The organism is Allobosea sp. GW821-FHT03A12, assembly GCF_058986765.1.
On record NZ_JBYSVZ010000006.1, the window covers coordinates 482,873 to 581,769 of the forward strand.

Sequence of the window (98,897 nt, forward strand, 5' to 3'; positions counted from 1 at the left end):
CTTGAGGCCGGCGAGAACCAGGTCGAACTTGGCCTTCAGCGCCGGGCCGATCGCGGTCCAGGTGCCGATGCAGACCACGGCGATCAGGGCGGCGATCAGGCCGTATTCAATAGCGGTGGCGCCTGACTCATCCTTGGCGAAGCGCGCGAACAGGTTCTTCATGGGGTAGCTCCTTTGCACCACGTTTGACTGCTGCCTTCGCTCTAGGTGGCTTCGGTCAGCGACAGGAGTGACACTACGGCGCCCGTCTTGCCGATCAGTTAAAGAGACCCAATAATTCGCCGAATTTTATAGGTCTTCGCTCGATGGTTAATGCGCTTTTAGCGCGTAACTGCAGTTAACGAGAGGTATAAACTATTCGATACTTAAAATAAAACTCCCCCTGCAAACCAGCAAAACGCCGCATGACGCTCCGTTAGTGCGCACACCCGGGCACCAACGCGCGTTTTTCATTGCCGCCGATCAGGCTTCCAGGGCCGGATCGGAAGCCGGATTGGCTCGGGAAATCGGCATCTTAGCAATCCATTCATCATTTTCGGCTTACCTCGTCCCGTTCGAAACCTTGAGGCGCGCGCGAGGTCCATTGCGATGCCGGGATCGCGGCTCTCCAAACCCTTCCTGAGGCTGGTCCTTGCCGGGCTCGCTGCGGCTGCCGGCTCAGGCCTCTCGGCCGATATCGTCCGCGCGCAAGCCCGGCTCATTCCCGCGCCGGCCCCGGAATCTCGGGGCGAAACCGGTGATTCGAGAGCCGAAGCGGTCCAGGTGACAGTCGACCACGCCAAGGTGCTGCGACTGCCCGAGAAGGCGCAGACCGTGATCGTCGGCAATCCGGCGATCGCGGACGTGACGGTTCAGCGCAACGGCGTGATGATCGTCACCGGCAAGAGCTACGGCGTCACCAACCTGATCGCGCTCGATGCGACCGGCGCCCTGCTGGCGGAATCCTCGGTCCGCGTCGGCGCCGCCACCGATTCGATCCTGACCGTGCAACGCGGCCTCGAGCGCGAGAGCTATTCCTGCACGCCCAACTGCCAGCCGAGCGCCCAGCTCGGCGACTCCAAGGCGTTCTTCGACGGCACCAGCGGCCAGAGCGGCGCCCGCAATGCCGCCGCGACCGGGGCGGAGAAGAAATAGCTCTTCACCTTCGTCACCGGAGCGCAGCTGCGACGTCCGAGCGCACCATATCCCCTCTGCCCTTGCGGGAGAGGGCTAAGGTGAGGGGTCTCGCGACGCTGGTCGTCAGCTCAGTGACGCGATTCACCGAAACTTTCCAACCCTGTACGACCCCTCATCCGGCCCTTCGGGCCACCTTCTCCCGCATCAAAGTCGGCTGTTGCCGACTTTGGCACTTTAAAGCTGCCCATCTCGGGGAGGCCCGAGATGGGTGGGAGAAGGGAAGCTCGCGGCCGGCCCCGTTCGCGGGCTGACGGTCAGATCGTCTGGTTGTAGGCGCCGACTTCCGGATTCTCGCGCAGAACGCCGTCGATCGCCTTGAACATCTCGCGCATGCGCGCTTCCGAGACCGGGCTCTCGCAGACCACGACCAGCTCGGGCTTGTTGGACGAGGCGCGGATCAGGCCCCAGGTGCCGTCCTCGTTGACGACGCGCACGCCGTTGACGGTGATGACGTCGACGATCTTCTGCCCGGCGATGGCGTCGCCCGCGGCCTGCATCGCCTGGATCCGCTTGGTGATCTTGTCGCTGACGCCGTATTTGACCTCGTCGGCGCATTTGGCCGCCATGGTCGGCGTGCCCCAGGTCTTCGGCACGGCGGCATAGAGCTCGGCCATAGACTTGCCGGGGTTGCGATCGAGCATGTCGATCACGGCGATGGCGGTGACGACGCCGTCGTCATAGCCGCGGCCGACCGGCGCATTGAAGAAGAAGTGGCCGGACTTCTCGAAGCCGGCGAGGGCATTGAGGTCGCGGACGCGGCGCTTGATGTAGGAGTGACCGGTCTTCCAGTAGTCGGTCTTGACGCCGAGCCTCTGCAATTCTGGATCGGTCGAGAACAGGCCGGTCGACTTGACGTCGACGACGAACTGCGCGCCCGGATTGAGCTTGCCGAGGTCGCGGGCCAGCATCACGCCGATCTTGTCGGCGAAGATTTCCTCGCCATGATTGTCGACGACGCCACAACGATCGCCGTCGCCGTCGAAGCCGAGCGCGACATCGGCGCCGTGCTGCTTCACGGCATCGGCCATGGCGTGCAGCATCTTCATGTCTTCGGGGTTGGGATTGTAGCGCGGGAAGGTATGGTCGAGCTCGGCATCCATCGGGATGACCTCGCAGCCGAGCGCCTCCAGGATCTTCGGCGCGAAGGCGCCGGCCGTGCCGTTGCCACAGGCCGCGATGACCTTGAGCTTGCGCGTGATCTTCGGGCGGTTGGTCAGGTCGGCGATGTAGCGCGCCGGGAAATCGGGCACGAACTGATAGGAGCCGCCGCCCGGCAGGTCGAAATCACCGGCGAGGACGATGTCGCGCAACTGCCCCATCTCGTCGGGGCCGAAGGTGACCGGGCGCTGGGCGCCCATCTTGATGCCGGTCCAGCCATTGTCGTTATGCGAGGCGGTGACCATGGCGACGCAGGGCACGTCGAGCTCGAACTGGGCGAAATAGGCCATGGGCGACATGGCGAGGCCGATATCGTGGACCTTGCAGCCAGCGGCCATCAGGCCGGTGACCAGCGCCATCTTGATCGAGGAGGAATAGCTGCGGAAGTCATGGGCGGTGACGATCTCGGGCTTGACGCCCATGCGCCTGATCAGCGTGCCGAGGCCCATGCCGACGGCCTGCACGCCCATCAGGTTGAGCTCTTTCCCGAAGAACCAGCGCGCATCGTATTCGCGGAAGCCGGTCGGCTTCACCATTGGCAGCGATTCATACTCGAACGTGTTGGGGAAGAGCTCGGGCAGGGGCTTCGGAAACATCGGGCCATCCATCTTCGAGGAGCGCCTGCGATAAGGCCGGCGCGGAAACCATGCAGCTGACGCGTGCGGTACGGACAGGCCACAGGCTACATGAATGCAGCCTGAGCATGACAGGGCAAGGACGCAAGGCGGGCATAGCTCATCGGTATGAGGTTTGGGAACCGACGCAGGTCCGTCAGCCGCGCAGGACCATGCGGCCGCCCTGGACCTCGTAGCCGCGCAGGCGGCGCAGGAAGGAGGTGCCGAGCAGGCTGATCGAGAGGGCGCCGGCAGGCAGCACCACGGCCTCGACATCGCGCACCGAGATGTCGCCGAGTCGCACCTCGCGCAGCATCGTCTTCGCACCCTTCACCACGCCGTTGGCGGTGCCGAGGCCGACCGAATAGGCCGAGCGGTCCGGCCTGATCCCGAGCGCGCGGGCATCGGCATCGGTCAGCACGATCAAGCTTGCGCCGGTGTCGACCATCATCTTCACCCGGTAATTGTCGATCGACGGGTGCACGAGATAATGGCCGCGATAGTCGGCATTCACCGTCAGCACGCGCTCGGCCTTGGCAGGAGCAGGCTCGCGCGAAGCGACGGCCGCGGGAGCCGGCGCCCGGCTCGTCATCTGATCGAGGCTGCCTGCCGCATGGAAGGCGGCAAAGCCCGCGATCCCGGCAATGCCCAAAGACCAGACGATCGGCCGCTGGGCCATGACCCGTTCCCTTCCCCGCTTCGTGCCGGCAACGCTGCGGGAGAAGGTGCTGACCAACGGTAAATCGGCGCGCCGAAACCACCGGCTTGCGCGAGATCCCGGCTTGCGGAGCGCGACCAGGCTTAACCGCCGGTCAATGAGACCACCGGTGTTCTACGGAAAACCCGCCTTGCAGGAGGCCGATCCTACAGGAAGCTCCTGCCGACCAGCGCCTCGATCGCCTCCCGCCGCGGCACGCTCGGCTGGGCGCCGGCAATGGTGCAGGCGAGCGAGCCGGCGGCGAGCCCGCGCTGGAGCGCGCCGGAAAAGCCGAAACCGGCCTGCAGCGCTGCCGCGAAGGCGCCGACGAAGCTGTCGCCGGCCGCGACCGTATCGACGGCCTCCACGACCGGCGCCTCGAGCCGGCGCCGGACACCGCCATGCCAGCCGACCGCGCCAGCCGCACCCAGGGTGACGATGCAGGCGACGCCGCGCTCGCCGTCGATGCGCTGGGCGATGGCCTCGGGCTCGGTCTCCATCCAGCCGAGCGAGCGGGCGAGGATCAGCGCCTCATGCTCGTTGACGATCAGAATGTCGGTCAACGCCAGCAAGGCCGGGTCCGGCTCCCCGGCCGGGGCGAGGTTGAGGATCACCCGGCCGCCACCGGCGCGCATCGCCCGCGCGGCCCGCAGGCATTCGTCCTCCGGCACCTCGCGCTGGAGCAGCAGCAGGTCGCCTTCGCCCGGCTTCAGCGCTTCGACGGTATCGGCTTTCGCCAGCGCATTGGCGCCGGCCGCGACAACGATCTGGTTGGAGCCGGCCGCATCGACGGCGATGAAGGCCGCGCCGGTCGGCGCCTCGACGCGCGCGACATGGGAAAGATCGACGCCGTCCTCGGCCAGGAGGCCGAGCGCGATCTCAGCGAATCCGTCGCGACCGACCGCTCCGACCAGCGTCACCTCAGCTCCGGCGCGGCGGGCCGCCAGCGCCTGGTTGGCGCCCTTGCCGCCGGGATGCAGCGCATAGCCCGGGCCGAGCACGGTCTCCCCGGCGCCGGGCAGGCGTTCGACCGGGGTGACCAGATCGACGTTCAGCGAACCGAAAACGATGATCATGCCTGAAGGCCCCGCGCGAGGCGGGTGACGCCGGCGACGAAGGCGTCCTCGGGCGTGGTCAACGTGTAGTCGAGCCCCGCGACGGCGAGCGCCTGGCCATAGCTCCCGGCGAGGACGCCATCTGCCACGAGATGCAGATTGCCGAGGCCGCCGAACAAAGCGCGGGCGCCCGCGATCTCCTGCGCCACCAGCAAGGCGGAGAGATAAGGACCGACTGCCCCGCCCTGCATGCGCCCGCCGAGGACGTCGCTGCGGGCGTGGAAGGCGGCGTTGAGCAGGCCGCCCGGTCGCTGCGCCGCGGCAAGTCCACGCCGCATGCCCTCGGCCGTGTCATCGCCCGCAGGTTCGCTCGCCAGGCGCGACAGGATCGAATGCTCGCGCAGCAGGCCGTAGACCTCGCCGGTCATGAAGCTGGCGAAGCGCGTGATGCGGCCACCCTCCACCTGCGCCCATTTCGAATGGGTGCCGGGCAGGCAGGCGATGCCATCGGTCAGCCCGAGGCCGACGATCAGCGTCTCCTCGCCGCGCATCACGTCGAAAGCGCCTTCGTCGCAGGAGAGGCCGGGCAGGATCGTGGCGCGCGTGCCGTCGTCCAGCGTGACGGCAAGGCCGGCGGCGGCGATCTCCTCCGGGCTCGCCGGGCAGGCGACATAGGGCGCCTCGACCCAGCCATTGCGACTGCCGACCATGCCCGCGAGCAGCACCGAGGCATCGGGCCGCGCCGTCCGGAATTCGCCGGCAATCTCGGCGAAGGCGGCCGGGAAGCCGCCGGCCGAGACCGACTGGATGCCGCGATCGGCGATGCGTTTGCCCAGCACGACGCCATCCTCACCGATGAGGAAGGCGCGGGCGCGCGTCGTGCCCCAGTCGAGCGCGATCAGGGGTTTGGGCATGGCAGGCTCCGGCGGGATGACGTGCCTTGTCCGGCGTTCCGGCCAAGGCGAAGCAAAGAGGCGGAATCTCCCCGGCCGGCGCGGCCCGGTCAAGCCCGGCGGGCCCTTGACGATGCGGCCTGCGGGCGCAATCGAGGCAAGGGGAGCGAACGCCGCCCCGATTGTCGTGAAGGACACGATCATGCTGACCCTCTCGGCCGGCCGCTACACGGCCCGCATCGCCCCCGACGCCGGCGGCACGATCGCCGCGCTCGACTGGCAGAGGCCGGACGGGACGGTCCTGCCGTTGCTGCACGCGCCGGCCGGCCTTGCGCCGCAGACGCAGACGCCGAACAAGTTCGGGGCCTGGGCGATGCTGCCTTTCGCCAACCGCGCCTTCGACAGCCTGGTCGATGACGGCCATACCCGCTTCAGCGTGCCCTCGAACAATCCCGCCGGCACGATCCACGGCTTCGGCTGGCAGTCCGCCTGGCAGGTCGAGCGGCAGGATACCGGCCATACCACGCTGGTCCATCGCCGGACAGCCGGCCCGGATCCCTATCGCTACCTCGCCAGACAGGAGATCCGGCTGAACGAGACCGGTATGACCGTGACCCTCACACTGACCAACGAGGCTGACCAGGCCCTACCCTTCGGCATGGGCCTGCACCCTTGGTTTCCCTGCGCCGCCGACACGCGCCTCGCCATGACGGCGTCCGGCGCGCTGATCTTCGGCGACCAGTTTCGCGCCACCGGCACACAAGCCTTCACTGGCGGCGGCCCCTATGCCAAGAATCCGGTCTTCGCCACCGGCGCTGAGACCGCCTGGAGCTTTTTGGGTTGGGACGGCACGGCACGGATCGAGACGCCCTCGACCGGCCTCGCGATCACGCTGAGCGCGAGCGAGAACCTGCGCTATCCCGTGGTCTGGGCGCCGGCCGGCGTCGATTTCCTGTGCGCGGAGCCGCAGAGCCACGCCGCCGGGGCGCCGAGCGAAAAGATCGTGCGCGAAGCCTCGCCGCTCGCCCGGCTGCAACCGGGCGAGACCTTGGAGGGCTGGGTGCGGATCGCCGCCGACGCTATCTGAGCGCTAGCGCCAGCCAGGCCCCGACATCGGCTGGAAGCCGATCGCGCCGGCCGGGATCGCCGGCCTGAGCAGCATCTGCTCGCGCGCCTCGCCCCAGGCCGGGCCCTGGCGCTGCTGCTTGGCGGTCAGCACGGCCTTCTGCGTCTTGATCTTGGCCTTGGCGATGGTGTGCTTCGAGCCGGTCGAAGCCTTCGCGAAGCGCGAGAGATTGTCGGTCGCGGCGCCGTTCAGCGCGATGCGGGTGCTGCCGGAGCCATGCTTCTTGACCAGCGCGAACAGCTTGGCGGCATTGGCCGGATGCAGGCGGATGCAGCCATGCGAGGCCGGGCGGCCGAGCGCGCCGACGGCAGCGGTGCCATGGATGGCATAGCCGCCGCGGAAGAACACGGCATAGGGCATCGCGCCGCCATATTTGCGCGAGTACCAGCTGCGCTCGAGCCGGGTCGGCCGGTAGACGCCGTTGGGCGAGCGGAAGCCCTTGCGGCCGGAAGAGATCGCCCAATTGTAGGTTTCGCCATCGCTCGTGGCGACGCTCATGCGCTGGGCGGCGATGTCGACGCGGACATCGACCTTGGCCTGCGCCGCGGCGAGGCCGGCGAGCGAGGCGCATAGGAAAGCGAGAATGCCGAGAAGGCGGGACATGACGCGACTCCTGAACGACGCAACCTGAGGAAAGCGGCTCTTTGGTTGCTGTCGCTCGGGCGCGTGCACCCGCCATGCGAAGTCAGCCCCGGCCTTGCCCTAAAGGAATCCCGAGGGGCCGATGCTTGTAAAGCTGAAACCGCTAAAATGGTTTCCAGTCGCGCCCTGTTGAAGCGACGGTCCTGCGCTAGTCGAAGAACACGATCCAGGCGAGCAGCGCCGCGATCAGCCAGAGCGCCCAGTTGCCCCAACGATTGCGCGCCGCTTCGGCCCGGCCGATCGACTGGATGCTGGCCTCGTCGAGCGAGAAGCCATGGCGCGACGACTCTTCCAGCTGGCCCAGCACGCGCTCGGCCCGGCCGACCGTCTCCGGCAGGTTGGCAAGGCTGCCGACGAGGGTGCGCACGCTGCGGCCGGCATCCTCGATGCGCCCGATCGGGCCGAGATTGCGCGTCAGCCAGTCGCGCACCACCGGCTCAGCCGTGGTCCACATGTCGAGATGGGGATCGAGCGTGCGGGCGACGCCCTCGACCACCACCATGGTCTTCTGCAGCATGACGAGCTCGGTGCGCGTCGCCATGTCGAACAGGCCGGTGATCTCGAACAGCAGCGTCAGCACCTTCGCCATCGAGATCTCGTCGGCGCGCCGGTCGTGGATCGGCTCGCCGACCGCGCGGATCGCCTGGGCGAAATCATCGACCGAATGGTGCGGCGGCACATAGCCGGCCTCGAAATGCACCTCGGCGACGCGGCGATAATCGCGGGTGATGAAGCCGAACAGGATCTCGGCGAGGAAACGCCGTTCCTTGTGGCCGAGGCGGCCCATGATGCCGCCATCGACCGCGACGAGCCGGCCTTCCGCATCGACGAATAGGTTCCCCGGATGCATGTCGGCATGGAAGAAGCCGTCGCGGATCGCGTGCTTCAGGAAGGACTGGATGACGTTGCGGCCAAGCGCCGGCAGGTCATGACCAGCGGCGCGGAGCGCCTCGACATTGGAAAGGCGGATGCCATCGATCCATTCGTCGATCAGGATCTCGCGGGCGGTGAGCTGCCAATCCGGCACCGGCACGCGGAAATCCTTGTCCTCCCTGGTATTCTCGGCGAATTCGGAGAGGGCCGCTGCCTCCAGGCGCAGGTCCATCTCCATGGCGACCGAGCGCGCCAGCGTCTCGACGATGGCGACGAAGCGCAGGCGACGGGCCTCGGGCGAGCGGCGCTCGGCGAGCTCGGCGCCGAAGCGCATCGCGGCGAGGTCGCGGTGGAAGCGGTCGCGGATGCCGGGCCTGAGTATCTTGACGGCGACCTCGCTGCCGTCCTTGCGGCGGGCGCGGTGGACCTGGGCAATGGACGCCGCCGCGACCGGCTCGCCGAACTCGGCGAAGATCGCCTCGACCGGCTCGCCATGGGCGGCTTCGATCGCAGCACGAGCCTGCGCCATCGGGAAGGGCGCCATCCGGTCCTGCAGCGCCGAAAGGTCCTCGGCGATCTTCATGCCGACCACGTCTGGCCGCGTCGCCAGGAACTGGCCGAACTTGACATAGGACGGGCCGAGCCGGGTCAGGGCGGCGGCGAGGCGGGTCGCGGACGAGCCGGCGCCGCGGCGCTCGATCAGGCGGCCGAGTGCGATCAGCCCCCGCGCCGCCGGCGGCAGCACGGATGGGTCGACCAGCGCGAGCGCGCCCTCGCGCGCCAGCACGAAGCCGACCCGTGCCGAGCGGGCGAGATGGGCAAGCGCGGAGATCATGCGGCAGCAGCGTCCGTCACAGCTTCCAGCCGGAATGCAGCGCCACCACGCCGCCGGTCATCGGCGTGAAGCTGGCACGGCGGAAGCCGGCGTCGGCGATCATGTTGGCGAAGATCTGCGGGCGCGGGAACTTGCGGATCGACTCGACGAGATACTGGTAGGGTTCCGCCTCGCCCGTCACCATCCGGCCCATCGGCGGGATGACGTTGAAGGAATAGGCCTCGTAGACCTTGTCGAGCAGCGGCACGTCGACATGGCTGAATTCAAGGCAGAGGAAACGCCCGCCGCGCTTCAGCACGCGATAGGCCTCGGCCAGCGCCTTCTCGATACGCGGCACGTTTCTGATGCCGAAGGCGATCGTATAGGCGTCGAAGCTATTGTCCGGCAGCGCCAGCTCCTCGGCATTGCCCTGGACGAAGCGGATGCGCTCGTCGTCGGGAAAACGCTTCTGCGCCCGCTCGCGCCCGACGCTGAGCATCTCGGCATTGATGTCGAGCACGGTGACCTGCGTCTGCGGCCCGCCCTCCTCCAGCACCTTAAAGGCGACGTCGCCGGTGCCGCCGGCCACGTCGAGATGGTGGAAGGCCCGGTCGCGCGGCGGCTTCAGCGCCGTCAGCAGCGCCTCCTTCCAGGCGCGGTGCAGCCCGGCCGACATCAGGTCGTTCATCAGGTCGTAGCGGCCGGCGACCTTGTGGAAGACGTCGTCGACCTTGGCCTGCTTCTCGCCGAGCGGCACGTTCTCGAAGCCGAAATGGGTGGTGTCGGAGGCTGCTGTCACGGTTGGGCCGCTCTTGTGTTCGGGTGAGGCGATGAATAGCGAAAGCGTCGGGCCTTGTCGCGGGCCCTCTCGACGCATGCTGAAGAGCTGATGCCATGCCTGAACTTCCCGAGGTCGAAACCGTCCGGCGCGGATTGGAGCCCGCCATGCTCGGCGAGCGCTTCGCACGCGTCGAGCAGAACCGGCCCGATCTGCGCTTTCCCCTGCCCGAGCGCTTCGCCGAGCGCCTGACCGGACGGCGCATCGAGGCGCTGTCGCGGCGGGCGAAATACCTGATCGCCGATCTCGACGACGGGCAGGCGCTGGTCATGCATCTCGGCATGAGCGGGCGCTTCATCGTCGAAGCGCCCGGCACGCCGCCGACCGAGCCCGGCGCCTATTACAACGAGATCGGCCGGCATCTCGTCCACGACCATGTCGTCTTCCATCTGAGCTCAGGCGCGCGTGTCACCTATAACGACGTCCGCCGCTTCGGCTTCATGGACCTTGTCCCCCGCGCCGGGCTGGAAACCTCCAAGCATTTCGCCGGGATGGGCATCGAGCCGCTCGGCAACGAGCTCTCCGGCGAGCTGCTGGCAAAGCTGTTCTCCGGGAAGATCGCGCCCCTGAAGGCGGCGCTGCTCGACCAGCGCCTGATCGCAGGGCTCGGCAACATCTATGTCTGCGAGGCGTTGTTCCGCGCCGGCCTGCACCCGGAAGCCGAAGCGGGCTCGCTGGCGACGCCGACCGGCAAGCCACGCGAGAAAGCGCATCTGCTGGCGCAGATCATCCGCGACGTCCTCGAGGAGGCGATCACGGCCGGCGGCTCGACCTTGCGCGACTTCGCCCATGCCGACGGCTCGCTCGGCTATTTCCAGCACCGCTTCAAGGTCTATGACCGCGAGGACGAGCCCTGCGTCACGCCGGGCTGCGGCCATCTGGTCAAGCGGCTGGTACAGTCCGGCCGCTCGACCTTCTATTGCGAGAGCTGTCAGAAGCAGACCTGAGGACCATGTCCGACGCTCCTCGCTCGCCCGGCAAGATCATCCTGCTCAACGGCGCCTCCAGCAGCGGCAAATCCTCGTTGGCGCGTGCCATCCAGGCCCGGATCGAGGAGCCGTTCTGGCACATCTCGATCGACCATCTGCGCGATTCCGGCGTGCTGCCGACGGCGCGCATCCGCAGTGGCGAGTTCCAGTGGGCGACTATGCGCGATGCCTTCTTCGAGGGCTTCGAGCAGTCGCTGCTGGCCTATGTCCGCCGCGGCAACAATCTGATCGTCGAGCACATCATGGAAAGCCGTGCCTGGCTGTTGCGGCTGGTGCGCCTGCTCGCAGGGCAGGACGTCTTCTTCGTCGGCCTGCATTGCGACCTCGCCGAGCTGGAGCGTCGCGAGATCGCGCGCGGCGACCGGCGGATCGGCGATGCCCGCCGCGACTACCACCAGATCCACAGCTATTGCCGCTATGACGCCGAGCTGGATTCGGCGGTATCACCTGAGGCCAATGCCGACAGGCTGATCGCTGCCTGGCATGCGCGCACCACGCCCTCGGCCTTCCAGAGCCTGCTCGCCGAGGCGTAGCGAGCCGGTTGATCAGGCGTTTTCGATGAACCTGGCAAGGTTCTCCAGCGTCGAGCGCAAGCCGGCATCGTGATCGGCCTTGCCGATGCCGGTTGGGACATTCTCGCAGAGGATCGTCACCTCGGTGCCGTCTCGAACCTCCTTGAAGCGCCAGCTCATCGTCATCGTGCCGGCGAAGGCGGGATCGTCCGAGACGAAGCCGACTTCCCAGACAATGCGCTCGCCGGGGTCGAGCGCGATGAAGCGGCCTTCGACGATATCGCTGTCTGCCGTGGCCTTGCCGCGCGCGCGGGCCGGATCGTCATAGGTCAGGACCATGCGGTAGCTGCCGCCGGGATGCGGCTCGAAGCGCTCGATCTTCGCCCGCATCCCCTTGGGCGGCAGCCATCGCGACAGCACGGCCGGGTCGGCGAAGGCATTGTAGACCGCCCCGGGCGACGCCTTGACGAGGCGCGAGGCGGTATCGGTTCGGGTTTTGCCGGTCATGCGCACCTCCTATTCGGCGGCCATGCCTGATCAACGCGCAAGGCGCCCTCTGGGGACCAACGGCGCAGCTAGCTTCTCACCACGCTCCTGAATGCCGCCGAAAGAGCGGCGAGGGCATCGCGCGGGCGGCCATCCCTGACCCGCGTGTGCAGCAAGATCGGCAGGCGCGGCAAATCGGGCAGACCGAGCCTTTGCCCGACATCAACCGCGCCGAAGGGCAGCATGCGCGGCGCCAGCGCCGCGACGCCGAGCCCGGCGGTGACGGCGGCCACGACCGCCGTGACGCCGCCGCCGACGAAGGTTTCCGTCCAGGGCAGGCCGGCCTCGTCGAGAAGTCGCCCGGCCATCACGCGTACACCGCAAGGCTCGGCCATGGTGGCGACCGGCAGCGGCTCGCCCGGACGATGCTGCCAGGCCGGCGCGGCGAACCAGCCGAATTTCTCGTCCGCAAGCTGCTCGCCATCGCTGCGCCCGGCATGCAGGCGCACGATCACCGTGTCGAGCTCGCGCCGGTCGAAGCTCTGGAGCAACTCGCCGGAGGTGCCGATCCGGATCTCGATCACCAGCTGCGGGTCCTGCGCGTTCATGCGCGCAATCAGCGCCGGCAGCTCGGGCCCCGCGACGTGATCGCTGATGCCGATGGTCAGGCGCTCCCGGGTCGGGACGAAGGCGGACAGCGCGCGCTCATGCGCCTCCAGAAGCTCGCGGGCATGATCGAGGAAGGCTGCGCCGCGCGCCGACAGCTCGACACGCCGCGGCGTCCGCTCGACCAGCCGGCAATCCAGCCGCTGCTCCAGGCGCTTCAGCTTCAGGCTGACCGCAGCCTGCGTCGTTCGCATCGCCTCGGCGGCACGCGTGAAGCTACCGAGATCGGCGATGTGGACGAAAGCCTGAACGGAATCGAGATCGAGCGGCGGCCTTATCATAATCATTCATTATTATTGAAATCATTATCGATAGCATATCAAAATGACCTGGTTCTCGCTACCGTCAATCTGCTCGAGCGCTCTGCGATGGCCTGTGCAGATCGCATATCCAGCGACAGGAGCTTGCGATGACGACGATGACCAGGGAGCCCACCCGGCATGATCGCGATAACAAGGCGGCACGGGTCGAGCCAGCGATCGACGTTTCAGCCGTGGCGGAGCTGACCGCGGCGATCCAGAAATATTTCGACCTGATGTATGACTGCGATACGTCCCGCCTTGAGCAGACATTCGCGCCGACAGCCCAGCTGCACGGCTTTCGCGATGGCAAGATGATGGCGTGGCCGACACAGACCTACCGCGACATCCTCGACAAGCGCCAATCGCCGAAGTCGGTGAACGCCATGCGCAAGGACGAGATCCTGCTCATCGACTTCGCCTCCGCGACCCAGGCGATGACGAAGGTGCGGCTGAGGGTCAACACGATGGTGTTCGTGGACCACCTGACCTGGCACCTCATCGACGGCACTTGGCTGATCACATCGAAGGGATTCCACGTCGAATCGCAGGACGGCCCGCCCATCTAGCCGCTGTCTTCACAGGCTCGCTGCCGGTCTGCGCAAGCTCGAGGTTCGCCATGCCACTCCTTCACATCTCGCTGCGCGCCGGAAAATCGGAAGCCTATCGACGGGCGCTTCTCGACAGCCTCTATCGCGCATTGCGCGAGGCGCTGGGCGTGCCCGAGGGCGACCAGTTCATGACGATCAGCGAGCATGATGCCGCGAATTTCCGCCATGGCTCCGCCTTCGGCGTCAGCCGCAGCGACGATCTCGTCTACATCCAGGTCACCCTGTTCGCTTCGCGGACCGCAGAGCAGAAGAAAGCGCTGTTCCGGCGGATTGCCGAACTGCTCGGCGAAAGCCCCGGAATTCGCCCCGAGGACGTCTTCATCGTCGCTCTCGACGCCGCGAAGGAGAACTGGTCGGTCGGCCACGGCCTGGCGCAGTTCGCCTGAGATCAAGTCGCCTGCGCCGAGCATCGCATCACGCCGTGCGCCGGCGCGCATGGACTTCCCCCCGCGCCCGCCGCTAATGCTGCCTCGACAGATCATCCGGGAGGCCGTCATGGCTTATGAGACCATTCTCGTCGAGGTGAAGGGCAAGGTCGGCATCATCACGCTGAACCGGCCGCAGGCCCTGAACGCGCTGAACGTCCAGCTGATCGCCGACATCAATGCGGCGCTCGACGGCTTCGAGCGCGACGACAATATCGGTTGCGTCGTCATGACCGGCTCGGAGAAAGCCTTCGCCGCCGGCGCCGACATCAAGCAGATGCAGGAGCGCAGCTATCCCGGCACCTATCTCGACGACAAGTTCGCCGATTGGGACCGGATCGGCCAGCGCCGCAAGCCGATCATCGCCGCGGTCGCGGGCTTCGCGCTCGGTGGCGGCTGCGAGCTCGCGATGATGGCGGATTTCATCATCGCCGCCGACAACGCCAAGTTCGGCCAGCCCGAGATCAACCTCGCCGTCATCCCTGGCGCCGGCGGCACCCAGCGCCTGACCCATGCCATCGGCAAGGCCAAGGCGATGGACCTGTGCCTCACCGGCCGGCTGATGGACGTGACCGAAGCCGAGCGCGCCGGGCTCGTCGCCCGCATCGTCCCGCTCGCCGACCTCATGACCGAGGCGCTCAAGGCGGCCGAGCAGATCGCCGGCAAGTCGTTGCCTTCGCTGCTGTCTGCCAAGGAATCGGTCAACCGCGCCTTCGAGACGACCTTGGCCGAGGGCCTGCGCTTCGAGCGCCGCGTCTTCTCGGCACTGTTCGGCACGCATGACCAGCGGGAAGGCATGACCGCCTTCATCGAGAAGCGGAAGCCGGAGTTCAAGAACTACTGAGACAGGCAAGCCCCGGCCGATCAGCGCCGCGCATGGCCGGGGCCAATTTCTTTCACTTGAAAGGCCGACGGCGCTGCTGGACCATGGCTGCTCACTTAAGAGCACGCAGGATTTGCCATGACCGCCGCAGCCCGCTCCCTCACCGACGGCATCGCGCTGCCGAGCTATGCCGATGTCGAGGCGGCGGCGCAGCGCATCGCCGGCGTCGCCCATCGCACGCCGGCGCTGACCTCGCGCACCGCCAATGAACGCACCGGCGCCAATCTCGTCTTCAAGGCCGAGAACCTGCAGCGCATGGGCGCCTTCAAGTTCCGCGGCGGCTACAACGCCATCGCGGCGCTGACGCCAGAGCAGCGCAAGGCCGGCGTGCTGACCTATTCTTCCGGCAACCATGCCCAGGCGATCGCCTATGCCAGCAAGCTGCTCGGCGCGCCGGCGACGATCATCATGCCGCTGGACGCTCCCGCGGCGAAGGTCGCGGCGACCAAGGGCTATGGCGCCGAGGTCGTCACTTATGACCGCTATACCCAGGACCGGCTCGAGCTCGGCAACCGGCTGGCCGCCGAACGCGGACTGACGCTGATCCCGCCGTACGACCATCCCGACGTCATCGCCGGCCAGGGCACGGCAACGAAGGAGCTGATCGAAGAGGCCGGCGAGCTCGACGTGCTGCTGGTCTGCCTCGGTGGCGGCGGACTTCTCGCCGGCGCGCTGCTGGCGGCGAAGGCGCTCAATCCCGGCTGCAAGGTCTATGGCGTCGAGCCCGAGGCCGGCAATGACGGGCAGCAGTCGCTGCGCAAGGGCGAGATCGTCAAGATCGACGTGCCCAAGACCATCGCCGACGGCGCCCAGACGCCCTTCCTCGGCAACTATACCTTCCCGATCATCCGCGACCTCGTCGAGGACATCGTCACCGTGCCCGATGCCGCCCTCGTCGCGGCGATGCGCTTCTTCGCCGAACGGATGAAGCTCGTGGTCGAGCCGACCGGGTGCCTTGCCGCAGCCGCAGCCTTCACCGGCGCCGTGCCGGTCGAAGGCAAGCGCGTCGGCGTCATCCTCAGCGGCGGCAATGTCGACCTCGCTGCCTTCGCGCGCTTCGTAGGCGACGGCGCGTGAGCGAGATCGAGACGATCTTGTCGCCCGACGTGCCGGCGCCGGCCGGGCACTATTCGCAGGCGATCGCCTATAAGGACCTGGTCTTCGTCTCCGGCCAGCTCGCGCCGCGCCCCGATGGCAGCCACACCTCCGGCGAGCCCTTCGCGGTGCAGGCGCGCCAGGCGCTCGACAATCTCCTGGCGGTGCTCAAAGCCGCCGGCTGCGGCCCGGCCGATGTGGTGAAGGTGACCGCCTATCTGGTCGGCGCCGCGCATTGGCCTGACTTCAACGCGATCTATGCCGAGGTCTTCGGGCCGCACAAGCCGGCGCGCACGGTCGTTCCGGTGCCGGAACTGCACCATGGCTATCTCGTCGAGATCGAGGCCGTGGCGGTCCGCCGCAAGACGGATTGAAGGCGGCTACGATTCCGCGTTGACGCCGGGCCTATCAGGAACTATAGGGTCGGGCCTCGCGGCGGTCTTGCTCCGGCAGGACCGTCGCTCGCATTTTCATTGTAGGTTCGTGGTCGTGCCAGCCGGCAATTGCCAGGCGCCTGCCGCGATGAGGACGAGGACGTTACCATGGCCAACACGACTTCGGCCAAGAAGGCCGCGCGCAAGATCGTGCGGCGCACCGAAGTGAACAAGGCGCGCCGCAGCCGCGTGCGCACCTTCCTGCGCAAGGTCGAGGAGGCGATCGCCTCGGGCGACAAGGGCGCCGCCACCGAGGCGCTGAAGGCCGCCCAGCCGGAGCTGATGCGGGCCGCTCAGAAGGGCGTGGTTCACAAGAACACCGCCTCGCGCAAGGTTTCGCGCCTCGCTCACCGCATTGGTGCGCTGGCCTCCTGATCTCTGTTCATCAGAGCGGATTTGCGAGCAGTTTTTGACCCGGCCGAAAGGCCGGGTTTTTCTTTGCCCGGTTAACCGTAAAAGCGACGCCCGGTGCCGCGCCGCAACACCCGCTGTCAACGGCGATTCCGCAATCTTTCCACGACTTTACCGGCTTGACTTGGGCGCCGTTTTGGAGGTCGGAAATCGTCCCGATCGGGACTTTTGACCGCACAAAATTCCTTCATATTTTTCATGATCTTAGTGGGCAAAGCAATTCAGTTGGGTGAATCCTCGGGGCCGGAATGGGGCGGAGGACGGGCTTCGAAAAAAAAGATTCGGAGCCGGCACGAGACCCCTCCGGTAAAGAAAAGCTTAACTTCCCCAACTGATTGCGAGGCGCTTTCCGGTAGGTCAGACAGGGGCCGCAATGCCCCTTCGCCACGAAGCCGGCTGAGGGGGATATTGCCCCCGTTCGAGGCGGCCTTGTAAGGTCCTTTTCATCGGCGGGCGGACAGCGATGTCCAGCCGCCCCTCCACAGAATTGTTGATGGTTTTGGCTTACAACCGGAAAGGGTTGGAAGGATGAGTTTGTTTGTCTTGATGATTTGAATGCGTTGAAATGACGAGTGGCCGCGGCCGGATTTTCGAGCCAGGCGGCATTACCACGAAAAGCGTTGGAGTGACCTCGCTTCGCGGCATGAGCCGACGGGGGGAGCTGCGTTTTTCCTGACAACGAGACATCGCACCACCATCCCCATGTGGGACGGCGAAGTGCGTACGAGCATGAACGGGGCAATTGGAATGTTCGAGCGGATGGAGACTGGCAATCTGGTTGAGGCTGCGGCCACCCCTGTGGTGACCAGGCTTGCTCAGGCGGAGCCGGCGAGCGTCGCCGGGACCAAAGATCGTTGGGACAGGGTCCGCCGGCGCCTGCGCGCCGAGCTCGGCGAGGACGTCTTCTCGAGCTGGTTCGCCCGCGTCGAGATCGGTGCGGTCGTCGAGGGCGTCGCCCATCTCACCGTGCCGACCCGCTTCCTGAAGAGCTGGCTCGAAGCCCATTATGCCGAGCGCCTGCGGGCGCACTGCATGGCCGAGCTCGATGCGCCCAACGGCGTCGCCCTCTCGGTGCGCCAGGTGGCGCGGGAAAGCAGCGAGCCCAGCCTGGACCTGTCAGTACAGCGGGCCCGCCCGGCCCAGGCCCGCCCGGCCACCCCGATGGCGGAGGCGGCGACCGCTTCGGCCGCTACCCCGGCCGGCGACCGCGACCCCATGGACGCCTGCGGAACGCTGCTCGACCGGCGCATGACCTTCCAGAGCTTCGTCGTCGGCAAGTCGAACGCGCTCGCCTTCGCCGCGGCCGAGCGGATCTCGGCGGCCCCGGCCGGCTCGACGCCCTATAACCCGCTCTACCTCCATGCCGGCGTCGGCCTCGGCAAGACGCATCTGATCCAGGCGATCGCCCAGGATGCGCGCCAGCACGGCAAGCGCGTCGCCTATTTCACCGCCGACCGCTTCATGTACGGCTTCGTCGCCGCGCTGAAGTCGCAGACCGCCCTCGCCTTCAAGGAGAAGCTGCGCGGCATCGACCTCCTGATCGTCGACGACGTCCAGTTCATCCAGGGCCGCTCGATCCAGCAGGAGTTCGGCCACACGATCAATGCGCTGATCGACGCCGGCAAGCAGATCGTCGTCGCCGCCGACCGGCTGCCCGCCGATCTGGAAGCCCTCGACGAGCGCATCCGCTCGCGGCTCGCCGGCGGCCTCGTCGTCGAGATCGGCGAGCTTGACGAGGCGCTGCGGGTCAAGATCCTGACCACCCGGCTCGACGGGCTGAAGGCCGCCCATCCGAGCTTCCACGTCAATCCGGACGTGATCGCCTATGTCGCCAAGCTCGTCGCCACCAATGGCCGCGATCTCGACGGCGCCGCCAACCGCATCCTGGCGCATGCGACGCTGACCGGGGCGAGCGTGACGATGGAGACCGCCGAGGCGGCGATCCGCGACCTCGTGCGGACGCGCGAGCCGCGCCGGGTCAAGATCGAGGACATCCAGAAGCTGGTCGCGACCCGCTACAATGTCAGCCGCGCCGACATCCTGTCGGAACGCCGCACCGCCGCCGTGGTCAAGCCGCGCCAGATCGCGATGTATCTCGCCAAGGCGCTGACGCCGCGCTCGCTGCCCGAGATCGGCCGCCGCTTCGGCGGGCGCGACCACACCACCGTGCTGCATGCGGTGCGCAAGATCGAGAAGGCGATCGTCGAGGATCGGCTCCTGCATGACGAGGTCGATCTGCTGAAGCGCATGCTGCAGGAGTGAGGCGCCAGCTTCCCTCCCAGCGTTAACTGTGCAGGCCGGTTCGCGCGCCCTTGCGCGCGGCCCGGCCGTCCGGCAATGTCGCGGGCCACCTTTCTGCCTGCCGGCTCGCCGCGGGCGCCAGCATGCCAGAAGACGCCATGAAGGTTACGGTCGAACGCTCCACGCTCCTGAAGTCGCTCGGGCATGTCCATCGTGTCGTCGAGCGGCGCAACACGATCCCGATCCTGTCGAACCTCCTGCTGCGCGGCAGCGAGGACGGGCTGAAGCTGAAGGCGACCGATCTCGACATCGAGGTGGTCGAGACCGTCCCGGCCGATATCGTCGAGGCCGGCGCCACCACGGTTCCGGCCCACACCCTCTACGACATCGTCCGCAAGCTGCCCGACGGCTCGCAGGTCTCGCTGGAGACCACCGGCGAGACCGGCCAGATGGTGCTGCGCTCGGGCCGCTCGCGCTTCACGCTGCAGACGCTGCCGGAAAGCGACTTCCCCGACATCACCGCCGGCGAGATGGCGCATCGCTTCGTGCTGCCGGCTGGCGAGCTCAAGCGCCTGATCGACAAGACCCAGTTCGCGATCTCGACCGAGGAGACGCGCTACTATCTCAACGGCATCTACCTGCACGCCATCGACGTCGATGGGCGCCCGGTGCTGCGCGCTGTCGCGACCGACGGCCACCGCCTCGCCCGCGTCGACACCGCCGCCCCGCAGGGCTCGCTCGGCATGCCCGGCGTGATCGTGCCGCGCAAGGCCGTGGCCGAGATCCAGAAGCTGCTGGAAGACGGCGAGAGCGAGGTCCAGGTCGAGCTCTCCGCCACCAAGATCCGCGTCGCCACCGCCGAGGTCGTCCTGACCTCGAAGCTGATCGACGGCACCTTCCCCGACTATCAGCGCGTCATCCCCTCCGGGAACGACAAGCTGCTGACCGTCGACAAGGGCGATTTCGCGGCCTCCGTCGACCGCGTCTCGACGATCTCGTCCGAGCGTGGCCGGGCCGTGAAGCTCTCCATGGCCGATGGCCGGATGACGCTCTCGGTGACCAATCCCGATTCCGGCTCGGCGACCGAGGAGATCGAGGTCGACTACGATGCCGGCCCGCTCGATATCGGCTTCAACGCGCGCTATCTGATGGATATCGCCGCCCAGCTCGACGGCGACACCGCGCTGCTCAAGCTCGCCGATCCCGGCTCGCCAACGGTGATCCAGGACCGCGAAGGCGCTTCGGCCCTCTATGTGCTGATGCCGATGCGGGTCTGATCCCGGCAGAGCGTCTTGACCGCGGTCGCCCGCCTCACGCTGCAGAATTTTCGTTCCTACCCGGCCCTCGATCTTGCGATCGAGGGCCGGCTCGTTGCGCTGTGCGGCGAGAACGGCGCCGGCAAGACCAATCTGCTCGAAGCGCTCTCGCTGTTCGCGCCCGGTCGCGGCCTCCGGCGCGCCGATCTCTCCGAGATGGTGCGCCAGCCCGGCGATGGCGGTTTCGCCGTCTCGATCGGGCTCGCCGATGACGGAAGCAGGCTCGGCATCGGACTGGAGCCGCCCGATGCCGAGGGCCGGCGGGCACGGGTCGCCCGGATCGACGGCGCCCCGGCCGGCTCGGCGCTCGCCTTCAGCGATTATGTCCGGCTCGTCTGGCTGACGCCCGATCTCGACGGGCTGTTCCGCGGTGCCGCCGGCGATCGCCGCCGCTTCCTCGACCGGCTGGTCCTGGCGGTCGATCCCGGCCACGGCACACGCTCGAACGCGCTGGAAAAGGCGCTGCGCTCGCGCAACCGCATCCTCGACGAGAGCCCGCACCAGCAGCGCTGGCTCGATGCGGTCGAGCGCGAGATCGCCGAGCTCGGCGTCGCCGTCGCAGCCGCCCGGGCCGAGACGGTGGCGCGGCTCTCCGCCATCATCGCGCAGACGTCAGACGAAGCCTCGCCCTTCCCGCAGGCCGACATCGCGCTGGAGGGCGAGATCGACGCGCTGGTCGCGAGCCTGCCGGCGCTCGACGCCGAGGATCGCTATCGCGAGCTGCTGCGGGAGATGCGCCCGCGTGACAAGGCGGCCGGGCGCACGCTCACCGGCCCGCAGGCCTCCGACCTCGCCGTACGCCACGCAACCAAGGACATTCCTGCCGAACAGGGCTCGACAGGCGAGCAGAAGGCGTTGCTGATCGGGCTGGTGCTCGCCCATGCGCGGCTGGTGGCGACGATGAGCGAGCTGCCGCCGCTCGTCCTGCTCGACGAGGTTGCCGCCCATCTCGACCCGCGCCGGCGGGCCGCTCTCTATGCAACGCTGGCCGAGCTCGGCTGCCAGGTCTGGATGACCGGCGCCGACCCCGCCTTGTTCGGCGATCTCCCGGCTGGAGCGCAGCGCTTCCTGGTCACGCCCGGCGAGGTCAGGCCCGCGCCCTAGAGCAGGATGCGAAAAAGTGGGAACCGGTTTTTCGCTGAAATCCTGCTCTAACTCTTAGAATCGATCACGTTTATGATTTTGGATCGACTCGATCCAAAATCATTGCGATCTAGCCAATCCGGGCCACGGCAGCGGCCCTCTGAAGTATGAAGGCGGTTAACCAATTCGCGCGACACTCCGGGCGATGCATCCGTCGCAGCCGTCCTTCACGCAGGCTGAAGCCGCGATCGCCAGCCATCTGCTGACGATCCTGGAGCCGCATTTCGACGTCTCCACCCGCAAGCTCTACGCCAAGACCTTCAAGCGCGATCTCGACCAGCTCGACGTCGCCTCCGACGAGCAGGTGAAATACCGCAAGCTGTTCAAGCTCGAATTCGACGAGCGCTATCGGCTGGCGAAGCTGCGCATCGTCGGCCGCGCCAATAATCGCGACATCCTGCTCGCCGACTATCCGCAGTTCTTCCTTGAGGACTTCTCGAACTTCCTCGCCGTCGTGGTCGCGCGCTGGAAGCGGCGCTGGGGCCCGGTCGACGAGGTCCTGCGCGTCTTCTGCAAGCTGATGCTCACCGACATCTCCTTTTCGCTCGCCTGCTTCGACGATGCGCTCGAAAGCGATGTCGACGATCGTCTCGGCGCTCTCGAACAGTCCTTTCGCGATGGGATCGGCGAGCGCATCTCGGCGATCGAGGCGAGCATGGGGGATGTCGCCGGCTTCTCCGGCCAGCTCTCGACCCAGGCCGGCGCGACCTTGTCGGCATTATCCGGCACGCAGGAGCGACCTGAGCAGGTCGCCGCCTCCGTCGCCGAGATCGTCGCAGCGACGCGGCAATGCGAGCTCGCCAGCGAGCGCATCTCCCAGGAGACGGCCGGTTCGAGCCGCGCGACCCAGGCGGCGAACACCGAATGCCATGCGATCAGCGACAGCGTCGCGTTGCTGCAGCAGGCGAGCGACCGGATCGGCAGCCTGGTCGAGCTGATCCGGAGTCTGGCCGCGCAGACCAATCTGCTGGCGCTCAACGCCACCATCGAGGCGGCTCGCGCCGGCGAAGCGGGCAAGGGCTTCGCCGTGGTCGCGGCCGAGGTCAAAGCGCTCGCCACGGCCACCAACAACGCAACGCAAACCATCCGCCAAGGCGTCGGCGAGGTCGTCGATGCCGGGCGCGCCATCGGCGAGGCCGTGCGCGGGCTCGGCCAGACCATGCAGACGCTGCAGGACAGCGCCGATGTCGTCGCCGAGTCGGTTGCGGGGCAGGCCAGCCATATCCGCTCGATCGCCGAGCGCGCCGAAAGCTCGTCCTCCGGCGTCGACGCCATCGCGCATCATGCCGCGCTGGTCGAGGGCCTCGCGCGCGAAGCGGCTGCGCTCGCCCGGCAGGTCGACGACCGCGTCCGAGCGACCTCATCGCAATCGCTGGCGCTGGAGCAATCGATCGGGGATTTCCTTGGCGCGATGGGCAAGGCGCGCGCCGAGAAGCGCGGACGCATCCGCCAGAGCGGCTGATCTCTCCCATCACGCAAGGCGATGGGACACATCCGGCGCAGGCTGCTAATCTGGCCGCTACAAGCCGATATCAGGGAGCAACGCTCGATGGATCTCGCCGGGCTTCTGGTTTTCGCCGGTGTCTACTTCCTGGCCGTCGCCTCGCCGGGGCCGGGCATCGCCGCGATCGTGGCGCGCTCGCTCTCGACCGGGTTCCGACGCGCCGTGCCTTTCGTGCTCGGCATCGCCTCCGGCGATCTGGTCTGGCTGACCTTCTCGGCGCTCGGCCTGTCCGTGCTGATGCAGAACTTCCACGGCCTGTTCCTGATCATCAAATATGCCGGCTGCGCCTATCTCGTCTATCTCGCCTGGAAGCTCTGGACCGCGCCGGTGAAGAGCCTGGAAGACCAGCCGGCGATGCGCGGCGAGGGCGTCCGCCTCTTTCTCGGCGGCCTTACGCTGACGCTCGGCAATCCCAAGGTGATGGTGTTCTTCGTCTCGATCCTGCCGCTGATCGTCGATCTGCAGGCGTTGACGCCGCTGGCTTTCGCCGAGGTCGCCGTGCTGACCATGCTGATCATCAACACCACCCTGCTCGGCTACGCCTATGCCGCCGACCGGGCGCGGCGGCTGGTCGCCAGTCCCAAGACCATGCGCCGGATCAACCGCGTCACCGGCGGCGTGATGGCGGGCGCCGCAGTGGCCATCGCGGCACGCGGCTGAGATGGCGGACGAAACCACGGCGCCTCACGCCATTCGCCGCGAGGACTGGGCGGAGACGCCCGGCGAATGGCATGGCGAGGTCCAGGGTTTCGGCGGCGAGGTCGCGCTGATCTTCGTCCGGGCAGAGCCCGGCAAGGGACCAAGGCTGCACAGCCATCCCTATCCCGAGACCTTCATCGTCCGCGCCGGGCGGGCGCTCTACACCATCGGCGACCGGGAGATCGAGGCCGGGCCGGGCGAGATTCTGGTCGTGCCTGCGGGCGTGCCGCACAAATTCCGCAGCCTCGGGCCGGAGGTGCTGGAATCGATCGACATCCACGCCAGTGAGCGCTTCATCACCGACTGGCTGGAATAGCGGGCGCTGTTCCGTCTTTCCGGGACATCGCGCAGCGATGGGCCCGGAATCCAAGAACACTGACCCACCCGTCATTGCGAGGAGCGTCAGCGACGAAGCAATCCAGGGGGACGCAGAGCTCTCCGCTCCTGGATTGCTTCGCTGCGCTCGCAATGACGGAGGATGTGTCGGAACCACCGTGTTCATGGGTTCCGGGCTCACGCCTTCGGCGCGCCCCGGAATGACGGCGTGTCTCAGCGCCCGCCGGCCGCCGTGATCAGCCTGGCGACCTCGTTCTGGCCGCGCTTGCGAGCATGAGCGAGCGGGCTGACGCCATCCTTGTCGGCGAGGTTGGGGTTGGCGCCGGCATCAAGCACGAGCTTGGCGACCTGCTGGTGGCGCGAGCCGCCATCGCCGAGGATCACGATCTCCAGGAGACAGGTCCAGCCGAGATTGTTGACGTGGTTCACGTCGATGCCCGATGTCAGCAGCAGCTTGGCGGTTTCGACATGGGCGCGCTCGCAAGCCGGGATCAAGGCATTGCCGCCATAGCGGTTGCGGATGGTGAGGTCGGGCTTCAGCGGCAGCATGGCCGCGATGATCTCGGTGCGGCCGCTGGCACCGGCGAGCAGCCAGGGCGTGTCCTGGTTCGACGCCTGGGCATTGGGGCTCGCACCTGCCGCCAGCAGCGCCTTGGCGACGGCGACATGATTGCCGGCGACGGCGAGCAGCAATGGAGTCTGGCGCTGACCGTCGCGCTGTTCGAGATCCGCCTTGGCGGCGATCAGGCGGTTCACGGCGGCGAGATCGCCACGGCTGGCGGCTTCGAGCAGGCCGGTCTGAGCTTCGCTTGCTCCGGTCATCAGCAACACTCCCGCGAGGATCGCGGCGGCCCGCAGCAGCCGCCTCATCGCCCGCTGTCGAGCAGGCGCCCGACCACCTTGGCGGTGTAATCGACCATCGGCACGATCCGGGCATAGTTCAGCCGGGTCGGGCCGATGATGCCGACGACGCCGACGATGCGCTGGCCGCCATCGCGGAAGGGCGCGGCGATGATCGAGGAGCCCGACATCGAGAACAGCTTGTTCTCCGAGCCGATGAAAATGCGCACGCCGTCGCCCGCCTCGGCCCGCGAGAGCAGGTCGATGAGCTCGGTCTGCGTCTCCAGATCGGCGAAGAGCAGGCGGATGCGCTCCAGATCCTCTTGCGCCCTCAGGTCCTCGAGCAGATTGGCCTGGCCGCGCACGATCAGATGCCGGTCGCCGGAGGGGCCGGAGGTCGTGGCAACGCCGCTTTCGACCAGCTTTGCGGTCAAGTCGTCGAGTTCGCGCTCCATTAGAGTTCGGCTGTCGGCGATCTCGCGGCGAAGCTCGTCCAGCGTCTTGCCGACGATGCGGGCATTGAGGAAATTGCCGGCCTCGACCAGCGCCGAGGCCGGCAGGCCCGGCGGCAGCGCCAGGATGCGGTTTTCGACCGTGCCGTCATCGGCGACGAGCACGGCGAGCGCGCGGCCGGCATCGAGCCGGACGAATTCGATATGGCGCAGGCGGGCATTGGCCTTGGTGGTGACGACGACGCCGGCGCCGCGCGACAAGCCGGACAGCAAGGCCGAGGCCTCGGTCAGCGTCTGGTCGAGCGAGCGGTTGCTCGCGGCGGCCCGGATCTGCGCCTCGATGCGCGAGCGCTCGTCGGAGGTGAGATTGCCGACCTCCATCATGCCGTCGACGAAGAAGCGCAGGCCCCGCTCTGTCGGCAGGCGCCCGGCCGAGGTGTGCGGGGCGTAGATCAGCCCGGCCATTTCGAGATCGGTCATGACATTGCGCACCGTCGCCGGCGACAGCGCCATCGGCAGCAGGCGGGCGATGTTGCGCGAGCCGACTGGCTCGCCGGTGGTCAGATAGCCGTCGACGATCTGCCGAAAAATCTCGCGCGAGCGCTGGTCGATCTCGACCAGGCCGCCGGGGGACTCCGGGCGGGTATGGGCGCTCATTCCCTAGCGAACAACCTCGATGCCATCGCCCATTGTCCCCGGTGGGCGTGGCGGGATCAAGCCCTGTCATTCCGGGGCAGGCCGAAGGCCTGAGCTCCGAACCCATGGCCACGACGCTTCCGTCATTGCGAGGAGCGAAGCGACGAAGCAATCCAGGGGGTCATGGAGCTCTGCCGCCCCTGGATTGCTTCGCTGACGCTCGCAATGACCGCACAGGCTTCGCCTTGCCGCACTCCGCTTAAGCGCCTACAAGCCGCGGACTCCGGAACACAGGATTGGCACGATGAGACCCTCGAAGCGCGCAGCCGACGAGATGCGCAAGGTCACGCTGGAACGCGGCGTGGTGCGCTATGCCGAAGGCTCGTGCATGGTGACCTTCGGCGAGACCAAGGTGCTCTGCGCCGCGACGGTCGAGGAAAAGGGGCCGCCCTGGCTGCGCGGCACCGGCAAGGGCTGGGTCACCGCCGAATACTCGATGCTGCCGCGCGCCACCCATGAGCGCACCCGCCGCGAGGTCACCTCCGGCAAACCCTCGGGCCGCACGCAGGAAATCCAGCGCCTGGTCGGTCGCTCGCTCCGCGCCGTGGTCGACCTGACCGCGATCGGCGAGCGCCAGATCGTCGTCGACTGCGACGTGCTTCAGGCCGATGGCGGCACCCGCACCGCCTCGATCACCGGCGCCTGGGTCGCGCTGCACGACGCGCTGAAATGGATGGAAGGGCGCGGCATGCTGAAGGGCGCCAATCCGTTGAAGGATCATGTCGCCGCAGTCTCCTGTGGCATCGTCGCCGGCAATCCGGTGATCGATCTCGACTATGTCGAGGATTCTGGCGCGCAGACCGACGCCAATTTCGTGATCACCGGTTCGGGCGGTCTCGTCGAGGTGCAGGGCACCGCCGAGGGCGCACCGTTCTCGGAGGATGAATTGCTGGCCCTGCTCAAGCTCGCCAAGGGCGGCGTCGGCAAGCTGGTCGCCCTGCAGAAGGCGGCGGTGGCCTGACGCCATGAGCGAACCCCGCCTCCTCACCGGCAAGGTCGTGATCGCGACCCATAACCAGGGCAAATTGCGCGAGATGCGCGAGCTGATGGCGCCCTATGGGGTCGAGCTGGTCTCGGCTGGCGAACTCGGCCTGCCCGAGCCGGTCGAGGACGGCCACATGTTCGCCGAGAACGCCGCGATCAAGGCAGTCGCGGCGGCAAAGGCCTCCGGCCTGCCGGCGCTCGCCGACGATTCCGGCGTCTGCATCGACGCGCTCGACGGCGCGCCCGGCCTGTTCTCGGCCAATTGGGCCGGTCCAGGCAAGGATTTCGTCCCGGCGCTCGCCCGCGTTCAGGCTGAGCTTGCAAAACGCGGGGCGACCACGCCCGAGCAGCGCAAGGCGCATTTCGTCTCGGCACTGGTGATCGCCTGGCCAGACGGGCATCAGGAACTGTTCGAGGGCCGCGTCTTCGGTGAGATCGTCGACGCGCCGCGCGGCAGCTCCGGCTTCGGCTACGACCCGATCTTCCAGCCCGCTGGCCACGACAGGACCTTCGGCGAGATGACCTCGGAGCAGAAGCACGGCATCCCGCAGGACGGCTCGCCCGGCCTGTCGCACCGGGCCCGCGCCTTCCATGTGCTGGCCGCCGCCTGCCTGAGGAAGCCCGCTTGAGCCCTCCGGCCGCCTTTGCCGCGCGGCCCGGTGTACCAGCGCATCCGACCGCGGCTGCCGGCTTCGCCGTCTATGTGCATTGGCCGTTCTGCCTGGCCAAATGCCCCTATTGCGACTTCAACTCCCATGTCCGGCATCAGCCACCGGACCAGGCCCGCTATATCGCCGCCTTCCGCCGCGAGATCGCCCAGCGGGCCGAACTGGCGCCTGGGCGCACGGTCTCCTCGATCTTCTTCGGCGGCGGCACGCCCTCGCTGATGGAGGGCGCGACGGTCGGCGCGATCCTCGATGCGATCGGCGAGCACTGGGCCGTCGACCCCAATTGCGAGGTCTCGCTCGAGGCCAATCCGACCAGCGTCGAGGCCGGGCGCTTCCGCGATTTCCGCGCCGCCGGCGTCAACCGCGTCTCGCTCGGCGTCCAGGCGCTGAACGATACCGATCTCAAGGCGCTCGGCCGGATGCATTCGGCGCAGGAGGCGCTCGATGCGGTCGCGATCGCACGGCGCTATTTCGAGCGCTATTCCTTCGACCTGATCTATGCCCGCTCGCCGCATCAGACGCCGGCGCTCTGGCAGGCCGAGCTTGAACTCGCGATCAGCCATGCCGCCGAGCATCTCTCGCTCTACCAGCTCACCATCGAGCCCGGCACCGCCTTCGAGCAGCTCTACAAGGCCGGCAAGCTCGCCATTCCCGATCCCGATGCGGGCGCGGCGCTCTACGAGGTGACGCAAGAGATTACGGCCAAGCACGGCCTGCCGGTCTACGAGATCTCGAACCACGCCCGGCCGGGCGCGGAATGCCGCCACAACCTGGTCTACTGGCACTATGGCGAATATGCCGGCATCGGGCCGGGCGCCCATGGCCGGCTGGTGACATTGGATGGCCGCTTTGCCCAATCGACCGAGAAGCGCCCCGAGACCTGGCTGGAGCGGATCGAGGCCGGCGGCGACGCGCTGGTCGAGAACGAGAAGCTCTCGGCCGAGGCGCAGGGCGACGAATACCTGCTGATGGGCCTCAGGCTCGTCAAAGGCATCGATCTCGATGTGTTCGAGGGGCTGGCCGGCCGCAAGCTCAACGGCAACCGGATCGGCAGCCTGATCGCCGAGGGCTTCCTCACCCGCAAGGCCAATGGCCGCCTCGCAGCGACGCCGGAAGGCGCGTTGCTGCTCGACGCATTGGTCGCCGATCTCGCCGCCTGACGACTGATCGCAGCGGCGATCTCCGGACTCGATATCATTAAACCGATTTAAGTCGATGAGAAGCCCTGTTGAGGCAGCGTTCGTCATGACCGCACGGCTGCCTTCCGCCACGTCACCGCCGCAATCGGCGCTCCCGATGGCCGGGTAAGAACGGCACAAGTTCAACCCAGGGAGGTCACCGATGCAGCCACGCATGATCGATGAATCACGTCTCGCCTTGTCACGCCGCCGCCTGTTGCAGGTCGCGGGGGCAGGAGCACTCGTAGCAGCCACTGACACGGCTCTGGCGCAGGCTCCGGCCGCCCGGCCTGGGCCGCCGAGCACGATCACCACGCCGCCACGTGATTTCAGCCGCAACGGCGCGCCGACCACCTATTTCTGGGACCCTGACGTCCTCGCAGTCGATCCCGCCTTCGAGGGGCTGGCGCAACCCAATGCCGCGATCCAGCGGCTCTGGACCGGAGCGCTCTGGGCGGAGGGGCCGGCCTGGAACGCGCAGGGGCGCTATCTGGTCTGGAGCGACATCCCGAACAACCGGCAATTGCGCTGGCTGGAGGATGACGGTCGCGTCAGCGTCTTCCGCACGCCCTCGGGCAACAGCAACGGCAACAGCTTCGACTTCCAAGGCAGGCAGCTCTCCTGCGAGCACCTGAACCGCCGCGTCGTGCGCTACGAGCTCGACGGCTCGGTGACGATCCTCGCCGACAAGTTCGACGGCAAGCGCTTGAATTCACCCAACGACATCGTCCAGCATCCCGACGGCAGCTACTGGTTCACCGATCCGCCTTATGGCGGCCAGCTCTATGAGGGCGCGCCGGACGCCGCGGGCGGGCCGAGCAATGCCAGCGGCAAGCTCAATCCGCGCCTCGGCCAGCCGCCCGAAATCGGCTTCTTCAAGCGGGAATTGCCGACGAACTGCTATCGCATCGACCCGAGCGGCCGGATCGACCTCGTCGTCACCGAGCAGCAGGTGCCCGACCCGAACGGCCTGTGCTTCTCGCCAGACTACAAGAAGCTCTACATCGCCTCGACCGGAAAAGGCCCGGGCGACACCGGCCCCGGCGGCAAGGGCGACATCCACGTCTTCGACGTCGGCGCCGACAACAAGCTCTCCAACGGCAAGCTGTTCTCGGACTGCATGGTCGACGGGGTGAAATGCGGGCCGGACGGTCTGCGCTGCGACGTGCAGGGCAATCTCTGGGCCTCCAGCAATGCCGGGCGTGCCGTCGGCTACAACGGCGTGCTCTGCTTCAATCCGGAGGCCAAGCTGATCGGCCGCATCCGGCTGCCGGAGGTCTGCGGCAACATCTGCTTCGGCGGCCCCAAGCGCAACCGCCTGTTCATGGCGGCGAGCCAGTCGCTCTATGCGCTCTATCTGGGCACGCAGGGGGCCGGGCCGGGCTGAGACGGCTGCTGATGGGCGCGGGCAACCCCTCCCCCTTGTGGGGAGGGGCAGGGGTGGGGGTCGGAAAGCCGGGGCAATCGGTGAGGCCCTATGGCGCCGTCGTCATTGCCGAGTGCCAATTTCTGTCGCCGATCGCCAAGCGGCACCACCCCCATCCCCAATCCCTTCCCCACAAGGGCGAAGGGAGGAGCACAAGCGCCTCGCGGCGAGCCCTCCGTCAGACCGGATCAGCCTCGTCCCGCGCGTTCGCTTCCGCCTTCTCCTGCCCGGCATAGAGCTTGGGCAGATAGGTCTCGTACCAGGCCTTGAGCTCGGCGAGCGCTGGCTGTTCGAGGTTGCGGCGCAGGTACGCCTCGATCCGCGGCAGATGCTTGAGATAGCCCGGCTTGCCGTCTCGCCGGTCGAGCCGGGCGAAGATGCCGGCGATCTTGGTGTTGCGCTGGGCGCCGAGGATCGCATAGGCGCGGGCAAACCGCGGAACGTCGAAGCTCGGATCGGTGCCGCGTCGCGCCCCGGCATAGGCGGCGAGCAGGCGCAGCTCCAGCGCCGCCGGCACGTCGACGCGGGCGTCCTGGCCGAGCGAGACGAGGTCATAGGCGGGGTGGCCGAGCACCGAGTCCTGGAAGTCGATCAGGCCGAGCCGGGCATGGCCGACGCGATCGGCGAGCCAGAGCAGGTTCGGCGAGTGATAGTCGCGCAAGGTCCAGGTCGCCGGCGTCTCGAAGAGCTCGTCGAAAAGCTTCTCCCAGATGCGGCTGAACTCCGACCGCGTCACCGCCGGCAGGGTGACGCCGGCGATATGCGGGGCGTACCAGTCGAGCACCAGCTCGGTCTCGATGGCGAGCGCCTCGCGATCATAGTCCGGCAGGACATGGTCGCGCGCCTCCGCGACCGGCAGGATCGTCGGCAGCGCATGCCGGTGCAGCTCGGCGAGCAGGCGGGCCGCCGCCTCGTAGCGATCGGGGATCGGCCCGTCGGCGCCGACCACCGGCTCATTGCCGAGGTCCTCGATGATCAAGAGGCCGGTGACGAGGTCCTGCGCCAGGACCTCCGGCGCCGAGAGACCGAGCGAGCGCAGGGCCTTGTCCATGGCGACGAAGGCGTCGACGGTCTCGGCGAGATGGGCGATGGCGCTGTAGGGCTTGCCCTGGCGGATCGCCGGCCCATCCGGGCGCGGCGGCGAGATCATCAGGATCGCGGTCTCGCCGGACGGCCTGATCAAGCGCTCATAGGCACGGCTGGAGGCATCGCCGAGCATGAACTCGCGCTTCGCCTCACTCCAGCCGGCTTCGTCGATCAGGCGACGCGCGCCGATCGCGAGCGCCAGCCGCTGGCGCCAGAGCACGCCGCCCGAGAGCGTCGCGATCCGGCCCTGCTCGGGGTTCTCCGGATCGACCTCCAGCACGATGTCGAGCCTGCGGCCTGCCGGCAAACGCGCGCCGGCACGGTCAGGCCATTCGACGATGGTGATCGCGAGGTCGAGGTCCTCGATCAGGCCGATATCGTCGAGCTCGTCGGGGCTGCGGACGCGGTAGAGATCGGCATGGAGCAGGAGCCCGCGCGGGCTGTCATAGCTCTGCACCAAGGTGAAGGTCGGGCTCGGCGCCTCCAGCGCCGCATCATCGGCGAGGCGGCGCAGCATCGCCCGCGCCAGCAGCGACTTGCCGGCACCAAGATGGCCGGAGAGCGCGACGATGTCGCCGGTCTTCAGGATGTCGGCGATGTCCTGCGCCAGCCGCACCGTCGCGGCCTCGTTCGGCAGGATAACGACATGGGTACCCGCCCGCGCGGCTTCGTCACTCATTCAGCGGCGTCCGAGATGCGCATACCTTCAGGCGGAAAGACGGCGGTGACGCGCGTGCCCTGGCCCAGGGCCGAATCGAGTTCGACGCGCCCGCCATGCAGTTCGACGATCGAACGGACCATCGACAGGCCGAGCCCGACGCCGCGATGGCGCGACCCCAGCGAGTGGCTCTCGAAGCGGTCGAACACCTTTTCCTTGACCTCGTCGGGGATGCCGCGGCCCTCGTCGGCGACGGTGATGCGGATCTCGCCGCCGAAGCGGCCGGCGCTGACGCGGATGGTCTGGCCGGGCTGCGAGAAGCCGATCGCGTTGGACAGCAGATTGAACAGGATCTGGCGCAGGCGCTTGGGATCGGCGCGCAGAGGGCCGGTCTGCGGGGCGATGTCGACCTGGAGTCTCAGCTTGCTGTCGGTGAGGCGGTCCTGCAACCCGGTCGCGGCCTGGGCGATGCTCTTGGCGACGTCGACCTCCTCGAGATCGAGGGCGAGCGCACCATTGTCGATCGAGGCGAGGTCGAGGATGTCGTTGATGATGGCGAGCAGCGCTCCGGAGGAGCGCACGATGTGGCCGGTATAGTCACGCTGCTTGTCGTTGAGCGCGCCGACCGTCTCCTCGCCAAGTAATTGCGCGAAGCCGATGATGTTGGTCAGCGGCGAGCGCAATTCATAGGAGACGTGGTGGACGAACTCCTCGCGCAGCCGCGAGACGCGCTCCAGCGCCTCGTTGCGCTCGGTCAGCGCCCGCTCGACGTTCACGCCGGCGGTGACGTCGGCGAAGGTGATCAGCGTCGCGCCATCCGGCAAAGGCGCGGCGGTGCAGTCGAGCACCGTGCCGTCACGGCGCTCCATATGGCAGCGATAATCCTCGCGCGCATCGCGCACGCCGGCGACCGCGCTGCGGATCTCGGTCCAGACGGCATCGTCCGGGAAGAGCGGCCGGCTCAAGGCCACGACCTCGTCGATATGCGGCGCCGCGGCGGCGCGCTCGGGCGAGAGCTTCCAGAGCTGGGCGAAGGCCGGGTTGGAGAGCTTGAGGCGCCCGTCCGAGCCGAACACGGCGACGCCTTCGCGCAATGAATCGAGCGTCTCGCGCTGGGTGCGCGAGAGCGCGTTGAAGCGCGATTCCAAGGTGAAGCGCTCGGTCTCGTCGTCGAAGAGATAGGTGACGCCACCCTGCGGGTTCGGGCTGGCAACGACATGGACGGTGCGGCCATCGGGCAGATACCACCAGTCCTCGCTGGCACGCGTCGCGGTATAGGCGGCATGGACCTGGGCCTTCCAGGTGCGGTAGTCGCCGAGCTCGGGCAGGCGGCGCTCGGTGCGCAGGCGGTCGAGGATCTCGCCATCGCCGGGACTGGAGTCGAGGAAGCCCGGATCAAGCGACCAGAGCGCCTCATAGCCGCTGTTGCGATAGACCAGGCGCTGCGAGGCGTCGAAGACGGCGACGCCGGTCTTGAGCCGATCGAGCGTGCGCACATGCGCGTCCATCTGGCGCTGCAGATCGGCGCGGACCGCCTCGAGCTCGCTCATATCGGTGGCGATGCCGGCATAGCCCGAGGGCGTCGGCGTCTCCATGACGTCGACGATGCGGCGCTGGCCGGCCATGACCACGGGCGCACGCAGCTGGAAGACGCGGCCGTCCTTGCGCGCCTTGGCCGCCGCCTCGCGCTCGCTGCGATCGAACAAATCGAGCCCGGCCGTGACCGCCTGCTGGCTGTCCGAGGCCTCTACGGCGCGGGCATAGGCGGCGTTGACCCAGCTCAGGCGGCCATCTGTGGCGCGCATCCAGACCGGCTGCGGTACGCCGGCGAGCAAGGTCGTGAGCGCGGCATGGTCGCTGGCGAGCTTGCCGAGCTCGTCCTCCAACGCCAGGGCGCGGGCCCGCTCGCCGCCGACCTCGCGCAGGCGGATCACGGCGCGGCCGGCGACAGGCCGGCCTTCCGCATCGACGAAGCGCCCGGCCTTGGCCTTGAAGGTGAAGGCGAAGGCCTCGCCACGCTCCTTGAGGGCCTCTGTCGCGAGCTCCAGGCGTTTCGCCTCGGCCGGTGGTGCCCAGGTGCCGTAAGCCAGCGCCGGGGCGGGACCACCGATGCCGAGGAAGCCGCTGTCGCCTTCGACGACCGGGCTCGCCTTAGGCCCATCCCAGCTCAGCACGACCTGGCGGTCGCTCGCGAGCAGGGCGCTGAGCCGCTCCTGATGGCCGCGCGCCTCCTCCAGCCCGGCCGCGAGCTCGCCTTCCCGGCGGGTCCAGCGCGAGCGCTCGCGGACATAGAGGATCGAGGTGGTGGTGGCGAAGACGATGAGCCCGACGAGGATCAGCGACAGGCCGCCGGCGTTGAGCCAGTCGCCGCGCAAGGGCAGCAGCATATCGGCCTGGGCGAGAGCGGGAGCCGGCGCTGCGCCGGCAAGTCCGGGCAGGAGGAAGCGGACCACTCCGTTCATCTCCCGTCCGACCTGCCTTGCCCGTCTCATTCTCGCATCCGTTCTGTCCCAGGCCAATCTTCCGGCCGCAATCACGGGGTGCCGCCAACGCGACAACCGGCCATGGCTCCCCTGAAGGACCCACGCCCGCAACCCGCAAAGCCACCGCTGCACGAAACCGGGCGCCACATGCGAAGCCTGCCGGCCGCCCGAATCAGTGCCACTGTAATCACCGCACGACTCCGGCAGGAAGTGCTTAATCGACGGTAAAGGCCGAATGGCGGCGACCACATGCGAAACCAATGGAGCGGCATCAACAAGTTGATGCCGGCCGAAGCAGCGCATCTATTAGTAGTGTGAATGGCGATGATTGGCCCTGAGTGCAAAAAAGCCCGGCGCGAGGCCGGGCTTCTGAAAGAGGGGCGCCGGGTCCGGGAACGAGGTTCCCGGTGGCGCGATGTCGCTTCGCCCGGCCGGTGACAGCCGGGCGAAGGCGTCAGTAGCGATAGAGCTCCGGCTTGAACGGGCCGGCCTGCGAGACGCCGATATACTTCGCCTGGGCGTCGTTGAGCTTGGTCAGCTTGGCGCCGACCTTGGCGAGATGGAGCGCCGCGACCTTCTCGTCGAGGTGCTTGGGCAGGGTGTAGACCTTGTTCTCGTACTTGGCGTGATGGTTCCAGAGCTCGACCTGGGCCAGCGTCTGGTTCGAGAACGAGCAGGACATCACGAAGGACGGGTGGCCGGTGGCGTTGCCGAGGTTCACCAGGCGGCCTTCCGAGAGCAGGATGATGCGCTTGCCGTCGGGGAACTCGACCTCGTCGACCTGCGGCTTGACGTTGTCCCACTTGAAGTTCTTCAGGCCGGCGACCTGAATCTCCGAGTCGAAGTGGCCGATGTTGCAGACGATGGCGCGGTGCTTCATCGCGCGCATGTGGTCGACGGTGATCACGTCGAGATTGCCGGTCGCGGTCACGAAGATGTCGGCGCGCGGGGCGGCGTCCTCCATGGTGACGACCTCATAGCCCTCCATCGCCGCCTGCAGGGCGCAGATCGGGTCGATCTCGGTGACGAGCACGCGGCAGCCGGCCTGGCGCAGCGAGGCGGCCGAGCCCTTGCCGACGTCGCCATAGCCGGCGACGACCGCGACCTTGCCCGACATCATCACGTCGGTGCCGCGGCGGATGGCGTCGACCAGCGACTCGCGGCAGCCATAGAGGTTGTCGAACTTCGACTTGGTGACGCTGTCGTTGACGTTGATCGCCGGGAAGGGCAGGCGGCTGGCCTTGGCGAGCTCGTAGAGACGGTGCACGCCGGTGGTGGTCTCCTCGGAGACGCCCTTGATCGCGGCGCGGGTCTTGGTGAACCAGCCCGGATTGGCCTTCAGCTCGCGCTTGATCAGCGCGAAGAAGATCGTCTCTTCCTCATTGCCCGGCTTGTCGAGGAAGGCGGCGTTGCCGGCCTCGGCCTCGGCACCGAGGATGATCAGCATGGTCAGGTCGCCGCCATCGTCGAGGATCATGTTCGGCGTGCCGCCGTCGCCCCAGGTCGCGGTGCGCAGCACGTACTCCCAGTACTCCTCCAGCGTCTCGCCCTTGATGGCGAAGACCGGGGTGCCAGTGGCGGCGATCGCCGCGGCGGCATGGTCCTGGGTCGAGAAGATGTTGCAGGACGACCAGCGCACGTCCGCGCCGAGCTCCTTGAGGGTCTCGATCAGAACGGCGGTCTGAATGGTCATGTGCAGGCAGCCGGCGATGCGGGCGCCCTTGAGCGGGGCCTTGCCCTTGTGCTCGGCGCGGATCGCCATCAGGCCCGGCATCTCGTCCTGGGCCATGTTGATTTCCTTGCGGCCGTAATCCGCGAGGCTGATGTCCTTGACGACGTAATCCTGCTTCGACACGGGGAAACTCCAATCGATCGTGCTTTGAATGACGGCGCGCTCTCTAGCAGGGCCGCCGCCAGAAGGCAATCAAAGATATAAAGATGTCTTTATATCCGTCGCAAAGCCGCGGCTTTGCGCGTCCCGGCAGCCTTCACCACGGCCACCAGCCCTTCTCCCAACCCCTGCGGATCGAGAGGCCGCCAGTCAGAAACATCAGGACAAAGCCGACCCAGGGCGACGAGCGCTACGACGAAATCCACGGAGGCGAACAGCGCGGAGATCGCCGCCCACATGGCAAAGCGCCTATTCGCCCTCGCCGAACCTGTCGGCGACGAGCGCGCCCAGCGCTTTCAGCGCATCATTGGCGTCGGCCCCCTTGGCGACCACGGTGATGGTCGAGCCGATGCCGGCGCCCAAGGTCAGGATGCCCATGATCGAGGTGGCGCCGACGGTCTCGCCACAGCGGGAGACGGTGATGTCGGCGTCGAACTGGCTGGCGCATTGCACGAATTTCGCGGTGGCGCGGGCGTGCAGGCCCTTCTTGTTGACGATCTGGAACTCGCCATAGACGGCGCCGGCCGGAATCTCGACCTCGGTGCAGTCGCAGTCTTCGTCGCGGATCTCGTCTTCGCGCATGCCCTGCACGCCGAACCTCATTTGCCCGCGAGCACGCGGCTGGCCACCGTGATGTATTTCCGGCCCGCATCCTGCGCGCTGCTGACGGCTTCGTCGAGGGTCTTCTCCTCGCGCACGCTGGCGAGCTTGATCAGCATCGGCAGGTTGATGCCGGCGACGACGTCGATCCGGCCCGGCTCCATCACGGAAATGGCGAGATTGGAGGGCGTGCCGCCGAACATGTCGGTGAGGACGATGACGCCCTTGCCGGTCTCGACCTGCTCCACCGCCGCGATGATGTCGCGCCGACGACCCTCCATATCGTCATCGGGGGCGATGGCGATGGTGGCCAGGTTGGCCTGGGGGCCAACGACATGCTCGAGCGCGGCGCGGAATTCCGTCGCCAGGTGCCCATGCGTGACAAGCACGAGTCCGATCATTCAGTCCCACCGAAGAGCGCCCATCGGCGCCCGGACAAGGTCGCGGTTTATGCGGCAGGTGCGAAAGATAGGCAAGGCGCTTGTCTCGAACTCATCAAAACCAATTCAATCAGAGCCGGCGAAGAGCGCAAGCGCCGTCAGGATCAGACGTTCATCGCCGGGCCGCGGAAGCAGGGACAATCGCGGCAGGGTGACGCCGGCGATCGTCTCGACCAGCGCCTCCGGTTCCGGCATGCGCTCGGGCTCGGTGCCGCAATCGATCACCAGCCGCAGCACCGCGGCGGCAAGATGCGGTTCCGGCGTCAGGCCGAGGCCGCGGCGCTCGACCAGCCCCTCGATCGGCGGCACCGGCGAGGCAAGGAGACGGCCGGCGCGCACGACGATCTCGGTGCGGTCATCGGCGATGAGCCGGGCGAAACGCCTCTGCGACTGCGCCACGCTGATCAGCGCCAGCGCCAGGCTCGACTTGCCGGCACCCGACGCGCCGCGGATCAGGATGCCTGCCTCGCCGATCACGACGGCGCTGGCATGCAGGCGAAGCGGAGTCGCCGCGGTCATGCCGGCTGCACCGCGGCCGGCAGGCGCACGATGAAGCGGGCGCCGAGCCGCTTGTCCTCGCCTTCCGACTGCTCGGAGGCATAGCGGTTCTCGGCCCGGATCGTGCCGCGATGGGCTTCGACGATCTGGCGCGAGATCGAGAGGCCGAGGCCGGAATTCTGGCCGAAGCCGCTCTCCGGCCGGTCGGTGTAGAAGCGCTCGAAGATCCGCTCCAGCGCATGCGGGGGAATGCCGGGGCCGTCATCCTCGATCGTGATCAGCACGTCGCCGGCGACGCGCGAGAGCTTGACCCTGACCGGCTTGTCGGCCGGCGAGAAGGAGCGGGCGTTCTCGATCAGATTGACGAAGACCTGGCCGAGGCGGGAATCGTGCCCGAGCACGCGGAAGGGATCGGCGCCCGGGCGCTGGCCGCCGCGCCGATCGATCGTCAGCTCGACGACCGGCTGGCCATCGCGTCGGATCTGATTCTGGACCGAGACGACAGCCTCGACCAGCTGGGCGACGTCGAGCGCGACGGCGTCGTCGCGGGCAAGCTCGGCATCGAGGCGCGAGGCGTCCGAGATGTCGGTGATCAGGCGGTCGAGCCGCTTCACGTCATGGCGGATCACCGCGAGCAATCGGCTGCGGGAATCCTCGTTCTTCGCCAGCGGCAGGGTCTCGACGGCGCTGCGCAGCGAGGTCAGCGGGTTTTTCAACTCATGGGCGACGTCCGCGGCGAAGCGCTCGATCGCCTCCATGCGATTGTAAAGTGCCTGGGTCATCTCGCGGAACGAGCCGGAGAGATGGCCGATCTCGTCATGGCGGCTGGAGAAATCCGGGATCTCCTCGCGCGACTTGACGCCGCGGCGCACGCGCTGGGCGGCGTCGGCGAGCTTGCGGATCGGCTCGGCGATGGTGCCGGCGAGCAGCACCGACAGGATGATCATCACGCCGGCCGCGACGGCGAAGACCTGGAAGATGGCATAGCGCTCGGAGGCGATGACGGCGTCGATGTCTCCGCCTTGCGTCGAGAGCAGCAGCGCGCCGCGCACGGCCCGGAAGCGCTGGACCGGCACCGCCACCGAAACGATTGTCTCGCCGCGGGTGTTGACGCGAACCACGCTCGCCGGCGAGCCGGCCAGCGCCCGGGCGACCTCAGTATACGACCTGCCGTTGGCGTTGGCGAAGTCGTCATAGGCCGGCACGTCGGCCCGGCCGAGCCGGTTGCGGAACATGTTCCAGGTGCGTTCGAGCAGCGGCGGCTCGTCGCTCTCGCCGATGCGCGGCAGGTCGAGCCGTAGGATGTCGCCGCGCGAATAGAGATTGCGCGAATCCAGCGTCAGCATCCCGTCCTTGTCGTAGATGCGGGCGCGGGTCTTGGTCGGCGTCACCAGCCGGCGCAGCAGCGGGGCGACCTTCTCCGGGTTGATCGAGAAGTCGAGCGGGTCCTCGGCGATGGCGCCGCTCTCGCCGGCCTGCATCTGCAGCAGCTTGTCCGGATCGATCGCGATCGTGTCGGTCTCGACCGTGGCGGAGGCCGCGATGGCGCCGGCAATGATCTCGCCCTGGGTCAAAAGGCTCTGCACCCGCGCCTCGATCAGGCCCTCGCGGAACTGGTTGAGGTAGAGGAAGCCGACGAGCAGCGCGACGAGGCCGGCCAGATTGAGGACGACGATGCGCCGGGTCAGGCTTGAAGCGGCCCGCCCCGAGACGGCGCGCAGCATGCGGCGGCCGAACAGTGCGGCGCGACGACGCAGCGTCAGCCCCGGCCGCGGCCCGCCGGTACGGGCCCCTTCCTGTTCGATCGTAGCCATGAGCGGCTCTTACCCTGTCCCGGCGCGCGCGCAAGCGTCGTCATGGCCACGCCGGGGTGCTTCTCAGGTCTCCTTGAAGCGGTAGCCGACGCCGTAGAGCGTCTCGATCATGTCGAAATCGACATCGACCTGGTTGAACTTCTTGCGCAGGCGCTTGATGTGGCTGTCGATGGTGCGGTCGTCGACATAGACCTCGTCGTCATAGGCCGCATCCATCAGGGCGTTGCGGCTCTTGACCACGCCCGGACGCTGCGCCAGCGACTGCAGGATCAGGAACTCGGTGACGGTCAGCGTCACCGGCTCGCCCTTCCAGGTGCAGGTGTGGCGCTCCGGATCCATCCGCAGCAGACCCCGCTCCAGCGCCTTGGCATCCTCGGTGCGAACAACCGCGCTCGCATCCTTTGCGCCGGCCCGGCGCAGGATCGCCTTGACACGCTCGACCAGGAGGCGCTGCGAGAACGGTTTGCGGATGAAATCGTCGGCGCCCATCTTCAGGCCGAAGAGCTCGTCGATCTCCTCGTCCTTCGAGGTCAGGAAGATCACCGGCAGGTCCGACTTCTGACGCAGGCGGCGCAGCAGCTCCATCCCGTCCATGCGCGGCATCTTGATGTCGAAGATGGCGAGGTCGGGCGGATTCTGCTTCAGCCCGTCGAGGGCGGAGGCGCCGTCCGTATAGGTCTGGATGCGATAGCCCTCGGCCTCCAAAGCGATCGAAACCGAGGTCAGGATGTTGCGGTCGTCGTCGACCAGCGCAATGGTTGGCATAAGCTTTTCCGGCTCTTTGTGTGCTGGCGTTACAATCAAAGGGTCCACTCTCGCGCGAGAACGGCCAAAGCATGGCTGCAATCTAGCCAAGCCAAGGCGGTTTCGCTACGTCTCCCCTCGAAAACACTTAAGACTGCGAAAAGTGCCATGGCGACCGATCCGATCAGGCCGACAGATGCCAGCGCGCGCGGATTGGCGCGCGGCCTGCTGCGCAGCGCGCGCTCTGCCTCCCTGGCGACGCTGACACCGGAAGGGCACCCCTTCGCCAGCCTGACCAGCCTCGCGACCGACATCGACGGCACGCCGCTGATCCTGGTGTCCTCGCTCTCCGGCCATACCGGCAATTTGATCGCCGATCCACGCTGCTCATTGCTGATCGCGCCCGGCGGCAAGGGCGACCCGCTCGCTCATGCCCGGATCACGCTGCTGGCGAGCGCCGAGAAGATCGAGCGCGACAGCGATTTCGGCCGGCGTGTGCGCCGCCGCTTCCTGGCGCGCCAGCCGAAAGCCTCGCTTTACGTCGATTTTCCCGACTTCTCCTTCTTCGCGCTCAGGCTCCAGCGCGCCAGCCTGAATGGCGGCTTCGGCCGGGCCTATGAGCTCGAGGCCGGCGACGTGCTCAGCGACTGCTCGCGGGCCGGGGCGCTGGTCGAGGCAGAGGAGGGCGCGGTCGACCATATGAACGAGGACCATGCCGACGCGATCGGGCTCTACGCCACCAGGCTGCTCGGCGGCGAGGAGGGCGCATGGCGCCTCTCCGGCGTCGACCCCGATGGCGCCGACCTGATGCTCGGCGACAAGGCGCTGCGCCTGCCCTTCGACGAGCCGGTGACCACGCCCGACGCGCTGCGCCGGACCCTCGTCGCCCTCGCCGGCAAGGCCCGCGCGGCAGCCTGAGCGCGACGATTCACCACAGCCGAATTTTTTAAACGATTTAGGTCTGCTATGGTCATCCATGAGCCGGCCTCGTGACTTGAGCCGGCGTCGTCATCCGCCTAAAGAGCCCTCCACGTCACCGGTCCATCGGGCCCATAGTGGGGCTCAGCCCCACTCCAATCACGACGCCGGCTTCGCCTGGCGACGGCTACTCGGCAGGAGGAATTGCCAGTGGAGACCATCGGTCACGTCAACCCGAACAGCGGTGCCGACTCATTCGGCTTCCGCGGGCTCAAGGCGGTCTACTGGAACTTCGAGGCGGCGCGCCTCTATGAGGAATCGCTGCGGCGCGGCGAATCCCAGCTCGCCCGCGGCGGTGCGCTCTGCGCCGATACCGGCAGCCATACCGGCCGCTCGCCCAAGGACAAGTTCGTCGTCAAGGACGCGCTGACCGAGAAGACGGTCTGGTGGGAGAACAACGGCGCGATCTCCTCGGAGCAGTTCGAGACCCTGCTCGGCGACTTCATCAAGCACGCCGAAGGCAAGGAGCTGTTCGCGCAAGACCTCTATGGCGGCGCCGATCCGGCCCATCGCGTCAAGGCGCGGGTCTTCACCGAGCTCGCCTGGCACTCGCTGTTCATCCGCAACCTCTTGATCCGGCCCGAGACCGGCGAGATCGGAGGTTACGTACCTGAGCTGACGATCGTCGACCTGCCGACCTTCAAGGCCGATCCGAAGCGCCATGGCTGCCGCAGCGAGACGGTCATCGCGATCGACTTCTCCCGCAAGATCGTGCTGATCGGCGGCTCCGCCTATGCCGGCGAGATGAAGAAATCGGTCTTCACCTATCTGAACTACACGCTGCCGGCCAAGGGCGTGGTTCCCATGCACTGCTCGGCCAATGTCGGCTCCAAGGACGATCCGGCGATCTTCTTCGGCCTCTCCGGCACCGGCAAGACCACCCTCTCGGCCGATCCCGACCGCACCCTGATCGGCGATGACGAGCATGGCTGGTCGAAGGACGGCATCTTCAATTTCGAGGGCGGCTGCTACGCCAAGACGATCCGCCTCTCGGCCGAGGCCGAACCGCAGATCTTCGCGGCCTCGCAGCGCTTCGGCACCGTGCTTGAGAACATCGTCATGGACGAGATCTCGCGCGAGGTCGATTTCGACAACGAGACGAAGACCGAGAACACCCGTTCGGCCTATCCGCTCGACTTCATCCCGAACGCCTCGCGCTCGGGCCGCGCCGGCACGCCGAAGAACATCGTGATGCTGACCGCCGACGCTTTCGGCGTGATGCCGCCGATCGCCAAGCTGACCCCGGCCGAGGCGATGTACCACTTCCTCTCCGGCTACACCGCCAAGGTCGCCGGCACAGAGCGCGGGCTCGTCGGCGTCCAGCCGGAGTTCTCGACCTGCTTCGGCTCGCCCTTCCTGCCGCGCCACCCGTCGGAATACGCCAATCTGCTGCGCGATTTCATCGCCAAGCACCATGTCGACTGCTGGCTGGTGAACACCGGCTGGACCGGCGGCGGCTACGGCACCGGCCGGCGCATGCCGATCCGCGTCACCCGCCGCCTGCTGACCGCTGCGCTCGACGGCTCGCTCAACCGCGCCGATTTCCGCCGGGATCCCTATTTCGGGTTCGCCGTTCCCACTTCGGTGCCCGGCGTCGAGCCGCACATCCTCTATCCCGTCAAGACATGGGCTGACAAAGCCGCCTTCGCCGAGACAGCGAAGAAGCTGATCGGCATGTTCGCGGAGAACTTCGCGAAGTTCGAACCGCATGTCGACGACGCCGTAAAGGCGGCCGCACCGACGAGCTCCCTCGCCGCTTGAGCGGAACGCAGTTCAGCATGCTATGAGAGGCGGCGATGAGCCGCCTCTTTTTCGTTCTCCTGCAGAGTCTGCTGACGCTCGTGGTCCTCGGCATGGCCGCCTGGGGCATCGGGCTCCTGATTTTCCGCCTGCCTGGTGCGGTCGGCATCGCCGCCGCGGTTGGCTTCGGCCTCGCCGCGCTCGCCGGCGCGATCGGCATCTGGAGCGGCGCGCCGCGCCTGCCGCTCGCCTTCGCCGTGCTGTTCGTCAGCCTGCTCGGCTGGTGGAGCAGCCTCAAGCCCTCGCATGACCGCGACTGGATTCCCGAACTCGCCCGGCTTCCCGAGATCGCACGCGAGGGCGACCGGCTCACCGTCGCCAATCTACGCAATTTCCGCTGGCGCACCGAGGCCGACTATGATCAGCGCTGGGAAACGCGCAGCTACGACCTGACGAAGATCGAGGGCGCCGACCTCTTCCTGTCCTACTGGTCGGGCGAGGCGATCGCCCATCTGCTCGTCAGCTTCACCTTCCGCGAATCGCCACCGCTCACCTTCTCGATCGAGGTGCGGCGTGAAAAGGGCGAGGAATGGTCGTCGCTCGCCGGCTTCTTCCGGGTCTACGAGATGGCCTATGTCGCGACCGACGAGCGCGATGTCGTCGGCCTGCGAACCCATGCGCGTGGCGAGGATGTCCGGATGTTCCGCCTGCGCACCTCACCCGAGCAGGCGCGTGAGATCCTGCTGGCCTATGTCGCGGATGTGAACCGGCTGGCTGGCCAACCGCGCTGGTACAACACGATCGCCACCAACTGCACGACGGTGGTCTATCGGCTCGTGCGCTCAGTGGCACCCGGGTGGAGCTTCACGCCGCCGCTCGATCCGCGCGTCATCCTGTCCGGCTATCTGCCGGGCTATCTCAAGGACATCGGCGCGGTCAGGCAGGACCTGCCGCTCGACGAGCTCGTCCGGCGCGGCCGGATCAGCGAGCGGGCGAGGACGATATCGCTCGACAGCCCCGATTTCTCACAGCTGATCCGCGAGGGCGTGCCGACCGCAAGACCTCAGCCATAGCCGTGCAGGCTCGCGCCATGGCACTTGAGCCAGGCTTCCGCTTCCTCGGTGCGCGGGCAGAGCTGGTGCGTCAGCGCCCAGAAGCGATGCGAATGGTTCATCTCCTTGAGATGCGCGACCTCATGGGCGGCGAGATAGTCGAGCACCAGCGCCGGCGCGAGGATCAGGCGCCAGGAGAAGCTGAGATGGCCCTTCGAGGAGCATGAGCCCCAGCGGCTGGTGGTGTCGCGCAAGGTGATCTTGCGGGCGGGGATGCCGAGCACGGCGGTATGGGTGCGCACGGCCTTTTCGAGGTCGGCCAGGGCCTCGCGGCGCAGGAAATCGCTGACCCGGCGCGCGACATGGGCCGCCTCGCCGCAGACCGCGATGATCGGCTCGCCCTCGGCCGAGAGTGTCGCGCGGGTCACTCCACGGACCTTGGTCCAGTGCACGATCCGGTGCGGCACGCCGCGCAAGGGCACGACCGCGCCGGGCTCGAAGGCGACGCTCTGCGGGCGCTTGGCCATGCGCGCCGCGATCCAGCCGCCATGCTTCTCGGCGAAGATGCGGCCGCTCGCGAAGTCGACGCGCTCGGGCAGGGTCAGGGTGATCTCGCCGGTCGCCTGCGAGACGCGCAGCGTCAGCCGGCGCGCCGTCGAGCGCCGCTTGACGCTGACCGGGTAGAGCGTGCCGGCATGGGCGACCTCGATCCGGTCGGGATCGGGCTGGCGCCTGAACAGGGAGAACCGCATCCCGGCGATTGTGCGGGATTCGCAGCGGGAGCGGAAGGGGGCGGGGAAATCCGTGCCATGCGCGAGACGCCATGGACGAAAACCACGCCGGCGATTGCGTATTGCGACGCGACCAGCTTGCCTCTTGCGAGCATCTTGTATTCTGTTTGTTCTCGCTCGGAATCAAGGCACGCCAATGGCCCAGGACCAGACTGAACCGGTTCGCTTGGAAGAGGATGCCGAGACGGGTGATCTCTTCCTCGTCTATGGCACGCAGAAGGGCCTGCGGATCGACATCCGCTATGAGGGCGAAACCCTCTGGATGACGCAGGCGCAGATCGGGCAGCTTTTTGGCCGGGACGTTTCAACCATCTCTCGGCACATCGCTAACATCTACGAGGAGGGAGAACTCAAAGAAGCGACTTCTTTGCAAAAAACGCAAACAAGTACCGGGCGGCCCGCCACACTCTACAATCTCGATGTGGTGATCTCGGTCGGCTATCGGGTCTCCTCGGCGCAGGCGACCCTGTTCCGCCGCTGGGCCACGGGAATTCTCGTCCAGTTCGCCAAAAGAGGCTTCGTCGTCGACACGCGCCGGCTGAAAGAGCCCGGCGGCTTCGACCGCATCGCCGAGCTGCGCGAGATCATCCGCGACCTGCGCTCCGAGGAAGCGAATCTCTATGCCGAGCTGCGTCGGATCTGTTCGCTCTGCCAGGACTATGACGGGTCAAGCGAGGCCGCTCGGAGCTTCTATCAACGCGTCCAGGCCAAGCTGGTCTATGCCGTGACCTCGCACACGCCGGCGGAGATCGTGGCGGGACGCGCCGATTGCGAGGCGCCGAACATGGGCCTGCAGACATGGCCGGCGGACGATATCCGTAAGAAGGATGTGGCGACCTCGAAAAACTATCTCGCCGATGCCGAGATCCAGGAGCTCAACCGCCTGACCTCGATCCTGCTCGACATCTTCGAAGATCAGCTCGCAATCGGGCGCCTCGTCATGATGGAGGATGCGCGCGACCTGCTCGATCGGCAATTACAGCAGCTCGGGCGCGCCGTGCTCAACGGCGGCGGTTCTGTCAGTGCGGATCAAGCGAGAGCGCACGCCGAAGCGCAGTACCTCGCATTTGACCAACGCAGAAAGCTCGAACGCCGGCGCGAGGCCGACGCACAGATCGCCGAACTCGCCGCCGAGGCAAAGGGGCTGCCTAAGCGGCCCCGGCGCTAGCTGCCTTCAGCCCGCGACCTTCAGCGCCTTGCGGGCTGTTTCCGCGGTGTCGTTGCGGCGCTCCTTGGCCGCCTTCATGTCGAGGGTCAGCATGAAGTCGGCGATGCGCGGCGCGATCTCAGAACGGAAGCGCGAGCCGTTGAAGACGCCGTAATGGCCGACGCCCTTCTGCAGGTACTCGACCCGCATGTCGTCGGGGATGTTGACGCACAGGTCGTGCGCCGCCTTGGTCTGGCCGACGCCGGAGATGTCGTCGTTCTCACCCTCGACCGTCATCAGCGCGACGCTTCGGATCGCCTTGAGGTCGACCGGCTTGCCGCGATGCAGCATCTCGCCCTTGGGCAGGGCGTGCTTGACGAAGACGGTGTCGACGGTCTGCAGGTAGAACTCGGCGGTCAGGTCCATGACCGCGAGGTATTCGTCATAGAAATCGCGGTGCTTCTCGGCCGAATCGCCGTCGCCGGCGATCAGGTGCTTGTACATGTCGTAATGCGCGGTGAGATGGCGATCGAAGTTCATCGCCATGAAGCCCGACAGCTGCATGAAGCCGGGATAGACCTCGCGGAAGGCGCCGAGATGCGGGAACGGCACGCGGGTGATGCAGTTGCGGCGGAACCAGTCGGTGCCGCGCTCCATGGCGAGCTGATTGACCGCCGTCGGCGAGCGGCGCGTGTCGATCGGCCCGCCCATCAGTGTCATCGAGCGCGGCGAGGAGGGATCGCCCTCGGCTTCCATGCGTGCGATCGCGGCGAGCACCGGCACGGAAGGCTGGCAGACGGCCATGACATGGGTGTCAGGGCCGAGCTTGTGCAGCATGGCGATGACGTAGTCGATGTAATCATCGAGGTCGAACTTGCCGGCCGCGAGCGGCACGAGGCGGGCGTCGATCCAGTCGGTGATGTAGACCTCATGGTCCGGCAGCAGGGTCTCGACGGTGCCGCGCAGCAGCGTGGCGTAATGGCCCGACATCGGCGCGACCAGCAGCACCTTGGGCTGCGGCTTGCGGCGGCCTTCGATCTTGCGATCGAAATAGATCAGGTTGCAGAAGGGGCGCTGCCAGACGACGCGCTCCTCGACCCCGACCTTGACGCCGTTCATCGTGGTGGTGTCGAGACCGAAGGCCGGCTTGCCGTAGCGGCGCGTGGTGCGCTCGAACAATTCGCAGGAGGCAGCGATCGTGCGGCCGAACGGGGTGTAGGTCAGCGGGTTCGCCGGATTCTTGAAGGCGAGCTGCATGGCGTCGGACATGGCCCGCGCCGGGCTGACCATCATATGAACCGCCTCATAGGCGTGGTAGGCGAACGACATGGCGGCCCTTTCGCTCTTTCGCAGCGCGGCATCCCACGATGCAGCGCAACAAGGGAACGCAGCCTAAGTAGAATTTGTTCTCATTCAATCGTCCAAAGGGATAAGATTTCCTTGTGATGCCGATTAGCCACAGTTTCGTCTTCCCGAGGCACCCGGCGCTTTGCAAAGATTGCGCGCCGTGACGATCACAGACCTCGTTCCATCCGCCCCCGGCGGCACGCCACGCCATTTGCGGCTCGACACGCTGGTGCGCCTGCGCTGGTTGGCCATCGCCGGGCAGAGCGTTGCTGTCGCCGGCGTCCATTTCGGGCTCGGCTTCTCGTTGCCCTTCGGCTGGTGCTTCCTCGCCATCGCCGTCTCGGCCTGGCTCAACATCGCCCTGCGCATCCGTTTCCCGCTCAGCCACCGGCTGGGCCAGGGCGCGGCGACCGCTCTGCTCGGCTTCGACATCCTGCAGCTTGCGGCCCTGCTCTACCTCACCGGCGGCCTGCAGAACCCGTTCGCGATCCTGTTCCTGGCGCCGGTGATGATCTCGGCGACGGCGCTGCCGCCGCGGCACACGCTCGCGCTGGGACTGCTCGCCGCCGGGCTGGCAACGCTGCTCACCATTCTGCACTGGCCGCTGCCCTGGGCCGGCAGCGAGCGGCCGGTGCTGCCGCCGCAATACCAGCTCGGCAATTGGATCGCGCTTTTGCTCGGGCTCGGCTTCACCGGCATCTATGCCTGGCGCGTCGCCAAGGAGGCGCGCGACCTGTCGGAGGCGCTGGCTGCGACCGAGCTGGTGCTGGCGCGCGAGCAGCATCTCTCGCAGCTCGACGGGCTCGCCGCCGCCGCCGCCCACGAACTCGGCACCCCGCTCGCAACGATCGCGCTGGTCGCCCGCGAGCTCTCACGCCTCGCCCCGGCGGAAGGCGAGATGGCGGAGGACATCACCTTGCTGCGCGAACAGGTCGAGCGCTGCCGCGGCATCCTCGGCAAGCTCGCCTCGCTGCAGGACGACGATGCCGGACCGCTCGACCAGCTCTCGCTCAGCCTGCTGATCGAGGAGGCAGCCGGGCCGCAGCGGCCCTTCGGCGTGCCCTTCGAGATCGCGCTCGACGGCGAGAAGCCGGAGCCGGTCTGCCGGCGCAATCCCGGCATGATCTACGGGCTCGGCAATATCGTCGACAACGCCGTCGACTTCGCCGGCTCCAAGGTGACGATCACGGCGCAGTGGACGGACGGCGCGGTCATCCTGACCATCGCCGATGACGGGCCGGGCTTCACGCCGGAGGTACTGATGCGGGCCGGCGACCCCTATCTCTCGCGCTCGCATGCCAAGGAATCACGGGCCGGCGGTGGCCTCGGCCTCGGCCTCTTCATCGCCAAGACGCTGCTGGAACGCAGCGGCGCGACGCTGGAATTCTCCAACCGGCCGCTGCCGGCGACAGGCGCCAGCATCCGGATCACCTGGCTGCGCGCCGTCTTCGAACGCGACGATCGACCCGCCGGACCTTCAAACCCGGAGCTTTTGGCCCCATATGCGACAGAATGAGGCGTTGCGGCGTTTCAGCGCGTCGCGCAATCGATAGACTGGATGTTGAGCCGGACAGTTACCCGCCCGGCAGGAGATGATGGCGATGGACACGGCGCCGATGACAGGCGAGCTCACCGATACGGCCGGCAGGGACATGACCCTTCTGCTCGTCGACGACGACAAGCCGTTCCTGACCCGCCTCGCCCGCGCCATGGAAGGCCGCGGCTATTCCGTGCGGATCGCCGAGTCCGTCCAGGCCGGGCTCGCGGCGGTCGAGGAGGCGGCCCCGGCCTATGCCGTGATCGACCTGCGCCTCGGCGACGGCAACGGGCTCGACGTGATCGCCCGCCTCAAGGAGAAGCGCCCGGATGCACGCGGCGTCGTCCTGACCGGCTACGGCAATATCGCGACCGCGGTCAGCGCGGTGAAGCTCGGCGCCTATGATTTCCTGGCCAAGCCCGCCGATGCCGACGAGATCCATTCGGCGCTGGCCGCCGGGCCGAACGCCCGGCCGGTGCCGCCGGAAAACCCGATGTCGGCCGATCGCGTGCGCTGGGAGCATATCCAGCGCGTCTATGAGCTCTGCAGCCGCAATGTCTCGGAGACGGCGCGCCGGCTCGGCATGCACCGGCGCACCTTGCAGCGCATCCTGGCCAAGCGCGCGCCGCGATGAGCGAAAAGCCGCTCCCCGAGCGGATATCGGAAGAGCTGATCGCCGAGCTGGTCGACACCTTCTATGGCCGGGTGCGGCTGGATCCGCTGATCGGCCCGATCTTCCTCGACAAGCTCGGCGACGATTGGGACGCCCATCTCGCCAAGTTGCGCGATTTCTGGTCGTCGGTGACGCTGATGAGCGGGCGCTATCGCGGCAAGCCGCAGCAAATCCATATGCCGCTCCCGCTCGAGATGCCGCATTTCGAGCGCTGGCTCGCGCTGTTCGAAGCGACCGTCACCGAGCTCTGCACCGGCCCGGCAAGGTTCCTGTTCATCGACCGCGCCCATCGCATCGCCGACAGCCTGCAGATCAGCCTGAACATCGGCCCGAAGGCGCTCGTCCTGCCGCAATCGGCGGTCGGCTAGAGGCCGGGGTCCTCCAGCAGCGCCAGACGCCCAGCCGCGAGCCTGGCGAAGGCGATGGTCAGCATTTTTCGGCGCGCCGGTGCGAGCAGATGGCGCGGCGGCTCGCGCAGCAGCTCCCCTCCGAAGGCGTCCGCGACGATCAGACCAACATCCTCCGGCAAGATCTCCAGCGGGAATTCAGGGGCGACCGCGAAGAGGAAGCCGTCGCAATAATCGCGGTAATCCGGCCATTTGCCGTCGACGCGGTAGTCCTCGATCCCCGACTTGACCTCGACCACCAGCAATTCGCCCGATGGCGAGAGCGCGACGATGTCGCTACGCCTTCCATTGGCGAAGGTCATCTCCTTGACGATGGCATAGCCGCGCTCGCGCAGATGGCGCGAGGCGCCACGGCAGACGGCACGGGTGATCTCCGGCCGCGCAGGCGGCGGATTGAGGACGGAATCGGCGATGGCCATGCCCCGCATGTTCTTCTTTTGTGCTCGTCGACGCAAGTGCCACTTGCAGTGAAAATCCGTATGGCTATGGTCCGCCCGCCTTGGAACGCTTCATCCCCCTTCTGCTGATCGCGCTCGCCGCCGGCCTTGCCTTCGTGCTGTGCTTGGCTCTGCGCCCCCTGATGATGCGCTATGCGCTGGCGCGGCCGAATGCGCGCTCCAGCCACCGCATACCGACGCCGCAAGGCGGCGGCATCGCCGTGCTTGCTGGTGCCTTCCTGGCGCTCGGGCTCGCGCTGGCCTTCATTCCCATGGATGCGGGCGCCCAGCGGGGTCTCGTCCTGGTCATGGTTGCGTCCGCCCTACTGGCCGTGGTCGGCGCCTGGGACGATATCCGTCCGCTCTCGCCGGCCCTGCGCTTGCCGCTGCAATTCCTCTGCGTCGGCATCGTCGTCTTCTATGCCGCGCCCGATATGCGGCTGCTGCCGGAAACCCTGCCGCTCTGGGCCGAGCGCGGCCTTGCCCTGGTCGCCGGCGCCTGGTTCGTCAATCTCGTCAACTTCATGGACGGGATCGACTGGATCACCCTCGCCGGGCTGGTGCCGCTCTCCGGCACGATCGTGCTCGCCGCCGGCTACGGCATCGTCGATCCCGCCACCGGGCTGCTCGCCGCGGTGCTGCTCGGCGGGCTGCTGGGCTTCGCGCCGCTCAACAAGCCGGTGGCGCGCATCTTCCTCGGCGATGTCGGGGCGCTGCCGCTCGGATTGCTCGGCGCCTATCTGCTCTATCGACTCGCCGGCACCGGCGCTCTGACCGCGGCGCTGATCCTGCCGCTCTACCATGTGATGGATTCGACGATCACGCTCTTCCGCCGCCTCGCCCGCGGCGAGAAGGTCTGGCAGGCGCATCGCTCGCATTTCTACCAGCAGGCGACCGATAACGGCTTCAAGGTCATCGAGATCGTCACGCAGATCGGCCTGCTCAATCTTGTCCTGATCGGGCTCGCGGCGCTCAGCATCGCCGTGTCGGCGCTGTGGGCGCAGCTTGCCTGCCTGCTGGCCGCGCTGGCGCTGACGATCGCCCTGCTGCGCCGCTTCTCACGCAACCGGGCGCAGCCGTGAGCGGCGAGCGCATCCTGCTCACCGGCGCGAGCGGCTTCGTTGGCCGCTATCTCCTCCATGACCTCATCGCACGCGGCTACCGAGTGCGCACGGCAGGGCGCAGCTCGACATCGACCATCACCGGCGCCGAACATGTCGCAATCGGCGACCTCGGCGCGCCGATCGACTGGCAGCCGCTGCTCGATGGCGTCGATCACGTCGTCCACGGCGCCGGATTGGCCCATGCCGATGGCGATATCCCCGAGGAGCGCTACCAGGCGGTCAACACGCAGGCGACACTGGCGCTGGCGCGGGCGGCGCATGCGGCGAGCGTCCGGCGCTTCGTCTTCCTGTCCTCGATCCGGGCGCAGAGCGGACCGGTCTGCGATCGGCCGCTCAGCGAAGCCGACACGCCCGCGCCGACCGACGCCTATGGCCGCTCTAAGCTCGCGGCCGAAGAGGGGCTGGCCGGGCTTGATCTCGACTGGGTCGCCTTGAGGCCAGTGCTCGTCTATGGGCCCGGTGTGAAAGCGAACATGGCGGCGCTGCTGAAGCTGGCGCGGCTGCCCGTGCCGCTGCCGCTCGGCGGCCTCTCGGCGAAGCGCTCGCTGCTCGCAATCGAGAACCTCTCGGAGGCCGTCGCCTTCGCGTTGACCGAGGCTTGCCCGGCCAGGCGCAGCTACATCGTTTCAGATCCGGAACCTCTCTCGGTCGCCGGGATGCTCGCCGCGATGCGCGCCGGCCTTGGGCGTAACCCGGGGCTCATCCCGGTCCCGACCGCGCTGCTGGCGCTGGCGGCGCGGCTCGCGGGGCGCAGCGGTGCCTATGAGCGATTGGCAAACGGGCTCGTCGCCTCGCCGGACGCCTTGCTCAACGCTGGCTGGCGACCGCCTGCGGAGACGAAGGCTGCGCTGGCGCGGCTGGCGGCTGACGCCGGCTGAAATCGGGGATCGCCGCTTCGAGCACCGCTTCGGCGCCGAGTCTGTCCTGCGCCGCCAAGGCCCGCTCGAGCTCGTCGAGCCAGCCCTGCATGCGCTCGCGGCCGGCGAAGATCGGCTTGGCCGCCATCACGCCGTCGAGCCCGGTCTCGGCCATCGGCTCGTCCTTGGCGAAGAGGATCTCGTTCAGGCGCTCGCCGGGCCGCACGCCGGTCACGGCGATCTCGATGTCGACGCCGGGCTCATAGCCGGCGAGGCGGATCATCCGCTCGGCGAGGTCGATGATCTTGAGCGGCTGGCCCATCTTCAGAACGTAGACGGCGGCGCGCTCGTCCTGTGCCTCGTGCTCGGGCGCATGCGAGGCCGAGGTCAGCACGAGGTCGCAGGCCTCGCGGATCGTCATGAAGTAGCGGATCATCTCCGGGCTGGTCACGGTGACCGGCCCGCCGCGCTCGATCTGCGCCTTGAACTTCGGCACCACCGAGCCGACCGAGCCGAGCACATTGCCGAAGCGGACCGCGACGAGGCGCGTGCCGCGATTGCCATTGGCGAACTCGGCGTCGCGGGCCTGCGCATACATCTCGGCGAATCGCTTGGTCGCGCCCAGCATCGAGACCGGCTCGATCGCCTTGTCGGTCGAGATCATCACGAAGATGCCGGCACCCGCGGCGATCGCCGCCTCGATGGCGACGACCGAGCCGAAGATGTTGGTCTTGATGCCCTCGCCCCAATCGGCCTCGAGATAGGGCACATGCTTCAGCGCGGCGGCATGGATGACGATGTCAGGGGCAAAGGCCTTGAACAGCGGGCCGATCCGGGCCTCGTCGCGGACATCGGCGAGGGCGCCGGTGACACGCATCGGCAGGTCCTGGGCGGCCAGCGCCTCGGTGACGTGGAACAGCGCCGGCTCGGAATTCTCGACGACGAGCAATTCGGCCGCGCCGAAGGCGGCGCAGCGCAGGCAGATCTCGGAGCCGATCGAGCCGCCGCCGCCGGTGACGATGACGCGCTTGCCCTTCAGGAAGCCTTCCAGCCGCACGCGGTCGATCTTGACCGAGGGGCGCACCAGCAGATCCTCGATCTCCAGCGGTGCCAGCTCGCTGCCGCGCAGGCCTTCGCCGAGCGTGTCGAGGCGCGAGATCGGGATGGCGAGCTTGCGGGTCTGGGCGAGCCATTTGTCCGGCTCGGCCTCGGGCGCGAGCGCGCTCGACGTGGCGACGATGCGGCGGAACGGCTCGCCGCGCTCGCTGGCGTCGGTCGCGATCGTCTCCATCTGCGAGAGCAAGCCAAGCACCGGCACGCCGCGGATCGACTGCCCGAGGTCATCGGACCGTGGCGAGAGGACGCCGGCCGGCCGCATCTTGCCCATCGCCCCCGATTCCATGGCGCGGATCACCATCTCGATGTCGACGGCGCGGCCGAGCAGCAGGGCCGGCAGGGTCGCCTCGCGCGCCGCATGATGCTTGGAGCGCGAGTATTTGAAATAGCGATAGGCCAGGCGCGGGCCGCCGAGCAGGGCGATCTGCACCAGCCAGTAGAGAACGATGGTGATCTTGCCGAAGAAGAAATAGCCGTAGAGGTTCGGCGAGACGAGCACGTAGTCGACGACCAGCAGGGTCAGGGTCAGGACCGTGACCGCCCGGACGATGTTCGAGAGATCGGGCAGCGAGGCGAAGCGCCATTTCGAGCGGTAGAGCTGGAAGAACCAGTAGACCGCGCCGGCATAGGCGACGAAGAAGGGCAGGATCGTCGGCAATTGCCGCATCCGCTCGTCGAACAGCCAGCCATCGAAGCGCACGGCGAAGACGAAGACGATCGCGAGCGCGGTCATCGCCAGGTCATGGACGATAACGGCGAGCTTCTTGGCGCTCTGTTTGGAGAGATTCAGCATGCGCGGCGGGGTATCCCGCTCCCTCGACGCCTTGTCAACGCGGCCGCAAGCAGCCCGTCAGGCAACAGGGCGCCCGGCACCCAGGCCGATTAGCACGAAGTCGATCATCTCCTCGACATTCGGGCCGGGCAATTCGGCGCATTGGCCGAGCAGGAGCGGATGATAGAAACGCAGCATCGCCATGCGCACGCAATGGGTCGCGGTGACCGGATCGCGCGCGGTGAACTCGCCTTTGGCGATGCCGTCGGCGACGACGAGGCGCAGGATCGCGTCATAGCGCTCGATATGGCCACGGACGACGTCCCAGCTCTCCTCCATCGCGCAGGCGACCATCTCGTGCAGGCGATGATTGTCGAGATAGCGGGCGGCGCTGATCCGGCAGGTCGCGGCGAGGATGTCCCGCAGGCGCTCGGCGGCGGGGCGCTTCTCGGCGGCGATCGCGGCGACGGTCGCCTCGAGCTCGCTCATCGAGCGCTCGGCGACCGCCTCGTTGATCGCCTTCTTGGAGTCGAAGAAACGATAGACATTCGCCGGGCTCATGCGCAGCGACTTGGCGATATCGGCGACGGTGGTCTTCTGATAGCCGATCTGGCGGAAGAACCGCTCGGCGACATCGATGATGTCGTGCCTCGTATCGCGCTCTACTGTGCTCATGTCAGAGCAACTTCCCGGTCTGATGACTTGTTCCCATAGGCCGCCTGCGGACGCCTTCGTTGACTATGACGAATTTCGTCAGTCGTCAACAAATTGATCGGCAAAGCTTTATTTGCGTCCTCCTGACAGTTTTTCGCCGAAGGCATCTCACTTGTCAGGAGCGTGAACGTGCCAATGCGAGGATGCCGTCGATGTCGAGATGGCGCTCCAGATGCGCGGCCAGGCCGTCGAGCGCCGCTTCCACGGCCGGCTCATAGGCTTCGCCCGCCGCCAGCGGCCTTCCCGCCAGGTTTTCGAGCCAGGCGCGGCGCAGCCGGTCCGAGCTCAGGACGCCATGGAGATAGGTCCCGACCACCTTCCCGTCGGCGCTGCAGGCTCCCTCTGGCCGGCCGTCGACGCAGAACGGTGCATGCGCCCGGTCAGGCCCCTCGCTGGCGCCGAGATGGATCTCGTAGGCGCGGCCAGTCGTGCCGCTCTCGGGATGCTCGACCGCGACCTCCCTGACGGTCTTGTCCGGCGTCAGCTCGGTCTCGATGTCGAGCAGGCCGAGCCCGGGAGCCGCGCCGGCCGGCCCTTCGAGCCCGAGCGGGTCACGCACCATCGTGCCGAGCATCTGGTAGCCGCCGCAAAGACCGAGCACATGGCCGCCGCGGCGGCGATGGGCGAGGATGTCGATGTCCCAGCCCTCCTCGCGCAGCCTGGCGAGATCGCGCAGCGTCGTCTTCGAGCCCGGCAGGATCACCAGGGCGGCGTCGCCGGGCAGGGCTGAGCCGGGGCCGACGAAGACGAGCTCGATGCCCGGCTCGAGCTTGAGCGGGTCGAGATCGTCGAAATTGGCGATACCGGGCAAAACGGGGACGGCGACCTTCAGCGCGCCGGCACTGGCCGGCACGCCGCGGGCCAGATCGAGCGCATCCTCGGCCGGCAGGCGCGCGGCCTCGGCGAACCAGGGCACGACGCCGAGGCTAGGCCAGCCCGTCGCCCGGGTGATCGTGTCGAGGGCCGGCGTGAACAGGCCGACATCGCCGCGGAAGCGATTGATGGCAAAGCCGCGGATCATCGCCCGGTCCTCGGCATCGAGCACGGCATGGCTGCCGACGAGGCTGGCGATGACGCCGCCGCGGTCGATATCACCGATGAGGATCGCCGGGACGCCAGCGGCCCGGGCGAAGCCGAGATTGGCGATGTCGCGGGCGCGCAGATTGGTCTCGGCCGGCGAGCCGGCGCCTTCGACCAGGATCAGGTCGGCGCCGTCGCTCAGCCTCTCGAAGCTCTCCAGTACTTTCGGCAGGAAATCGCCGCGGCGGCTGAAATCGCCGGAGGAGAGATGGCCGGCGACGCGGCCCTGCAGGATGATCTGGCTGCCGCGCTCGCTCTCGGGCTTGAGCAGCACCGGGTTCATGTCGACGTCAGCCGCGATCCGGGCGGCGCGCGCCTGCAGCGCCTGGGCCCGGCCGATCTCGCCCCGCGCGGTCGCGGCGGCGTTGTTCGACATGTTCTGCGGCTTGAACGGGCGAACCTTCAACCCGCGATCGGCGAAGAGGCGACAGAGGCCAGCGACGAGCAGGGACTTGCCGACATTGGAACCGGTGCCGAGCAGCATCAGAGCGGGGGTTTGGCGGGAGGGATGCATGGAGCCTGCCTAGCGCGTTGTTCCGATCGAACCGGCGCGCAAGCCGTCATTGCGAGGAGCAAAGCGACGAAGCAATCCAGGGGCGGCAGAGCCCTACGTCTCCCTGGATTGCTTCGCTGACGCTCGCAATGACGGCTCGATGCGATCCAAAGGCGCTGTAGCGCGCTTTCCGCGGCGCTGGAACGGCCAACCGTCCTAGCCCCAGAAAAAGCTCACCGATCCACGTCAGCGTCCCACGGTTCCAAAGGGGCGAAGAAACCGTGGAAGTGCTGTCGTGAACCGGCTGTGGGTAGAAAATACTGACTGCTGACGAATGTCAATATTCATCACTCCGCATAATCTGCCGCTTTTTCGGGGCGATGCACACCGGCGTTGCGCGTGCTATGGCGGCATCCGAGCCTTCCCGCCCGCCTTTTCGAACGAAGCCAGCCGCGATGAATCCGATCTTCTCCGCCCTTCCGACGACGATCTTCGAAACCATGTCGCGGCTCGCACGCGAGCATCAGGCCGTCAATCTCGGCCAGGGCTTTCCCGACGATCCCGGCCCGGAGGACGTCCGGCGCAAAGCGGCGCAGGCCGTGATCGAGGGCTGGAACCAGTATCCGCCAATGATGGGCCTGCCGGAGCTGCGCCAGGCGACCGCCGCGCATTTCCGCCATTGGCAGGGCCTGGAGCTCGATCCTGAGGCCGAGGTGATGATCACCTCCGGCGCGACCGAGGCGATCGCCGGCGCGCTGATGGCACTCATCTCGCCCGGCGACGAGGTCGTGCTGTTCGAGCCGATGTACGATGCCTATCTGCCGCTGGTGCGCCGCGCCGGCGGCATCCCGAAATTCGTGACGCTGACACCGCCGCATTTCGGGCTCAGCGAGGAGGCACTGGCGAAGGCCTTCTCACCGAAGACCAAGGCGGTGCTGTTCAACAACCCGCTCAACCCGACCGCGACCAATTTCAGCACGGCGGATCTCGACCTGCTGGCCTCGTTCTGCGTTCGGCACGATGCCGTCGCGATCTGCGACGACGTCTGGGAGCATGTCGTCTTCGACGGGCATCGCCACCAGCCGCTGATGAGCCGGCCGGGCATGCGCGAGCGCACGGTCAAGATCTCCTCGGCCGGCAAGATCTTCTCGCTGACCGGCTGGAAGGTCGGGATGGTGATGGCGGCGCCGGAGCTGATGCGGGTGCTGGCCAAGGCGCACCAGTACATCACCTTCACCACCCCGCCGAACCTGCAGGCGGCGGTCGCCTACGGCCTCGGCAAGGACGAGGCCTATTTCGAGGGGATGCGCGCCGATTTCCAGCGCTCGCGCGACCGTTTCGCCGGCGGCCTCAGCGAGCTCGGCTTCAGCGTGCTGCCGAGCGCCGGCACCTATTTCCTCAATGTCGACATCGGCCCGCTCGGGCAGAGCGACGACGTCGCCTTCTGCCAAAGCCTGGTCGCGGAGTACGGCGTCGCCGCGATTCCGGTCAGTGCCTTCTATGCGGAAGGGGCGGTGCGGAATGTCGTGCGCTTCTGCTTCGCCAAGAATGACGCGACGCTGGACAAGGCGCTGGAGCGGCTCGCGGCCCTGCGCGTGAAAGGCTGATCAGGCCTTCCGAAGAGCCTCGACCAGAACCGCGGCCCGCCGCAGCCTCGGCTCGCGGCGCTTGGCCTCGGCGGCGAGGCCAAGGCTGCGCAGCGTCTCGATCGCCATGACGAGCTCGGTGGTCGCCTTCTCGGCTTCGGCGCGGTCGCGGATGCGCTCGGCCAGCTCCAGACGCGCCTCGGCCCGGTTGGCGGCACTCTCGGCCCAGAGCGAGGGCACGATCTCGCGGCGCCTGACCTCCAGCGCCGCGTCATAGGCGGCGATCGCCTCCTCCAGCACGACCGGCTCGTTGTAGTAGCCGGCGAGGCCGACCAGCGCGGCGCCGATCCGGTCCTGCACCTCGGCCCATTCGAGCGGGGCGCTCTCGCGCGGCCGGTCGTCGAGCACCAGCTTGAAGCAGTTCACCGCCGCCTCGAAGGCAGAGACGCCGCTGGCGCGCAGGCCGAGCGCGACATGAGCCTTGCCGAGCTCCCATTGCAGCCGGCCCCATTCGCGCGGCATGTCGGCACGCGTCATTCCGGAGAGCCCGGCGCGGAAGGCGGCGACGCCGTCGTCGAGCAGGCCGGCATCGTCCTCGATCTCGCCGAGCCGGGCCAAGGCTTCGCCGAGCCTGGTCTGAAGCGCGGTCCAGAGGCGCGGCGCCTTGGCACGCTGCAGATCCTCGAGGGTCGTGCGGTAGATCTCGACCACCTGCCGCAGCAGGGAGCTACCGCCCTCGTGATGCGACAGGCCGGTGAGCGAACGCGCCAGCCTGAGCTGCGTCTCGGCCCAGGGCACGGTCTGGTCGAAATTGTCGAGCTTGGCGAGCAGGCTACGCAATTGGCCGATCGAAGCGACGAAAGCGGACTTGTCGGAGAAGTCGGCGCCGCGCCGCGCCAATGCATCGGCCTGCATCCAGGCATAGGTGAGCCCGCTGCCAGCTTCAGCGGAGTCGGCGATCAGCGCCGCCTCGGCATAGCGCTCGGCGGCTTCGCCATAGGCTTTCGGATTGAGATGCAGCATCGCCACCGCGCCACGATCGGCGCGCCCGGCGGCGGCTGCGAGCAGGCGGTCGCGGGACAGTGCATCGGGAGCGGCCGCGCCATCGAGATTGCGCTGCTCGGCCAAGGCGAGCAGCCGGTCGGCTTCGGCGAGCTTGCCGTCAGCCAGCGCCTGGATGGCCTGCGCCTGCAATCTGTCGCGTTCGAGATCGCTGCCGGCCGGCCTGGCGAGCCGGGCCTGCAGGCTGCGGAAATCCCCGGCGCGGCGCGCCAGGTTGTTCTCGATCCGGGTGAAGTCGGGCTTGCCGGAGGCGTCGCCCATTGAGGCGAGCACCCCGAGCAGCAGCGCGGGGGGAACACCCTCGCGCTGCGAGACACGGGCCAGGATGGTGGCGAGTTCCGGATTCACGTTTCCCGCCACCCCTGGATCACGATGACTTTGGATTGATTCGATCCAAAGTCATAAAACGTGATCGATTCCAAGAATTTAGAGCAGGATTCCAGCGAAAAACCGGTTCCCACTTTTTCGCATCCTGCTCTAGTTCAGCCGCGATCAGATCGCGGCGATGACCGCGATCTCGACCGTGAACTGCGGGCCGGCGAGCTTGGCCTCGACGGTGGCGCGGCCCGGCGTGTTGCCGGCCGAGACCCAGCCGTCCCAGACCGCGTTCATCTCGGCGAAGGTCGACATGTCCGAGAGCCAGATGTTGACCATCAGCAGCTTCGACTTGTCGGTGCCGGCCTCGGCCAGCAGGCCGTCGATGATCGAGAGGATGTCCTTGGTCTGCTCGCCGACACTCTTGCCGGCTGCCTTGTCGGCGACCTGACCGGCAAGATAGACCGTGTTGCCATGCACGACGGCCTTCGACATGCGCGGGCCCGGGGCGATGCGCTTGATGCTCATGATCTGGTCTCCATCAGAAGGGGCCTCGCTGGTAGCCCGAGACCGGAATCGGCGCAAATGCTTATGCAGCAGCGGCCCAGCCCGCCCAGAGCAAGGCATAGCGCGCCGCCTTGCCGATGAACACCAGCAGGATGAAGTGCAGCAGCGGATAGTTCAGCGAACCGGCGACGAAGGTCAGCGGATCGCCGCCGATCGGCAGCCAGGAGAAGAGCAAGGACGGCCAGCCGAAGCGGGCGAACCAACCCTGCGCCTTGGCGAAACGCACAGGATCGGGCCGCAGCCGCGCCGGCAAGCGCTCGACGCCGCCCGTGGCGATCAGCCGGCCTAGCCACCAATTGACGACCGAGCCTGCAGTGTTGGCGATCGACGCGACGATGAAGAGCAGCGTCGGATCGACGCGTCCCGCCACCAGCAGCCCGACGAAGACGGCCTCCGACTGCGCCGGCAGCAGCGTCGCGGCGACGAAGGCGGCGCCCGCCATCAGCCCGAGGGCGGAGAAATCGAGGGGCATCAATCCAGCATCGCGGCGAGCGCGTTGACGGTGTTGGCGTTGCGCAGCGTGCCGATGCCAAGCTTTTTCGTCGTCAGATGCGAAAGCAGCTTCGTCTCACTCGGCTCGCCGCCGAAATTGATCCAGAGATCGCCGTCAGCGAGGGCGAGCACAATGCCCGGCGCGGCGATCCCGCGGAGCATGGACAGCTCGGCTGGGCCGAGCGGCTTTCGCATGACGCGGATGCCGATATCGGGGGCGTTCCCGTTCGGGAAAGGGTTCTGGGCGGCGAGCCGCTTCCAAGCCTCAGCCTTGCGCAGGATGATGTCGACATGCTTGCCGAAACGGGCGCGGAAGCCAGCTTCCAGCCGGCTTTCGATCGCCGCGAGGGGCGCGTCCTCGGCCTCGAAGATCAGATTGCCGGTGGCGACCCAGGTGCGCGGCTCGCCAAAGCCGAGCTCCGCCGCCATCGCCTTCAGATCCGCCATCACCAGGCGCCTGCCGGGGCCGAGCACGATCGAGTGCAGCAGGGCGACATAGGTCGTCATCGTGGTTTTTGGACCCGGCGATATCGTGCCTGCCCTAGAGCCGCCGCAGCGCGACCTGCTGGATGCGGTGGCTCGCGCCCTTGGTCAGGATCAGGCTGGCGCGCTGGCGGGTCGGCACGATGTTCTCGCGCAGATTGGGCAGGTTGATGCCGGTCCAGAGCTTCTCGGCGATCGAGAGCGCCTCCTCCTCGCCGATCTCGGCATATTTGCGGAAGAAGGAGCGCGGGTCGCGGAAGGCGGTCTGGCGCAGCGTCATGAAGCGGTTGACGTACCAGCGGTGCAGGTCGTTCTCGTCGGCGTCGAGATAGACCGAGAAGTCGAAGAAATCCGAGACGAAGGGGATGATAGTGCCATCCCTGGGCAGGCGGCTCGCCTGCAGCACGTTGAGCCCTTCCAGGATCAGGATGTCCGGCCGCTCGACCGTGACCTGCTCGCCGGGCACGACGTCGTAGACCAGATGCGAGTACACCGGCGCGTTGACGGCGCGCTTGCCGGCCTTCACATCGGAAAGGAAGCGCAGGATCGCGGTGGTGTCGTAGCTTTCGGGGAAGCCCTTGCGCTGCATCAGGCCGCGGCGCTCGAGCTCGGCATTGGGCAGGAGGAAGCCGTCGGTAGTGACGAGCTCGACCTTCGGCGTGTTCGGCCAGCGCGACAGCAGCGCCTGGAGCACGCGCGCCGTGGTCGACTTGCCGACGGCGACCGAGCCGGCGACGCCGATGACATAGGGAACCTTGACCTCGGCCTCGGCGATCAGGAAGCGCTGCGTCGCCTTGAACAGCCCTTGCGTCGCGGCGACGTAGAGCGAGAGCAGACGCGAGAGCGGCAAATAGATCGCGACGATCTCGTCGAGCGAGATCGGGTCGTTGATCGATTGCAGCCTGGTGAGGTCGTCGACCGAGAGCGTCAGTGGCGCATCGGCCCGCAAATGCGCCCACTCGTCACGCGAGAACGTGCGATAGGGCGAGACCAGATCGGGGGCGGATGGCGCCGCAATCGGACGCTGGTCCATGATGCCCCCCGTATTCCAAGCTTCGAGGTTCAACGCGACCGCCTCGACTTTCAAACCTTGGGCACGACATGCCCTACCGGGGCCGCGCCGCCTTTTCGGCCAGGCCGGAGCGCGCGGTACGGGCCTCAAGCTGGCTCAAGACGTCCCGCAATGCAACATCGCGCGACCTGAGCACGACCAAAAGATGATAAAGCAGATCGGCGCTCTCGGCGATCAGCTCCTCGCGATCACCTTTCACGGCCGCGATGACGGCCTCGACCGCCTCCTCGCCGAGCTTCTTGGCGGCGCGCTCGGGGCCGGCGGCCAAGAGCTTGGCCGTCCAGGATTCCTCCGGCGCGGCGCTCGCCCGCTCGGCGACGATGCGTTCGAGATCGGCGAGGGTGAAGGCGGTCATCTCAGTCAATCCAGCCGCATCGCGAGGCCGGCGGCGGCCATGTGCGCCTTGGCCTGCGGGATGCTGTAGGTGCCGAAATGGAAGATCGAGGCGGCGAGCACGGCCGAGGCATGGCCATCGCGCACGCCGGCGACGAGGTCGTCGAGATCGCCGACGCCGCCCGAGGCGATCACCGGCACCGAGACCGCGTCCGCAATGCGCTGGGTCAGGCCGATATCGTAGCCGGACTTGGTGCCGTCGCGGTCCATCGAGGTCACCAGCAATTCGCCGGCGCCGAGCGAGACGACCTCGCGGGCGAAGGCGATGGCGTCGATGCCGGTAGCGTTGCGCCCGCCATGGGTGAAGATCTCCCAATGACCGGGCGTGACCTGCTTGGCGTCGATCGCGACGACGATGCACTGGTCGCCGAATTTTTCCGCCGCTTCCTTGACGAAGGGGCGGTTGGTCACCGCCGCGGTGTTGATCGCGACCTTGTCGGCGCCGGCCAGCAGCAAGGCGCGGATATCCTCGACCTTGCGCACGCCGCCGCCGACGGTCAGCGGCATGAAGCAGGCCTCGGCCGTGCGGGTGACGACGTCGAGCAGGGTGCCGCGCGCCTCGTGGCTCGCGGTGATGTCGAGGAAGCAGAGCTCGTCGGCGCCGGCCGCGTCATAAGCCTTGGCTGCCTCGACGGGATCGCCGGCATCGACGAGATCGACGAATTTCACGCCCTTGACGACACGGCCGTCCTTGACGTCGAGGCAGGGGATGATGCGGGTCTTCAAGGTCATCGGCGGGCCTGCCCGGGGCGGAACGACAAAATGATCGGCGCATATAGCGCCGCCGCTGCACCGCACGCAAACGCAGCCCGCATCGGCCGGATTGATCGGCGTCACGATCCCTGCTCTCTTGCGCGCCACAAACAAGATCGAGGGGATGTCCATGACGATCACATCGTCCTTCAAAGGTCTGAAACTGGCGGTGCTGAGCGCTGCCGCCAGTCTCGGCCTGAGCGCCGCCGCGCTGGCGCAGGCTCCGGCCAGCCAGCTCGAGACGATCCAGAGCCGCGGCGCGCTGCAGGTCTGTACCACCGGCGACTACAAGCCGTTCACCCTGGCCAAGGACGGCAGCTTCGAGGGCATCGACATCGAGCTCGCGAAATCGCTGGCGAAGGCCATCGGCGTCGAGGCCAAGTTCGTGCAGACGAAATGGGCCGACCTGATGAACGACTTCACCAGCGGCAAATGCGACATCGCCATGGGCGGCATCTCGGTGACGCTCGACCGGCAGAAGCGCGCCTTCTTCTCCGCGCCCTACCTGATCAACGGCAAGGCGCCGATCGCGCGCTGCGCCGACGTCTCGAAGTTCCAGACCGTCGCCGACATCGACAAGCCCGAGACGCGCGTCATCGTCAATCCGGGCGGCACCAATGAGCGCTTCGTCCGCGCCAACTTCAAGCAGGCCAAGATCGAGATCTTCCCGGACAATGTCACGATCTGGGACCAGATCCTGGCCGGCAAGGCCGACATCATGGTGGCCGAGTCGATCGAGACCAAGGTCCAGGAGAAGATCCGGCCGGGCCTGTGCGCCATCAATCCCGACGCCCCCCTGCAATATGGCGAGATGGGCTATCTGCTGCCGCGCGGCGACGTGGTCTTCAAGGCCTTCGTCGACCAGTGGCTGCATCTCGCCAAGGCGACCGGCGAGTTCGGCACGATCTACAATCAGTTCGTCCGCTGATCCTTCAGCCTGGCTGCGCCGCTCCGCTGGCCAATCGCGGCGCGGCGCAACCTGAAGCAGGTTCTGGCACAGCGGGATGCAACGCCTGCTAGGCGAGCGATGCGTGCCCGGCACGGGCGCCCTCGCCCGCATGGCGGTTGAAGCTGCTCCCGTGCGCTGCTCTCCTTGCGGCAACGACAAGAGAGGGGAGGAGGGCTTTTTCATGCTGTCGACGATCATCCGCGGTGCGCTCGCCGCCGCCTGCGCAGGCTTGTTCTCGATCGCCGCCGCCCAGGCGCAAGCGCCTGCGAGTGCGCTCGATGCGATCCAGAGCGCCGGCACGCTCCGCATCTGCACCACCGGCGACTACAAGCCGTTCACCAATGCCGTCGGCGACAGCTTCGAGGGCATCGACATCGAGATGGCGAAGTCGCTCGCCAAGGCGATCGGCGTCGAGCCGAAGTTCGTGCGGACGAAATGGGCCGAGTTGATGGCCGATTTCACCGGTGGCAAATGCGACGTCGCCATGGGCGGCATCGGCGTGACGCTGGAACGGCAGAAGCGCGTGTTCTACTCGGAGCCGGCACTGCGGACCGGCAAGATTCCGCTGGCACGCTGCGCCGACAAGGACAAGTTCCAGAGCGTCACCGACATCGACAAGCCCGGCGTCACCGCGATCGCCAATCCCGGCGGTACCAATGAGCGCTTTGCCAAGAGCAACTTCAAGCAGGCCAAGATCACGCTGCACCAGGACAATGTCGGCATCTTCGACGAGATCCTGGCCGGGCGCGCCGATGTGTTCGTCACCGAGGCGATCGAAGCGACCGTGCAGCAGAAGCTGAAACCGGGCCTCTGCGCGATCAATCCCGACAAGCCGCTGACCTTCATCGAGATCGGCTATCTGCTGCCGCGCGGCGACGTGATCTTCAAGGCCTTCGTCGACCAATGGCTGCACATCGCCAAGGCCACCGGCGAGTACCAGCGCTATTACGAGCAGTATCTGCGCTGAGGTTCCGGCGGTTCCGGGTGGAAGCATCCTGGCCGGTGGTCGAAAGACCGCGAGCCGGCCGGTTCACCCGTCGTTCACGCTCGTGCCAGCCGGATCGATCATTGCACGATTTGCGCTGTCAGTTGCCGTCGGGGAAGCCTAGCATCGGCAGCGCTGACAAAGCACGCGCCGCGCGCTGATCCCGAAGCGTGCCGAAGCGCATCCTACCCATGCGAGGATTGCGACGATGTGCGATCATTGTGTTTCGGCCGCCAGCAAGCTTACGCGTCGCAGGCTGTTTGCCGCCGGCGCCGGCTTGGCCCTCGCCAGCGCGCTGCCCATGCCTTTGCTGGCGCAATCGGCCGCGGTCGGCCCCGACGAAGCCCTGAAGCGGCTGGTGGACGGCAATGCCCGCTATGTTTCGGGGAATCTCAGCGAGCGCGACTTCTCGGCCGGGCGGGTAGCGCGCGCCGATTCGCAGGCGCCCTTCGCCTCGATTCTGAGCTGCGCCGATTCGCGCGTCGCGCCGGAACTCGCCTTCGATCAGGGGCCGGGCCAGCTCTTCGTCACCCGCGTCGCCGGCAATTTCGTCAATGCCGACGTGTTGGCGAGCCTCGAATATGGCGCGCAGGTGCTGGGCTCGCAGCTCATCCTGGTGCTCGGCCACAGCAATTGCGGTGCCGTCTCGGCGACCATCGACGTGGTCAAGAACAAGACCAAGCTGCCGGGACGCCTGCCGTCACTGACCAATGCGATCAGGCCGGCTGTGCTCGCGGCGCAGAAGGAGGGGGCGGCCGACCTGCTGAAGGCCGCCACCATAGCCAATGTCAGGCTCAACGTCGCCAAGCTGCAGAAGGCGACGCCAATCCTGTCGCAGCGCCTCGTGCAGAAGCAGCTCAACGTCGTCGGCGGTGTCTACGATCTGGCGACCGGCAAGGTCGAGCTGGTCTAGGCACCCAACACCCTGCCGGCCGGCGGCCTTCTCAGGCCGCCGCCAGCCGCGCCAGCGCCGCCGCCGGGTCGATCCGGCCGTCATAGAGGGCGCGGCCGGTGATCGCGCCTTCGAGGATTGCGGCATCGGGCGCGCAGAGGCGCTCGATATCGGCCATGGAGGCGAGCCCGCCAGAGGCGATCACCGGGATCGTCAGCGCATGGGCGAGCGCGATCGTGCCGTCCCAGTTGATGCCCTGGAGCATGCCGTCGCGGGCGATGTCGGTGTAGACGATCGCAGCGACGCCGGCGTCCTCGAAGCGGCGGCCGAGATCGTCGGCAGCAAGCGCCGAGGTCTCGGCCCAGCCTTCGACCGCGACGAAGCCGTCGCGCGCGTCGATGCCGACAGCGACCTTGCCCGGAAACGCCTTGGCCGCCTCGCGAACGAAGCCGGGATCACGCACCGCGGCGGTGCCGATGATGACGCGGGCGATGCCTTTACCGAGCCAGCCCTCGACCGTCTTCATGTCGCGGATGCCGCCGCCGAGCTGCACCGGGAAGCGCACGCGCTTCAGGATCGCTTCGACCGCAGCCGCGTTCATCGGCTTGCCGGCGAAGGCGCCATCGAGATCGACGACATGCAGCCACTCAAATCCCTGGGCCTCGAAGGTCGCGGCCTGGGCAGCGGGATCGTCGTTGAAGATCGTCGCCTGGTCCATGTCGCCCTGCTTCAGGCGGACGCAGCGGCCTTCCTTGAGGTCGATGGCGGGGAAGAGGATCACGGTGCCCACCTCAGGAAATTGCCGATCAGCTTGAGGCCGAGCTTCTGGCTCTTCTCGGGGTGAAACTGTGTGCCGGCGATGTTGTCCCTCGCGACGATAGCGGTGACCGGGCCGCCGTAATCGGTCAGCGCCAGAACCTCCTGCGGCTTCGCGGCCGTCAGCGCATAGGAGTGGACGAAATAGGCGTGCCAGCCGGAAGGGCCGGTCTCGATGCCGGCGAGCAGCCGGTGCTCGTCCTGCGGGTGCAGCGTGTTCCAGCCCATATGCGGGATCTTCAGGGCGTCGTCCTGCGGACGGATCAGCGCGACGTCGCCAGCGATCCAGCCAAGGCCATTCGTGGTGACGTATTCGAGGCCGCGGCTCGCCATCAATTGCATGCCGACGCAGATGCCGAGGAAAGGCCGGCCCTTGCCGCGGACGGTCTCCTCCAGCGCCTCGACCATGCCGGAGACGGCGTCGAGCCCGCGCCGGCAATCGGCGAAGGCGCCGACGCCGGGCAGCACGATGCGGTCGGCGGCGCGGACCTCTGCCGGGTCGCTTGTAACGCGGATGGTCGCGGCGATGCCGGCTTCGGCAGCGGCGCGCTCGAAGGCCTTGGCGGCCGAGTGCAAATTGCCCGAGCCGTAGTCGACGATGGTGACGGTCTGGCTCATCGCCCGTTCGCTTCCGGAAAGAGACCGATCACCGGCGCGGAGCTTGGCGCGAAGCGCACGGGAGCCGGCGCCGTCTCGACGATGCGCGGCGGCGCGCCGGCCGGCAAAGCCCGCTCGAAGAAGCGGCGCTCCGCGCTGGAGAGGTCCGGCGCCTCGACCACGTCGACCAGCCGCCAGCCCTTTCGCAGCAGCTTGCGCGCGATCAGGTTCTGGCCCTCGAAGCCGAGGAAAAGCCCGAGCGCCATCTGCGACAGCGCGACCGCGCCGATGGCGAAGCCGAGCTGGCGCTGGGCATAGACCAGCCCGCCCCAGACCAGCGCATAGAGGACGAAGGCGAGCCAGAGCCGCTTGTAGAGCAGCCAGACGCCGCCGAAGACGAAAGCCGAGAAGGTGAAGCTCTCCGGCAGGAGCCGGGCCTGCTCGACCTCCTCGCGCAGGCCGCCGGCGCCCGGCGGCGGGATCAGAGCCTGATAGAACGCCATGGCAGCGATCCCTTACAAAGCGCCCTTGGTCGAGGGCACGCGGCCGCCCTCGCGCGGATCGACCTCAAGCGCCAGACGCAACGCCCGCGCCAGGCCTTTGAAGCAGCTCTCGGCGATATGGTGGGCATTGTCGCCATAGAGTGTCTCGACATGCAGGGTCAGGCCCGCATTGATGGCGAAGGCCTGGAAGAACTCGCGCACCAGCTCGGTGTCGAAAGTGCCGATCTTCTCTGCCTTGAACTCAGTCCGGAAGACCAGGAAGGGCCTGCCGGAGACGTCGACCGCGACGCGGGTCAGCGTCTCGTCCATCGGCAGATGGACGTCGGCATAGCGGCGGATGCCCTTCTTGTCGCCGAGCGCTGCTTTGAGCGCCTCACCGAGCGCGATGCCGGCATCCTCGACCGAGTGGTGGTCGTCGATATGGGTGTCGCCCTTCACCTTGACCGTGGTGTCGATCAGCGAATGGCGGGCGAAGAGGTCGAGCATATGGTCGAAGAAGCCGACTCCGGTCGCAATCTCGGCCTTGCCCGTGCCATCGAGCACGAGCTTGACCGCGATGTCGGTCTCGTTGGTGCGGCGCTTCACTTCGCCCGAACGCATGCTGACCTCTGTAACGCCTGAAAACCGAGCCCGCTTTAGCAGGCGCCGGAGCGGATCGCTATCCCGGCGGCGGACCAAAGCGCCCGAGGAAAGCGCGCGCCCGTGGCAAGGCATCGTGCAGGAACTGGCCGGGCTCGCGCAGCCAAAGGCCGTCATAGGTCTTCGATTTGGCCTCACTGACCAGGAGATCCTGCGGCAAGGGTACGAGCGTCCCGCCCCAGCCCGGCCACCAGAGCCGGCCCTTGGCCCAATGATGCGCGATCAGCGCCGCCTCGCGGCGATAGCCGTGAAAATCGAAGGCCGTCTCGCCGTCGGTGACGAAGACGTGGTTGCCGGTGAAGCCCTCGGCCGGCCTGATCCAGACAGCGCGAAAACCATGCTCCGGATAGGCCTCCAGGAAGGCATAGGCAAGGATGTGGCAGGCGCCGCAGGCGAAGAAGACCCGCTCGGACAGATTCCAGCGTTTGACCGGGTCGCTCTTGATACCGGGCTTCAGCCTGAACATCTTGGCGGTTCCTGTTGACCGTTTATCCGAGACCGAATCGCAATGTCAGAGACTAGCAACGCCCCCGTGATGCACGCGACCACCATCCTGATGGTGCGCAAAGGCGGCCGGGTCGTAATCGGCGGCGACGGCCAGGTCTCGCTCGGCCCGACCATCATGAAGGGCAATGCCAAGAAGGTCCGCCGCCTCGCCAAGGGCGCGGTGATTGCGGGCTTCGCCGGCGCGACCGCCGACGCCTTCACCCTGTTCGAGCGGCTTGAAGCCAAGCTGGAGCAGTTCCCGACGCAGCTCCTGCGTGCCTGCGTCGAGCTCGCCAAGGACTGGCGCACCGACCGCTATCTGCGCCGGCTCGAAGCCATGCTGCTCGTCGCCGACAAGGAGGTCTCGCTGCTGATCTCCGGCACCGGCGACGTTCTGGAGCCTGAACCCTCCGAGCATGGCTCGGTGATGGCGATCGGCTCCGGCGGCAATTATGCGCTCGCGGCGGCCAGAGCCTTGGTCGATGGCGAGGCCGATGCCGAGACGATCGTGCGCAAGGCGATGAAGATCGCCGGCGACATCTGCGTCTACACCAATCACTCGCTCGTCATCGAAAGCCTGGAGACCGCATGAATTTCGTCGCCGACGGCTACGCCTTCGCCCCTGCGACACCAGACGATTTCCCGATGCTGGCGCGCTGGCTCGAACAGGACCATGTCCGGCGCTGGTGGGGCGATCCCGATGAGGAACTCGCCGAGATCGCGCGCATCTTCGGCGATCCCAGCATGGAGGCGCTGATCGTCAGCCATGACGGGCGGCCCTTCGCCCATCAGCAGAGCTGGGATCCGTCCGTCTGGCCCGATTATCCGTTGCAGGACCAGCCGGCCGGCACGCGCGGCATCGACCAGTTCATCGGCGAGGCCGACATGCTCGGACAGGGCCATGGCACCCGCTTCATCGGCGCCTTCACCCGGCATCTGCTTGAACAGGGCGCGCCGCGGGTAGTGATCGACCCCGATCCGGAGAACCTCGCCGCGATCCGCGCCTATGAGAAGGCGGGCTTCACGGCCCTCGACATCCGCGAGACCGGCGACGGCCCCGCGCTGATCATGATCCAGGAACCTGTTTGATGACGTCGTTTTCCCCCCGCGAGATCGTATCCGAGCTCGACCGCTTCATCGTCGGCCAGAAGGACGCCAAGCGCGCCGTCGCGATCGCGCTGCGCAATCGCTGGCGCCGGCAGCAGCTGGAAGGGCCGCTGCGCGAGGAGGTCGCGCCCAAGAACATCCTGATGATCGGGCCGACCGGCTGCGGCAAGACCGAGATCGCCCGCCGGCTCGCCAAGCTGGCGAACGCGCCCTTCCTCAAGGTCGAGGCGACGAAGTTCACCGAGGTCGGCTATGTCGGCCGCGACGTCGAATCGATCGTGCGCGACCTGGTCGAGGTCGCGATCGGCCTCGTCCGTGAGAGCCGGCGCAAGGATGTCGAGGCCAAGGCGCATGTCGCGGCCGAGGAGCGCGTGCTCGACGCCCTGGTCGGGCCGACGGCGAGCGCGACCACCCGCGACTCCTTCCGCCGCAAGCTGCGCAGCAACGAGCTCGACGACAAGGAGATCGAGGTCGAGATCGCCTCGGCCGCCTCGGGCGCGCCGATGTTCGAGGTGCCCGGCATGCCCGGCGCCTCGATCGGCGCGATCAATCTTTCCGACATGCTCGGCAAGGCCTTCGGGCAACGCGGCAAGCCCAAGCGCGTGCTGGTCAAGGACGCCTATGCACCGCTGCTCGCCGAGGAGAGCGACAAGCTGATCGACCAGGATGCGATAGTCCAGGCCGCGATCCGCGAGGTCGAGAACAACGGCATCGTCTTCCTCGACGAGATCGACAAGATCTGCGCCCGCGAAGGCCGCGGCGGCGCCGACGTCTCGCGCGAGGGCGTGCAGCGCGACCTCCTGCCGCTGATCGAGGGCACCACCGTCGCGACCAAGCACGGGCCGGTGAAGAGCGACCACATCCTGTTCATCGCGTCGGGTGCCTTCCATGTCTCGAAGCCGTCGGATCTCCTGCCGGAGCTGCAGGGGCGCCTGCCGATCCGAGTCGAGCTCTCGCCGCTCGATGTCGAGGACTTCAAGCGCATCCTGACCGAGACCGAGGCCAGCCTGATCAAGCAGTCGGTGGCGATGCTGGCGACCGAGCAGGTCACGATCGACTTCACGCCGGATGCTGTCGCGGCGATCGCCCGCATCGCGGTCGAAGTGAACTCGACCGTCGAGAACATTGGCGCCCGCAGGCTCCAGACCGTGATCGAGCGCATCCTCGACGAGATCTCGTTCACTGCGACCGATCGCGGCGGTGAGAGCGTGACGATCGATGCGGCTTATGTCGAAGCGCGCATCGGCGACCTCGCCAAGAATGCGGATTTGAGCCGGTTCATTCTGTGAGCCCTGCGGGCGAGGCTGAGCCCCCATCCTCTCGCCTCGCCCGCGATTCCCTCATCGTCGGCGCGGCGACGATCCTGTCGCGCCTGCTCGGCTTTGCCCGCGACGTTCTGATCGCGCGCCTGCTCGGCGTAGGCCCAGTGGCAGATGCGTTCCTGGCGGCCTTGCGCCTGCCCAATCTGGTGCGGCGCATACTCGGCGAAGGCGGGCTGAATGCCCCCTTCGTGCCGCTCTATCTCGCGATCAAAGCCGAGCGCGGCGAGGACGATGCCAAGGGCTTCGCCGGCGCAGCCGCGAGCCAGCTCGGCCTGTTGCTGCTCGGTTTCGTCGTCCTGGCCGAGATCTTCGCGCCCTGGGTCGTGCTCGGTCTGGCCGGTGGCTTCGCTGATGAGCCGCAGACACTGGCGCTCGCCGCCTTCTACACCCGGCTGATGCTGCCCTTCGTGCTGCTGACCACGCTCGCGGCCTTGCTCGCGGCGCTGCTCAATGCCGAGGGGCGCTTCACCGTGGCGGCGCTGGCACCAGCCCTAATGAACGCGATCTTGCTCGCGGCCTTGCTGTTCGCGCTGTTTCGCGGCGGCGACAGCCATGCCAGCGCGACACTGCTCGCCGCTTGCCTCAGCCTGACCGGCCTCGCTCATCTCGTCATGATTCTGTGGCGCCTGCACGGCATCGGCCTGCCGCGGCCCAGCCTGCGCTGGTCGCCGGACATGACCCGACTGGTCAGGACAGGCGGTGCGACGCTGCTCGCCGCCTCGGCCGCCCAGCTCGTGCTGCTGATCTCGACGCAGATCGCCTCGACCGAACCCGGCTCGGTCTCGGCGCTGTATTATGCCGACCGCGTCTTCCAGCTGCCACTCTCCTTCTTCGGCGTCGCCATGGGCACGGTCGTGCTCTCGGCCATGGCCAGTGAGCGGTCGCAGGCAGATCACGACGCCCTGCTCGGCCGGGCGCTGGCGCTCGGGCTGGCGCTGGCGATCCCGGCCGCCACGGCCTTGTTCGTGCTGGCCGAGCCGATCGTCTCGGTTCTGTTCGAGAACGGGCAGTTCAACGCCGCCGATCGCGAGCGCACCGCCGCAGCGCTCGCCGCCTTCGCCTGCGGCCTGCCCTTCGCGCTCGCCGCCAAGGTCTTCGGGCAGGTCTATTTCGTGCGCCGGCTGCCACGCCTGCCGCTGATCGCCGGATTCGCCGCGGTCGCCGTGGCGGCGATCGCGGGCTACGTCCTGCTGGGCTGGCGCGATGCGGCGGTGATCGGCGCTCTGGCTGCGAGCCTCGCCTTCATCGTCCAGGCGGGGCTGCTCGGCCTCCATCTGTGGCAGATCAGGCTATGGCGGCCGCGCTGGGCCGATGCCAGGATGCTCCTCGCCATCATCATGGCCGCCATGCTCATGGTCACGGCACTCGAGGCCACGATCAGGCCGCTCCTCTCAGCGTTGGGCCCGGATCAGCCGGCCCTATGGCGCGCCGGCGGGCTGGCGGTGCTGTGCTGCACGGGTGCTGCGGTCTACGCCGTTGCCGGCTTCCTGCTCGGTGCTTTCGACGCTGTCCTACCGCCACGGCTCTTGCGCCTTCGCGGCGCTTCCGTCAGAACGCCGCGTTCCTGAGCGGATCGACCCCCGACTCTCAGGATTTTTCCGCCCTGACGACGGAGCGCCCCATGGCCGCTTTCTCTCCCCGCGTCTTCTCCGGCATGCAGCCGACCTCGACGCTCCATCTCGGCAATTATCTCGGCGCGCTGGTGAACTGGGTCGCGATGCAGAAGACCCATGACTGCATCTATTGCGTCGTCGACATGCACGCGATCACGCAGGGGCTCGACGTCTGGGGCGGGCCAGCCGAACTGACCCGCGCCACGCGCGAGGTCGCGGCGGCCTATATCGCTGCCGGCGTCGATCCGAAGAAGAGCATCATCTTCAACCAGAGCCAGGTCTCCGGCCATGCCGAGCTCGCCTGGGTGTTCAACACGATCGCGCGGCTCGGCTGGCTCAACCGCATGACCCAGTTCAAGGAAAAGGCCGGCAAGGACCGCGAGAACGCCTCGGTCGGGCTCTACGACTATCCCGTGCTGATGGCGGCCGACATCCTGCTCTACAAGGCGACGCATGTTCCGGTCGGCGAGGACCAGAAGCAGCATCTCGAGCTGACCCGCGACATCGCCCAGAAGTTCAACAACGACTTCGCCGAGCGCATCGCCGAGCTTAACCTCGGCACCGGCGACCTCGGCTATTTCCCGCTGCCCGAGCCGATGATCCAGGGCCCGGCGCCGCGGGTGATGAGCCTGCGCGACGGCACCAAGAAGATGTCGAAGTCGGACCCGTCGGATTACTCGCGCATCAACCTGACCGATGATGCCGACATGATCGCCCAGAAGATCCGCAAGGCGAAGACCGATCCGGAGGCGCTGCCGTCCGAGGAAAAGGGGCTGGAGGGCCGCGCCGAAGCCGAGAACCTGGTCGGGATTTATGCCGGCCTCTCCGGCGAGACCAAGGCGCAGGTGCTCGGACAATTCGGCGGCAGCCAGTTCTCCGGCTTCAAGGCGGCGCTGGTCGAGCTCGCCGTTGGCAAGCTCGCGCCGATCGCCGACGAGATGCGGCGCCTCCTCGCCGATCCCAGCCATATCGACGCCATCCTCAGCGACGGCGCCGACCGCGCCGCCGCGATCGCCGCGCCGATCATGCTGGATGTCAAGGACATCACCGGCTTCGTGCGCCGGCGCTGATCCGGCGGGTGTCGCGAGAGAGGCTTGCGCTGACCTTGCGACGCCTGTCACCATGACAAGTCCTGAAACGGCGGCAGGCGACAGCAATGGTCAAGAGACGGCGGTCCTATGAGACGGGCCATCGCCCGAAATTCCTCGCTGTCGTCGACGATAGCGAGGAATGCTCGAAGGCGGTGCGCTTCGCGGCGCGGCGCTGCGCGCGCCTCGGCGCCTCGATCGTGCTGCTCGGGGTGGTGACCCCGCCGCCGGACGAGACCTGGCTCGGCGTCGGCGACATGGTGCAGGCCGATGCCGAGGCCGAGGCACAGGAACTGATCGACGCAGCCGCCGCTGCCGTGCGCTCACTGGCCGGGCTGGAGCCCGAGAAAGTCGTGCGCACCGGCATCAAGGCCGACGAGATGGTCAAGCTGATCGAGGCCGACGAGGACATCTCGTTGCTGGTGCTCGCAGCCGGCACCGGCCGCGACGGGCCGGGCCCGCTCGTCGCCGCGCTCGCCGGCAAGGGCGCCGGCAGCTTCCCGATCCCGGTCGCGATCGTTCCCGGCCATCTCGCCGACGAGGAAATCGACGCGCTCGCCTGATCAGTTAAATTGCCGCATGTCCTGACGGCGAACCGGCTTCCACTTCGCCTGGACATGCTTGTCGCAACCGCTGGAATGATTCTAGCGTCCGGCCTATATCGGGAACAGGAACGGCGGCCTTGACCCGCCGGCGCCGGAGACAAAGCCATGTTCATCCAGACCGAAGCCACGCCCAACCCCGCCACCCTGAAATTCCTGCCGGGCCGCAGCGTCTCGCCGCAGGGCCCGATCGAATTGCGCGACCCCGCCCTGGCCGAGCGCTCGCCGCTCGCGACACGCCTGTTCGGCGTCAAGGGCGTCTCGGCCGTGTTCTTCGGCTCCGACTTCATCACCGTGACCAAGGCAGAGGGCGAGTGGCCGCATCTCAAGCCCGCCATCCTCGGCGCGATCATGGAACACTACATGTCCGGCGCGCCGCTGATGAGCGACAGCGCCCCAATCGACGAGCTCGCCGAAAGCGAGGACGAGTTCTTCGCCGAGGAGGACGCCGCGACCGTCGACACCATCAAGGAGCTGCTGGAGACCCGCATCCGCCCGGCCGTCGCCGGCGACGGCGGTGACATCACCTTCCGCGGCTACAAGGACGGCACCGTCTATCTCGTGATGAAGGGCTCCTGCTCGGGCTGCCCGTCCTCGACGGCGACCCTGAAGCACGGCATCCAGAACCTGCTGCGGCATTTCCTGCCGCAGGTGCGCGAGGTCGAGGCGGTTTGATCACCATCCGCATCGCACCCGACCGGACCTAAGCTTGATGCGCATCCTCGCGATAGACACCGCGCTCGGCGCCTGCTCGGCCTGCGTGCTCGATGCAGGCGAGCCCGAGCCGGTCGCGATCGAGCAGACCGCGATGGAGCGCGGCCATGCCGAGGCGCTGATGCCGATGATCGAGCGCGTGATGGCCAAGGTCGAGGGCGGCTTCTCTTCGCTCGACCGCGTCGCCGTGACCATCGGCCCCGGCAGCTATACCGGCCTGCGCGTCGGCATCAGCGCGGCCCGGGGGATCGCGCTCGCCGCCGGCATTCCCGCCATCGGGATCTCGACGCTGGCCGCCAGCGCCGCGCCCTTCATCGGCCGCGAGGGCGGGCGCGTCGTCGCCGCCGCGGTCGACGCCAAGCACGGCCAGGTCTGGTTCCAGGCGATGAACGCGCAGGGCAAGCAGCTGGTCTCGGTGCGCCAGGTCAACCATCGCGATGCGGCCCGCGCCATCGGCGCCGGCCCGGTCTCGCTGGTCGGCTCGGCGGCGCTTGCCGTCGCCAACGAGGCCTGGGCGATCGGGCTCGACGCGCTCGTCGTCGACGACGCCAAGGCGCCGGACGTGACCTGGGTGGCACGGCTCGGGATGATCGCCGACCCCGAGAGCGCTCCGCCGCGCCCGCTCTATCTCAAGGCGCCGGAAACGACGCCGCAGGACCGCGCCCGGCTGCCGCGGCGCTAGCTGGCGATGGACTGGTTCCAATCCCTGCTCAGGCGCCGGCCGAAGGCTGGCCGCAGCGGTCCGCTCGACGTCCGCCATGCCCGCCAGGTCGCTGCCCTGCATCACCAGGGCGGCTTCGCGCGGCCATGGGAGCCCGGCGAATGTGCGGCCTTGCTTGCCGACCGGGCCGTGGTGACCGACGGCGTCTTCATCGGCAGCGCCGGCGAGCCCTGCGGCTTCGTGATGTCGCGGCTAGCTGCCGACGAGGCCGAGATCCTCAGCATCGTCGTGGCCGGCGGCAGGCGCCGCTCCGGCCTGGGGCAGACGCTGCTCTGCGCTCATCTCGCGCAATTGGCGGCGCGCGGGGCGGTGCGGCTCTTCCTCGAGGTCGAGGAGGGAAATGCGCCGGCGATCGGACTCTACCAGCGTCTCGGCTTCGAGACCGTCGGCCGCCGCGAGGGTTACTACCCGAAACCGGACGGCAGCCGCGTCGCGGCCCTGGTGATGCGCCGCGAACTCGGCTGATCCTCGTCGTGCCGCCGGCGTAGACGGCTGTCGGAGGTCCGATTATAGCCGGTTCCGCAAAACTTGGAGCGCCTGCGCGCAGAATGAACGGCCCAGCATGAAAGGCCTCCGTCCCGGCGCCATGGTGCGGCTCGCGCTGCTCGTCTTCGGCACGCTTATCCTGATTCCGCCGCAGCTCGTCGCGATGCGCCTCGGGCGGCCGTTCTATTTCACACGGCTGTTCCAGAAACTGGGCTGCCGCTGCTTCGGCGTGCGCATCACCACGCGCGGCGCGCCTCCGCCGACAGGCGAAGGCGGGCTGATTGTCGCCAACCACACCTCCTGGCTCGACATCCCCGTCATCGGCACGACCGGGCCGCTCTCCTTCGTCGCCAAGGCCGAGGTCGCGACCTGGCCGGTGATCGGTTGGCTCTCGACGCTGCAGCGCACCGTCTTCATCGACCGGATGCGCCGCGGCGCCACCGCCGGCGTCGCCAGCGAGATGGGCAAGCGCCTGCAAAACGGACAGTCGGTGGTACTGTTCGCCGAGGGCACCACCGGCGACGGCACGCGCGTCCTGCCGCTGCGCTCCTCCCTGCTCGGGGCCGCTCACGAAGCCGTGCGCGGGGCGGACGAGGCCGAGACCACGGTCTATCCGCTCTGCGTCACCTATACCGGCTTCCACGGCCTGCGCGGCGGCCGGGCCGAGCGCTCAGCGCTGTCCTGGTATGGCGACACCGAACTCGCGCCGCATTTCCGGGCGATGATCAATTCCGGCGCCATCGACGTCGAGCTCGCCTGGGGCGAGCCGATCCGGATGGGCCGCAAGCTCTCGCGCAAGGAGGCGACGCGCCTCGCCGAGATCGCGATCCGCCGGGCACGGCAGGAAGCCGTCACCGGCCGGTCACGCGCCTGAGCCAGATACGAACGGCTTGGACTGTTGCGGCCCGGATATTGCGTGGTGACCAGCGACGGCGATATGATTCCCATGCCCGGGGCGATTGGGATAAGGAGACGCGGTTGAGGCCGGATCAGCGTTGATGAAGAAAGTCCACATCAAGTCCTATGGCTGCCAGATGAACGTCTATGACGGCCAGCGCATGGCCGACGTCCTGGGCCAGGAGGGCTATGTCGAGACTGCGACGCCTGATGACGCCGACCTCATCCTGCTGAATACCTGCCATATCCGCGAGCGCGCGGCGCACAAGGTCTATACCGAGCTCGGCAAGCTGCGCGACCTGAAGCGCGAGCGCAAAGCGCAGGGGCGCGAGACCCAGCTCGTCGTCGCCGGCTGCGTCGCGCAGGCCGAGGGCGCCGAAATCCAGCGCCGCCAACCGGCCGTCGACCTCGTCATCGGCCCGCAGACCTATCACCGCCTGCCCGAATTGCTGGCGCAGGCGAAGGGCGGCCGCGTCGTCGACACCGAATTGCCGCCCGAGGACAAGTTCGATCACCTGCCGGCGCCGAAGCCCGCGGCGATCCTCGCCCGCGGCGTCTCGGCCTTCGTCACCGTGCAGGAAGGCTGCGACAAGTTCTGCGCCTTCTGCGTCGTGCCCTATACGCGCGGCGCCGAATTCTCGCGCCCGGTCGCGCAGGTGATCGCCGAGGTCGAACGGTTGGCGCAGGCCGGCGTGCAGGACGTCTCCCTGCTCGGCCAGAACGTCAACGCCTATCATGGCGATGGTCCCGATGGCCGGGTCTGGACGCTGGCCCGGTTGATGCGCAGGATCGCCGAGGTGCCGGGCATCGCCCGCATCCGCTATACGACGAGCCACCCGCGCGACATGGCCGAGGAGCTCATCGCCGCCCATCGCGACCTGCCGCAGATGATGCCGTTCCTGCACCTGCCGGTGCAGGCCGGCTCCGACCGGATCCTCGCGGCGATGAACCGCAAGCATACCGGCGACGAATACCGGCGCCTGATCGACAGGATTCGCGAGGCGCGGCCCGACATCGCGCTGTCCTCCGACTTCATCGTCGGCTTCCCCGGCGAGAGCGATGCCGATTTCGAGGAGACGATGCGGCTGATCGCCGATGTCCGCTTCGCCTCGGCCTATTCATTCAAGTATTCGCCGCGCCCCGGCACGCCGGCGGCCGAGCTCTCCGAGCAGGTCGCACCCAGCGTGATGGACGAGCGGCTCTACCGGCTGCAGGCCCTGGTCGAGCAGCACCGGCAGGAGTTCAACCACGCCATGGTCGGGCGCACCGTCGAGGTGCTGCTCGAGCGGACCGGCCGCCATCCCGGCCAGCTCGCCGGCAAGACGCCCTATATGCAGGCTGTCCAGATCGAGAGCGCGGCGCACCGGATCGGCGATCGCGTCATGGTCGAAATCGAGCGGGCCGGGTCGAATTCGCTGTTCGGACGTGCGATCGAGCAGCCGGAGCTGGCTGCCTGAACAAGTTTGGGGTGCGTAGCGTCATGATGGCGTCGGCGTTGCGGTGAAGGTTTTTGGCGGTGAAGGTTTTTGACTGCGCCTGTCCGACTCATTCCCAGTGGAGACAATGGCATTGGCCCAGGCCGATCATTTCAATCCGAAAGCCGAGCGCGGCCCACGCCGCGATGAGACACTGACGCGCGAGGGCCTGCCCGGCGCGGAGGTCGAGCTCACCTTCGACAACAACCAGACCGCCGGCCTGGTCTTCGGCCATTACGACCAGAACCTGGCGCATCTGGAGCGTCGCCTCGGCGTCGTCGTCGCCCCGAACGGCAACCACGTCACCATCAAGGGCCCACGCGAGACCGCCGAGCAGGCGAGCCGGGTGCTGCGGACGCTCTATGCCCGCGCCAAGACCGGCGCCGCCGTCAATCTCGGCGAGGTCGACGGCGCGATCGAGGAGAGCAATGTGCAGCGCTCGCTCTTCCCGGCCGACAATGCCGGCAAGGCCGCCTTCGACGCGATCATCACGCGCAAGCGCGGCCCGGTCCGGGCGCGCAATGCGGCGCAGGACGCCTATCTGCGCCAGCTTAAGCGCCATGAGCTCGTCCTCGCCGAAGGCCCCGCAGGCACCGGCAAGACCTGGCTCGCGGTCGGCCATGCCGTCTCGCTGATCGAGCAGGGCGTGGTCGAGCGCATGGTGCTGTCGCGCCCGGCGGTCGAGGCCGGCGAGCGCCTGGGCTTCCTGCCCGGCGACATGCGCGAGAAGGTCGATCCGTACCTGCGACCGATCTACGACGCACTCAACGACTTCATGGAGGCACGCCATGTCGAGCGCGCCTTGCAGACCGGCATGATCGAGATCGCCCCGCTCGCCTTCATGCGCGGGCGCACCCTGACCAACGCCGTCGTGCTGCTCGACGAGGCGCAGAACGCCACCTCGGTGCAGATGAAGATGTTCCTCACCCGCCTGGGCGAGGGCTCGCGCATGATCATCACCGGCGACCCCTCGCAGGTCGACCTGCCGCCGGGCCAGCGCTCGGGCCTCGTCGAGGCGGTCCGGCTGCTCTCGGGCGTCGAGGGTGTCGGCCATGCCCGCTTCGAGGAGGGCGACGTCGTCCGCCACGCGCTCGTGCGCCGGATCGTCATGGCCTATGAGGACGCCGCCCGGAAGGAACGGGACGAGCGCGAGGCGCGGCTCGCCGCCCTGCCCGCGCCGGACGCGCCCGTCGAGGGCGATGCCGACGGGCTGAAGCGCATGCTGTCGCGGGAGCGGCCGCGATGACCGACCGACCTCGTTCGCGGCGCCCAGCGCCGCGAACCGAAACGCCGGAGCCCGACCCAAGCGGGCCTTCGCTCGATATCCGCATCCAGTCGCGGAAATGGCGCGAGATCGGGGATGTGCGACCGCGCATCGTCGCCGCCATAGAGGCAGCGCTTGTGCTCGTGCCGGTCAAGCCGATGCCTGGCGCCGAGCTCAGCCTGCTGCTCACCGACGACAAGCGCATCCGCATCGTCAATCGCGACTGGCGCGGCTTCGACAAGGCGACCAATGTCCTCTCCTTCCCGGCCGCGCCGCCCGAACGGATCGGCTCGAGCCCGGTCGTCGGCGACATCGTGATCGCCTTCGAGACGGTCGCCCGCGAGGCCGAGGGCGAGGAGAAATCCTTCGGCGACCATCTCAGCCATCTCGTGATCCACGGCCTGCTGCATTTGCTCGGCGAGGACCACGAGACAGAGGCCGAGGCCCAGCGCATGGAAGCGCTGGAGACCGCGGCGCTTGCCCGGCTCGGCATCGCCGACCCCTATGCCGGCTCGGAGCCGGAACCCATGCAGCCCCGCCCAGCGGCCAAGACCAAGAAGCCCCAGCCAGCGTCATGAGCGACGACACACGATCTTCCTCTTCGTCGGAGCCGACAGGCCGTGGCCTGTCGCACTGGCTCGGCCAGTTCCTCGACAAGCTCGGCCTGCGCCATGGCGGCTCGATCCGCGAGGACATCACCGAGGCGCTGGCCCAAGACGGTGGCGGGGTAACCGACCTCTCGCCTCAGGAACGGGCGATGCTCTCGAACGTGCTGAGCCTGCGCGAGCGCCGCGTCGCCGATGTGATGGTGCCGCGTGCCGACGTCATCGCAGTCTCCTCCGAGGCGACGCTCGGCGACCTCCTGGCATTGTTCCGCACCGCCGGCCATTCGCGCCTGCCGGTCTATGGCGAATCGCTCGACGATCCCCGCGGCATGATCCACATCCGCGACTTCCTCGACTTCATCGCCGCCCGGGCCAAGCCGGGCCGGAAGCTGCGAGGCGAGGCGGAAGCCCCGCCTGGGCCGAGCCTGGGGGCCATCGACCTCTCGATGACGCTGGCCCAGGCCAAGATCCTGCGGCCGGTGCTCTATGTGCCGCCGTCGATGCCGGCGGTCGACCTTCTCGTCCGGATGCAGGCGACGCGCACCCATATCGCCTTGGTGATCGACGAATATGGCGGCACCGACGGGCTGATCTCGATCGAGGACCTCGTCGAGATCGTCGTCGGCGACATCGAGGACGAGCACGATCTCGACGAAGCTCCCGCGATCGCGCCGGCCGGCGAGAATCGCTTCATCGCCGATGCCCGCGCCACGCTCGACGAGCTGAAGGAGGCGACCGGGATCGATCTGTCGCGCGCCGAAGTTGCCGAGGAGGTTGATACGCTCGGCGGCCTGATCGTCACGCTGGCCGGCCGCGTGCCGGTGCGCGGCGAGTTGATCAAGGGGCCGGAGAGCCTCGAATTCGAGGTGCTCGACGCCGATCCGCGCCGGGTCAAGCGCCTGCGCATCCATCGCCGCGATCCCGTCGCCGCCGAACCGCCAGCAACGCCGGACGCTGCATGACCATGCTCTCGGCGCTGGCCGACCGCGTCATCCTCGCCTGGGGCTGGCCGCGCCGGCTGATCGCGCTCCTCAGCGGCGCCTGCGGCGCGCTGGCGCTGGCCCCGCTCGATCTCTGGCCGCTGCTGGTCGTGCCGATGACCGTCGCGATCTGGCTGATCGACGGCTCGGTCGCCGAGAGCCGGCGCGGACGCCTCTGGGCGGCCGCAAGCGCCGGCTGGTGGTGGGGCTTCGGCTACCATCTCGCCGGTTTGTGGTGGCTCGGCGCCGCCTTCCTGGTCGAGGCCGACAAGTTCGCCTGGGCGATGCCGCTCGGCGTCGTGGCGCTGCCGGCCTTCCTCGCCATTTTCCCGGCCGCCGGCTTCGCGCTGGCGCGGGCGCTCTGGCCGACCGGCGCCGGCCGCATCCTGGTGCTGGCGGCGATGCTGGCGCTGAGCGAGTGGCTGCGCGGCCATGTCCTCACCGGCTTTCCCTGGAATGTCTACGGCATGATGCTGGCCGGACCGAGCTGGTTCGCCCAGAGCGCCAGCCTGATCGGCCTCTATGGGCTGACGGCGCTGGCGGTCGCGATCGGCGCCGCGCCCGCCGTGCTCGGCACGGGCGAAGCGGGCGATGGGCGCTGGCGCGCTCCGGCGCTGGCGGGGCTCGCGCTGGCGGCGATGGCCGGCTTCGGCGCCTGGCGGATTCCAGCGGAGCCGGTTCCGGCGGTGAGCGGGGTCAAATTGCGGCTGATGCAGCCGAACCTGCCGCAGGATGCCAAGTTCAGCCCGCGCAACAGCGAGATGATCCTGTCGCACTATCTCGCGTTGAGCGACCGGGCGACCGGCCCCGCGACCTCGGGCGTGCAGGATGTCACTCATTTGATCTGGCCCGAATCGGCCTTTCCCTTCCTGCTCGGGCGTACGCCGCAGGCGCTGGCGCGGATCGCTGCCCTGTTGCCGCCGAACACGACGTTGATCACGGGCGCTGCCCGCGCCGGCGAGACGCTGCCCGGCGAGAGCCGGCCACCGATCTACAATTCGATCCAGGTGGTGAACGACGAGGGCGTGATCACCGGCAGCTATGACAAGGTCCATCTCGTCCCGTTCGGCGAGTATCTGCCACCTGTGCTCGAACGGCTGATCCGTGCGGTCGGCCTGTCCGAGTTCGTCTCGGTTCCCGGCGGCTTCGCTTCGGGCAGCCGGCGCACGCCCCTGGCGATCCGCGGCCTGCCGCCCGCCGCGAGCCTGATCTGCTACGAGGTGATCTTCCCGGGCTCGGCGATGCCGAGCGGGCCGCGGCCGGGCTTCATCCTCAACCTGACCAATGACGGCTGGTTCGGGCAGACCAGCGGGCCCTACCAGCATCTCGCCCAAGCCCGCCTGCGCGCCATCGAGGAGGGGCTGCCGCTGGTGCGTGTCGCCAATACCGGTATCTCGGCGGTGGCGGATCATTACGGGCGCATCCGCGCGGCGCTGCCGCTCGGCGAGACCGGCGTCATCGACACCTCGCTACCCCGCGCTGGTCCGGCGACGCCCTATTCCCGCTTCGGTGATCTTTTCTTTGCAGGTGTAGTTGCCAGCTTATTGCTCGCTGGAGTATTAGTGCGGAGACGGTGATCCCATTTGGAACTTTCTTCCGGGACGGCCGCCGAATGGCCGGCCGGGCCGGGTCTTCAACGGGCCGCCGGTAGGTCTGAACGGACAAAAAGGGGACCGGCAGCCATGTTGAAGAAAGTACCGAACCCGATCGACCGGCACGTCGGCAGCCGCGTCCGGATGCGCCGCATGCTCGCCGGCGTCAGCCAGGAGCGGCTCGGCGAGGCGCTGGGCCTGACCTTCCAGCAGGTGCAGAAATACGAGAAGGGCACCAACCGGATCAGCGCCAGCCGGCTGCAGCAGATTTCCAAAATGCTGGGCGTGCCCGTCGCCTTCTTCTTCGACGGCGCCCCCGCCGACGACAGCGTCGGGAACGGCTTCGCCGATGCCTCGGCCACGACCTATGTCGCCGATTTCCTTGCGACCAGCGAAGGCGTGCAGCTGACCAAGGCCTTCGTGCGGATCAAGAGCCCGCGCGTGCGCCGGCGCATCGTCGACCTCGTCGAATCGCTCGGCGAGACGCCGATCGAGACCATCGAGCAGTAACATCCTCGCGAGTTCGGACCGCGTTCCCGCAAGCGGAGCGAACGCCGTTCCGGACAAGACGCGTCGTGGCGCACCACCGGCATCCATCGGAGCGCAGGAGCTCTGTGATGGATGCCGATGTTTTGCTTTGTCTCAGGTCTAGTGCAGGGACGGCGCCGCGTCCTGGGTCAGGACGAGGGTATTCCGGTTGAGCCGCTGCAATTGCGGGCTGGGATTGACCAGCAGGAAATCCCTGAGCTTCACCTGGTCGGGCTCCGACATGGACAGGATCTGCACCGCGAGCCAGAGCTCGTCCGGCAGGTCCATGCGGTAGGCGACATCCACCAGCTCCTGATGCACCGGCTGGTTGCGCAGCAGGGTGGTGAGCAGGCCGAGCGCATATTCGATCTTGTCGCGGCTGCTGCCGGTATCGTGCTGACTAGCCATGCGAGATCCTCCGCTCGCCCGGAGCCCGCTTCGCGCGATGCGACAGGATCACCGGCGCGTCGATATCCTTGAAGGCGAGGGTGCGGCGATAGGCGTCCTCGCTCACCGTGATGATCGTGCCGACGCAGTTCATGCCGTCGATCATCGTCGGCAGCCCAAGCGGCCTGACCTCCCAGCCCAACTCCAGGAAGCGGGGCATCCACCAGGTCTCCATCACCACCGTGATCGACGCGATGTCGTTGGCCAGGCAGTATTCGAACATGCCGGCAAGAACCGTGTGCAGGATCTTGCTGTCGGTGCCGCGCCGCTCGGGCACGACAAAAATTCGCGTCCATTCGACGATGTCGCTGCCGCGCTGAATCCCACGCACATCGGCCAGGAAGGGGAAGACATCCGCCATCAGATGCGGGCAGGTCGTCGGGACGAGCCGCGTGCCGCCGATCACGCGCCCCTTCTCGATCGCCAGCAGATACGTCGCGTCGGCATTGTCGAACTGGTCGACCTCGCGGCCATCGGGCCGCTCGAGCGCCATCCATTTGCGCTCGCCGACATAGATCTGGTGCCGGATCTTGTAGTGCTGCTCGAGCTCGGCACCGTAGAGGTGCCGGTTCCCGGCATCGATAACGTGGATCATCGCCGCCTCCCCTTCCTAGAGGGACGCAGGCTGGCTCCATTCAGGTTTCATGGGTATTCCGGAATTCCGGAAGATACGGCCGAAATCGGCCGGATTCGAACGGTTGTTCCTATCGCAAAAGTGGTCCCGCCTCTACGGAACACGCGCTAGATGCTGATCTCGCCGCGGCGATAGGCTTCGATGACCGTGCGCGTGCGGCCTCTGACGCCGAGCTTGCGGGCCGCATTCTCGAAATGGGCCTCGGCCGTGCCGGCCGAAACGCCGAGGCGCTCGGCCACGCCTTCCGTCGTCTTGCCGATCGCGAACCAGGTCAGGACTTCGCGCTCGCGCACGGTCAGGACATGCTCGAGACGGGCCGGCCGCATGCAATCGGCCGCCTTGCCATGGGCGTAGATCGACATCAGGTGAATGGCCGATCTGGCCTGGCGCGACAGATCCGGTCGGTCGCCTGCCATGGTGACCACCGCCTGGAAGCCCGCCTCACCATGGATGGGTACGCAGAAGCCCTCGATCATGTTGAAGTCGCGCGCCCGGTGCATCACCTCGCGCTGGCGCGGCAATGCCACGCCCTCCTGATAGACATCGTTCCAGGCGAAGGGGTCGATCGTCGTCTTGCAATGGGCCGCGATCGGGTCCCAATCCGAGAACGACTTCTCCAGATAGAGCTCGAACCAGCCAGGCGGCCAGCCATTGAGAAGGACGAGCGGATCGATCCGGTCGCCGATTTCCGGCAAGCCGGTGATCAGGAAGGCGTGGAAGCCATAGCTGGCGAGCTTGTCGCGCAAGGCAGCAACGACCATCGTCGGATCGGTGAGGGTGCTCAGCCGATCGATGAAGTCGAGCGCGTCTCGTCCCGCGTTGAAATGTCGTCCCGACATGTCCCGTCTTTCTCGACCTTAGCAGTCTCAACGCAGAAAGGCCAAGAATCAACGCATACCAATGCATACCAATCCGAAGCCGGCCAGAGCCAGCGGTAGACGCGCGGCCGGAACTGCGGTTGAGTGTGACGTGAGGGGAACGGCCCATGCTGAAGAAACTCCCGAATCCGATCGACCGTCATGTCGGCAGCCGGGTGCGCATGCAGCGCATGCTGTCTGGCATCAGCCAGGAAAAGCTCGGCGAGGCACTGGGCCTGACCTTCCAGCAGGTGCAGAAATACGAGAAGGGCACCAATAGAATCAGCGCGAGCCGCCTGCAGCAGATCGCCAAGATGCTGGGCGTGCCTGTCTCCTTCTTCTTCGAGGGCGCGCCGTCCGGCGAAGCGGCCGCCGTCGGCTTCGCCGATGCGTCGAGCACGGCCTATGTCGCCGACTTCCTCTCCACCAGCGAGGGCGTGCAACTCTCCAAGGCGTTCGTGCGCATCAAGAACCCTCGGGTGCGCCGGCGCGTCATCGATCTCGTCGAGGCTTTGGCGGACGATCCCGGCGAATTGCCCTGATTTCGCTCTTTTTCGTTTGTCTTAACGAACGATCCATCTGCGAAAAGAATTTCCGGCCTTGACGGCGAACCTTTCCGCTGCGAAAGACGCTGCGCATTTTTTTCGCGCGGGCGCAGGTTTCTGCCGCGCCGCTCGCAGTCACCTGAGAAGGATCCCCCGGTCGTGTCGCGCCAGAATTACCTCTTCACCAGCGAGTCCGTTTCCGAAGGTCACCCGGACAAGGTCTGCGACCGGATCTCCGACGAGATCGTCGATCTGTTCTTCAAGGAGGCGATCAAGGCCGGCCATGACCCGGCGCAGGTGCGCGTCGCCGCCGAGACGCTGGCGACCACCAACCGCATCGTCGTCGCCGGCGAGGTCCGCACCCACCTCGACGAGAAGCAGATCAAGTCGAAGGTGAAGTCGGCGGCGCGCAAGGCGGTCCGCGCGATCGGCTACGAGCAGGACGGCTTCCACTGGAAGAAGGCCAAGATCGACGTGCTGCTGCACCCGCAGTCGGCCGATATCGCCCAGGGCGTTGACGAAGGCAGCAACAAGGACGTCGGCGCCGGCGACCAGGGCATCATGTTCGGCTATGCCTGCCGCGAGACGCCGGAGCTGATGGCCGCTCCGATCTATTACGCCCACAAGATCCTCGAGGTCCTCGCCAAGGCCCGCCATGCCGGCGAAGGCGCGGCCGCCAAGCTCGGCCCCGACGCCAAGAGCCAGGTCACCGTCAAGTACGAGAACGGCAAGCCGGTCGGCGTCACCCAGATCGTGCTCTCGACCCAGCATCTCGACGAGAAACTCACTTCGGCCGATGTCCGCAAGATCGTCGAGCCCTATATCCGTGAGACCCTGCCCGATGGCTGGATCTCGAAGGACACCGTCTGGCACGTCAATCCGACCGGCAAGTTCGTGATCGGCGGCCCCGATGGCGACGCCGGCCTGACCGGCCGCAAGATCATCGTCGACACCTATGGTGGCGCGGCTCCCCATGGCGGCGGCGCCTTCTCGGGCAAGGACCCGACCAAGGTCGACCGTTCGGCCGCCTATGCGGCGCGCTACCTCGCCAAGAACGTCGTCGCCGCCAAGCTCGCCGACCGCTGCACGATCCAGCTCTCCTACGCCATCGGCGTCGCCAAGCCGCTGTCGATCTATGTCGACCTGCACGGCACCGGCAAGGTCGACGAGGCCAAGCTCGAGGGCGTGCTCGGCGAGGTGATGGACCTGACGCCGCGCGGCATCCGCAACCATCTTGCCCTCAACAAGCCGATCTACGCCAAGTCGGCCGCCTACGGTCATTTCGGCCGCAAGGCCGGCCGCGACGGCAGCTTCTCCTGGGAGAAGACCGATCTGGTCGACGCGCTGAAGAAGGCCGTCGCCTGATCCACGCCGTTCGCACGGACATGAAGGCCGGGGCGTCGCCCCGGCCTTTTTCTTTTGCTCGAACCGACATAGAGCAACGCTCATGACAGAGCAGCACGATCCAGACCGGGCCTTCTTCGGCCGCCGCAAGGGCAAGGGCCTGCGCCAGGGCCAGGCCGAACGCATCGCCGCGACCCTGCCGGCGCTTCGTCTGCCGGAAGGGCCAATCTCCGATCTGAAGGCGCTTTTTCCGATCCCCGTGGAAGCCGTCAGGCTCGAGATCGGCTTCGGCGGCGGCGAGCACCTGCTGGCGCGGATGCGCGAGAGCCCGCAGATCGGCTTCATCGGCGTCGAGCCCTTCGTCAACGGCATGGCCAAGTTCCTGGCCGTGATCGAGCAGGAGGGCCTGCACAACATCCGGCTCTGGGACGGCGATGCCGCACTACTGCTGCCACAGTTCCCCGAGGGGAGCGTCGACGCGGCCGACCTGCTCTATCCGGACCCCTGGCCGAAGCGCCGGCAGCGCAAGCGCCGCTTCGTCTCGGAGCGGACGCTGTCCCTGCTCGCCAGGGTGCTGCGTCCGGGCGGGCGCTTCCGCTTCGCCAGCGACATCGACGATTATGTCGGCTGGACACTGGTGCGGCTCGCCGCCTCACCCGATTTCGACTGGATCGACGAGAGCGCGGACGACTGGCGCCAGCCCTATCCCGGCTGGGTCCGCACGCGCTACGAGGCGAAGGCGATCAAGGCCGGGCGGGTGCCGAGCTATCTGACTGCGCGCCGTCGCGCATCCTGAGGAAGCCGAGCACGCGCTGCGCCGTCGTCGGCGTCAGGTTGCGGAAGCTCTGCTTGGCCCGCTCCAGCACCGGAGCGGACTTTCCGTCGCCCTTGCGCAGGCCGATCAAAGCCCTGGTCGTCTCCCAGGACCAGCCCATGCCGCGCGCCACCAGGAGCACCGCGTCGCGATCGGGACCGAAGACGATCTGCTCGGTCGCCGGCAAGGTCAGGCGAGCCAAAGTGGCGACGCCGCAGATCGCGTGCTCAACCGCGCCGGAAGTGGCGTACTGCGCGACCACGGATTCATCGAGCTTGCCGGCCTCGTCCAGGGCCTTGACGTCCGCCAGGGCCTTGCCGAACCGGCCGAGCTCGTCGCCGATGGCCGTCTGGGCCGAAACGGCTTCGGCGCCGCGCTCGACCGCGCCGGCGACGGCACCCATCAGCGACGGCTCCAGCGAGGCTTCGAGCCGGCGGCGGGCCGAACTCTTGGCCGCCGCCATCAACTGCTCGGCGAGGTCGGCCGGGATGTCGGCGCGGGTGCCGAGCGTCGCCTGCAGGGCGTCGTCCTGGGCGGCGCGCATGACGAGGACGCCCATGCCATGGCGGGAGAAGCGGGCGCTCTGGTTGGCGGCGACCGCATGGGTCACGACACGCCCGCCGCGCAGGATCAGGAAATCGGTGACCGGCTCGCCGAGGTCCGGACGCTCGGTGATGGCGAGCATATGATCGCGCCCCTTGGCGGCGGCGATGGCGACGAGGTCGTGATCGCTGAGGCGGGGCGACGCGACGAGGACCGGCCGCGCGACCGCGATCTCGTCGAGGGCGAGCTGGCGGACGACGCCGCTCGGGGCATTCGGGACGGGGGCGAGCCGCTCGGCCAGTTCGATGCGCGCCCGCATCTCGATCGCGCGGGCAAGGCGACCGATGACCACGTCGAAGACGCCGACCTGGTCCTCGCCCATATCGTTGGCAGTGGCGAGGAAGAGATCGGTCAGGCGCGACAGGATGACGGCGCGCTCATCAGTGGAGCCGCGCGCCATCGTCGTCTCGAGATCGCGCAGCAACGCGCCGACAGGACTCATCACGCAACCTCACACACGACCATCTCCCCACCCTAGCAATGAAGAATGACCAGCGGGTTAGCAGGATCGTCGAAATCGAAGACAGGCTTGCAAGATCGCTGAAACGGGACTAGATAGCGGCCAACAGCTCTGGTTTCGGTGTAAGCCGGCGATCAAGAGCGGGCCCACCGGCCCGCTCTTTTTTATTGGCCGAACCGCCCTGAGCCTTTTTGCAGCCGGCGGGAGACGGGCGAGCCATACGGATGGTCGAGCAGGACAGCCAGGATCAGGAAACGCGCATCGTCGTCGAGAGCGGCGTCGCTGCGCGCGTAGCGGCAATCATCGAGCCGGCGATCATCGATCTCGGCTACCGGCTGGTGCGCGTGCGCGTCACCGGCCAGAACGGCTGCACCGTCCAGATCATGGCCGAGCTCCCGGACGGCACCATGAATGTCGAGGGCTGCGAGGCGGTGAGCCAGGCGGTGTCGCCGGCGCTCGACGTCGACGATCCGATCCAGGCGGCGTATCATCTCGAAGTGTCGTCGCCGGGCATCGACCGGCCGCTGGTCCGGCCGAGCGATTTCGAGCGCTGGGCCGGCCACCTGACCAAGATCGAGACCAGCGAGCCCTTCGCCGGTCGCAAGCGCTTCCGCGGCATCCTGCGGGGCGCCAGCGGAACCGACGCCCTGCTGAGCCGCGACGACGCCAAGGCCGATGAGGAGCGCGACGTCGCGATCCCGATGCAGCTGATCGCCGAGGCGCGGCTGGTGCTGACCGACGCGCTGGTCACAGAATCGCTCCGGCGCGGCAAATCGGGCCTGGCGCCGCAGATGCCGCCTGCCGACGAGATCGCCGAGCCCGTGCCCGGGCGCGGCAAGTCGCTCGGCCCCCGTGACCCCAAGGCCCGCAAGCCGGGCAAGGGCGCCAAGGGGCCGGTGAAGAACACACAGGAAGAGGAGTGAGCGCCATGGCCGTCAGCGCCAACCGGCTCGAGCTGTTGCAGATCGCCGACGCCGTCGCCCGCGAGAAGTCGATCGACCGGCAGATCGTGATCGACGCGATGCAGGACGCGATCGCCAAGGCGGCGCGATCGCGCTACGGCGCCGAGACAGACGTGCACGCCGAAATCAACACCAAGTCGGGCGAGCTGCGCCTGGCGCGCCATCTCCAGGTCGTCGACCTCGTCGAGAACGGCGCCGTCGAGATCACCGTCGACGAGGCCAAGCGCCACAACCCGGCAGCCCAGGTCGGCGACGTGATCGCCGATCCGCTGCCGCCCTTCGATTTCGGTCGCATTGCCGCCCAGTCGGCCAAGCAGGTCATCGTGCAGAAGGTGCGCGAGGCCGAGCGCGACCGGCAGTATGACGAGTACAAGGACCGCATCGGCGAGATCGTCAACGGCGCGGTCAAGCGCGTCGAATACGGCAACGTCTTCGTCGATCTCGGCCGCGGCGAGGCGATCATCCGCCGCGACGAGATGATCCCGCGCGAGACCTTCAAGGTCGGCGATCGCGCCCGCGCCTATGTCTATGACGTGCGCCGCGAGCCGCGCGGCCCGCAGATCTTCCTGTCGCGCACCCATCCGCAGTTCATGGCCAAGCTGTTCGGCCAGGAAGTGCCGGAGATCTATGACGGGATCGTCGAGGTCAAGGCCGTCGCCCGCGACCCGGGCTCGCGCGCCAAGATCGCGGTGATCTCGCGCGATTCCTCGATCGATCCGGTCGGCGCCTGCGTCGGCATGCGCGGCTCGCGCGTGCAGGCCGTGGTCGGCGAGCTCCAGGGCGAGAAGATCGACATCATCCCGTGGTCGCCCGATGTCGCGACCTTCGTCGTCAACGCGCTGCAGCCGGCGGAAGTCGCCAAGGTGGTGCTCGACGAGGAAGCCGACAAGATCGAGGTCGTGGTGCCGGACGAGCAGCTCTCGCTCGCCATCGGCCGCCGCGGCCAGAACGTCCGCCTGGCCTCGCAGCTCACCGGCTGGGACATCGACATCCTGACGGAGCAGGAGGAATCCGAGCGCCGCCAGAAGGAGTTCGTGCAGCGCACCGAGCTGTTCATGAACGCCCTCAACGTCGACGAGACCGTCGGCCAGCTGCTCGCCTCGGAAGGCTTCCGCTCGGTCGAGGAGGTCGCCTATGTCGAGCCGAGCGAACTGTCCTCGATCGAGGGCTTCGACGAGGACACCGCCGCCGAGATCCAGAACCGCGCCCAGGAGCATCTGGCCGCGGTCGAGGCCGAGCTCGACGACAAGCGCAAGGCGCTGGGCGTCGAGGACGAGCTGCGCGAGGTCGAAGGCGTCACCACCGCGATGATGGTCGCGCTCGGCGAGAACGACGTGAAGAGCGTCGAGGACCTCGCCGGCTGCGCCACCGACGATCTGGTCGGCTGGACCGAGCGCAAGGATGGCGAGACCACCCGCCATTCCGGCTATCTCGACGGCTTCGACCTGTCGCGGCAGGACGCCGAGGCGATCGTGATGGCGGCCCGTGTCAAGGCGGGCTGGGTCGAGGCACCGGAGCCGGAAGCCGAGACTGAAGCCGAGGCCGAGGAGTCGCAGGCCTGAGTTCGGAGCCGCGCAAGATGAACCGGCGCGCCGAACGCGAGGGTCCGGAGCGGACCTGCGTGGTGACGCGCCAGGGCCGGGCGCCGGAGGACCTGATCCGCTTCGTGGTCGGCCCCGGCGATGTGCTGGTGCCGGACATCAGGCGCAAATTGCCGGGACGCGGCGTCTGGGTTTCGCTCAGCACCGCCGCCGTCGGCGAAGCGGTGAAGCGACGCGCCTTCGAGCGCTCGCTGAAGACGAAGGTCACGGTGTCGCCGGAGCTGGCGGCCGAGGTCGATGCGCTGCTGGTCCGGGACGCGATCCAGGCGCTGGCGATGGCGAACAAGGCGGGGCTGGTCTCGACCGGCTTCGCCAAGGTCGAGGCCCAGGCGGAAGCAGGGCGCCCCGCCGCGGTGATCGCCGCGAGCGACGGTGCCGAGGACGGAAAACGCAAGATCGGCCAGGCGCTGCGGCGGGCGCCCGTGACGAAAGAGATACCGGTGGTAGCGATTTTCGCTGCGGCCGAACTGGAACTGGCGCTCGGGCGTGAGCATGTGATACATGCAGCGCTTGCTCCGGGTCCGGCGACTGAGGGTTTCCTCGCGCGCTGGCGTCGGCTCGTCCGTTTTCGGACGAACGATGCTGGCGAAACGGCGTTTATCGACCCGGTCGAATCCGATGCGCGAGATCAGACGAAGACCGAACCGGCAGGACCGAAAGCGGAATGAGTGACACCAAGACCCCCGGCGACAAGACCTTGAGCGTGACGCCTCCCAAGACGTTGTCGCTGAAGCGCCCTGTCGAACAGAGCACCGTTCGGCAGAGCTTCTCGCATGGGCGCTCGAAGCAGGTTGTCGTCGAGGTCAAGCGCCGCGTCGCCCACGAGCCCGCCGCGGCCCCCGTGGCGCCGCGCGCCCCGCAGCCGCCGCAAGCTCCGGCAGCCCCTCAGGCTCCGCGGCCACCCCAGCCCGCGCCGCAGGCCGCCCGGCCCGCCGGCGGGATGCTGCTGCGCACGCTCTCCGACGACGAGAAGGACGCACGCCAGCGCGCCCTGACCGACGCCCGCGCCGTCGAGGCCGAGGCCCGCGCCCGCGCCGAGGAGGAGGCCCGCCAGCGCGCCGCCCGCGAAGCCCGCGAGCGGGCCGAGCGCGAGGCCGCCCAGGCCCGCCAGCGCGAGGAAGAGGACCGCCGCCGCCAGGAGGATGAGCACAAGCGCCGGGCCGAGAGCGCCGCCCGCCAGCGCATGGGCGAGGAAGCCGCCCCGCCGCGGCCTGCGCCGCCGGCGCGCGATCCTGCGGCTCCCCCCGCCGCTGCCCCGACCCAGACCTACAGCCAGGCGCCGCGCCCTGCGCCGTCCGGCCCGCGCGAGCCGCGTGAATCCCGCGACTTCGGTGGCCCGCGCCCGCCAATGCGCGATGCCCGCGATGCCGGAGCTCGTCCGCCGGTGCGCGATGTCGGCGCCCGGCCGCCGCGGCTCGACTTCCGCCCGCCGCGCTCGGATGCGCCGCGCGGCCCCCGCCCCGATCCGAATGCGACCGCCGAGCCGCTCGTCGCCCGGCCCGCGCGCCAGGCGCCCTCTTCGGCAGGCGCACCGCGCAGCCGTCCCGATGACGGCGAGGCGCGTCCCGCTTTCCGCCGCCCCGGCGGCAGCCCCGGCGGCGCACCCCGCGGCGCCCCGGCTCCGGCACCGAAGACCCCGAAGGTCGGCGACAAGCCGCGCGGCCGCCTGACGCTGTCGACCGCCACCGGCGGAGACGACGAGCGGACCCGCTCGCTCGCCTCGTTCCGGCGCCGCGTGCAGCGCATGACCGGCCATCGCGCTTCCGATGTCGCGAAGGAGCGCGTGATGCGCGAGGTGATCATCCCCGAGACGATCACCATCCAGGAACTCGCCAACCGCATGACCGAGCGCGGCGTCGACGTCATCCGCCTGCTGATGAAGCAGGGCGCGATGCACAAGATCACCGACGTGATCGATGCCGACACCGCCCAGCTCGTCGCCGAGGAAATGGGCCATACCGTCAAGCGCGTCGCCGAATCCGACGTCGAGGAAGGCCTGTTCGACACGCCGGACACGGATGAGACCTTGGTCTCGCGCCCGCCTGTCGTGACGATCATGGGCCATGTCGACCACGGCAAGACCTCGCTGCTCGACGCGATCCGCAAGACCCATGTCGTCTCCGGCGAAGCCGGCGGCATCACCCAGCATATCGGCGCCTATCAGGTGACGACGCCGGCCGGTGCCAAGGTGACCTTCATCGACACGCCCGGCCACGCCGCCTTCACGGCGATGCGCGCCCGCGGCGCCAAGGTGACGGACATCGTCGTGCTGGTGGTGGCGGCCGATGACGGCGTGATGCCGCAGACGGTCGAGGCCATCAACCACGCCAAGGCGGCCAAGGTGCCGCTGATCGTGGCGATCAACAAGATCGACAAGTCCGACGCCAATCCGGACCGGGTCCGCTCCGAGCTGCTGCAATACGAGATCCAGGTCGAGTCGCTCGGCGGCGAGACGCTGGAAATCGAGGTCTCGGCCAAGACCGGCCAGGGTCTCGACACGCTGCTCGAGGCGATCGCGTTGCAGGCTGAGGTGCTCGACCTGAAGGCCAACCCGGACCGCGTCGCCGAAGGCACGGTGATCGAGGCCAAGCTCGACCGCGGCCGTGGCCCGGTCGCGACCGTCCTCGTCCAGCGCGGCACGTTGCGCACCGGCGACATCATCGTCGCCGGCGCCGAATGGGGCCGCGTCCGTGCGCTGATCTCCGACACCGGAGCCCAGATCAAGGAAGCGGCGCCGTCGCTGCCGGTCGAGGTGCTCGGCTTCAACGGCACGCCGGAAGCCGGCGACCGCGTCGCGGTCGTCGAGTCGGAAGCCCGTGCCCGCGAGATCACCGACTACCGCGAGCGCCAGAAGCGCGATCGTCTGGCTGCGCGCGGCGCCGGCTCGGGTGCCGGCCGCTCGCTCGCCGAGATGATGCGCGAGCTCAAGGAAGGCGCTGGCCGCAAGGAGTTCCCGCTCGTCGTCAAGGGCGACGTGCAGGGCTCGGTGGAAGCCATCGTCGGCTCGCTGGAGAAGGTCGGCAATGACGAGGTCCGCGCCCGCGTGCTCTCGTCCGGCGTCGGCGCGATCACCGAATCCGACGTCACTCTGGCCCAGGCTTCTGGCGCGGTGGTGATCGGCTTCAACGTCCGCGCCCACAAGGAAGCGCGCGAGGCGGCCGAACGGGCCGGCGTCGAGATCCGCTATTACAGCATCATCTACAACCTGATGGATGATGTGAAGGACGCGATGTCGGGCCTGCTGGCGCCGACCCTGCGCGAGACCATGCTCGGCAATGCGCAGATCCTCGAGATCTTCAACGTCTCGAAGGTCGGCAAGATCGCCGGCTGCCGCGTCACCGACGGCACGATCGAGCGCGGCGCCAATGTCCGCCTGATCCGCGACGGCGTCGTGGTTCACGAGGGCAAGCTCGCCCAGCTTAAGCGCTTCAAGGACGACGCCAAGGAAGTGGTCGCCGGCCAGGAGTGCGGCATGTCCTTCGAGAACTACCAGGACATGCGCGCTGGCGACGTGATCGAATGCTTCCGCGTCGAGGAGATCAAGCGCAGCCTCTGATCGGCTCGCTTGCTCCCGGAAACCTAGAGATGGCCGGGCTTTCGCCCGGCCATGACGTTTGAAACCGTCCGTCCGGTCCGATCCCGGAGAACGAGAACCATGGCGAAGAAACCCAATACACAGGGCTCAGGGCCCTCGCAGCGCCAATTGCGCGTCGGCGAACTGATCCGGCATGCGCTGGCCGAGATGCTGGCGCGCGGCGACATCCATGACGATGTCCTGGCCAAGCACGTCATCACCGTGCCGGAGGTCCGGCTCTCGCCCGATCTCAAGCTCGCGACCTGCTACATCATGCCCCTCGGCGGCCAGGACATAGCGCCGGTGCTGAAGGCGCTCGATGCCAACAAGCGCCATATCCGCGGCGAGATCGCCCATCGGGTGAACCTGAAATACGCGCCGGATCTCCGCTTCCGCCAGGATGAGAGCTTCGACGAGGCCGCCAGGATCGACGCCTTGCTCGATTCCGAGGCCGTCCGCCGCGACACCGACCGCAAGCCGCTGCGCATCGACCAAGACTTTGACCGGCAAGACAAGCACGATGACGACGACTGACGAGAGCCGCCCGGCAGAGGCGGATGGCGGCCGGCCGCCGCGGCCGAAGAAGCGCGACGTGCATGGCTGGGTCGTGCTCGACAAGCCGGTCGGCATGACCTCGACCCATGCGGTCAGCGTGGTGAAGCGCACCTATGCGGCGAAGAAGGCCGGCCATGCCGGCACGCTCGACCCGCTCGCCTCGGGCCTGCTGCCGATCGCGCTCGGCGAGGCGACCAAGACCGTCCCCTTCGTGATGGATGGCCGCAAGGCCTATGAGTTCACCGTCGCCTGGGGCTCGCAGACCGATACGGACGACACCGAAGGCAAGGTCGTCGCGACCTCCGAGCTCCGGCCGGACGAAACTGCGATCGCGGCCTTGCTGCCGCGCTTCACCGGCACGATCCAGCAGGTGCCGCCGAAGTTCTCGGCGATCAAGATCGCCGGCGAGCGCGCCTATGACCTCGCCCGCGACGGCGAGGAGGTGACGCTGCAGGCGCGCCCAGTCGAGATCACCGCGCTGCGCATCGTCCGCCATGACGGCCCGACCACGACCTTCGAGGCCGAATGCGGCAAGGGCACCTATGTCCGCGCCATCGCCAGGGATCTCGGCCTGGCGCTCGGCTGCCTCGGCCATGTCGCGCATCTCAGGCGCACCCGCGTCGGCCCGTTCGCGGTGGCGGATGCGGCGACGGTCGAGGCGCTGCGCGAAGGCGATGGCGCAACAGAGGCGCTGCTGCCAGTCTCGGCCGCGCTGCAGCTGATTCCGGAGATCGTGGTGCATCGCGACGCCGCGCTCCGGCTCAAGCGCGGCCAGAGCGTGCTCCTGCGCGGCCGCGACGCCCCGCTGGAGGCCGACGCGGTCTATGCCGTGAGCGGCGGCGTGCTGATTGCCACCGGCTCGATCGCGCAGGGCGAGTTCGTCCCGCACCGGGTCTTCAATCTGGGCTAGCCAGACGAGAGGGCCCATGGATGCGGTTCCATGGGCCGGTACCGCTGTGCCATTTCTGCCGCCTTGGGACCACAACCAAGAGCCGAACAAAGTACACGCCTCGTATTCAAGATTGCATTGCTAGATCACGAACAAAAAATCCGGCGCGATAACTGACCCGCAGGAACTGGCGACTGGCACAACTTCGCAGTTCAATTGCACCTTAACCATTGGTTATGCATTGCCAGCTAGCGTCTTGCCGGCTCGGGACATCTATCTTCGACCCGATCTGTCCGCCTTCGTGGCACGGAAGACAGCGATGCGGTCCATTTCGGCATTGAGCGACGCTCGCTCGAAGATGCTTGTCTTTACCGAGGCGATCTGAACCGCCTCCGCGCGCCCGATACAGCTGGAAATCGAAGTCTTACCTGGTGTCTGCGCTGCGTCGCGCGGAGGAAACAGTCATGTTCAGAAGCATCGCGTCACGTCTGCTGGCCTGTATCGTCGCGCTCGGGGTCAGCCTGCTGATCATCGCCGGGGCCGGCTGGTATGCTCTGCGCAGCACCACGCAGAAGGTCGACGCCATCATGGTCGACAATGTCGCGCCGATGGAGCAGCTGAAGCTCGTCAGCGACATGTACGCCGTCAATATCGTCGATACCGCCTGGAAGGCCCAGACCCAGCAGATCGGCTGGAGCGACGCACAGAAGAACGTCGAGACCGCGATCGCCACCATCGCCAGGAGCTGGCAGAGCTACAGCCAGAGCAGCATGACAGCCGACGAGAAGCGGATGGCCGCCGAAGCTGCGCGGATGATGACTTCCGCCGACGCTGCCGTCGGCAAGCTCGACGGAATCCTGCGCCGCCAGGACGATGCGGCGCTGAAGCAGTTCACCGCCAAGGAGATGTATGCCGCGATCGATCCGCTCACCGGCAAGATCAGTGACCTCGTCGCCCTGCAGCAGCGCGTGGCCCGCAATGAGGGCCAGGCCGTCCACGACGCCTCCGAGCAGTCGACGCTGGTGATGGGCCTGATCGCGCTCGTCGCATTCGGCGTCCTGCTGTTCGCGCTGAACGTGGTCGTCCGGGGCGTGACAAGGCCGCTGAAGGCGATGACCGAGGCGATGGGGCGCCTGGCCGGCGGCGACCTCGAAACGGCCGTCCCGGCGGCCCAGCGCAAGGACGAGGTCGGCGACATGGCCGAGGCCCTCAAGGTCTTCCAGGACAATCTCAAGGCCGTGCGCGAGCTGGAGCGCGAGCAGCAGGCGAATGCCGCCCGGCGCCTGGCCGCAGCCGACGCGATGTCTGTTGTGGTTACGGATGTTGGCGAGGTGGTTGCGGCGGCGGCTGCGGGGGATTTCTCGGCGCG

At 67.6% G+C, this 98,897-nt stretch carries 101 protein-coding genes; 59 read left to right on the forward strand and 42 right to left on the reverse strand.

Going from position 1 to position 98,897, the window contains the following annotated elements:
- On the reverse strand, window positions 1–162 hold a 162-nt coding region (locus AC3WLC_RS24690; RefSeq protein WP_493686653.1), incomplete at its 3' end, for a Flp family type IVb pilin.
- 426 nt (window positions 163–588) lie between these two features.
- Between AC3WLC_RS24690 and AC3WLC_RS24695 the strand changes: the two genes are divergently transcribed.
- Complete coding sequence (locus tag AC3WLC_RS24695; RefSeq protein ID WP_493686551.1) at window positions 589–1,134, forward strand: pilus assembly protein N-terminal domain-containing protein; 546 nt, start codon at window positions 589–591, stop codon at window positions 1,132–1,134.
- Between the two features lie 296 nt (window positions 1,135–1,430).
- Here the strand turns inward: AC3WLC_RS24695 and AC3WLC_RS24700 are convergent, their stop codons facing one another.
- From AC3WLC_RS24700 to AC3WLC_RS24715, 4 genes are all read right to left on the reverse strand, one after another.
- Complete coding sequence (locus AC3WLC_RS24700) at window positions 1,431–2,930, reverse strand: phosphomannomutase/phosphoglucomutase (RefSeq protein ID WP_493686552.1); 1,500 nt, start codon at window positions 2,928–2,930, stop codon at window positions 1,431–1,433.
- Between the two features lie 175 nt (window positions 2,931–3,105).
- On the reverse strand, window positions 3,106–3,627 hold the full coding sequence (locus AC3WLC_RS24705; protein ID WP_493686553.1) for a retropepsin-like aspartic protease family protein: 522 nt from the start codon (window positions 3,625–3,627) through the stop codon (window positions 3,106–3,108).
- A 185-nt stretch (window positions 3,628–3,812) separates the two neighbouring features.
- Window positions 3,813–4,721 (reverse strand): ribokinase, encoded by a 909-nt coding sequence (locus AC3WLC_RS24710; RefSeq protein ID WP_493686554.1) that lies wholly within the window; start codon window positions 4,719–4,721, stop codon window positions 3,813–3,815.
- The gene (locus tag AC3WLC_RS24715) at window positions 4,718–5,614 is read right to left on the reverse strand and encodes a 2-dehydro-3-deoxygalactonokinase (RefSeq protein ID WP_493686555.1); all 897 of its coding nucleotides are present in this window, start codon (window positions 5,612–5,614) and stop codon (window positions 4,718–4,720) included. The genes AC3WLC_RS24710 and AC3WLC_RS24715 overlap by 4 nt, the downstream gene beginning before the upstream one ends.
- A 181-nt stretch (window positions 5,615–5,795) precedes the next feature.
- On the opposite strand from AC3WLC_RS24715, the gene AC3WLC_RS24720 reads away from it, so the two are divergent.
- A complete protein-coding gene (locus AC3WLC_RS24720; protein ID WP_493686556.1) occupies window positions 5,796–6,680 on the forward strand; it encodes an aldose epimerase family protein in 885 nt (294 codons plus the stop codon).
- 3 nt (window positions 6,681–6,683) lie between these two features.
- On the opposite strand, the gene AC3WLC_RS24725 is transcribed toward AC3WLC_RS24720, so the two are convergent.
- The 3 genes from AC3WLC_RS24725 to ubiE all read right to left on the reverse strand — a co-directional run bounded on the left by AC3WLC_RS24725 (window position 6,684) and on the right by ubiE (window position 9,847).
- Window positions 6,684–7,322, reverse strand: coding sequence for a L,D-transpeptidase (locus AC3WLC_RS24725; protein WP_493686557.1), 639 nt, complete (start codon window positions 7,320–7,322; stop codon window positions 6,684–6,686).
- Window positions 7,323–7,509: 187 nt separating this feature from the next.
- Window positions 7,510–9,069 carry a 2-polyprenylphenol 6-hydroxylase gene (gene ubiB, locus AC3WLC_RS24730; protein WP_493686558.1) on the reverse strand — a complete coding sequence of 520 codons (1,560 nt, stop codon included), beginning with the start codon at window positions 9,067–9,069 and terminating at the stop codon, window positions 7,510–7,512.
- Window positions 9,070–9,085: 16 nt separating this feature from the next.
- A complete protein-coding gene (ubiE, locus tag AC3WLC_RS24735) occupies window positions 9,086–9,847 on the reverse strand; it encodes a bifunctional demethylmenaquinone methyltransferase/2-methoxy-6-polyprenyl-1,4-benzoquinol methylase UbiE (RefSeq protein ID WP_493686559.1) in 762 nt (253 codons plus the stop codon).
- Between the two features lie 95 nt (window positions 9,848–9,942).
- Here ubiE and mutM point away from each other — a divergent pair, with 95 nt between their 5' ends.
- Together mutM and AC3WLC_RS24745 are read left to right on the forward strand one after the other, a co-directional pair.
- Window positions 9,943–10,833 carry a bifunctional DNA-formamidopyrimidine glycosylase/DNA-(apurinic or apyrimidinic site) lyase gene (mutM, locus tag AC3WLC_RS24740; RefSeq protein WP_493686560.1) on the forward strand — a complete coding sequence of 297 codons (891 nt, stop codon included), beginning with the start codon at window positions 9,943–9,945 and terminating at the stop codon, window positions 10,831–10,833.
- A gap of 5 nt (window positions 10,834–10,838) precedes the next feature.
- Window positions 10,839–11,408 carry a chloramphenicol phosphotransferase CPT family protein gene (locus AC3WLC_RS24745; protein ID WP_493686561.1) on the forward strand — a complete coding sequence of 190 codons (570 nt, stop codon included), beginning with the start codon at window positions 10,839–10,841 and terminating at the stop codon, window positions 11,406–11,408.
- A gap of 12 nt (window positions 11,409–11,420) precedes the next feature.
- Here the strand turns inward: AC3WLC_RS24745 and AC3WLC_RS24750 are convergent, their stop codons facing one another.
- The gene (locus AC3WLC_RS24750; RefSeq protein ID WP_493686562.1) at window positions 11,421–11,894 is read right to left on the reverse strand and encodes an SRPBCC family protein; all 474 of its coding nucleotides are present in this window, start codon (window positions 11,892–11,894) and stop codon (window positions 11,421–11,423) included.
- Between the two features lie 68 nt (window positions 11,895–11,962).
- The gene (locus AC3WLC_RS24755) at window positions 11,963–12,820 is read right to left on the reverse strand and encodes a LysR family transcriptional regulator (protein ID WP_493686563.1); all 858 of its coding nucleotides are present in this window, start codon (window positions 12,818–12,820) and stop codon (window positions 11,963–11,965) included.
- Between the two features lie 128 nt (window positions 12,821–12,948).
- Here AC3WLC_RS24755 and AC3WLC_RS24760 point away from each other — a divergent pair, with 128 nt between their 5' ends.
- The 12 genes from AC3WLC_RS24760 (at window position 12,949) to AC3WLC_RS24815 (ending at window position 23,916) form a co-directional block, all read left to right on the forward strand.
- Window positions 12,949–13,407: a nuclear transport factor 2 family protein gene (locus AC3WLC_RS24760; RefSeq protein WP_493686564.1), complete on the forward strand. Its 459-nt coding sequence runs from the start codon at window positions 12,949–12,951 to the stop codon at window positions 13,405–13,407.
- Window positions 13,408–13,457: 50 nt separating this feature from the next.
- Window positions 13,458–13,835 carry a tautomerase family protein gene (locus AC3WLC_RS24765; protein WP_493686565.1) on the forward strand — a complete coding sequence of 126 codons (378 nt, stop codon included), beginning with the start codon at window positions 13,458–13,460 and terminating at the stop codon, window positions 13,833–13,835.
- 109 nt (window positions 13,836–13,944) lie between these two features.
- Complete coding sequence (locus AC3WLC_RS24770) at window positions 13,945–14,718, forward strand: enoyl-CoA hydratase (RefSeq protein WP_493686566.1); 774 nt, start codon at window positions 13,945–13,947, stop codon at window positions 14,716–14,718.
- A 117-nt stretch (window positions 14,719–14,835) separates the two neighbouring features.
- Window positions 14,836–15,834 carry a threo-3-hydroxy-L-aspartate ammonia-lyase gene (locus tag AC3WLC_RS24775; RefSeq protein ID WP_493686567.1) on the forward strand — a complete coding sequence of 333 codons (999 nt, stop codon included), beginning with the start codon at window positions 14,836–14,838 and terminating at the stop codon, window positions 15,832–15,834.
- Window positions 15,831–16,226, forward strand: coding sequence for a RidA family protein (locus AC3WLC_RS24780; protein WP_493686568.1), 396 nt, complete (start codon window positions 15,831–15,833; stop codon window positions 16,224–16,226). Before AC3WLC_RS24775 ends, AC3WLC_RS24780 begins: the two co-directional genes overlap by 4 nt.
- 168 nt (window positions 16,227–16,394) lie before the next feature.
- The gene (gene rpsT, locus AC3WLC_RS24785; RefSeq protein ID WP_493686569.1) at window positions 16,395–16,661 is read left to right on the forward strand and encodes a 30S ribosomal protein S20; all 267 of its coding nucleotides are present in this window, start codon (window positions 16,395–16,397) and stop codon (window positions 16,659–16,661) included.
- A gap of 783 nt (window positions 16,662–17,444) precedes the next feature.
- Entirely contained in the window at window positions 17,445–18,959 is a 1,515-nt protein-coding gene (gene dnaA / locus AC3WLC_RS24790) for a chromosomal replication initiator protein DnaA (protein ID WP_493686570.1), read from the forward strand.
- 137 nt (window positions 18,960–19,096) lie between these two features.
- Complete coding sequence (gene dnaN / locus AC3WLC_RS24795; protein WP_493686571.1) at window positions 19,097–20,215, forward strand: DNA polymerase III subunit beta; 1,119 nt, start codon at window positions 19,097–19,099, stop codon at window positions 20,213–20,215.
- 15 nt (window positions 20,216–20,230) lie between these two features.
- Window positions 20,231–21,358, forward strand: a complete 1,128-nt coding sequence (recF, locus tag AC3WLC_RS24800) for a DNA replication/repair protein RecF (RefSeq protein WP_493686572.1) — start codon at window positions 20,231–20,233, stop codon at window positions 21,356–21,358.
- Window positions 21,359–21,542: 184 nt separating this feature from the next.
- Window positions 21,543–22,859 (forward strand): methyl-accepting chemotaxis protein, encoded by a 1,317-nt coding sequence (locus AC3WLC_RS24805; RefSeq protein ID WP_493686573.1) that lies wholly within the window; start codon window positions 21,543–21,545, stop codon window positions 22,857–22,859.
- An 87-nt stretch (window positions 22,860–22,946) separates the two neighbouring features.
- Window positions 22,947–23,561 (forward strand): LysE family translocator, encoded by a 615-nt coding sequence (locus AC3WLC_RS24810; protein ID WP_493686574.1) that lies wholly within the window; start codon window positions 22,947–22,949, stop codon window positions 23,559–23,561.
- A 1-nt stretch (window position 23,562) separates the two neighbouring features.
- Window positions 23,563–23,916 carry a cupin domain-containing protein gene (locus AC3WLC_RS24815; protein ID WP_493686575.1) on the forward strand — a complete coding sequence of 118 codons (354 nt, stop codon included), beginning with the start codon at window positions 23,563–23,565 and terminating at the stop codon, window positions 23,914–23,916.
- Between the two features lie 233 nt (window positions 23,917–24,149).
- Here AC3WLC_RS24815 and AC3WLC_RS24820 read toward each other — a convergent pair whose 3' ends face one another.
- Both AC3WLC_RS24820 and hrcA read right to left on the reverse strand, forming a co-directional pair.
- Window positions 24,150–24,758 carry an ankyrin repeat domain-containing protein gene (locus tag AC3WLC_RS24820; RefSeq protein ID WP_493686576.1) on the reverse strand — a complete coding sequence of 203 codons (609 nt, stop codon included), beginning with the start codon at window positions 24,756–24,758 and terminating at the stop codon, window positions 24,150–24,152.
- 44 nt (window positions 24,759–24,802) lie between these two features.
- Window positions 24,803–25,885: a heat-inducible transcriptional repressor HrcA gene (gene hrcA / locus AC3WLC_RS24825; RefSeq protein ID WP_493686577.1), complete on the reverse strand. Its 1,083-nt coding sequence runs from the start codon at window positions 25,883–25,885 to the stop codon at window positions 24,803–24,805.
- A 283-nt stretch (window positions 25,886–26,168) separates the two neighbouring features.
- Here hrcA and rph point away from each other — a divergent pair, with 283 nt between their 5' ends.
- The 4 genes from rph to AC3WLC_RS24845 all read left to right on the forward strand — a co-directional run bounded on the left by rph (window position 26,169) and on the right by AC3WLC_RS24845 (window position 30,141).
- On the forward strand, window positions 26,169–26,885 hold the full coding sequence (rph, locus tag AC3WLC_RS24830; protein WP_493686578.1) for a ribonuclease PH: 717 nt from the start codon (window positions 26,169–26,171) through the stop codon (window positions 26,883–26,885).
- Between the two features lie 4 nt (window positions 26,886–26,889).
- Entirely contained in the window at window positions 26,890–27,537 is a 648-nt protein-coding gene (gene rdgB, locus AC3WLC_RS24835) for an RdgB/HAM1 family non-canonical purine NTP pyrophosphatase (RefSeq protein WP_493686579.1), read from the forward strand.
- Window positions 27,534–28,736 (forward strand): radical SAM family heme chaperone HemW, encoded by a 1,203-nt coding sequence (gene hemW / locus AC3WLC_RS24840; protein WP_493686580.1) that lies wholly within the window; start codon window positions 27,534–27,536, stop codon window positions 28,734–28,736. Before rdgB ends, hemW begins: the two co-directional genes overlap by 4 nt.
- 181 nt (window positions 28,737–28,917) lie before the next feature.
- Window positions 28,918–30,141, forward strand: a complete 1,224-nt coding sequence (locus tag AC3WLC_RS24845; RefSeq protein WP_493686581.1) for an SMP-30/gluconolactonase/LRE family protein — start codon at window positions 28,918–28,920, stop codon at window positions 30,139–30,141.
- A gap of 217 nt (window positions 30,142–30,358) precedes the next feature.
- On the opposite strand, the gene tsaE is transcribed toward AC3WLC_RS24845, so the two are convergent.
- The 8 genes from tsaE to AC3WLC_RS24885 form a co-directional block, all read right to left on the reverse strand.
- Window positions 30,359–31,945: a tRNA (adenosine(37)-N6)-threonylcarbamoyltransferase complex ATPase subunit type 1 TsaE gene (gene tsaE, locus AC3WLC_RS24850; RefSeq protein ID WP_493686582.1), complete on the reverse strand. Its 1,587-nt coding sequence runs from the start codon at window positions 31,943–31,945 to the stop codon at window positions 30,359–30,361.
- Window positions 31,942–34,386: a sensor histidine kinase gene (locus AC3WLC_RS24855; RefSeq protein ID WP_493686583.1), complete on the reverse strand. Its 2,445-nt coding sequence runs from the start codon at window positions 34,384–34,386 to the stop codon at window positions 31,942–31,944. Before AC3WLC_RS24855 ends, tsaE begins: the two co-directional genes overlap by 4 nt.
- 475 nt (window positions 34,387–34,861) lie before the next feature.
- Entirely contained in the window at window positions 34,862–36,262 is a 1,401-nt protein-coding gene (gene ahcY, locus AC3WLC_RS24860) for an adenosylhomocysteinase (protein WP_493686584.1), read from the reverse strand.
- Between the two features lie 285 nt (window positions 36,263–36,547).
- Window positions 36,548–36,880 (reverse strand): HPr family phosphocarrier protein, encoded by a 333-nt coding sequence (locus AC3WLC_RS24865; RefSeq protein ID WP_346360680.1) that lies wholly within the window; start codon window positions 36,878–36,880, stop codon window positions 36,548–36,550.
- A gap of 17 nt (window positions 36,881–36,897) precedes the next feature.
- A complete protein-coding gene (locus AC3WLC_RS24870) occupies window positions 36,898–37,299 on the reverse strand; it encodes a PTS sugar transporter subunit IIA (RefSeq protein ID WP_057189350.1) in 402 nt (133 codons plus the stop codon).
- Window positions 37,300–37,404: 105 nt separating this feature from the next.
- On the reverse strand, window positions 37,405–37,857 hold the full coding sequence (locus AC3WLC_RS24875) for an HPr kinase/phosphorylase (protein WP_493686585.1): 453 nt from the start codon (window positions 37,855–37,857) through the stop codon (window positions 37,405–37,407).
- Window positions 37,854–39,650: a sensor histidine kinase gene (locus AC3WLC_RS24880; RefSeq protein WP_493686586.1), complete on the reverse strand. Its 1,797-nt coding sequence runs from the start codon at window positions 39,648–39,650 to the stop codon at window positions 37,854–37,856. The genes AC3WLC_RS24875 and AC3WLC_RS24880 overlap by 4 nt, the downstream gene beginning before the upstream one ends.
- A gap of 63 nt (window positions 39,651–39,713) precedes the next feature.
- Entirely contained in the window at window positions 39,714–40,415 is a 702-nt protein-coding gene (locus tag AC3WLC_RS24885; protein ID WP_152013163.1) for a response regulator transcription factor, read from the reverse strand.
- A gap of 147 nt (window positions 40,416–40,562) precedes the next feature.
- Here AC3WLC_RS24885 and AC3WLC_RS24890 point away from each other — a divergent pair, with 147 nt between their 5' ends.
- The 3 genes from AC3WLC_RS24890 to AC3WLC_RS24900 all read left to right on the forward strand — a co-directional run bounded on the left by AC3WLC_RS24890 (window position 40,563) and on the right by AC3WLC_RS24900 (window position 44,185).
- Window positions 40,563–41,312: a HugZ family pyridoxamine 5'-phosphate oxidase gene (locus AC3WLC_RS24890; RefSeq protein ID WP_493686587.1), complete on the forward strand. Its 750-nt coding sequence runs from the start codon at window positions 40,563–40,565 to the stop codon at window positions 41,310–41,312.
- Window positions 41,313–41,522: 210 nt separating this feature from the next.
- On the forward strand, window positions 41,523–43,133 hold the full coding sequence (locus tag AC3WLC_RS24895; protein ID WP_493686588.1) for a phosphoenolpyruvate carboxykinase: 1,611 nt from the start codon (window positions 41,523–41,525) through the stop codon (window positions 43,131–43,133).
- A gap of 35 nt (window positions 43,134–43,168) precedes the next feature.
- Window positions 43,169–44,185, forward strand: a complete 1,017-nt coding sequence (locus AC3WLC_RS24900; RefSeq protein ID WP_493686589.1) for a lipoprotein N-acyltransferase Lnb domain-containing protein — start codon at window positions 43,169–43,171, stop codon at window positions 44,183–44,185.
- Here the strand turns inward: AC3WLC_RS24900 and AC3WLC_RS24905 are convergent.
- Window positions 44,176–44,916 carry a M48 family metallopeptidase gene (locus AC3WLC_RS24905; RefSeq protein WP_493686590.1) on the reverse strand — a complete coding sequence of 247 codons (741 nt, stop codon included), beginning with the start codon at window positions 44,914–44,916 and terminating at the stop codon, window positions 44,176–44,178. The genes AC3WLC_RS24900 and AC3WLC_RS24905 overlap by 10 nt on opposite strands.
- Before the next feature lie 175 nt (window positions 44,917–45,091).
- Here AC3WLC_RS24905 and rhuM point away from each other — a divergent pair, with 175 nt between their 5' ends.
- Entirely contained in the window at window positions 45,092–46,123 is a 1,032-nt protein-coding gene (gene rhuM, locus AC3WLC_RS24910; protein ID WP_493686591.1) for a RhuM family protein, read from the forward strand.
- A 6-nt stretch (window positions 46,124–46,129) separates the two neighbouring features.
- Here rhuM and AC3WLC_RS24915 read toward each other — a convergent pair whose 3' ends face one another.
- Window positions 46,130–47,431 carry a polyhydroxyalkanoate depolymerase gene (locus tag AC3WLC_RS24915; RefSeq protein ID WP_493686592.1) on the reverse strand — a complete coding sequence of 434 codons (1,302 nt, stop codon included), beginning with the start codon at window positions 47,429–47,431 and terminating at the stop codon, window positions 46,130–46,132.
- A 184-nt stretch (window positions 47,432–47,615) separates the two neighbouring features.
- On the opposite strand from AC3WLC_RS24915, the gene AC3WLC_RS24920 reads away from it, so the two are divergent.
- The 3 genes from AC3WLC_RS24920 (at window position 47,616) to AC3WLC_RS24930 (ending at window position 50,027) form a co-directional block, all read left to right on the forward strand.
- A complete protein-coding gene (locus AC3WLC_RS24920) occupies window positions 47,616–48,965 on the forward strand; it encodes an ActS/PrrB/RegB family redox-sensitive histidine kinase (RefSeq protein WP_493686654.1) in 1,350 nt (449 codons plus the stop codon).
- Window positions 48,966–49,050: 85 nt separating this feature from the next.
- Window positions 49,051–49,620 carry an ActR/PrrA/RegA family redox response regulator transcription factor gene (locus AC3WLC_RS24925; RefSeq protein WP_493686593.1) on the forward strand — a complete coding sequence of 190 codons (570 nt, stop codon included), beginning with the start codon at window positions 49,051–49,053 and terminating at the stop codon, window positions 49,618–49,620.
- Window positions 49,617–50,027, forward strand: coding sequence for a group III truncated hemoglobin (locus AC3WLC_RS24930; RefSeq protein ID WP_493686594.1), 411 nt, complete (start codon window positions 49,617–49,619; stop codon window positions 50,025–50,027). Before AC3WLC_RS24925 ends, AC3WLC_RS24930 begins: the two co-directional genes overlap by 4 nt.
- Here the strand turns inward: AC3WLC_RS24930 and mmcB are convergent.
- Window positions 50,024–50,485: a DNA repair putative endonuclease MmcB gene (mmcB, locus tag AC3WLC_RS24935; RefSeq protein ID WP_493686595.1), complete on the reverse strand. Its 462-nt coding sequence runs from the start codon at window positions 50,483–50,485 to the stop codon at window positions 50,024–50,026. The genes AC3WLC_RS24930 and mmcB overlap by 4 nt on opposite strands.
- A gap of 80 nt (window positions 50,486–50,565) precedes the next feature.
- Here mmcB and AC3WLC_RS24940 point away from each other — a divergent pair, with 80 nt between their 5' ends.
- Together AC3WLC_RS24940 and AC3WLC_RS24945 are read left to right on the forward strand one after the other, a co-directional pair.
- Window positions 50,566–51,585, forward strand: a complete 1,020-nt coding sequence (locus tag AC3WLC_RS24940) for an MraY family glycosyltransferase (RefSeq protein ID WP_493686596.1) — start codon at window positions 50,566–50,568, stop codon at window positions 51,583–51,585.
- Entirely contained in the window at window positions 51,582–52,505 is a 924-nt protein-coding gene (locus AC3WLC_RS24945) for an NAD-dependent epimerase/dehydratase family protein (protein ID WP_493686597.1), read from the forward strand. The genes AC3WLC_RS24940 and AC3WLC_RS24945 overlap by 4 nt, the downstream gene beginning before the upstream one ends.
- Here the strand turns inward: AC3WLC_RS24945 and AC3WLC_RS24950 are convergent.
- The 3 genes from AC3WLC_RS24950 to AC3WLC_RS24960 all read right to left on the reverse strand — a co-directional run bounded on the left by AC3WLC_RS24950 (window position 52,435) and on the right by AC3WLC_RS24960 (window position 56,680).
- Window positions 52,435–54,393 (reverse strand): SDR family NAD(P)-dependent oxidoreductase, encoded by a 1,959-nt coding sequence (locus AC3WLC_RS24950; protein ID WP_493686598.1) that lies wholly within the window; start codon window positions 54,391–54,393, stop codon window positions 52,435–52,437. The genes AC3WLC_RS24945 and AC3WLC_RS24950 overlap by 71 nt on opposite strands.
- Before the next feature lie 57 nt (window positions 54,394–54,450).
- Window positions 54,451–55,047: a TetR/AcrR family transcriptional regulator gene (locus tag AC3WLC_RS24955; protein ID WP_493686599.1), complete on the reverse strand. Its 597-nt coding sequence runs from the start codon at window positions 55,045–55,047 to the stop codon at window positions 54,451–54,453.
- A gap of 154 nt (window positions 55,048–55,201) precedes the next feature.
- Complete coding sequence (locus AC3WLC_RS24960; RefSeq protein WP_493686600.1) at window positions 55,202–56,680, reverse strand: cobyric acid synthase; 1,479 nt, start codon at window positions 56,678–56,680, stop codon at window positions 55,202–55,204.
- Between the two features lie 434 nt (window positions 56,681–57,114).
- Between AC3WLC_RS24960 and AC3WLC_RS24965 the strand changes: the two genes are divergently transcribed.
- Entirely contained in the window at window positions 57,115–58,266 is a 1,152-nt protein-coding gene (locus AC3WLC_RS24965; RefSeq protein ID WP_493686601.1) for an aminotransferase, read from the forward strand.
- Here AC3WLC_RS24965 and AC3WLC_RS24970 read toward each other — a convergent pair whose 3' ends face one another.
- The 7 genes from AC3WLC_RS24970 to hisF form a co-directional block, all read right to left on the reverse strand.
- Complete coding sequence (locus AC3WLC_RS24970; RefSeq protein WP_493686602.1) at window positions 58,267–59,667, reverse strand: hypothetical protein; 1,401 nt, start codon at window positions 59,665–59,667, stop codon at window positions 58,267–58,269.
- Between the two features lie 132 nt (window positions 59,668–59,799).
- Window positions 59,800–60,150: a RidA family protein gene (locus tag AC3WLC_RS24975; RefSeq protein ID WP_152013178.1), complete on the reverse strand. Its 351-nt coding sequence runs from the start codon at window positions 60,148–60,150 to the stop codon at window positions 59,800–59,802.
- A 61-nt stretch (window positions 60,151–60,211) separates the two neighbouring features.
- Window positions 60,212–60,661: a YqaA family protein gene (locus AC3WLC_RS24980; RefSeq protein WP_493686603.1), complete on the reverse strand. Its 450-nt coding sequence runs from the start codon at window positions 60,659–60,661 to the stop codon at window positions 60,212–60,214.
- Window positions 60,661–61,188, reverse strand: coding sequence for a DUF1697 domain-containing protein (locus AC3WLC_RS24985; RefSeq protein ID WP_493686604.1), 528 nt, complete (start codon window positions 61,186–61,188; stop codon window positions 60,661–60,663). Before AC3WLC_RS24985 ends, AC3WLC_RS24980 begins: the two co-directional genes overlap by 1 nt.
- A gap of 34 nt (window positions 61,189–61,222) precedes the next feature.
- Window positions 61,223–62,197 (reverse strand): type I pantothenate kinase, encoded by a 975-nt coding sequence (gene coaA / locus AC3WLC_RS24990; protein ID WP_493686605.1) that lies wholly within the window; start codon window positions 62,195–62,197, stop codon window positions 61,223–61,225.
- A 73-nt stretch (window positions 62,198–62,270) separates the two neighbouring features.
- Window positions 62,271–62,591 carry a phosphoribosyl-ATP diphosphatase gene (locus AC3WLC_RS24995; RefSeq protein WP_493686606.1) on the reverse strand — a complete coding sequence of 107 codons (321 nt, stop codon included), beginning with the start codon at window positions 62,589–62,591 and terminating at the stop codon, window positions 62,271–62,273.
- Window positions 62,592–62,596: 5 nt separating this feature from the next.
- On the reverse strand, window positions 62,597–63,361 hold the full coding sequence (hisF, locus tag AC3WLC_RS25000; protein ID WP_493686607.1) for an imidazole glycerol phosphate synthase subunit HisF: 765 nt from the start codon (window positions 63,359–63,361) through the stop codon (window positions 62,597–62,599).
- A gap of 151 nt (window positions 63,362–63,512) precedes the next feature.
- On the opposite strand from hisF, the gene AC3WLC_RS25005 reads away from it, so the two are divergent.
- The 3 genes from AC3WLC_RS25005 (at window position 63,513) to AC3WLC_RS25015 (ending at window position 66,229) form a co-directional block, all read left to right on the forward strand.
- Window positions 63,513–64,310: a transporter substrate-binding domain-containing protein gene (locus AC3WLC_RS25005; protein ID WP_493686608.1), complete on the forward strand. Its 798-nt coding sequence runs from the start codon at window positions 63,513–63,515 to the stop codon at window positions 64,308–64,310.
- A 202-nt stretch (window positions 64,311–64,512) separates the two neighbouring features.
- The gene (locus tag AC3WLC_RS25010) at window positions 64,513–65,298 is read left to right on the forward strand and encodes a transporter substrate-binding domain-containing protein (RefSeq protein ID WP_493686609.1); all 786 of its coding nucleotides are present in this window, start codon (window positions 64,513–64,515) and stop codon (window positions 65,296–65,298) included.
- Window positions 65,299–65,524: 226 nt separating this feature from the next.
- The gene (locus tag AC3WLC_RS25015) at window positions 65,525–66,229 is read left to right on the forward strand and encodes a carbonic anhydrase (protein WP_493686610.1); all 705 of its coding nucleotides are present in this window, start codon (window positions 65,525–65,527) and stop codon (window positions 66,227–66,229) included.
- A 31-nt stretch (window positions 66,230–66,260) separates the two neighbouring features.
- On the opposite strand, the gene hisA is transcribed toward AC3WLC_RS25015, so the two are convergent.
- Genes hisA through AC3WLC_RS25040 form a run of 5 tightly spaced genes read right to left on the reverse strand, consistent with a single transcriptional unit; the run spans window position 66,261 to window position 69,229 of the window.
- Window positions 66,261–66,989 (reverse strand): 1-(5-phosphoribosyl)-5-[(5-phosphoribosylamino)methylideneamino] imidazole-4-carboxamide isomerase, encoded by a 729-nt coding sequence (hisA, locus tag AC3WLC_RS25020; RefSeq protein WP_493686611.1) that lies wholly within the window; start codon window positions 66,987–66,989, stop codon window positions 66,261–66,263.
- Window positions 66,986–67,642 (reverse strand): imidazole glycerol phosphate synthase subunit HisH, encoded by a 657-nt coding sequence (gene hisH, locus AC3WLC_RS25025; RefSeq protein WP_493686612.1) that lies wholly within the window; start codon window positions 67,640–67,642, stop codon window positions 66,986–66,988. The genes hisA and hisH overlap by 4 nt, the downstream gene beginning before the upstream one ends.
- Window positions 67,639–68,124, reverse strand: coding sequence for a DUF2628 domain-containing protein (locus AC3WLC_RS25030; RefSeq protein WP_493686613.1), 486 nt, complete (start codon window positions 68,122–68,124; stop codon window positions 67,639–67,641). Before AC3WLC_RS25030 ends, hisH begins: the two co-directional genes overlap by 4 nt.
- 12 nt (window positions 68,125–68,136) lie before the next feature.
- Window positions 68,137–68,724 carry an imidazoleglycerol-phosphate dehydratase HisB gene (gene hisB / locus AC3WLC_RS25035; protein WP_493686614.1) on the reverse strand — a complete coding sequence of 196 codons (588 nt, stop codon included), beginning with the start codon at window positions 68,722–68,724 and terminating at the stop codon, window positions 68,137–68,139.
- Between the two features lie 58 nt (window positions 68,725–68,782).
- Window positions 68,783–69,229: a hypothetical protein gene (locus AC3WLC_RS25040; RefSeq protein ID WP_493686615.1), complete on the reverse strand. Its 447-nt coding sequence runs from the start codon at window positions 69,227–69,229 to the stop codon at window positions 68,783–68,785.
- Window positions 69,230–69,271: 42 nt separating this feature from the next.
- Here AC3WLC_RS25040 and hslV point away from each other — a divergent pair, with 42 nt between their 5' ends.
- The 16 genes from hslV (at window position 69,272) to AC3WLC_RS25120 (ending at window position 84,225) form a co-directional block, all read left to right on the forward strand.
- Window positions 69,272–69,841 (forward strand): ATP-dependent protease subunit HslV, encoded by a 570-nt coding sequence (hslV, locus tag AC3WLC_RS25045; protein ID WP_171019662.1) that lies wholly within the window; start codon window positions 69,272–69,274, stop codon window positions 69,839–69,841.
- Window positions 69,838–70,338 (forward strand): GNAT family N-acetyltransferase, encoded by a 501-nt coding sequence (locus AC3WLC_RS25050; RefSeq protein WP_493686616.1) that lies wholly within the window; start codon window positions 69,838–69,840, stop codon window positions 70,336–70,338. Before hslV ends, AC3WLC_RS25050 begins: the two co-directional genes overlap by 4 nt.
- Window positions 70,338–71,645, forward strand: coding sequence for an ATP-dependent protease ATPase subunit HslU (gene hslU / locus AC3WLC_RS25055; protein ID WP_493686617.1), 1,308 nt, complete (start codon window positions 70,338–70,340; stop codon window positions 71,643–71,645). The genes AC3WLC_RS25050 and hslU overlap by 1 nt, the downstream gene beginning before the upstream one ends.
- Window positions 71,642–73,246 carry a murein biosynthesis integral membrane protein MurJ gene (gene murJ / locus AC3WLC_RS25060; RefSeq protein WP_493686618.1) on the forward strand — a complete coding sequence of 535 codons (1,605 nt, stop codon included), beginning with the start codon at window positions 71,642–71,644 and terminating at the stop codon, window positions 73,244–73,246. Before hslU ends, murJ begins: the two co-directional genes overlap by 4 nt.
- Before the next feature lie 53 nt (window positions 73,247–73,299).
- On the forward strand, window positions 73,300–74,361 hold the full coding sequence (trpS, locus tag AC3WLC_RS25065; RefSeq protein WP_493686619.1) for a tryptophan--tRNA ligase: 1,062 nt from the start codon (window positions 73,300–73,302) through the stop codon (window positions 74,359–74,361).
- 86 nt (window positions 74,362–74,447) lie between these two features.
- Window positions 74,448–74,942, forward strand: a complete 495-nt coding sequence (locus AC3WLC_RS25070) for a universal stress protein (protein WP_346358202.1) — start codon at window positions 74,448–74,450, stop codon at window positions 74,940–74,942.
- Window positions 74,943–75,089: 147 nt separating this feature from the next.
- A complete protein-coding gene (locus AC3WLC_RS25075; protein ID WP_493686620.1) occupies window positions 75,090–75,656 on the forward strand; it encodes a NifU family protein in 567 nt (188 codons plus the stop codon).
- A 37-nt stretch (window positions 75,657–75,693) separates the two neighbouring features.
- A complete protein-coding gene (gene tsaB, locus AC3WLC_RS25080; RefSeq protein WP_493686621.1) occupies window positions 75,694–76,377 on the forward strand; it encodes a tRNA (adenosine(37)-N6)-threonylcarbamoyltransferase complex dimerization subunit type 1 TsaB in 684 nt (227 codons plus the stop codon).
- Window positions 76,378–76,383: 6 nt separating this feature from the next.
- Window positions 76,384–76,881: a GNAT family N-acetyltransferase gene (locus AC3WLC_RS25085; RefSeq protein WP_493686622.1), complete on the forward strand. Its 498-nt coding sequence runs from the start codon at window positions 76,384–76,386 to the stop codon at window positions 76,879–76,881.
- 97 nt (window positions 76,882–76,978) lie between these two features.
- A complete protein-coding gene (locus tag AC3WLC_RS25090) occupies window positions 76,979–77,776 on the forward strand; it encodes a lysophospholipid acyltransferase family protein (protein WP_493686623.1) in 798 nt (265 codons plus the stop codon).
- Between the two features lie 124 nt (window positions 77,777–77,900).
- Complete coding sequence (gene miaB, locus AC3WLC_RS25095; protein WP_493686624.1) at window positions 77,901–79,256, forward strand: tRNA (N6-isopentenyl adenosine(37)-C2)-methylthiotransferase MiaB; 1,356 nt, start codon at window positions 77,901–77,903, stop codon at window positions 79,254–79,256.
- A 106-nt stretch (window positions 79,257–79,362) separates the two neighbouring features.
- Complete coding sequence (locus AC3WLC_RS25100; RefSeq protein WP_377013229.1) at window positions 79,363–80,520, forward strand: PhoH family protein; 1,158 nt, start codon at window positions 79,363–79,365, stop codon at window positions 80,518–80,520.
- Window positions 80,517–81,116: an rRNA maturation RNase YbeY gene (gene ybeY / locus AC3WLC_RS25105; protein WP_493686625.1), complete on the forward strand. Its 600-nt coding sequence runs from the start codon at window positions 80,517–80,519 to the stop codon at window positions 81,114–81,116. The genes AC3WLC_RS25100 and ybeY overlap by 4 nt, the downstream gene beginning before the upstream one ends.
- A complete protein-coding gene (locus AC3WLC_RS25110) occupies window positions 81,113–82,105 on the forward strand; it encodes a hemolysin family protein (RefSeq protein ID WP_493686626.1) in 993 nt (330 codons plus the stop codon). The genes ybeY and AC3WLC_RS25110 overlap by 4 nt, the downstream gene beginning before the upstream one ends.
- Window positions 82,102–83,700, forward strand: a complete 1,599-nt coding sequence (lnt, locus tag AC3WLC_RS25115) for an apolipoprotein N-acyltransferase (protein ID WP_493686627.1) — start codon at window positions 82,102–82,104, stop codon at window positions 83,698–83,700. Before AC3WLC_RS25110 ends, lnt begins: the two co-directional genes overlap by 4 nt.
- 105 nt (window positions 83,701–83,805) lie before the next feature.
- Entirely contained in the window at window positions 83,806–84,225 is a 420-nt protein-coding gene (locus tag AC3WLC_RS25120) for a helix-turn-helix domain-containing protein (protein ID WP_493686628.1), read from the forward strand.
- A gap of 138 nt (window positions 84,226–84,363) precedes the next feature.
- Here the strand turns inward: AC3WLC_RS25120 and AC3WLC_RS25125 are convergent, their stop codons facing one another.
- The 3 genes from AC3WLC_RS25125 to AC3WLC_RS25135 all read right to left on the reverse strand — a co-directional run bounded on the left by AC3WLC_RS25125 (window position 84,364) and on the right by AC3WLC_RS25135 (window position 86,163).
- Window positions 84,364–84,651, reverse strand: a complete 288-nt coding sequence (locus AC3WLC_RS25125) for a hypothetical protein (protein WP_291674006.1) — start codon at window positions 84,649–84,651, stop codon at window positions 84,364–84,366.
- Complete coding sequence (locus tag AC3WLC_RS25130; RefSeq protein WP_493686629.1) at window positions 84,644–85,285, reverse strand: acyl-homoserine-lactone synthase; 642 nt, start codon at window positions 85,283–85,285, stop codon at window positions 84,644–84,646. The genes AC3WLC_RS25125 and AC3WLC_RS25130 overlap by 8 nt, the downstream gene beginning before the upstream one ends.
- 146 nt (window positions 85,286–85,431) lie before the next feature.
- A complete protein-coding gene (locus AC3WLC_RS25135) occupies window positions 85,432–86,163 on the reverse strand; it encodes an autoinducer binding domain-containing protein (RefSeq protein ID WP_493686630.1) in 732 nt (243 codons plus the stop codon).
- Window positions 86,164–86,309: 146 nt separating this feature from the next.
- Between AC3WLC_RS25135 and AC3WLC_RS25140 the strand changes: the two genes are divergently transcribed.
- From AC3WLC_RS25140 to trmB, 3 genes are all read left to right on the forward strand, one after another.
- Window positions 86,310–86,723 carry a helix-turn-helix domain-containing protein gene (locus AC3WLC_RS25140; protein WP_493686631.1) on the forward strand — a complete coding sequence of 138 codons (414 nt, stop codon included), beginning with the start codon at window positions 86,310–86,312 and terminating at the stop codon, window positions 86,721–86,723.
- Between the two features lie 162 nt (window positions 86,724–86,885).
- Window positions 86,886–88,091 (forward strand): methionine adenosyltransferase, encoded by a 1,206-nt coding sequence (gene metK / locus AC3WLC_RS25145; RefSeq protein WP_493686632.1) that lies wholly within the window; start codon window positions 86,886–86,888, stop codon window positions 88,089–88,091.
- A gap of 82 nt (window positions 88,092–88,173) precedes the next feature.
- Window positions 88,174–88,866: a tRNA (guanine(46)-N(7))-methyltransferase TrmB gene (gene trmB, locus AC3WLC_RS25150; protein ID WP_493686633.1), complete on the forward strand. Its 693-nt coding sequence runs from the start codon at window positions 88,174–88,176 to the stop codon at window positions 88,864–88,866.
- On the opposite strand, the gene AC3WLC_RS25155 is transcribed toward trmB, so the two are convergent.
- On the reverse strand, window positions 88,814–89,929 hold the full coding sequence (locus AC3WLC_RS25155) for a DUF2336 domain-containing protein (RefSeq protein ID WP_493686634.1): 1,116 nt from the start codon (window positions 89,927–89,929) through the stop codon (window positions 88,814–88,816). The two genes, trmB and AC3WLC_RS25155, sit on opposite strands and share 53 nt — an antisense overlap.
- Before the next feature lie 242 nt (window positions 89,930–90,171).
- Between AC3WLC_RS25155 and rimP the strand changes: the two genes are divergently transcribed.
- The 7 genes from rimP to AC3WLC_RS25190 form a co-directional block, all read left to right on the forward strand.
- On the forward strand, window positions 90,172–90,870 hold the full coding sequence (gene rimP, locus AC3WLC_RS25160; RefSeq protein WP_493686635.1) for a ribosome maturation factor RimP: 699 nt from the start codon (window positions 90,172–90,174) through the stop codon (window positions 90,868–90,870).
- Between the two features lie 5 nt (window positions 90,871–90,875).
- Window positions 90,876–92,471 (forward strand): transcription termination factor NusA, encoded by a 1,596-nt coding sequence (gene nusA, locus AC3WLC_RS25165; protein WP_493686636.1) that lies wholly within the window; start codon window positions 90,876–90,878, stop codon window positions 92,469–92,471.
- Window positions 92,472–92,488: 17 nt separating this feature from the next.
- Window positions 92,489–93,178 (forward strand): RNA-binding protein, encoded by a 690-nt coding sequence (locus AC3WLC_RS25170; protein WP_493686637.1) that lies wholly within the window; start codon window positions 92,489–92,491, stop codon window positions 93,176–93,178.
- Window positions 93,175–96,066, forward strand: coding sequence for a translation initiation factor IF-2 (gene infB / locus AC3WLC_RS25175; RefSeq protein WP_493686638.1), 2,892 nt, complete (start codon window positions 93,175–93,177; stop codon window positions 96,064–96,066). The genes AC3WLC_RS25170 and infB overlap by 4 nt, the downstream gene beginning before the upstream one ends.
- A gap of 99 nt (window positions 96,067–96,165) precedes the next feature.
- Window positions 96,166–96,618, forward strand: a complete 453-nt coding sequence (gene rbfA, locus AC3WLC_RS25180) for a 30S ribosome-binding factor RbfA (protein WP_493686639.1) — start codon at window positions 96,166–96,168, stop codon at window positions 96,616–96,618.
- Window positions 96,605–97,549, forward strand: coding sequence for a tRNA pseudouridine(55) synthase TruB (gene truB, locus AC3WLC_RS25185; protein WP_493686640.1), 945 nt, complete (start codon window positions 96,605–96,607; stop codon window positions 97,547–97,549). The genes rbfA and truB overlap by 14 nt, the downstream gene beginning before the upstream one ends.
- A 443-nt stretch (window positions 97,550–97,992) precedes the next feature.
- A partial coding sequence (locus AC3WLC_RS25190) for a HAMP domain-containing protein (RefSeq protein ID WP_493686641.1) occupies window positions 97,993–98,897 on the forward strand: 905 nt, incomplete at its 3' end.

Coding starts and splice junctions, on each gene's coding strand:
- AC3WLC_RS24955 (WP_493686599.1), bottom strand. CDS start 55,047: ATGAGCACAGTAGAGCGCGATACGAGGCACGACATCATCGATGTCGCC.
- ybeY (WP_493686625.1), top strand. CDS start 80,517: ATGACCGACCGACCTCGTTCGCGGCGCCCAGCGCCGCGAACCGAAACG.
- dnaN (WP_493686571.1), top strand. CDS start 19,097: ATGAAGGTTACGGTCGAACGCTCCACGCTCCTGAAGTCGCTCGGGCAT.
- trpS (WP_493686619.1), top strand. CDS start 73,300: ATGGCCGCTTTCTCTCCCCGCGTCTTCTCCGGCATGCAGCCGACCTCG.
- hisH (WP_493686612.1), bottom strand. CDS start 67,642: ATGAGCCAGACCGTCACCATCGTCGACTACGGCTCGGGCAATTTGCAC.
- lnt (WP_493686627.1), top strand. CDS start 82,102: ATGACCATGCTCTCGGCGCTGGCCGACCGCGTCATCCTCGCCTGGGGC.
- AC3WLC_RS24985 (WP_493686604.1), bottom strand. CDS start 61,188: ATGACGACCTATGTCGCCCTGCTGCACTCGATCGTGCTCGGCCCCGGC.
- AC3WLC_RS24775 (WP_493686567.1), top strand. CDS start 14,836: ATGACCGCCGCAGCCCGCTCCCTCACCGACGGCATCGCGCTGCCGAGC.
- AC3WLC_RS25100 (WP_377013229.1), top strand. CDS start 79,363: ATGGCATTGGCCCAGGCCGATCATTTCAATCCGAAAGCCGAGCGCGGC.
- AC3WLC_RS24770 (WP_493686566.1), top strand. CDS start 13,945: ATGGCTTATGAGACCATTCTCGTCGAGGTGAAGGGCAAGGTCGGCATC.
- hslV (WP_171019662.1), top strand. CDS start 69,272: ATGTCAGAGACTAGCAACGCCCCCGTGATGCACGCGACCACCATCCTG.
- AC3WLC_RS24950 (WP_493686598.1), bottom strand. CDS start 54,393: ATGCTGAATCTCTCCAAACAGAGCGCCAAGAAGCTCGCCGTTATCGTC.
- hisF (WP_493686607.1), bottom strand. CDS start 63,361: ATGACCTTGAAGACCCGCATCATCCCCTGCCTCGACGTCAAGGACGGC.
- AC3WLC_RS25130 (WP_493686629.1), bottom strand. CDS start 85,285: ATGATCCACGTTATCGATGCCGGGAACCGGCACCTCTACGGTGCCGAG.
- AC3WLC_RS25050 (WP_493686616.1), top strand. CDS start 69,838: ATGAATTTCGTCGCCGACGGCTACGCCTTCGCCCCTGCGACACCAGAC.
- mmcB (WP_493686595.1), bottom strand. CDS start 50,485: ATGGCCATCGCCGATTCCGTCCTCAATCCGCCGCCTGCGCGGCCGGAG.
- AC3WLC_RS25005 (WP_493686608.1), top strand. CDS start 63,513: ATGACGATCACATCGTCCTTCAAAGGTCTGAAACTGGCGGTGCTGAGC.
- AC3WLC_RS24820 (WP_493686576.1), bottom strand. CDS start 24,758: ATGACCGGAGCAAGCGAAGCTCAGACCGGCCTGCTCGAAGCCGCCAGC.
- AC3WLC_RS24705 (WP_493686553.1), bottom strand. CDS start 3,627: ATGGCCCAGCGGCCGATCGTCTGGTCTTTGGGCATTGCCGGGATCGCG.
- AC3WLC_RS24695 (WP_493686551.1), top strand. CDS start 589: ATGCCGGGATCGCGGCTCTCCAAACCCTTCCTGAGGCTGGTCCTTGCC.
- AC3WLC_RS24855 (WP_493686583.1), bottom strand. CDS start 34,386: ATGAACGGAGTGGTCCGCTTCCTCCTGCCCGGACTTGCCGGCGCAGCG.
- hslU (WP_493686617.1), top strand. CDS start 70,338: ATGACGTCGTTTTCCCCCCGCGAGATCGTATCCGAGCTCGACCGCTTC.
- AC3WLC_RS24810 (WP_493686574.1), top strand. CDS start 22,947: ATGGATCTCGCCGGGCTTCTGGTTTTCGCCGGTGTCTACTTCCTGGCC.
- truB (WP_493686640.1), top strand. CDS start 96,605: ATGACGACGACTGACGAGAGCCGCCCGGCAGAGGCGGATGGCGGCCGG.
- AC3WLC_RS24915 (WP_493686592.1), bottom strand. CDS start 47,431: ATGTCGTTCGCCTACCACGCCTATGAGGCGGTTCATATGATGGTCAGC.
- AC3WLC_RS24925 (WP_493686593.1), top strand. CDS start 49,051: ATGGACACGGCGCCGATGACAGGCGAGCTCACCGATACGGCCGGCAGG.
- rph (WP_493686578.1), top strand. CDS start 26,169: ATGAGACCCTCGAAGCGCGCAGCCGACGAGATGCGCAAGGTCACGCTG.
- AC3WLC_RS25015 (WP_493686610.1), top strand. CDS start 65,525: ATGTGCGATCATTGTGTTTCGGCCGCCAGCAAGCTTACGCGTCGCAGG.
- trmB (WP_493686633.1), top strand. CDS start 88,174: ATGACAGAGCAGCACGATCCAGACCGGGCCTTCTTCGGCCGCCGCAAG.
- AC3WLC_RS24745 (WP_493686561.1), top strand. CDS start 10,839: ATGTCCGACGCTCCTCGCTCGCCCGGCAAGATCATCCTGCTCAACGGC.
- hrcA (WP_493686577.1), bottom strand. CDS start 25,885: ATGAGCGCCCATACCCGCCCGGAGTCCCCCGGCGGCCTGGTCGAGATC.
- AC3WLC_RS24885 (WP_152013163.1), bottom strand. CDS start 40,415: ATGCCAACCATTGCGCTGGTCGACGACGACCGCAACATCCTGACCTCG.
- AC3WLC_RS24765 (WP_493686565.1), top strand. CDS start 13,458: ATGCCACTCCTTCACATCTCGCTGCGCGCCGGAAAATCGGAAGCCTAT.
- infB (WP_493686638.1), top strand. CDS start 93,175: ATGAGTGACACCAAGACCCCCGGCGACAAGACCTTGAGCGTGACGCCT.
- coaA (WP_493686605.1), bottom strand. CDS start 62,197: ATGGACCAGCGTCCGATTGCGGCGCCATCCGCCCCCGATCTGGTCTCG.
- AC3WLC_RS24755 (WP_493686563.1), bottom strand. CDS start 12,820: ATGATAAGGCCGCCGCTCGATCTCGATTCCGTTCAGGCTTTCGTCCAC.
- AC3WLC_RS25110 (WP_493686626.1), top strand. CDS start 81,113: ATGAGCGACGACACACGATCTTCCTCTTCGTCGGAGCCGACAGGCCGT.
- AC3WLC_RS24815 (WP_493686575.1), top strand. CDS start 23,563: ATGGCGGACGAAACCACGGCGCCTCACGCCATTCGCCGCGAGGACTGG.
- rhuM (WP_493686591.1), top strand. CDS start 45,092: ATGGCCCAGGACCAGACTGAACCGGTTCGCTTGGAAGAGGATGCCGAG.
- AC3WLC_RS24750 (WP_493686562.1), bottom strand. CDS start 11,894: ATGACCGGCAAAACCCGAACCGATACCGCCTCGCGCCTCGTCAAGGCG.
- AC3WLC_RS25090 (WP_493686623.1), top strand. CDS start 76,979: ATGAAAGGCCTCCGTCCCGGCGCCATGGTGCGGCTCGCGCTGCTCGTC.
- AC3WLC_RS24760 (WP_493686564.1), top strand. CDS start 12,949: ATGACGACGATGACCAGGGAGCCCACCCGGCATGATCGCGATAACAAG.
- AC3WLC_RS24715 (WP_493686555.1), bottom strand. CDS start 5,614: ATGCCCAAACCCCTGATCGCGCTCGACTGGGGCACGACGCGCGCCCGC.
- AC3WLC_RS24700 (WP_493686552.1), bottom strand. CDS start 2,930: ATGTTTCCGAAGCCCCTGCCCGAGCTCTTCCCCAACACGTTCGAGTAT.
- AC3WLC_RS25085 (WP_493686622.1), top strand. CDS start 76,384: ATGGACTGGTTCCAATCCCTGCTCAGGCGCCGGCCGAAGGCTGGCCGC.
- AC3WLC_RS25135 (WP_493686630.1), bottom strand. CDS start 86,163: ATGTCGGGACGACATTTCAACGCGGGACGAGACGCGCTCGACTTCATC.
- AC3WLC_RS24865 (WP_346360680.1), bottom strand. CDS start 36,880: ATGCGCGAAGACGAGATCCGCGACGAAGACTGCGACTGCACCGAGGTC.
- rdgB (WP_493686579.1), top strand. CDS start 26,890: ATGAGCGAACCCCGCCTCCTCACCGGCAAGGTCGTGATCGCGACCCAT.
- rpsT (WP_493686569.1), top strand. CDS start 16,395: ATGGCCAACACGACTTCGGCCAAGAAGGCCGCGCGCAAGATCGTGCGG.
- AC3WLC_RS24980 (WP_493686603.1), bottom strand. CDS start 60,661: ATGCCCCTCGATTTCTCCGCCCTCGGGCTGATGGCGGGCGCCGCCTTC.
- miaB (WP_493686624.1), top strand. CDS start 77,901: ATGAAGAAAGTCCACATCAAGTCCTATGGCTGCCAGATGAACGTCTAT.
- AC3WLC_RS24845 (WP_493686581.1), top strand. CDS start 28,918: ATGCAGCCACGCATGATCGATGAATCACGTCTCGCCTTGTCACGCCGC.
- AC3WLC_RS24805 (WP_493686573.1), top strand. CDS start 21,543: ATGCATCCGTCGCAGCCGTCCTTCACGCAGGCTGAAGCCGCGATCGCC.
- AC3WLC_RS24965 (WP_493686601.1), top strand. CDS start 57,115: ATGAATCCGATCTTCTCCGCCCTTCCGACGACGATCTTCGAAACCATG.
- AC3WLC_RS25120 (WP_493686628.1), top strand. CDS start 83,806: ATGTTGAAGAAAGTACCGAACCCGATCGACCGGCACGTCGGCAGCCGC.
- AC3WLC_RS24710 (WP_493686554.1), bottom strand. CDS start 4,721: ATGATCATCGTTTTCGGTTCGCTGAACGTCGATCTGGTCACCCCGGTC.
- AC3WLC_RS24975 (WP_152013178.1), bottom strand. CDS start 60,150: ATGAGCATCAAGCGCATCGCCCCGGGCCCGCGCATGTCGAAGGCCGTC.
- AC3WLC_RS25010 (WP_493686609.1), top strand. CDS start 64,513: ATGCTGTCGACGATCATCCGCGGTGCGCTCGCCGCCGCCTGCGCAGGC.
- AC3WLC_RS24720 (WP_493686556.1), top strand. CDS start 5,796: ATGCTGACCCTCTCGGCCGGCCGCTACACGGCCCGCATCGCCCCCGAC.
- AC3WLC_RS24900 (WP_493686589.1), top strand. CDS start 43,169: ATGAGCCGCCTCTTTTTCGTTCTCCTGCAGAGTCTGCTGACGCTCGTG.
- AC3WLC_RS25070 (WP_346358202.1), top strand. CDS start 74,448: ATGGTCAAGAGACGGCGGTCCTATGAGACGGGCCATCGCCCGAAATTC.
- AC3WLC_RS25155 (WP_493686634.1), bottom strand. CDS start 89,929: ATGAGTCCTGTCGGCGCGTTGCTGCGCGATCTCGAGACGACGATGGCG.
- AC3WLC_RS25075 (WP_493686620.1), top strand. CDS start 75,090: ATGTTCATCCAGACCGAAGCCACGCCCAACCCCGCCACCCTGAAATTC.
- rimP (WP_493686635.1), top strand. CDS start 90,172: ATGGTCGAGCAGGACAGCCAGGATCAGGAAACGCGCATCGTCGTCGAG.
- AC3WLC_RS24890 (WP_493686587.1), top strand. CDS start 40,563: ATGGCGACCGATCCGATCAGGCCGACAGATGCCAGCGCGCGCGGATTG.
- AC3WLC_RS25170 (WP_493686637.1), top strand. CDS start 92,489: ATGAACCGGCGCGCCGAACGCGAGGGTCCGGAGCGGACCTGCGTGGTG.
- ubiB (WP_493686558.1), bottom strand. CDS start 9,069: ATGATCTCCGCGCTTGCCCATCTCGCCCGCTCGGCACGGGTCGGCTTC.
- AC3WLC_RS24875 (WP_493686585.1), bottom strand. CDS start 37,857: ATGACCGCGGCGACTCCGCTTCGCCTGCATGCCAGCGCCGTCGTGATC.
- tsaE (WP_493686582.1), bottom strand. CDS start 31,945: ATGAGTGACGAAGCCGCGCGGGCGGGTACCCATGTCGTTATCCTGCCG.
- AC3WLC_RS25030 (WP_493686613.1), bottom strand. CDS start 68,124: ATGGCGTTCTATCAGGCTCTGATCCCGCCGCCGGGCGCCGGCGGCCTG.
- rbfA (WP_493686639.1), top strand. CDS start 96,166: ATGGCGAAGAAACCCAATACACAGGGCTCAGGGCCCTCGCAGCGCCAA.
- AC3WLC_RS24725 (WP_493686557.1), bottom strand. CDS start 7,322: ATGTCCCGCCTTCTCGGCATTCTCGCTTTCCTATGCGCCTCGCTCGCC.
- mutM (WP_493686560.1), top strand. CDS start 9,943: ATGCCTGAACTTCCCGAGGTCGAAACCGTCCGGCGCGGATTGGAGCCC.
- AC3WLC_RS24870 (WP_057189350.1), bottom strand. CDS start 37,299: ATGATCGGACTCGTGCTTGTCACGCATGGGCACCTGGCGACGGAATTC.
- AC3WLC_RS25140 (WP_493686631.1), top strand. CDS start 86,310: ATGCTGAAGAAACTCCCGAATCCGATCGACCGTCATGTCGGCAGCCGG.
- AC3WLC_RS25040 (WP_493686615.1), bottom strand. CDS start 69,229: ATGTTCAGGCTGAAGCCCGGTATCAAGAGCGACCCGGTCAAACGCTGG.
- AC3WLC_RS24905 (WP_493686590.1), bottom strand. CDS start 44,916: ATGCGGTTCTCCCTGTTCAGGCGCCAGCCCGATCCCGACCGGATCGAG.
- AC3WLC_RS25125 (WP_291674006.1), bottom strand. CDS start 84,651: ATGGCTAGTCAGCACGATACCGGCAGCAGCCGCGACAAGATCGAATAT.
- tsaB (WP_493686621.1), top strand. CDS start 75,694: ATGCGCATCCTCGCGATAGACACCGCGCTCGGCGCCTGCTCGGCCTGC.
- hisB (WP_493686614.1), bottom strand. CDS start 68,724: ATGCGTTCGGGCGAAGTGAAGCGCCGCACCAACGAGACCGACATCGCG.
- dnaA (WP_493686570.1), top strand. CDS start 17,445: ATGTTCGAGCGGATGGAGACTGGCAATCTGGTTGAGGCTGCGGCCACC.
- AC3WLC_RS24995 (WP_493686606.1), bottom strand. CDS start 62,591: ATGACCGCCTTCACCCTCGCCGATCTCGAACGCATCGTCGCCGAGCGG.
- AC3WLC_RS24930 (WP_493686594.1), top strand. CDS start 49,617: ATGAGCGAAAAGCCGCTCCCCGAGCGGATATCGGAAGAGCTGATCGCC.
- AC3WLC_RS24880 (WP_493686586.1), bottom strand. CDS start 39,650: ATGGCTACGATCGAACAGGAAGGGGCCCGTACCGGCGGGCCGCGGCCG.
- nusA (WP_493686636.1), top strand. CDS start 90,876: ATGGCCGTCAGCGCCAACCGGCTCGAGCTGTTGCAGATCGCCGACGCC.
- AC3WLC_RS24960 (WP_493686600.1), bottom strand. CDS start 56,680: ATGCATCCCTCCCGCCAAACCCCCGCTCTGATGCTGCTCGGCACCGGT.